95 protein-coding genes (1 of these 95 only partly in view) are annotated in these 115343 nt (G+C 50.3%); 47 read left to right on the top strand and 48 right to left on the bottom strand.

The window, feature by feature from the left end; genetic code table 11:
• From IG82_RS0101380 to IG82_RS0101360, 5 genes are all read left to right on the top strand, one after another.
• On the top strand, positions 1 to 1149 hold the 3' portion of the coding sequence (locus tag IG82_RS0101380; RefSeq protein WP_031933888.1) for an IscS subfamily cysteine desulfurase. The gene continues 90 nt to the left of window position 1, outside the view; the window shows 1149 of its 1239 coding nt (coding positions 91–1239); its start codon lies beyond the left edge, outside the window; the stop codon is at positions 1147 to 1149.
• Between the two features lie 18 nt (positions 1150 to 1167).
• The gene (gene iscU / locus IG82_RS0101375) at positions 1168 to 1563 is read left to right on the top strand and encodes a Fe-S cluster assembly scaffold IscU (protein WP_031933887.1); all 396 of its coding nucleotides are present in this window, start codon (positions 1168 to 1170) and stop codon (positions 1561 to 1563) included.
• Between the two features lie 21 nt (positions 1564 to 1584).
• Positions 1585 to 1962, top strand: a complete 378-nt coding sequence (locus IG82_RS0101370) for a HesB/IscA family protein (RefSeq protein ID WP_052545581.1) — start codon at positions 1585 to 1587, stop codon at positions 1960 to 1962.
• A gap of 66 nt (positions 1963 to 2028) precedes the next feature.
• Complete coding sequence (locus IG82_RS06820; protein WP_052545580.1) at positions 2029 to 2571, top strand: DnaJ domain-containing protein; 543 nt, start codon at positions 2029 to 2031, stop codon at positions 2569 to 2571.
• A complete protein-coding gene (locus IG82_RS0101360) occupies positions 2568 to 4112 on the top strand; it encodes an Hsp70 family protein (RefSeq protein WP_031933884.1) in 1545 nt (514 codons plus the stop codon). The genes IG82_RS06820 and IG82_RS0101360 overlap by 4 nt, the downstream gene beginning before the upstream one ends.
• Positions 4113 to 4176: 64 nt before the next feature.
• On the opposite strand, the gene IG82_RS0101355 is transcribed toward IG82_RS0101360, so the two are convergent.
• From IG82_RS0101355 to rpsP, 5 genes are all read right to left on the bottom strand, one after another.
• Positions 4177 to 4959 carry a succinate dehydrogenase iron-sulfur subunit gene (locus tag IG82_RS0101355; protein WP_135958219.1) on the bottom strand — a complete coding sequence of 261 codons (783 nt, stop codon included), beginning with the start codon at positions 4957 to 4959 and terminating at the stop codon, positions 4177 to 4179.
• Positions 4960 to 5009: 50 nt separating this feature from the next.
• A complete protein-coding gene (rplS, locus tag IG82_RS0101350; protein ID WP_082191995.1) occupies positions 5010 to 5525 on the bottom strand; it encodes a 50S ribosomal protein L19 in 516 nt (171 codons plus the stop codon).
• 20 nt (positions 5526 to 5545) lie between these two features.
• Positions 5546 to 6310, bottom strand: coding sequence for a tRNA (guanine(37)-N(1))-methyltransferase (gene trmD, locus IG82_RS0101345; protein WP_031933881.1), 765 nt, complete (start codon positions 6308 to 6310; stop codon positions 5546 to 5548).
• Positions 6311 to 6322: 12 nt separating this feature from the next.
• Positions 6323 to 6889 (bottom strand): ribosome maturation factor RimM, encoded by a 567-nt coding sequence (rimM, locus tag IG82_RS0101340; RefSeq protein WP_156095288.1) that lies wholly within the window; start codon positions 6887 to 6889, stop codon positions 6323 to 6325.
• Between the two features lie 122 nt (positions 6890 to 7011).
• A complete protein-coding gene (gene rpsP, locus IG82_RS07355; RefSeq protein ID WP_082191994.1) occupies positions 7012 to 7626 on the bottom strand; it encodes a 30S ribosomal protein S16 in 615 nt (204 codons plus the stop codon).
• Positions 7627 to 7992: 366 nt separating this feature from the next.
• Between rpsP and uvrC the strand changes: the two genes are divergently transcribed.
• The 3 genes from uvrC to IG82_RS0101305 are packed head-to-tail and all read left to right on the top strand — an operon-like array spanning position 7993 to position 11131.
• Complete coding sequence (uvrC, locus tag IG82_RS0101320; RefSeq protein ID WP_052545579.1) at positions 7993 to 9849, top strand: excinuclease ABC subunit UvrC; 1857 nt, start codon at positions 7993 to 7995, stop codon at positions 9847 to 9849.
• Positions 9850 to 9867: 18 nt separating this feature from the next.
• Positions 9868 to 10506 (top strand): CDP-diacylglycerol--glycerol-3-phosphate 3-phosphatidyltransferase, encoded by a 639-nt coding sequence (gene pgsA, locus IG82_RS0101315; protein ID WP_052545578.1) that lies wholly within the window; start codon positions 9868 to 9870, stop codon positions 10504 to 10506.
• A gap of 7 nt (positions 10507 to 10513) precedes the next feature.
• On the top strand, positions 10514 to 11131 hold the full coding sequence (locus IG82_RS0101305; protein ID WP_052545576.1) for a LysE family translocator: 618 nt from the start codon (positions 10514 to 10516) through the stop codon (positions 11129 to 11131).
• A 90-nt stretch (positions 11132 to 11221) separates the two neighbouring features.
• Here IG82_RS0101305 and yidC read toward each other — a convergent pair whose 3' ends face one another.
• Positions 11222 to 12904, bottom strand: a complete 1683-nt coding sequence (yidC, locus tag IG82_RS0101300; protein WP_031933875.1) for a membrane protein insertase YidC — start codon at positions 12902 to 12904, stop codon at positions 11222 to 11224.
• A 220-nt stretch (positions 12905 to 13124) separates the two neighbouring features.
• Here yidC and IG82_RS0101290 point away from each other — a divergent pair, with 220 nt between their 5' ends.
• Positions 13125 to 14417 carry an MFS transporter gene (locus IG82_RS0101290; RefSeq protein WP_031933874.1) on the top strand — a complete coding sequence of 431 codons (1293 nt, stop codon included), beginning with the start codon at positions 13125 to 13127 and terminating at the stop codon, positions 14415 to 14417.
• Here IG82_RS0101290 and IG82_RS0101285 read toward each other — a convergent pair.
• From IG82_RS0101285 to IG82_RS0101260, 5 genes are all read right to left on the bottom strand, one after another.
• Positions 14362 to 14637 (bottom strand): exodeoxyribonuclease VII small subunit, encoded by a 276-nt coding sequence (locus tag IG82_RS0101285; protein ID WP_216476117.1) that lies wholly within the window; start codon positions 14635 to 14637, stop codon positions 14362 to 14364. The genes IG82_RS0101290 and IG82_RS0101285 overlap by 56 nt on opposite strands.
• The gene (locus IG82_RS06815) at positions 14634 to 16397 is read right to left on the bottom strand and encodes a M24 family metallopeptidase (RefSeq protein ID WP_052545574.1); all 1764 of its coding nucleotides are present in this window, start codon (positions 16395 to 16397) and stop codon (positions 14634 to 14636) included. Before IG82_RS06815 ends, IG82_RS0101285 begins: the two co-directional genes overlap by 4 nt.
• A gap of 6 nt (positions 16398 to 16403) precedes the next feature.
• Positions 16404 to 17759: an ATP-dependent protease ATPase subunit HslU gene (gene hslU, locus IG82_RS0101275; RefSeq protein WP_052545571.1), complete on the bottom strand. Its 1356-nt coding sequence runs from the start codon at positions 17757 to 17759 to the stop codon at positions 16404 to 16406.
• Positions 17756 to 18307, bottom strand: coding sequence for an ATP-dependent protease subunit HslV (hslV, locus tag IG82_RS0101270; RefSeq protein WP_031933870.1), 552 nt, complete (start codon positions 18305 to 18307; stop codon positions 17756 to 17758). Before hslV ends, hslU begins: the two co-directional genes overlap by 4 nt.
• Before the next feature lie 215 nt (positions 18308 to 18522).
• Complete coding sequence (locus IG82_RS0101260; protein WP_168338548.1) at positions 18523 to 20433, bottom strand: transglycosylase SLT domain-containing protein; 1911 nt, start codon at positions 20431 to 20433, stop codon at positions 18523 to 18525.
• Between the two features lie 299 nt (positions 20434 to 20732).
• Between IG82_RS0101260 and dapA the strand changes: the two genes are divergently transcribed.
• The 4 genes from dapA (at position 20733) to IG82_RS0101230 (ending at position 25463) form a co-directional block, all read left to right on the top strand.
• A complete protein-coding gene (dapA, locus tag IG82_RS0101250) occupies positions 20733 to 21608 on the top strand; it encodes a 4-hydroxy-tetrahydrodipicolinate synthase (protein ID WP_031933868.1) in 876 nt (291 codons plus the stop codon).
• Position 21609: 1 nt separating this feature from the next.
• Positions 21610 to 22056: an SH3 domain-containing protein gene (locus IG82_RS06810; protein ID WP_052545570.1), complete on the top strand. Its 447-nt coding sequence runs from the start codon at positions 21610 to 21612 to the stop codon at positions 22054 to 22056.
• A 285-nt stretch (positions 22057 to 22341) separates the two neighbouring features.
• Positions 22342 to 24006 (top strand): F-box protein, encoded by a 1665-nt coding sequence (locus IG82_RS0101235; protein ID WP_031933866.1) that lies wholly within the window; start codon positions 22342 to 22344, stop codon positions 24004 to 24006.
• A complete protein-coding gene (locus IG82_RS0101230; RefSeq protein WP_031933865.1) occupies positions 24003 to 25463 on the top strand; it encodes an F-box protein in 1461 nt (486 codons plus the stop codon). Before IG82_RS0101235 ends, IG82_RS0101230 begins: the two co-directional genes overlap by 4 nt.
• Here the strand turns inward: IG82_RS0101230 and IG82_RS0101225 are convergent.
• From IG82_RS0101225 to IG82_RS0101195, 7 genes are all read right to left on the bottom strand, one after another.
• Positions 25433 to 25837 carry a PAAR-like protein gene (locus tag IG82_RS0101225; protein ID WP_082191992.1) on the bottom strand — a complete coding sequence of 135 codons (405 nt, stop codon included), beginning with the start codon at positions 25835 to 25837 and terminating at the stop codon, positions 25433 to 25435. The genes IG82_RS0101230 and IG82_RS0101225 overlap by 31 nt on opposite strands.
• A gap of 24 nt (positions 25838 to 25861) precedes the next feature.
• Positions 25862 to 26560, bottom strand: a complete 699-nt coding sequence (locus tag IG82_RS0101220) for a toxin-antitoxin system YwqK family antitoxin (protein ID WP_031933863.1) — start codon at positions 26558 to 26560, stop codon at positions 25862 to 25864.
• 24 nt (positions 26561 to 26584) lie between these two features.
• On the bottom strand, positions 26585 to 28696 hold the full coding sequence (locus IG82_RS0101215; protein WP_031933862.1) for a type VI secretion system Vgr family protein: 2112 nt from the start codon (positions 28694 to 28696) through the stop codon (positions 26585 to 26587).
• A 129-nt stretch (positions 28697 to 28825) separates the two neighbouring features.
• Positions 28826 to 29398, bottom strand: coding sequence for a hypothetical protein (locus IG82_RS0101210; protein WP_156095287.1), 573 nt, complete (start codon positions 29396 to 29398; stop codon positions 28826 to 28828).
• 22 nt (positions 29399 to 29420) lie between these two features.
• Complete coding sequence (tssC, locus tag IG82_RS0101205) at positions 29421 to 31457, bottom strand: type VI secretion system contractile sheath large subunit (protein WP_082191990.1); 2037 nt, start codon at positions 31455 to 31457, stop codon at positions 29421 to 29423.
• 406 nt (positions 31458 to 31863) lie between these two features.
• Positions 31864 to 32283, bottom strand: a complete 420-nt coding sequence (locus tag IG82_RS0101200) for a hypothetical protein (RefSeq protein WP_172642846.1) — start codon at positions 32281 to 32283, stop codon at positions 31864 to 31866.
• Positions 32284 to 32657: 374 nt separating this feature from the next.
• Positions 32658 to 32978, bottom strand: a complete 321-nt coding sequence (locus tag IG82_RS0101195; RefSeq protein WP_031933858.1) for a hypothetical protein — start codon at positions 32976 to 32978, stop codon at positions 32658 to 32660.
• 380 nt (positions 32979 to 33358) lie between these two features.
• Here IG82_RS0101195 and IG82_RS0101185 point away from each other — a divergent pair, with 380 nt between their 5' ends.
• From IG82_RS0101185 to IG82_RS0101160, 4 genes are all read left to right on the top strand, one after another.
• Positions 33359 to 35794, top strand: a complete 2436-nt coding sequence (locus IG82_RS0101185; RefSeq protein WP_156095286.1) for a hypothetical protein — start codon at positions 33359 to 33361, stop codon at positions 35792 to 35794.
• 330 nt (positions 35795 to 36124) lie between these two features.
• Positions 36125 to 38257, top strand: a complete 2133-nt coding sequence (locus IG82_RS0101175) for an F-box protein (RefSeq protein ID WP_156095285.1) — start codon at positions 36125 to 36127, stop codon at positions 38255 to 38257.
• Positions 38258 to 38425: 168 nt separating this feature from the next.
• Complete coding sequence (locus IG82_RS0101170; protein ID WP_156095284.1) at positions 38426 to 39538, top strand: hypothetical protein; 1113 nt, start codon at positions 38426 to 38428, stop codon at positions 39536 to 39538.
• Positions 39539 to 39979: 441 nt separating this feature from the next.
• The gene (locus tag IG82_RS0101160; protein ID WP_156095283.1) at positions 39980 to 40786 is read left to right on the top strand and encodes a methyltransferase domain-containing protein; all 807 of its coding nucleotides are present in this window, start codon (positions 39980 to 39982) and stop codon (positions 40784 to 40786) included.
• Between the two features lie 58 nt (positions 40787 to 40844).
• Here IG82_RS0101160 and lepA read toward each other — a convergent pair whose 3' ends face one another.
• Positions 40845 to 42653, bottom strand: a complete 1809-nt coding sequence (gene lepA / locus IG82_RS0101155; RefSeq protein ID WP_031933852.1) for a translation elongation factor 4 — start codon at positions 42651 to 42653, stop codon at positions 40845 to 40847.
• Position 42654: 1 nt separating this feature from the next.
• On the bottom strand, positions 42655 to 45075 hold the full coding sequence (gene pheT, locus IG82_RS0101150) for a phenylalanine--tRNA ligase subunit beta (RefSeq protein WP_031933851.1): 2421 nt from the start codon (positions 45073 to 45075) through the stop codon (positions 42655 to 42657).
• Positions 45076 to 45159: 84 nt separating this feature from the next.
• Between pheT and cydP the strand changes: the two genes are divergently transcribed.
• From cydP to pheS, 5 genes are all read left to right on the top strand, one after another.
• Positions 45160 to 45432 (top strand): cytochrome oxidase putative small subunit CydP, encoded by a 273-nt coding sequence (cydP, locus tag IG82_RS07380; protein ID WP_031933850.1) that lies wholly within the window; start codon positions 45160 to 45162, stop codon positions 45430 to 45432.
• The gene (locus IG82_RS0101140) at positions 45419 to 46990 is read left to right on the top strand and encodes a cytochrome ubiquinol oxidase subunit I (RefSeq protein WP_082191987.1); all 1572 of its coding nucleotides are present in this window, start codon (positions 45419 to 45421) and stop codon (positions 46988 to 46990) included. The genes cydP and IG82_RS0101140 overlap by 14 nt, the downstream gene beginning before the upstream one ends.
• 18 nt (positions 46991 to 47008) lie before the next feature.
• Positions 47009 to 48154, top strand: coding sequence for a cytochrome d ubiquinol oxidase subunit II (gene cydB / locus IG82_RS0101135; protein ID WP_031933848.1), 1146 nt, complete (start codon positions 47009 to 47011; stop codon positions 48152 to 48154).
• A gap of 9 nt (positions 48155 to 48163) precedes the next feature.
• Positions 48164 to 48451: a hypothetical protein gene (locus tag IG82_RS0101130; RefSeq protein ID WP_031933847.1), complete on the top strand. Its 288-nt coding sequence runs from the start codon at positions 48164 to 48166 to the stop codon at positions 48449 to 48451.
• A gap of 127 nt (positions 48452 to 48578) precedes the next feature.
• Positions 48579 to 49604 carry a phenylalanine--tRNA ligase subunit alpha gene (gene pheS / locus IG82_RS0101125; protein WP_031933846.1) on the top strand — a complete coding sequence of 342 codons (1026 nt, stop codon included), beginning with the start codon at positions 48579 to 48581 and terminating at the stop codon, positions 49602 to 49604.
• 77 nt (positions 49605 to 49681) lie between these two features.
• Here the strand turns inward: pheS and IG82_RS0101120 are convergent, their stop codons facing one another.
• A complete protein-coding gene (locus IG82_RS0101120; RefSeq protein WP_156095282.1) occupies positions 49682 to 51520 on the bottom strand; it encodes an extracellular solute-binding protein in 1839 nt (612 codons plus the stop codon).
• A 127-nt stretch (positions 51521 to 51647) separates the two neighbouring features.
• Here IG82_RS0101120 and IG82_RS0101115 point away from each other — a divergent pair, with 127 nt between their 5' ends.
• On the top strand, positions 51648 to 53030 hold the full coding sequence (locus IG82_RS0101115; protein WP_216476116.1) for an ABC1 kinase family protein: 1383 nt from the start codon (positions 51648 to 51650) through the stop codon (positions 53028 to 53030).
• A 146-nt stretch (positions 53031 to 53176) separates the two neighbouring features.
• Positions 53177 to 54739 (top strand): YifB family Mg chelatase-like AAA ATPase, encoded by a 1563-nt coding sequence (locus IG82_RS0101110; protein WP_031933843.1) that lies wholly within the window; start codon positions 53177 to 53179, stop codon positions 54737 to 54739.
• Positions 54740 to 54865: 126 nt separating this feature from the next.
• On the opposite strand, the gene IG82_RS0101105 is transcribed toward IG82_RS0101110, so the two are convergent.
• Complete coding sequence (locus tag IG82_RS0101105; RefSeq protein ID WP_031933842.1) at positions 54866 to 55780, bottom strand: hypothetical protein; 915 nt, start codon at positions 55778 to 55780, stop codon at positions 54866 to 54868.
• A 412-nt stretch (positions 55781 to 56192) separates the two neighbouring features.
• Here IG82_RS0101105 and IG82_RS0101085 point away from each other — a divergent pair, with 412 nt between their 5' ends.
• Entirely contained in the window at positions 56193 to 56687 is a 495-nt protein-coding gene (locus IG82_RS0101085; RefSeq protein WP_031933841.1) for a hypothetical protein, read from the top strand.
• A 300-nt stretch (positions 56688 to 56987) separates the two neighbouring features.
• Positions 56988 to 57650: an OmpH/Skp family outer membrane protein gene (locus IG82_RS0101075; RefSeq protein WP_031933840.1), complete on the top strand. Its 663-nt coding sequence runs from the start codon at positions 56988 to 56990 to the stop codon at positions 57648 to 57650.
• Between the two features lie 288 nt (positions 57651 to 57938).
• Here the strand turns inward: IG82_RS0101075 and rpsD are convergent, their stop codons facing one another.
• The 3 genes from rpsD to thyX all read right to left on the bottom strand — a co-directional run bounded on the left by rpsD (position 57939) and on the right by thyX (position 63342).
• Complete coding sequence (gene rpsD, locus IG82_RS0101070; protein WP_031933839.1) at positions 57939 to 58583, bottom strand: 30S ribosomal protein S4; 645 nt, start codon at positions 58581 to 58583, stop codon at positions 57939 to 57941.
• Between the two features lie 82 nt (positions 58584 to 58665).
• On the bottom strand, positions 58666 to 62337 hold the full coding sequence (locus tag IG82_RS0101065; protein ID WP_031933838.1) for a UvrD-helicase domain-containing protein: 3672 nt from the start codon (positions 62335 to 62337) through the stop codon (positions 58666 to 58668).
• A 51-nt stretch (positions 62338 to 62388) separates the two neighbouring features.
• Positions 62389 to 63342, bottom strand: coding sequence for an FAD-dependent thymidylate synthase (thyX, locus tag IG82_RS0101060; RefSeq protein WP_082192006.1), 954 nt, complete (start codon positions 63340 to 63342; stop codon positions 62389 to 62391).
• Between the two features lie 57 nt (positions 63343 to 63399).
• Between thyX and IG82_RS0101055 the strand changes: the two genes are divergently transcribed.
• Complete coding sequence (locus IG82_RS0101055; protein WP_281172855.1) at positions 63400 to 63909, top strand: nucleoside deaminase; 510 nt, start codon at positions 63400 to 63402, stop codon at positions 63907 to 63909.
• Here IG82_RS0101055 and IG82_RS0101050 read toward each other — a convergent pair.
• Positions 63871 to 65202: a DNA-packaging protein gene (locus IG82_RS0101050; protein WP_216476115.1), complete on the bottom strand. Its 1332-nt coding sequence runs from the start codon at positions 65200 to 65202 to the stop codon at positions 63871 to 63873. The genes IG82_RS0101055 and IG82_RS0101050 overlap by 39 nt on opposite strands.
• Before the next feature lie 194 nt (positions 65203 to 65396).
• Between IG82_RS0101050 and IG82_RS0101045 the strand changes: the two genes are divergently transcribed.
• The 4 genes from IG82_RS0101045 to tssA all read left to right on the top strand — a co-directional run bounded on the left by IG82_RS0101045 (position 65397) and on the right by tssA (position 72659).
• Entirely contained in the window at positions 65397 to 66395 is a 999-nt protein-coding gene (locus tag IG82_RS0101045; protein WP_052545562.1) for a tyrosine recombinase, read from the top strand.
• A gap of 66 nt (positions 66396 to 66461) precedes the next feature.
• On the top strand, positions 66462 to 67313 hold the full coding sequence (locus IG82_RS06805) for a DotU family type IV/VI secretion system protein (protein WP_052545560.1): 852 nt from the start codon (positions 66462 to 66464) through the stop codon (positions 67311 to 67313).
• A 16-nt stretch (positions 67314 to 67329) separates the two neighbouring features.
• Positions 67330 to 71520, top strand: coding sequence for a type VI secretion protein IcmF/TssM N-terminal domain-containing protein (locus IG82_RS0101035; RefSeq protein WP_031933832.1), 4191 nt, complete (start codon positions 67330 to 67332; stop codon positions 71518 to 71520).
• Positions 71517 to 72659: a type VI secretion system protein TssA gene (gene tssA, locus IG82_RS0101030; RefSeq protein WP_031933831.1), complete on the top strand. Its 1143-nt coding sequence runs from the start codon at positions 71517 to 71519 to the stop codon at positions 72657 to 72659. Before IG82_RS0101035 ends, tssA begins: the two co-directional genes overlap by 4 nt.
• Positions 72660 to 72663: 4 nt before the next feature.
• Here the strand turns inward: tssA and IG82_RS0101025 are convergent, their stop codons facing one another.
• Genes IG82_RS0101025 through hrcA form a run of 3 tightly spaced genes read right to left on the bottom strand, consistent with a single transcriptional unit; the run spans position 72664 to position 74793 of the window.
• Positions 72664 to 73098, bottom strand: coding sequence for a Dps family protein (locus IG82_RS0101025; RefSeq protein WP_031933830.1), 435 nt, complete (start codon positions 73096 to 73098; stop codon positions 72664 to 72666).
• A 51-nt stretch (positions 73099 to 73149) separates the two neighbouring features.
• Positions 73150 to 73752 carry a nucleotide exchange factor GrpE gene (locus tag IG82_RS0101020; RefSeq protein ID WP_052545559.1) on the bottom strand — a complete coding sequence of 201 codons (603 nt, stop codon included), beginning with the start codon at positions 73750 to 73752 and terminating at the stop codon, positions 73150 to 73152.
• A 15-nt stretch (positions 73753 to 73767) separates the two neighbouring features.
• A complete protein-coding gene (hrcA, locus tag IG82_RS0101015) occupies positions 73768 to 74793 on the bottom strand; it encodes a heat-inducible transcriptional repressor HrcA (protein WP_172642844.1) in 1026 nt (341 codons plus the stop codon).
• Positions 74794 to 74992: 199 nt separating this feature from the next.
• On the opposite strand from hrcA, the gene IG82_RS0101005 reads away from it, so the two are divergent.
• Positions 74993 to 75574: an RsmD family RNA methyltransferase gene (locus tag IG82_RS0101005; RefSeq protein ID WP_082191985.1), complete on the top strand. Its 582-nt coding sequence runs from the start codon at positions 74993 to 74995 to the stop codon at positions 75572 to 75574.
• A gap of 91 nt (positions 75575 to 75665) precedes the next feature.
• Here the strand turns inward: IG82_RS0101005 and tssE are convergent, their stop codons facing one another.
• The gene (gene tssE / locus IG82_RS0101000; RefSeq protein WP_031933825.1) at positions 75666 to 76094 is read right to left on the bottom strand and encodes a type VI secretion system baseplate subunit TssE; all 429 of its coding nucleotides are present in this window, start codon (positions 76092 to 76094) and stop codon (positions 75666 to 75668) included.
• 42 nt (positions 76095 to 76136) lie between these two features.
• Entirely contained in the window at positions 76137 to 77843 is a 1707-nt protein-coding gene (locus IG82_RS0100995) for a protein-disulfide reductase DsbD family protein (RefSeq protein WP_082191984.1), read from the bottom strand.
• Positions 77844 to 77920: 77 nt separating this feature from the next.
• On the opposite strand from IG82_RS0100995, the gene IG82_RS0100985 reads away from it, so the two are divergent.
• A complete protein-coding gene (locus IG82_RS0100985) occupies positions 77921 to 78487 on the top strand; it encodes a YqgE/AlgH family protein (protein ID WP_031933823.1) in 567 nt (188 codons plus the stop codon).
• A 15-nt stretch (positions 78488 to 78502) separates the two neighbouring features.
• Here the strand turns inward: IG82_RS0100985 and lpxK are convergent, their stop codons facing one another.
• The 13 genes from lpxK to rpmF form a co-directional block, all read right to left on the bottom strand.
• Positions 78503 to 79477, bottom strand: coding sequence for a tetraacyldisaccharide 4'-kinase (lpxK, locus tag IG82_RS0100980; protein WP_031933822.1), 975 nt, complete (start codon positions 79475 to 79477; stop codon positions 78503 to 78505).
• Positions 79470 to 80789 carry a 3-deoxy-D-manno-octulosonic acid transferase gene (locus IG82_RS0100975; protein WP_156095281.1) on the bottom strand — a complete coding sequence of 440 codons (1320 nt, stop codon included), beginning with the start codon at positions 80787 to 80789 and terminating at the stop codon, positions 79470 to 79472. Before IG82_RS0100975 ends, lpxK begins: the two co-directional genes overlap by 8 nt.
• 182 nt (positions 80790 to 80971) lie before the next feature.
• The gene (locus tag IG82_RS0100965) at positions 80972 to 82759 is read right to left on the bottom strand and encodes an ABC transporter ATP-binding protein (RefSeq protein ID WP_052545555.1); all 1788 of its coding nucleotides are present in this window, start codon (positions 82757 to 82759) and stop codon (positions 80972 to 80974) included.
• A 9-nt stretch (positions 82760 to 82768) separates the two neighbouring features.
• On the bottom strand, positions 82769 to 84160 hold the full coding sequence (locus tag IG82_RS0100960) for an NAD(P)H-dependent flavin oxidoreductase (protein ID WP_031933819.1): 1392 nt from the start codon (positions 84158 to 84160) through the stop codon (positions 82769 to 82771).
• Positions 84161 to 84189: 29 nt separating this feature from the next.
• Positions 84190 to 86316, bottom strand: coding sequence for a polyribonucleotide nucleotidyltransferase (gene pnp, locus IG82_RS0100955; RefSeq protein ID WP_082192004.1), 2127 nt, complete (start codon positions 86314 to 86316; stop codon positions 84190 to 84192).
• 26 nt (positions 86317 to 86342) lie between these two features.
• Entirely contained in the window at positions 86343 to 86612 is a 270-nt protein-coding gene (gene rpsO, locus IG82_RS0100950; protein WP_031933968.1) for a 30S ribosomal protein S15, read from the bottom strand.
• On the bottom strand, positions 86590 to 87534 hold the full coding sequence (truB, locus tag IG82_RS07040; protein WP_082191983.1) for a tRNA pseudouridine(55) synthase TruB: 945 nt from the start codon (positions 87532 to 87534) through the stop codon (positions 86590 to 86592). The genes rpsO and truB overlap by 23 nt, the downstream gene beginning before the upstream one ends.
• Positions 87535 to 87666: 132 nt before the next feature.
• The gene (locus tag IG82_RS0100940) at positions 87667 to 88671 is read right to left on the bottom strand and encodes a hypothetical protein (RefSeq protein ID WP_156095280.1); all 1005 of its coding nucleotides are present in this window, start codon (positions 88669 to 88671) and stop codon (positions 87667 to 87669) included.
• A 225-nt stretch (positions 88672 to 88896) separates the two neighbouring features.
• The gene (locus IG82_RS0100930; protein WP_031933815.1) at positions 88897 to 89862 is read right to left on the bottom strand and encodes a hypothetical protein; all 966 of its coding nucleotides are present in this window, start codon (positions 89860 to 89862) and stop codon (positions 88897 to 88899) included.
• A gap of 196 nt (positions 89863 to 90058) precedes the next feature.
• On the bottom strand, positions 90059 to 90403 hold the full coding sequence (locus tag IG82_RS0100920) for a hypothetical protein (RefSeq protein ID WP_156095279.1): 345 nt from the start codon (positions 90401 to 90403) through the stop codon (positions 90059 to 90061).
• Between the two features lie 259 nt (positions 90404 to 90662).
• Positions 90663 to 91610 carry a beta-ketoacyl-ACP synthase III gene (locus IG82_RS0100915; protein ID WP_031933812.1) on the bottom strand — a complete coding sequence of 316 codons (948 nt, stop codon included), beginning with the start codon at positions 91608 to 91610 and terminating at the stop codon, positions 90663 to 90665.
• Positions 91611 to 91626: 16 nt separating this feature from the next.
• On the bottom strand, positions 91627 to 92661 hold the full coding sequence (gene plsX, locus IG82_RS0100910; protein ID WP_052545554.1) for a phosphate acyltransferase PlsX: 1035 nt from the start codon (positions 92659 to 92661) through the stop codon (positions 91627 to 91629).
• A 15-nt stretch (positions 92662 to 92676) separates the two neighbouring features.
• Positions 92677 to 92874: a 50S ribosomal protein L32 gene (gene rpmF, locus IG82_RS07350; protein WP_082191982.1), complete on the bottom strand. Its 198-nt coding sequence runs from the start codon at positions 92872 to 92874 to the stop codon at positions 92677 to 92679.
• 430 nt (positions 92875 to 93304) lie between these two features.
• On the opposite strand from rpmF, the gene hflK reads away from it, so the two are divergent.
• The 4 genes from hflK (at position 93305) to IG82_RS0100865 (ending at position 100226) form a co-directional block, all read left to right on the top strand.
• On the top strand, positions 93305 to 94351 hold the full coding sequence (gene hflK, locus IG82_RS0100895) for an FtsH protease activity modulator HflK (RefSeq protein ID WP_135958034.1): 1047 nt from the start codon (positions 93305 to 93307) through the stop codon (positions 94349 to 94351).
• Position 94352: 1 nt separating this feature from the next.
• On the top strand, positions 94353 to 95276 hold the full coding sequence (hflC, locus tag IG82_RS0100890) for a protease modulator HflC (RefSeq protein ID WP_052545552.1): 924 nt from the start codon (positions 94353 to 94355) through the stop codon (positions 95274 to 95276).
• Between the two features lie 7 nt (positions 95277 to 95283).
• Complete coding sequence (locus IG82_RS0100885; RefSeq protein WP_052545551.1) at positions 95284 to 96849, top strand: trypsin-like peptidase domain-containing protein; 1566 nt, start codon at positions 95284 to 95286, stop codon at positions 96847 to 96849.
• 2519 nt (positions 96850 to 99368) lie between these two features.
• The gene (locus IG82_RS0100865) at positions 99369 to 100226 is read left to right on the top strand and encodes a hypothetical protein (protein ID WP_031933806.1); all 858 of its coding nucleotides are present in this window, start codon (positions 99369 to 99371) and stop codon (positions 100224 to 100226) included.
• A 138-nt stretch (positions 100227 to 100364) separates the two neighbouring features.
• Here IG82_RS0100865 and infC read toward each other — a convergent pair whose 3' ends face one another.
• Both infC and thrS read right to left on the bottom strand, forming a co-directional pair.
• Positions 100365 to 101042, bottom strand: coding sequence for a translation initiation factor IF-3 (gene infC, locus IG82_RS0100860; protein WP_052545550.1), 678 nt, complete (start codon positions 101040 to 101042; stop codon positions 100365 to 100367).
• Positions 101043 to 101078: 36 nt separating this feature from the next.
• Entirely contained in the window at positions 101079 to 102974 is a 1896-nt protein-coding gene (gene thrS, locus IG82_RS0100855) for a threonine--tRNA ligase (protein ID WP_031933804.1), read from the bottom strand.
• 162 nt (positions 102975 to 103136) lie between these two features.
• Between thrS and IG82_RS0100845 the strand changes: the two genes are divergently transcribed.
• Genes IG82_RS0100845 through lptB form a run of 4 tightly spaced genes read left to right on the top strand, consistent with a single transcriptional unit; the run spans position 103137 to position 106143 of the window.
• Positions 103137 to 104141, top strand: a complete 1005-nt coding sequence (locus IG82_RS0100845) for a KpsF/GutQ family sugar-phosphate isomerase (protein ID WP_052545549.1) — start codon at positions 103137 to 103139, stop codon at positions 104139 to 104141.
• Complete coding sequence (gene lptC, locus IG82_RS0100840; RefSeq protein WP_031933802.1) at positions 104138 to 104617, top strand: LPS export ABC transporter periplasmic protein LptC; 480 nt, start codon at positions 104138 to 104140, stop codon at positions 104615 to 104617. The genes IG82_RS0100845 and lptC overlap by 4 nt, the downstream gene beginning before the upstream one ends.
• A complete protein-coding gene (locus IG82_RS0100835; RefSeq protein ID WP_135958026.1) occupies positions 104614 to 105369 on the top strand; it encodes an LptA/OstA family protein in 756 nt (251 codons plus the stop codon). Before lptC ends, IG82_RS0100835 begins: the two co-directional genes overlap by 4 nt.
• Before the next feature lie 36 nt (positions 105370 to 105405).
• On the top strand, positions 105406 to 106143 hold the full coding sequence (lptB, locus tag IG82_RS0100830; protein ID WP_052545548.1) for an LPS export ABC transporter ATP-binding protein: 738 nt from the start codon (positions 105406 to 105408) through the stop codon (positions 106141 to 106143).
• 44 nt (positions 106144 to 106187) lie between these two features.
• Here lptB and IG82_RS0100825 read toward each other — a convergent pair whose 3' ends face one another.
• A complete protein-coding gene (locus IG82_RS0100825) occupies positions 106188 to 106961 on the bottom strand; it encodes a 3-hydroxybutyrate dehydrogenase (RefSeq protein WP_245591048.1) in 774 nt (257 codons plus the stop codon).
• Positions 106962 to 107100: 139 nt separating this feature from the next.
• On the opposite strand from IG82_RS0100825, the gene IG82_RS0100820 reads away from it, so the two are divergent.
• From IG82_RS0100820 to IG82_RS0100795, 6 genes are read left to right on the top strand one after another with little or no spacing between them, the layout of a single operon-like run.
• Complete coding sequence (locus IG82_RS0100820; protein WP_052545547.1) at positions 107101 to 108117, top strand: Ppx/GppA phosphatase family protein; 1017 nt, start codon at positions 107101 to 107103, stop codon at positions 108115 to 108117.
• 14 nt (positions 108118 to 108131) lie between these two features.
• Positions 108132 to 109298: an ADP-forming succinate--CoA ligase subunit beta gene (sucC, locus tag IG82_RS0100815; RefSeq protein ID WP_031933797.1), complete on the top strand. Its 1167-nt coding sequence runs from the start codon at positions 108132 to 108134 to the stop codon at positions 109296 to 109298.
• Positions 109295 to 110173, top strand: a complete 879-nt coding sequence (sucD, locus tag IG82_RS0100810; protein WP_031933796.1) for a succinate--CoA ligase subunit alpha — start codon at positions 109295 to 109297, stop codon at positions 110171 to 110173. The genes sucC and sucD overlap by 4 nt, the downstream gene beginning before the upstream one ends.
• Positions 110174 to 110184: 11 nt before the next feature.
• Positions 110185 to 113016 carry a 2-oxoglutarate dehydrogenase E1 component gene (locus IG82_RS0100805; protein ID WP_052545546.1) on the top strand — a complete coding sequence of 944 codons (2832 nt, stop codon included), beginning with the start codon at positions 110185 to 110187 and terminating at the stop codon, positions 113014 to 113016.
• Positions 113013 to 114251 (top strand): 2-oxoglutarate dehydrogenase complex dihydrolipoyllysine-residue succinyltransferase, encoded by a 1239-nt coding sequence (odhB, locus tag IG82_RS0100800; RefSeq protein ID WP_245591047.1) that lies wholly within the window; start codon positions 113013 to 113015, stop codon positions 114249 to 114251. The genes IG82_RS0100805 and odhB overlap by 4 nt, the downstream gene beginning before the upstream one ends.
• 36 nt (positions 114252 to 114287) lie before the next feature.
• Positions 114288 to 114935, top strand: coding sequence for a COQ9 family protein (locus tag IG82_RS0100795; protein ID WP_052545545.1), 648 nt, complete (start codon positions 114288 to 114290; stop codon positions 114933 to 114935).
• A gap of 106 nt (positions 114936 to 115041) precedes the next feature.
• Here the strand turns inward: IG82_RS0100795 and IG82_RS0100790 are convergent.
• A partial coding sequence (locus IG82_RS0100790; RefSeq protein ID WP_031933792.1) for a hypothetical protein occupies positions 115042 to 115343 on the bottom strand: 302 nt, incomplete at its 5' end.

Genomic DNA, 115343 nt, shown 5'->3' with positions numbered 1-115343 from the left:
ACCATGATGCCTTATTTGACATCTGAATTTGGCAACCCCCATTCTCGCACGCATCGCTATGGATGGGATGCAGAAAAGGCAGTGGAAGATGCACGCCAACACGTGGCGCACATCTTGCACGCGGACCCGAAAGATATTGTGCTTACCTCGGGTGCAACCGAATCTAATAATTTGGCCATCAAGGGCCTGGCTCATTTCTGGAAAGGCAAAAAACGGCACATTATCACCACACAAATTGAGCATAAATGCCTTTTGGAAAGCTGTCGTTCCCTTGAACAAGAAGGGTTTCGCATCACCTTTTTACCAGTGCAGAAAAATGGCCTGATTGACCTTGACGCTCTCAAGGATGCCTTGGAGGATGATACTCTGCTTGTGTCTGTGCTGGCGGTGCACAATGAAATTGGTGTTGTTCAGCCCCTTGAAGCGATTGGCAAGCTGTGCCGCGCACGCGGGATCTATTTTCATACGGATGCCGCGCAGGCCTTGGGCAAGATTCCTCTAGACGTGGAGGCCATGAACATCGATCTCTTAAGCCTTTCCGGTCACAAAATTTATGGCCCCAAAGGCATTGGCGCGCTTTATGTGCGACGGAAAAACCCGCGGGTGCGACTGCGGGCTCTCTTAAGCGGTGGTGGTCAAGAGCGCAATATGCGCTCAGGCACCCTGTCTCCGGCTCTGTGTGCCGGACTGGGTGAGGCCTGCAGGCTGGCTGAGCAAGAGCAACAAGACGAGGTGGCCCGGATACAGGGGTTTTTCGATGACATGTATCACACCCTCACCACATCGCTGCCTGAGGTGTTTCTCAATGGTGACAAAACCCACCGTGTACCCCATAATCTCAACCTCAGTTTCGCAGGCGTAGAAGGCGAAGGACTGATGATGGGCCTTAAAGATCTAGCTATTTCTTCAGGATCGGCGTGCACGTCGGCTTCCCTTGAACCTTCCTATGTGCTGGGCGCCCTGGGTGTGAATGAAGAGCTCGCGCACACCTCGCTGCGCATCAGTTTTGGGCGGATGACCACACAAGAGGAAGTCACCTATGCCACAAAACGCATTATTGAGGAGGTTACCCGTTTACGCGACATGAGCCCTTTGTGGGAAATGCACCTTGAGGGTGTGGATGTCAGCGCCATTCAGTGGGCCCATTAAGAAAAAGGAGGAAAAACCATGCCTTATGACAAAAAAGTGATCGACCACTATGAAAAGCCGCGCAATGTGGGAAAACTAGACAAAACCAAGAAAAACGTAGGCACCGGCCTTGTGGGCGCGCCGGCGTGTGGGGATGTGCTGAAGCTGCAAATTGAAGTGAATGACAAGGGCGTGATTGAAAAATCTGTGTTTAAAACCTTTGGTTGTGGCTCGGCCATTGCGTCAAGCTCATTGGCCACCACATGGCTAAAGGGCAAAACCCTGCAAGAGGCCCGCACCATCAAAAACAAGGATATTGCCGATGAGTTGGTGTTGCCACCCGTGAAACTTCACTGCTCGGTGCTAGCGGAAGAAGCTATTAAAGCCGCCATCTCTGATTATGAATCAAAACAAACCCCTGCACCTGCTGGCTAGAGGATCCCACAAGGTCAGAATATGTCAACGTCTTCATCCCCCCCTCCTTCAGTGCCTCTTAAGGCAAAGCCAGCCATCCTGACGCTTACGCCGAAGGCCGCTGTGCACATAAAACGCCTTTTGAAGGAACGTCACAAGCCCTCTCTTGGGGTGCGGGTGAGCCTCAAGACCAAAGGGTGTTCGGGCATGGCTTACCACCTTGAATATGTCGATGCCGTGAAACCAGGCGATGAATGCGTAAAGGATCAAGATGTTACGCTGTTTATTGACCCAGCCGCCGTGCTTTTCTTGATTGGCACACACATGGATTTTGATGATGATCCGCTGGCCCCTGGCTTCAAATTTATTAATCCCAATGAAAAGGGCCAATGCGGCTGCGGTCAGTCTTTTCATGTCTAGTGTGCGCGGGTTTCTTGTGTAACGATTTTTTTGTTTCTCCCTCTTCTCTCTTCTCATCGTAACCCTATGTCCACACCTTTTGTTTCCTCTTCCCCTGCGCCCCACGATTCTGCTGTGATCGCACCGTTTACGCAGCTGGGGCTGCCGCTCACTCTTTCCCTTGACCCTGCCGTCTTAGAGGCCGCTTTTCTCAAACGTCAACTAGCTCTTCACCCTGATCAGTTTGTGAAGGATCCGGTGAAACAAGCCGAGGCTGAAACGGCTTTTGCCCGTGTGGTGGAGGCCTATGAAACCCTTAAAGAGATCAAAACGCGCGCCAAGCTCTTGTTTCAATACCACGGCCTGTGGCCACTGCGCCAAGATCCAGAGACCCTGGAGGCCTTGATGGAGGCAGAAGAGGCGTGTCAAGAAGGCCGCCTGGATGAACCCACCTTAACACGCACCATCACCGAAGCTGAGCAAACGCTGTGCAAGGCCTTTGATGCCCATCAATTTGAGGTGGCGAGTGCAGCCTATATGCGCATGCGTGGGCTGTGGCGGTTGCGTGAGATGCTGAGTCAACCGTTGATTCCCCCCCCTGTTCTCTCATCAGCAAAGGAGACGCCATGAGTCTTCAGATTCAAGAACCCGAGACCGAAAACACCAACCCCCGATGCACAGCCATCGGCATTGATTTGGGCACCACCCACACCTTGGTGTCTGTTATGCGCGAAAACGCCCCTGCATTGATTCACCTGGATGACCAGCTCTTAATGCCTTCATTGATCGGGTGGGAAGATAACCCCTCTGACACCCACAAGGGGCCAGCGCTTGTGTTTGGCCATGAGGCAGCCGCTTTGTTAACAACACGGCCAGATCATGTGGTGTCATCCATCAAACGTCTTATGGGCGCATCGCCTGACAGCTCAGAAGCACACACTTTCCCTCACACTGTTTTTCCTCATGCCTCAGGGGGTGTGGCACTCAAGATGGGCGACCACCTCTTAACCCCCACAGAACTGACCGCCCACTTTTTGTCTTCCCTCAAAACCAAGGTTGAAACGGCACTGGGCCACCCAGTGCACGAGGCGGTGATCACCATCCCGGCCTATTTTCGTGATCATGCCCGCGCGGCTACGCGCAAGGCGGCCGAAAAGGCGGGGTTTCGTGTGTTACGCCTTCTGTCTGAACCCACATCGGCAGCATTGGCTTATGGCCTTGACCAAGGTATAGAAGGCCTTTATGGGGTTTATGATCTCGGTGGTGGCACGTTTGACTTTTCACTGCTCTCGATGAGCCGTGGCGTATTTGATGTACGGGCCACGGGCGGCGACACACAGTTGGGCGGCGATGACATCGATGAAGCTTTGGCGCAATGGGCGCTGGGTCAAGCGTGGCCCTCCCTCTCGCCAGCGCAAAAAATGACGGCGCGCCTTCATGCAAAGGTGGTCAAAGAGGTCTTGAGTCACCAGGAAGAGGCCGTTTTTCTTCACCCCCCCCACCAACACACCGTCACTCGTGATAATCTCACTCATTGTGCCCAGACGTGGGTGGATAAAACGTTTGTGTGTGTGAAAAACGTTTTACGTGATGCCAACGTTCAGCCCCACGACCTTAAGGGCATCATCTTGGTGGGCGGGGCCACGCGCATGCCTCTGGTGCAAAAAGCAGTGTCGTCTTATTTTGGTCAAGAAGCACTGCACACCCTTGACCCCGATCACGTGGTGGCCTTGGGAGCCGGATTGCAGGCCAAAGCGTTAAGCCAAGGCGCAGACCATATTTTGTTAGATGTCACCCCCCTTTCCTTGGGCATTGAGGTGATAGGTGACACATTTGAACCCCTGATTCGCCGCAACACACGCATTCCTGTGAAGGCTACACAAACCTTCACCACCGCCAAAGATAATCAAGACGCCCTGCGCATCCATGTGCTTCAAGGCGAGCACGATCACATCAAACACAATCGCTCGTTAGCCATGTTTGAATTTGTGGACCTTCCCCCGTTGCCTGCAGGCACGGCGCGCATATGTGTAAGCTTTACCCTTGATAAAGACGGCATCCTCACCGTGTCGGCCCAAGAAGAAACAACGGGCCAAAAGCAAACGGTGAAAATTAACCCCAGCTATGGCCTCACCCTTGAAGGAGCCAAAGCTTTGCTGGACGTGTCATAAGCGCCCATACCCCCCTGCGAACACAAGGAAATGTAACAAGTCAGCCTGTTAACAGAGAGACTGTTTAGGTTTTCGTGTCCGTAGCCAGTTGTTTTTTAATGCCGGCAATGGCCTTGGCCGGGTTTAACCCCTTAGGGCATGCCTTGGCGCAATTAAGGATAGTGTGACAGCGATAGAGCGAAAAGGGCCCCTCCACATGATCTAAGCGTTTCGTCTCAGCCTCATCACGGCTGTCATGAATCCATCGCGCCGCTTGCAAAAGCGCCGCAGGGCCCAGATATTGATCGCCATTCCACCAATAGCTAGGACAACTGGTGGAGCAGCAAAAGCACAAAACACACTCCCACAATCCATCAAGTTTTTCGCGCGCTTCTGGAGATTGCGTCACCTCTTTTCCTTCAGGATAGGTTGTGCGCTGCATCCAGGGTTTGAGTTCGGCATACTGCTTGAACGCATGGCTCAAGTCAGGCACCAAATCCTTGATCACGGGCTGGTGCGGAAGGGGGTAAATCGTCAGCATCTTGCGCGTGCCCACAGGATCGATACAGGCTAATTTATTTTCGCCATTGATGTTCATGGCGCACGAGCCGCACACCCCTTCCCGACACGAGCGCCGAAAGGTAAGGCTGGGGTCAATATGACCTTTGATATGCATCAGCACATCCAGCACCATGGGGCCTACATCACTTCTGTCGAGACATATTTTATCCAAGGAGGGCTCTTTATCCACGCTAGGCTGAAAGCGATACACAAACACCGTCAACACATCTGAAGAGGCAAGCGACGCATGGTCTAACACCTTGCCCTTCCGTGGATAGATACGCGGCAACCACTTTTTTGGGGTCATACGGGTTTGTGGCATGGTTTCTTTCCCCCCACCCTCACATCACACGCAATCTATGAAGACGAAGTTTTCTGCGTTGTGTCTTTAACGGTCGCCCCTTGAGATGCTTTGATAGAAGAGGCAGCTTTATCAGCAGACGCTTTTGCAGGAACTGGCGTCTTCGCAGCGTCACTCACCGATGCGGATGAGGCCTTGCGTGCGTTTTTTTCGGAAAAATATTTTTTCTCCTTAATGCGTGCCCGCTTGCCTTGACGATCCCGCAGATAATACAACTTGGCCCGGCGCACGACACCTTCGCGCAGACGCTCAATGGTGATGAGCGGAGAATAGAGCGGAAAAACACGCTCCACACCCTCACCGGCTAAAATTTTGCGCATCCGGAAGGATGAATGAATGCAGCGATTTTTGCGCCCAATGCACAACCCCTCAAAGGCTTGAAGCCTTTCCTTGTTGCCTTCCTTAATCTTCACCTGAACACGCAACGTATCACCAGGGCGAAAAGCTGGGATGTTGCCATGCCCGGGAAGGGCCTCACGGGTACGTTTTGCAAATTCTTGGAGCTGATTCATAACGCCTTGCTTTCTTCACATCAAACACCTTCTTCTCTACCACATTTCACACGTTTCGTCCACCTATCCCACAGATCAGGACGCATTTTTTGTGTTATATGCTCCCGTTCTTGCTGACGCCACACCTGAATGCGCTCGTGATGACCCGAAAGCAGCACCTGGGGCACCTCACGGCCCTGCCACACGCGCGGGCGGGTGTAGTGCGGATATTCTAAGAGCCCGTCTTCAAAAGATTCTTCTGTTAAAGAAGAAGCATTCCCCAACACGCCAGGCAACAGGCGGACCACACTTTCAATCAGCGCCATGGCCGCCACTTCACCGCCCATGAGCACAAAATCACCCAACGACACCTCTTCCACGCTGTGATGGTCAAGCACCCGTTGATCGACCCCTTCAAAACGTCCACATAGCAAAACCAGCGGCCGAGGCTTTGGTGGTGCTGCGCCGCTTCCTTCATGAGGAGATGGTTGCACAGGACGCACCGCTTTTTTGATCCACGCTTGGGTCAAGGTGCGCCCACGCGGTGAAAGGTATATATAGCGGGGATGGGAGACAAGGCGACCCGCATGCGTCAGCGCGTCATCCACCACATGGGGCATCATGACCATGCCTGCGCCGCCACCAAACGCGGGGGCATCCACACTTTTGTGGGTGTCATGGGCAAAATCTCGCATATTCACCAGCGATAGGGTCCAGTGTTTGTCTGTGCGTGCTTTGGCCAACACCCCTTCCCCCAAGGGCCCTGGAAACATAGAAGGATACAGGGTCAACACCACAATATGCATAAGCCAATCACCTCACGATGAGGGTTTAGGGGAAGAACGCGATGGCGGCATGATATCAAAAAAGGTCAGGCCATGGGAGGTCAGGCTTAACGTGCTGTTCTCAAGAGAGATATCTGCTACCACATCAGCGCGAAACGGAACAAACAAAGAAGGGCCGGCCTTGGTTTTTACATCCAGTAAGTCACCCGCCCCAAAATTGTGAACAGACCTGACATGTCCCAAAGGCGCTTTGCTGATGGGGTGAAGCACCGCAAGACTCTCAAGGGCATGATGATAAAACACATCCTCGTCAAGGCCAGGTAAATCTTTTTTGGGAATATAAAGTTTCTTTGTGACCAAAAGGCTTGCCTGCTCACGCGTGCTGCACCCCTCAACCCCCACCAAAAAAAAAGGTCGACCTTGATAGTGCCCCCTGACCGAAAGAGAGCGGGTGTCAAAGGTCAGCAAGGCATCCCCTTGTTTGTCCAGACAAGGATAGGAAAACAGTGCATCGGGAGGTTCTGTAAAACTGTGCACTTTCAATAGCCCCTTAAGACCATGCACCCCCAAGATGCGACCGACGCACACAAGGTCACCCATGCTCACGCCTTTCTGCCGTCTATGCTGAATCGGTTGTTAAGAACGGGATGATGAAAAATGTGACAAAACATAAGGAACAACACCCCCCTCCCTCACCCACAAAAGGGCCATGACGGGTGATTCTATTTCTTGGTGCTTTCACTTTTGCCGGCGTCAGCTCCACTCTTTGTGTCACCTTTTGCAGGCACAGATTCTGTGGCCTTGACGTCAGACTTCACCTCTGAAGAGGGTGATGCTTTTTTTGAATCTTCTTTAACCTCAGCTTTGGGCTCTTTGGCAGGGGCGTCTTTAGGTGTTTCTTTGGGGGCTTCAGAAGAGGGTTCTTCAGCAGGTGTTTTCTTCACAGCTTCCTTCTTCACCGCCTCTTCTTGAGCTGCCGCCGCTTCTTTTGTTTTCTCGGCTTGCTTGGCTTCTTTTTCAGCTTTGCGTTCTAAGGCCTTCTTGCGAGGTGCCGCTTTTTGAGGACGATTGGGTTGCGCTGGTGCAGGAATGATATCTGCCTTGGCCAAAAACAACGCCGCCCGCTCTGTAGGCTTCGCGCCCACGGACAACCAGTGCTCAATACGGTCTTTTTTCAACACCACACGCAAAAGATTGTCTGAAGGAAGGCGTGGATCATAGGTGCCCACCTTCTCCACGAAACGGCCGTCACGCGGGGCTGTGGCCTCCGCCACCACAATGCGATAAAAAGGACGTTTCTTTGTGCCGGCACGGGCCAAACGTATCTTAAGAGCCATAAGTTTTACAAGCCAAATCTAATCATCGGCCCCAGTGTAACCAAGATCACCGCAAACCCCAAGAGAAAAAATGAACCCACACCCTTTTCTCTCTGGCAGCACTTTTGAGCAACGACTCCAGCGACGAACACAAGGCCTGGCCGCAAAAACAGGAAGATGTCATGGCCTTAGGTAGTTTTTCTCGATGAAAATGTGTGCAAACCGAAAAAGACGCCTTTCTCCTATACCCTTGCGTCCTGTGTTGTGCATTTTTTCCACAGGTTTTTCCACAAAAATCGTGGATAGTTTTTAGCCTTTCTTTACCATTGTCTGTTCTTATGTCATCTTTTTTTTACGGCGACGACGCATAAAAAAAGGGCCTTTTTTTTGGAAAAAAAAGAGTTGAAAAATAATTCTATACAAGGTTTTGCCTACCTCAAGCAGCGAGTCACATCCGTTCCTACCACCCCGGGCATTTACCAGATGAAAGATGCCGGGGGCCGGACACTTTACGTGGGGAAAGCTAAAAATCTCTTCAAAAGGGTGTCAAGTTATACACAAAAGACCAGGTTGTCTGTGCGTATACAACGGATGGTCTCTTCTGTAACATATCTCGACATTATTCAAACGCGCAATGAGGCTGAAGCCCTGCTGCTGGAGGTGAAGCTGATTCAAAAACACCTGCCTCCTTATAACGTCGTCTTTAGAGATAACAAAAGCTTGCCCCATCTGTGTTTGCATCACAGCACGTGGCCTTATCTGAAGCGCGTGCGTAACACCCAAACATTGTCAAAAAAAGATGTTCTTTTTGGCCCCTTTCCTTCCGCCACATCGGTGTCTCTCACCCAAAATGCGCTCCAACGTGCCTTTATGTTACGCACCTGCACAGATCACACGTTTCAGACACGGACGCGGCCATGTCTTCAGTATCACATCAAACGTTGCAGCGCCCCTTGTGTGGGCAAGATTGACCGCGGGGCCTATTTGGCCTCTGTGCGCGGGGTGAAAAAAGTGTTGCAAGGCAAATCAGGTGATATTCAAAAAACATTGACCCAAACCATGCATAACTTAAGCGCGCAACGGCGCTATGAAGAAGCGGCGCGTGTGCGTAATCGCCTCCATGCCTTGATGGATATTCAGCAAACACAGGCATTGTTTTTGTCAAATGCCACCTCCACCGATATCATCGGCATTCGGGCAGATGCGTCTGCCTTTGGGTTTTATTGGCTTTTTTTTCGTCAAGGACAATTGTTGGGCGGCACATTCCTCAAAGCCCCACGCCAAGATGATGCGTCAACGCACATCCCCCCTACCACCTTTTGGCAGCTGTTAGTGCAATTTTATCAAAAAAATCCCCTCCCTGCCCAGGTCATCACACCAGATGTCCCAGAGGGCGCTGCTCTTTTTAAAAGCGCCATGGCTGCCTTGGGCACCACCGATATCCGCCCGCCCCAGAATCGCCAAGAGCGTGAGCTGTGTGACCAGGCCATCACCAATGCACAAGAGTCACTCACCCGGCATCACCACCACATGCAAGGGATCGCCGACTGTCTTCATGTGCTGCAAGATCACTTGGGCCTTGCCCGCCCTATAAGTCGTATTGATGTGTTTGATAACAGCCATCTTCAGGGACGTCATGCCTATGGTGCCATGATTGTGGCCACACCGGAAGGCTTTAAAAAATCTGCCTACCGGCGCTTTTCTTTTGACCCCACGGTTAATACGCAAGACGATTATCAGATGATGGATCACGTGCTCACACGCCATTTTCACCACATCAGCCATGCACCGCAAGAAGCACCGGATCTGATTATCATTGATGGGGGGCGCGGTCATTATCACCAAGCAGAGAAAACGTTAGCACGTTTTCCTCACCTGTCTATCTCTATCCTGACCATCGCCAAGGGACCTGATCGTGGGCGATGGAAAGAAACCTTTCACACCGCTCAGGGTGTGTGGTCTTTGACGCCGGACACCCCACTTTACACCTATCTTCAGCGCCTGCGTGATGAGGCCCATACCTTTGCCATCACGTCTCACCGTAAGCGACGGACGAAAGAGATGATCACCTCTTCCTTTTCCTCACTGCCGTGGGTTGGAAGCAAGAAGTCTAAAGTTTTACGTGATACATTTGGCTCTATGGCCGCCTTACGGCGAGCCACCTGTGAGCAAATTGCCCACCTACCAGGCTTTTCAAAAATTCTTTCCCAAAAAATCTATGAATACTTGAAAAAAAATGATTAGATAATCACAAAGGAGAAAATGGAGGCTGTGAGCATGTCTTGTCCATTACGCAAAACGCCTCTTGCTGGCACAGGGAGACCCCTTGCCAAACCCTCTTTTTCTGTTCTCTCTTTGCCCAATATGTTGACCTTTTTTCGCCTTGGATGCGCATTTGTGATCTTAGGCCTCTGCTTTGTTCATCAACCGTGGTCTTTGTGGGCGCGTAATATTCTTTTTGCTGTGGCGGCCCTCACAGATTTTTTCGATGGTTATTTTGCCCGTCTCTATAACCAAATTTCACGGTTGGGACGTCTCTTAGATCCATTGGCAGACAAATTGTTGGTTGTGCCGATGCTGTTGATTTTTGTGGACCAAGGTAAAATTGATGGCTTTTACCTGATCCCGGCGCTTGTCATTGTGGCACGTGAACTGGCAGCGCCTACCCTTAAAGAGCGTTATATGGAAATGACTCACACAGCCTTACATGTGCCGCTGCTTGCAAAGTGGAAAACAGCCGTTGAGATGATGACCATCGCCATCTTGATGGCCACAGACCTTGTACATATACCCATGCGACATAGCCTCCATACACTAGGGCTGTGGGTGATGTGCGTGGCGGCTTTTTTAGGTGTTGCTAGTTTTTATAGTTATTGCAGATGTATTCGCCGTAAGCTCTGACGTTTCTATGCTGCTTGACCTGGTGAACGCTTTTGTGATCGGCATTCTTGTCTCAGCGCCCGTAGGTGCAGCAACCCTTTTTATTTCTTATTTCACACTCAAGCGTCAATGGGTGCAGGTGGGGTCCTTAGCCTTAGGCGTGAGTGTGGCAGATGGGGTGATCGCCTTGATGGCCTCTTTGGGCGCTAAAGTGGTTGAGCAGTGGGTGCCTGCCCCTTCCCCTCATATGTATGGCGTGATAGGCGTGTTACTCATCTGTTTTGCCCTCTATCTATGGCACAAGCCGCCGCAACACAGCGTGGCTCAAAAAAAGCAGCGTCCTTTCTTCGCCTTTATCTCAGGGTTTTCTCTTACCATCCTCAACCCCCTCACCGCAGGCGCCTTGGTGGTGCTCTTTTCTCTGTTTAACCTTTCCTTTCATGGCGGTGCGCTACACCATGGGCTTCTTATTCTCTCTCTATTTTTAGGGTCCTGCACGTGGTGGTGTTTTCTTGCGGCCAGCATATTCTTCATGACCCAAAAAAACCCCCACAATCTTGAAAAGATTAATCGGGCACTGGCCATCATTGTCTTGGTGCTCGCTCTATACGCCCTGACCAAAGGGATGGCGCCCTTCTTCTTTTGATCGCCGACTTTATCGTCTTCTTCTCTTTCTTTGGACGCTTTAGCGCCAGGCCCTCTTAATGGGCAACCTGGGCTGGTCAAGCCGTGGCCCTTAGGCTTGGGCTGCACTGCGTGTGATCATCCACTGCTGCCCCACCGACAGCAAGTTGTTCCATGTCCAAAAAATGACCAAACCGGCAGCCAGTTGGCCGAACATGAAGGTAAAAATGATAGGCATGCCATAGAGAAACATGTTTTTCTGCACAGGGTCCGCCGGAGGAGGCGACAGCTTTTGCTGCAAAAACATACTCAGCCCCATCAACAAAGGCCATACGCCTAAGTGAAGAAATCCGGGCAACGTGATAGGCAGCAACCCAAACAGCGTGAAAAGATTGGTAGGGTCAGGCGCAGAGAGGTCTTGAATCCAGCCCCAAAAAGGCGCATGGCGCATTTCGATGCTCACCGACAACACTTTGTAGAGCGCAAAGAAAAATGGAAACTGCAAAAACATGGGCAAACAGCCCGAAATCGGATTCACCTTCTCCCGTTTATAAAGAGCCATCACCTCAGCGCTCATGCGCTGCGGATCACTTTTATAACGCTTTTTCAGCTCTTCCAGCTTAGGCGTCAAAAGCTTCATGCGGGTCATGGAGCGATAGGATTTATTTGCCAGAGGAAAGAAAATGATTTTCAGCAAAATGGTGAACAACAGCAACGCTAATCCAAAATTTCCCGTCCACGTTTTCAGCCATGACAAGACATGAAAGGTGGGTTTCGTCAGAAAATAGAACCACCCAAAATCCACCGCTAAATCAAAGTGCTTAATGTTTTGGGATGTTTCATAACCATCAAGTACCTTAAGCACCTTAGCGCCCACAAAAAGGCGCGATGACAGGTCTTGCGTCTGACCCGGCATCACCACCATAGATGGCGTGGCAAAAGACGCCGACACAGGCACGCGGGCGGCTGCGTTTTGCTGAAAAACAGGCGTCACCACTTGATAAGGGGCAAAGGCCACCAACCAATATTTATCGGTAATCCCCAACCACCCTTTGGTGGGTGATTCCTGGATAAGGCCTTTGGTCTTCAGTTTGTCATAAGAAAACTCTTGCAGGCCCTCATGAAAAAAGCCAATGGGCCCTTCATGGGCCATCATTTGATTCTCCAAGACAGGCTCGGTCCGATGAATATCACCACGCAACGTCACAGACACAGGTTGCGCTCCCTCGTTTTTCACCCGATAACGCACAAAAAACATGCCCGTATCATCAATAGCAAAGGTTTTTTGCAAAGAAAGGCTGCCATAAGCAAGTGACAATGTCACGGGGGTGGCGGGGGTCAACTTGCCCTCACCTTCCACACGCCACAAGGCATCCTCGGGCGGCACACGCACGGCGTCACTGCCCTCCCCCACCAACGTCCATGCGGCATAATAGGCTTGATCAGTGTTTTGAGGGGCCAATAATCGAATGGAAGGGCTGTCTTTTTTGAGCGTACAGCGATAGTTTTTGAGCACCACGTCATCAAGCACGCCGCCCACAAGGTTGATAGATCCCTGAATGGAAGGGCTGTCAATCGGCACACGCGCCCCACCTTCTAAGGCCTTGGACACAGGCAACACAGACGCTTCTTTTGTTGCACTCCCCCCCGGCATAAGCGAAGAAGGTGTTGGAGATGTCTCGCATGCAGGATCTTGAGGCGTGGTACGGAAAAAGCTGAGGATATAATCGCCCCCCATCAAAATGACGATACACAAAGCGCCCAAAAGCAATAACCTGCGCAAATCATCTCCCATTATGCTTCTCCTTTTATCCCGTGAAGTGTTTGGTGGGTGTGCCAACCTATGTCAACCTTAACAAGAACCGCTCTTTCTGTCATGCCTCTTCTTACGCCTTATTTTATCGTCTAAAAATATCGGTTCTTGCTCCTTATTATGGTATCGTGCCTCATAAAAACAAACACATCAATGCATGCCAGCTGACCTTATAGCAACTTAGGATAAATGTGAGAACGATATGCACACCAGCGCTTCCTCAAGGCATCGCCTTTTTTTATGTCTCACCAGCCTTTTTGACCATTTTGACACGGCACTTTATGGCTTTTTAGCACCCATTTTGGCACCCTTGTTTTTTTCCTATGAAACCCCGTTAATGAATCTTATGGCCACCTATGGCGTGCTTTCCATTGGGGTTGTGTTCAGGCCCTTGGGTGTGATGGCTGCCTATCGTGCCTGCCAGCACTGGGGCGTGGATGCGGCCCTTACCTTCTCATTGTGGATGATGACCCTAGCCATGATGGGCATGAGTCTTGTGCCTACAGCCGGCGTGTGGGGCATGGGTGCACCCCTTGCGCTTATTTGCCTGAGAGGCGTGCTTGATATGAGCGTGTCTTGGGAACGCAGCTTGTCGAAACTCTACCTCCTGGAATGCACACCCCAAGGGCATCATTTATGGTGGTCTGCGTTGTATGAGGGTTGTTCTTTGGTAGGGATGTTTTTGGCTGCCATGGCTGTGTTTGTGTCACAAAACCATCACGTGTCATGGCGCTGGCTTTTTGTTGCGGGAGGGCTGTTGGCGCTGTGGCTCGCCCTACAAAGACACACCCACACAACCGCGAAGAAACGGCATGTCATACCGGCACCTGTGGCCTCTCGCAACCTTCTTTACCTTTTATGGCAAAAAAAGAACCCCCTCACACGCATTGCCTTGGCGCAAGGGTTTGCCTATGGCACCTATGTGATGCCCTTTGTGTTTTTCGCGGTCACCTTACCCACACTGTGTGGCGCTATGAACCTTACCTGGGAAGGATATACGCCCGCGCAACTTTCCTTTTTGTATGGGTTTGATTTTCTGTGCCTCTTGGGATTGGGATGGCGGTGCCGACATCAAAAGCCTCACAACCTTTTGTGGATTTCATCGTGCGTGCTTGGCCTGTCTGTGATCCCTCTATTCTTAGGTATGCAGAGGTGGACATCGTTCTTTGTGATGGGGAGCGCGCTGTGGATTGTATTTTGGGGGGTTCTTTTTACCATCGCGCTTACGCCATGGATCACAACCTGTATCCCGCCCAGCGCTGAACGCTATCTTTTGGTGGGTCTCAGCAAAGCTGTGGGCAGCAGCGTCATCGGCCGGAATATGATCACATGGTCACTTATTGGCTATCATCTCACCCATCACATTGTTGGTGCCGGGCTCCCTCTGGCCGTTTTGGGCCTTATCAATGCGTTTCAATTCACGCGCCACCAGAAGATCTTTACGAAGATGAAGGCACCTCAAAAGGTTCTTGAACGATCTCACCCTCTGAGGTAAGCGAAAGCTTCTCAATACGCAAACGCGCGCCCTCCAGCTGCTGGCTGCAGCGCTTTTGAAGCGCCATACCCCGCTCATAAAGAGAAACGGCTTCTTCAAGGCTCACACGCCCCTCTTCCATTTGCGTCACAATCGCTTCAAGCTCTTTAAGCCCTTGCTCAAAAGAAAGATCCACCTCCTCTGCATGCGCAGGCATAGGCTTGTCTATAGGATGGTTCATGAAAGAATCTCCAAGGGTGATGTTTTTGCCTGAAGCCAGTTTTGCAAAGAAGTCTCACCAAGTAAAGGCGAAATCGTGTCAAACACCGTGTCATGATAGTGATTCATCCAGGCCATTTCTGCAGGTGTGAGCGCGCGCAGATCAATCAAACGATAATCAAACGGCACCAGCGTCAATACATCAAAAGTCAAAAATCCCTTCAAGGGAGCGGTCACCACCGCCATCATATTTTCAAGGCGCATCCCAAAGGCCCCTTCTCGGTAATAGCCAGGCTCACAGGTGACCGTCATGCCTGGTTTAAGGGCTATGCCATCATCACGCCCACTTAAAGTGGGGGGCTCGTGCACATTTAAAAAATACCCCACCCCATGGCCGGTGGCGTGGGCATAGTCAAGCCCTTCTTGCCACAAAAACTGTCTGGCCAAAGCTTCTAAGTGGACACCGCGGGTTTTTTCAGGAAACACAGCACACGTATGGGCGATCATGCCCTTAAGCACGCGGGTATAGGCCGCCGAGATATAAGGGTCATGCATATCCCCCAAAGCCACTGTGCGCGTTGTGTCGGTGGTGCCCCCCGGCCAATAGTGCCCCCCCGCATCCACCAACAATATCTGCCCCGGGGCCAGCGGCGCCGCTTGATCTTGCTTAGGGTGATAATGCACAAAAGCCCCATTCACACCCGTAGAAGCAATGGTAGGGAAACTGGGGCCCTTATAAGAGCGATGTTCTTGGCGAATCTCTTCCAGGCGACTGACGATGTCCCACTCTGTCAAAGGTTCTGCGGCAGACATGGCCTTGTCAATATCAAAAAAAAGACGGCTGAACGCCACACCCTCCTTTTGTTGCACCTGTTTCAGATGGGCAAGCTCTGTTTCTGTTTTGATGATTTGAAGCGGCGTGATGGGATTGGCAATGCTGCGCGTAGGGCGCTTATCTTGGATCACAAGTCGCCACACCTCATAGGGTGTTTTCTCTGGCACATACACCAAAGACGACATATCCATAATGGATGTAAACGTAGCCTCAAAATCATCTATGGGAAGAAGCGAAGCCCAGGGCGACACATAGGCCCTCACATCATCCGACACGCAAGACAGGTCGCACCATAAGAAAAAGCTGGTCTTTGACAAAAGACCATACATGTTCGTGGCTGGCACATAAGAAGGTGTTTGTTGTCTCAACCCCACAAGCCACGAAAGCGACACACAGTCACCGCAAAACAACGCCTCATCATCAGCCAGACTATCCCGGATTTTCATACAGGAACGCAGCACGGATGCGTCTGACTTATCTAAGACATAGATATTTCCTGGCGATAGGGAGGGTTGTGTCTTTTTTTCAAATACATCATATGAGGCCCCCACAAACTCAAGATGGGGCAAGAGTTGACTCAGCTTGTTAAACAAGGCAACAGATACACGCCATGGGTCAAAAATGATGGTGGCTTGTTGAGGAAAGGTTTGCGCCAGCAAGCTTTCAAGGGATGTATCTTGTTGGTCCAACACGCGCACACTCGGCAACACCTTGTCTTTGGCATAGGCGGTATAGCGGGCATCGGTGATCAAGTCTACGCCCGTTTTTGTGACAAGCACCGTGGCCGATGAACCATCAAACCCCGTAAGCCACTGGATAGGTGAGGCTTGTTCGCCATAAAGGGGTTGAAAAAAACGATCCACGCCTGTCACCACAATCGCATCGCCTTGAAGTTGCTCGAGGCAGTCTTTGGCATAGTCTAAAAGCGATGTAGAGATGGCGACCATAATGACCTAGAGAATAAAACGAGAAAGATCCGTGCTTTTCACCAAAGACCCTACCTTATCTTGCACATAGGCGGCATCAATCAAAACCTGGGTGCCTGCACAAGTGGGGGCGTCAAAACTAATGCTTTCTAAGAGACGTTCCAAAATGGTCTGCAAACGCCGTGCCCCAATGTTTTCTATAGACGCATTCACCTCCGCGGCACAGCTAGCAATTTCTTCAATGCCATCTTCTGCAAACACCAAATCCACCCCTTCGGTTTTTAGAAGCTCTGTGTACTGACGCGTCAGGCTAGCTTCTGGCTCGACCAACACGCGCACAAAATCTTCTTGAGTGAGTGGTTTTAATTCAACCCGCGTGGGCAAACGCCCTTGCAGCTCAGGCAACAAGTCTGAGGGCTTGGCCACATGAAAGGCCCCAGAGGTAATAAATAAAATATGATCTGTTTGCAGCGTGCCGTGCTTGGTGTTGATGGTGGTCCCCTCCAACAAAGGCAATAAATCGCGCTGCACACCCTCGCGGCTTACATCACCGCCGGCGCGGTTGCTGCGGCCACAAATTTTGTCAATTTCATCAATAAAGACAATACCGTTTTCCTCGGTCAGGCGAATGGCTTCGCGCACGGCCTTTTCTTGGTCCAAAAGTTTTTCGCTTTCCTCTTGAAAAAAAAGGGACTTCGCCTCTTTGACGGTGGTTCTTAAGGTTTTGGTGCGCCCACCCCCCAAGGTTTTTCCCAACACATCGCTGATATTAATCATCCCCATTTGTGCGCCTGGCACGCCCGGAATATCAAATGTGGGCATCCCTGATGTGCCATGATCGGCCACCTGAATATCCACCTCTTTGGTATCGATCTCCCCATGTGCCAGTTTGTCTAAAAACGATTGCCGCGTTTCTTGGCTGGCATCCTTGCCTACCAACACATCCAGCAACCGGTGGGAGGCGTTTTTTTGGGCCGTCGCTTCTACGTCCGCACGCATTTTTTCTTTGGTTTGTTCGATGGCGATTTCGAGAAGATCGCGCCCAATTTGTTCTACATCGCGGCCCATATAGCCCACTTCTGTGAATTTTGTGGCTTCCACCTTTAAAAAGGGCGCGTCTGTCAGGCGCGCAAGCCTGCGGGCAATGGCCGTCTTCCCACACCCCGTGGGTCCGATCATGATAATATGTTTGGGAGAAACTTCATGACGCAAATCATCAGCCAACTGCAACCGGCGCCAGCGATTGCGCAACGCAATGGCCACAGACCGTTTGGCCTCCTTTTGCCCCACAACATGGCGATCCAGTTGCTCCACAATCTGTTGCGGCGTCAGGCCGCTTGTCACATTTTTTTCAAGGTTAAGCGCGTGTTGCGATGTGTTCATGAGCTAATCTTTTCCATAACAAGATGTGTGTTGGTATAAACACAAATATCAGCGGCAATCTTCATGGCTGTTTTGGCCACCTCTTCAGAAGAAAGCCCCCGCCCCACCAAGGCCCGTGCCGCCGCCTGAGCATAGGTGCCGCCTGAGCCAATGCCAATCAGCCCGTCTTCTGGTTCAAGCACATCCCCCGATCCCGTGAGGATAAACCCGTGTTTATGATTGGCCACGGCCAGCATGGCTTCAAGGCGCCTTAAATAGCGATCAGTGCGCCACTCCTGCGCAAGCTCAACACAAGCCCGCGACAGCTGTTGAGGATACTGCTCCAGTTTTTTCTCTAAGCGTTCAAACAGGGTAAACGCATCGGCCGTGGCCCCAGCAAACCCCACCAAGGCTTTGCCGTCTAGCAAGGCGCGCACCTTAGACGCACTGTGTTTCACAATGGTGTTGCCCAATGAAACCTGGCCGTCCGCTACCATCACAACGTCTTGCTTTTGGCGTACCAACAAGACGGTGGTCCCATACCATATGTCCTTTTGCGTATGAATCAAGGCCTTTCCTCCATGGATGACACGCTTTTGATGGTACGCAATTTTTCTCTACAAAAAAAGCACGCAATGTGCATTTTTTTCACCATACGCCTGTGGCTGCTTGAGGCGCATCACACGCGATAAGACCACTGCTTCTCTCACACCATAAGATAGGGAAACAAGGGAAAGCAGATCAACAGCACGGAAACAACGTAATAAGCCGTTTTGCGCCCCACCTAACTCTTCAATACAAAAGGTAGGTTGAGGCGACTGCGATAAATAGCATAGGTTTCCAAAAACCGCTGCACATAACCACGCGTAGACTCATAGGGTACAGACTCCGTCAGGTTGACATAATAATCAATAAAGCGCGGAAAATGTTTGTGGAAAACGGTTCGTTTTTTTGAAAAAATTCTTTTCTCCCACCCCAACACAGCCTTAGCACCGGCGTTATAAGCCGAAATGGTGAGGGGATGAAAATTAAATTGTTTTTGGTGCCGCTTAAAATGGGCCATCCCCAGCAGAATGTTATGGGCCGGCTCAGACAGCTTATCGGGATGATGATGCACATTAAGGGCCTTGGCCTCCATCACCGCCGTGTTGGGCATCACTTGCATCAAGCCCTTTTCACCTGCATCACCAGTCACATAAGGATCAAAACGCGTTTCTTTATAGATGATGGCCAGCGCCACGGCCTTGTCTTCACGGGATAAATTCGGCAACTTGCACAAAGGATAAGAGCACCGCATGGGCACAAAAGGGTCACCTTTAATCCAAAAAGCCCGTGAAATATCCACCACCACGCTGGGATGGATGTCATGTGCCAAACGCAACAGAGCTTTTTTCTCCATAGGCGTTTTCATGCTCGGCACCAGGGTTTGTAAAAACATCTTCGTGCCAATCAAACCATCAGGGCCCAACGTGCTGAGAAGACGCGCTGCTTTCGCACAACTTTGCTGATTCAGTTTTCTACGCGCTGCCGTGGGCACCGCCGGTAACCCTTTGAGGGTTGGAATGGGCGTGATTCCTAGCTTATAGCTGGCGAGTTGTCCATAAAAAGCGGCTTTGTGGCGCGAGGCTTTCCGGTAATGCCATGTTGATTTGTCTTTCTTTTTTTCTGTTTCGTATAAACGGCCCATCCAATAATGACCCCGTGAAAGGCTGATCGGTGTTTTCACAATTTTTAAAAACCGCTCAAAATAAGGTCGGGCCTTCTGGGTATTATCCAAAAAAGAAAACCACACCCACCCCAAATGCCATTGAATGTCTGAATACATAAGAATTTTCGTAGGCGCAATCTGGTGATTGTTAAGAAGACGCACGGCTTCACGATAGCGGCCCATTTCTAAAAGTTCGCGCGCCGACATCATGCGCAAACTGTGAAATAACTCAGGATCCTCAAGGTGCTTAGGCAAATAAGCAAACACATCCGGCACCTTGCGAAATTGACGTGTGCGGGCCAAATAACGCATATAAGACCACGCAACCAGCTCTTCCATACGCCCTCCATGCACCAGAGATCGATAGCGCGGCGGGGTAGCTTTCGGATCTAAAAGCGCAATGCATGTTTTTCCCCGAACGCGCCAGGGCTTTGAGACCTTTGGCAACATACGCCAGGCGCTCTCCACATCCCTGGCAATGATCAGGTGCTGCAATCGTTGTTCATGGTGATGTTGCGTGAGCCACGGGCGAGCCAAGGAAAAAAACTGCTTTTCTTGCCCTTCTGCAAACCTTGATGTCACCCAATAGTCTTTGACCACCGTCGATAAACGCTGACGCTTTTTGGCCTTATACAGCGCTTCAGCATAAAGCAACTTGCCCGTGGGGCTTACGGGCGGCCTCGCCTCAAAAAACGCCAGCACATCACGAAGCGGCAAGGGGTCATCCACCATGCGCTTTTCAAGACGGATCTGCACCGCGCCCAAGCCCGGCCAATGACCGCGCCGTTTCATCAACCCAAAAACATCGCCATAAGGCACATCCATGTTTTTTTGAAGGCGCGTCCAGATCACCACGTCCCTGATCAACGGATCTGCCACAACGCTCACGTCACCGAAAGATGTATCTTGCTCAAAAGAGCGTTGCAGCATTTTTTGAGCCTTTTTGTCAGAAACCGTTTGCGCGAGCACCGCGTTCCCATATAGCATAAAAAAAAGCCCATATAGCGCCACCTTACCGAGCACATTCTTTACAAAAAAAGATGAAGTTACGCGCATAATTCCTTGCATCAAGGTCAACAATATATCCCTCTTACCCTAGCATAAAATCATTAGCATTCCTTCAGAAAAAGCAGAAAAAAGAGGGCACACATCCTTCCTTTGAAGGATCACCAAAAAGGCGTTCTTTTTTCACAAAGGTGCCACGCACATGATCACATAAAGAGTCTGGATCTCTAGGGATTATGCGTATACGATGTCGGATGAGCGTTTACGGATACGAATAGCCGATGTCTTCTTCTTCCCTTTCAGGTGTTTTTCCTGCTGTTATCACACCGTTTGTGAAGGGGAAGCTAACCACAAGCGCCTATGAGAAACATCTCCATTTTCTGAAAGAGGCCGGGGTTTCTGGTGTAGTTGTGGGCGGGACAACAGGTGAAGGTCTGGCTCTTACGCCCGATGAACGCACGCACCTGTGCTCTGTGGCCCGCGATGTTTTTGGCGATGCGCCTGTGTTTATGGGCGTCAACGCCGCTCACCTGGAAGAAGCATTCATGCAGTTGCAATCGGCACGCATGGGTGGTGCCACAGGCTTACTGGTCTCTCCCCCCTATTATGTCAAGCCGGACACACAAGGTTTGCAAAACTATTTTGAAAGCATCCATAACGAATCTGATTTTCTCATCCTGCTTTACAATCACCCTGGGCGACTGGGGTTTGAACTTTCTCTCCCACTTCTTGGTAACCTGGCTCATTTGCCACGCATCGTGGGTCTTAAGGAGTCATCATCGTCTCTTGAAAGAATCCTCACCCTTAAAACCGCCACCTCATGGTCTTTATTCAGCGGCAATGATGGCACCTGGCCGGCTTTTCTGGCCATGGGAGGACAAGGGGTGATCAGCGTCGGTGCCGGCATTGCCCCAGAGCTTTACGTACGTCATTGGCAGGCCTGGCAAAACCAAGATCTTGCCACCGTTCAAAAACTTCAGGAAACCTTAGAGAAGCTCCATAGAGCTTTGAGCCTTCACCCGAACCCTCAAGCCATCAACTATATGTGTGCCCTCAAAGGATGGGGGGATGGCAGCATGCGACTGCCGTTTTCTGCGCTTAAGGCCGCTGAAAAAGATGCGCTATCCGATTGCATGAAACAACTTGAGCTTATGTAATATGAGGTCATGGATTTACACCGTTTTCATCACATGCATTGGCCTCTCTTGGCTGAACGCCCAAAACGCCGTGGTATCCTTGAAAAGCAAACAGGCAAATTTGCGCGCGGGCCCGGGAAAATATTATCCTGCACGATGGGTTTTGCTTTATCCCACAACGCCGCTGCGGGTGATTGAAAAGTTTGATGTATGGCGCAAGGTTGAAGACCCTTGGGGAAGCACAGGGTGGATCCACAAAAGCCTGGTGTGGAACAAAAAGTTTGTGTATGTCGCCAAGGATATTTTGCTAAGACAGCGTCCCCACAACATGTCCACGGCCTGTGCTTTCGTGAAGAAAGGCGCGATTTTAACCGTTAAAAAAACCTGTGGACAGTGGTTTTATATACAGCATGACGGTTTTTATGGCTATGTGCCTGCTCATGCCTGTTGGCACGCAAAGCTTTACTAAGCCTTACTCTGGTTAACACATCCCACCTCTCTGCATATCACTTATATTATCCACTGATTTCTCCACCACATCGATGGCTGGCTCATGCCATGGACGGCTCCCTTCTTATCCAAAATCGTTATCCACGCTGAGATTGCTTTTTGATCTCGTCACCACCTCCATGACCACACACAGCGCCTTCTTATCTAAAAATTGTTTTATTTTTTTGCTTATTAACTTTTTTATGTATTTTTATTTTCTTTTTTTTGCCACACATGATATGATTCTTTTTTATAGATAAAAATTATGATAAATTTTTATATAATTTTACTATTATCTTTATGGGTCAAGGTGTTTGCCCTTGCTGAAGTTTGGGGAACGAAAGAAGCATCTGATAAAACAGGTGATCTGGTGGCCTTTACCCTGCGTGCTGAACCTCACACTTCCTCGCTTCTGTCCTCTTTTTCCTTATCGATGCACACATCACCCGCCAATCGGCCACACATAAGAAGTGAGGTATCGTATACTTTATTTAAAGGCCTGGATACAACGCATCTCTCGCATCACTATGCACTAGATCCTCCCCCCCACCTTGAAACGCCTTGCGATGCTTTTGAAGCCCTTAAACACTGCATAGAAAGCGTGGTGTCATTTTTTGCAGATCACGCCCCAGAGCACCGACCCTTTACCCCCATCCACGCCGATATCCTTCGTAACCTCGATCTTCAGCCATGGGTCATGATTTACGGTGATCTTAAAAAACCAATCAAGCACGCAGAGCAGGTCTCTCGACTGACTCTCAAGCCAGCATTTTGCAAAGAGATCAACCTTGCTGGCTATCCCAACATCACAACCCTAGAATTGCCTGTGACGCTTGAAAGCGTTCACGTTGAACCTGTGGTCGGCATCAAAACGCTTAAGCTTTCTATTAACCATCCCCATACGTTATTACCATCATGGCTGAGCTGTTTTGCGCACACACAAACAATTAGCTTAGCTATATATCCTTATAGAGAGTTTGATCCTGCCGTCTCATTCATCACACTCAACGCATCTCTTCAAGACATGCCTGCCCTTCACACGCTGCATGCAGGCCATGCAGATTTTTACCCCCAATGGCGTGAGGACACATCAAGGCAAGAGCACTACTCTTTTCATGGAATTATCCCCTCTCATGGTTGCGCTGAGCTGTTTTGCCTAGATGCGATGTATCGAGAAGGGCCGTTTTATTTTGACTGTGCCACTTATAGTACATTTCCCCAATGTCAACGACCCTGGAGACTTCCTATGGCCCCCTACCGTGAATATGTTGCGTTTGACGCTTTGCTGCCGTCTGAAAAAAAAGCGCCCCCCCAGGCGACAGAGCCCAAGGAGGGGTCTCTTCTAGAAAGTCTTCCTGAGGAACTGCTTCAAAACATTATGTTCTACTTATGCAAAAAAGATCGCCGCCAGCTCCGTGCGACGTGCCGTTATTTTCTCCCTCGCTGTGGCGATGTTTTTCACAATGCCGTGACCGTCTCTTTTATGCCACAACAAAGCCGTATAAACAGACGCTTTCTCAAAACACTGCGCTTCCAAAACAAGCGAGGGAAGATTCTGCACACATGTAAGGTGCGGGAATCTTTTCCCATCACCCATCTTGGCCACAACATCTTTAAGATCGATTGTTCTTGGTACTCACAAAATGCACACACACCGTGCTTGGTTTATAAAAATTTTTATATCAAATCTTTTGGAGAAGAGGTCAATAGCATTGTTCGTGGTAGTCAAAAACGCATCAAGCCTAGCCAAGTGGCCTATAAGTTAACACAAGACCTAGCACTTGTTATCGCCAATCAGGGAAGAAATGGCGTACTTTTGTTAAATCATATCCTCTCTGGATCCCCTCCCAACCCTTTAAGGCCCACAGCTTATATGCTGAAAGCAACAGGTTGGAAATCTTTCCTTCCTCATGAGGAGCCTGTGCCATGAGTATCACGTTGATCACAACCCTTTTATTTATCTTTTTTTTTAAACCATGGCTGTCGTGTGCGGGGAATCTTTTCGAGCAATTAACAGCGTGTGATCCTGAAAGCAGGTTTTCAGCGACGTCTCAAGAGGATGAGTTTTTCATCACCACCTACGTGCTATCCAAAAGCATCATGGAAAGAAACCCCAACCTTTTGATTACAAGAAGAAAAATTTCTGAAGGTAACGATTTTTTTGATAAAGACATCCAACACCCTATACACGCCCCCTTCCACAAAATGGACGATGTATTCTCTCTGCTATCAAGCCTTCATACGTCAGAGCATAAGACCTATACCCTAGAAATCTTTCAATGTCAGACAAGGTTGCCTTTTATGCAATCCGAAAAGATGACGCATTTTGCCTTTACACCGCCCTACCTCAAATCGCATGCTAGGAAAAAATATGGTGGGTATAAAGTTTGTGAACCTGATTTTTCTGGATGTCCCAACCTTGAATCTCTCATTTTGCTTAATACTGGGATATCCAACCTACCGCCATCTATTCAGAAACTCACAAAGCTAGAAAACCTTGAGATTATATCTGATATCTTGTCTGTTCCTTCATGGGTGGCCGAGTTGCCTCATATCCAAAATATTAGCATCAAAAGCTCTGTGTTGATGGATTACACGATTTGGGACCCTTCATTGCCGCCCATGGCCCGTGAGGCATTGAATATTATGTCTTATGCCAGGGGGTTTGTCGCCGCTATTTTTGGTCCCGCAGGGGGAGAATGGAACGCGCGCATCAGGCCCTATCGAAAAAACATTGATATTCCTTCGTGGGATTTTTCTTTTAAAAATCCACCTGTGACCTCTGAAACGTGTGCTTGCCTTGACAGGCTTCCCCCTGAAATAATTCTCACCATTGCTTCCTATTTAGATTCAAAAACGCGCAGCACGCTCAGTCTGGGCAATCAGCGCTTTGCCTGTCTTTTGTTTCAAAAACCTTATTTGACCCTTTCTATCAGCCCTTTTGAGCCTTCAAAGCAGCAGTGCATGTTCGTGTTTACAGACGGTAAGGGTCAAGATATTGGTAAACGTCCTGTATATGAGTGTTTAACGGTAGAAAAGGTGCTTAACGATGACAAAACAAAAGACGACATTTACAGGGTGGGGCTTTCGTGGCACCGATCCGCAGAAGAGCCTCCCTTTTTAACCTTTGAATCGCTTTATATCAAGGTGCACCAAAAAATAAAAATACGTCGCGATTTTTTAAAGCACAAAGTTTCTTTTGTGCAAAAAGTGTCAAGATGCCTGGCCCTTAAAGAACTTCAGGGTCATGACATTGCTTCTTTATTCTATTATTTATCGCCCGATGATTGTGGTCTTATACGAACTTTCAGCACCGATATAACGCCGGGGTTTGAAGAAACGGTGTGTGATTCTGTTCAGGGCGCAGCAGCTGAAGCTTGCATCTGAGCCGGGGCTTGAGGCGCAATGGTGCCAGCCCACATGCACATCGTGCAAGCACTTTTGGTCACAAGGGGCACTTTCCCCCCCGGTTCGCGCATACCCGCCATCATCCAGGGCATAGCCGGGGCTGGAATACACGCAAACTGTTGCACAGCACCAAATGTGGCCGCCATCACGGCAATCACGGCTGGATTAGCTTTCGACGTACACATCACAAAAGAAGGGATATTGAGAAACGGCACAATATCTTTCATGGTGGCGGTGGGCATTTTTGAGGTCATGATGCGGTTGGTAGGCAACACGCCCATGGGCATCGGTGCCGCCCCCCAGGGCTTGCACCCCAACATGGTGCCCAGTGTTAACAAAGGTTGTCCACCCATGGATATGTGCTCCTTTTTGTGTGGCTAGCTTTTCTGAGGCGTGATTAACTTGCCTTCAGGATCATAAAGGAAAGGGCCCTCCACAGGCACCCCTGCCTTATATTTACAAAACTCTAACACCAACCCATTGTCGTGATACTTATAAAACACCCCTTCCTCCACATCATCAACATACGTGCCCTGACTCAGCATGGATCCTCCAGGGTAATAGAGCACACAAAAGCCGTTTTTTTTGCCCTCTGCATAGGTCATAGCTTGGGCCACATGTCCTTTGTCGTCATAAGCCAAAAATACACCGCTTAAGACACCCTTTGCATAGTTAGCGCAGGATTGAATAAGGCCATTACTTTTATAGGCATAGCAAGGGCCTTCTAAAACGCCATTTTTATAGTGCGCCAATAAGGTCATTCGCCCCCCTTCAAAAGCTTCAAAGGTGCCATGCAGCATATCTTGGGCATAGTGCGCACGTTGGGTCAAAAACCCATCGTCTCCATAAAGGCGCACCTCACCATGAAGGGCCCCTTCTTGGTAGGTGGATAAAGACATGAGTTTTCCATCTCGATATTCTTCATACACACCATTTTCTGGCGGGCCTTGTGAAGGTGCGGACTCAGGAAGAGGAGCGTCAGAGGTTGCCTCTTCCTTTTCCTCAGAAATCGCTCCTTGATCTTGCGGCTGCTCTTGCCCTGTGGGCACCGGCACGCTTTGTTCTTCACCACTCATAAACCTCTCCTTTCCACCCATGCCTTAATTGATCATCACCATGCCGCCCTTAACCGTGGACATGGCCGATCCATTCACATCCACCATCGCGCCCTTGAGGCTGGCTTTCATTTCGCCTTCCATGGTGAGCGCCATTTTTGCAGCCACGGTGGCATTCATTTTGGCATTGATGTTGGCATTCTTGCCGGCGTCAATCGTGGTGTCGATGGTTGTTTCCAGCTTAAAATTATTACATTTCACGGAAAAATCTTTATCCGCTTTCATATCAATATTGCCGCTCACATCGAACGAAAGGTCACCCTTCACCTTCACGGTCCACTTACCGTTAATGGTGAGGGTATCATCTGATTCAATGGTCACAGATCGCTTGCCTTTAGACAAGGTGATGGTTTGATCGCCCTCTTTTAGGGTGTGTGTTTCTTTGCCTTTATCTAAGGTTGTGGTGACATCCCCCTCCTTGATCTCCACCGTGCGCGAGCCTTTGAGCAGCGTTAACGTATCATCACCCTTGGCTTTTGAGCCATCCTCTTGTTTGCCCTCAATGGTGACCTTGCGATCGCCTGACTCCAGCGTTGTTTCTTGGTTCCCTTTTTTGATAACGGTAATTTTTTGATCTTTCACAAGGGTGCGGTAATCTTTTTGCGCCTGAATAAAAATTTCCTCTTTTTTCTCGTCATCGGTCAGGCAAATTTCATTAAAGGTTTTATTGTCTCCCTTGATAGAGCGTGTTTTCCAGATGGATCGCACCTTGCCTTTGCTGCGATCTTTATACATTTTATCTTTATAGATCTCATCTTTGTCGCCATAGGGCGGCACATGGATGCCGTTAAAGACGCACCCCACCACGATGGGCTTTTCGGGGTCACCCTCCTCAAACTGCACCAACACCTCTTGCCCCACACGCGGGGTGTTCACAATGCCCCAATGCACATTAGCCGAGCCGCTGGCCACACGCACCCAGCACGAGCTTTTCTCGTTATCCTCAGCACGCCAGTCCCAAAAAAACTTGATCTTAATGGCGCCATACGGGTCAGCCCACACTTCTTCCTCACCTTTTCCTGTTACTTTGGCGGTTATGAAGCCCCAAATACGAGGGCGTTTGTGCACACAAAGGGGACGATAAGGACGATCTTGCGGCACGCAAGAAAAGGTATTTTCATAGTCCATCGTATCATCACGCACGCCATAGGCATGCTTGACGGAAATCACAAAATAATCACCATCAAGTTTGTTGGGGCACGCTTTGGTTTTGATTTTGGCGCCGGCCGAAAGGGAGGCATACGTACTGCGCCCATGACATTGAAACGCACGCCACTCTTTGCGCTCGATGTGCTGTTTTACCAGCTCTTCGGCATCCGTCTCACTTTCGCTTTTTTGATTAAAGCCACACAAATGATCATAAAACAAAAGCTTCAAGGCACTTTTAATCTTGCCCGGCGCTTTTTTGTGCAAATCTTGGGTGGGTTTTTCAAAAAAATAGTCATTGGCTGAAAACTCGCTCACCACCGGAGCATGATGCTTTTCAAACAACCATAGGCGGTCAATCTCACGCCCTTCACTTGATGACATTTTTGAAAAAACGAGGTCGCCTTCAAATTTAGCCCCTGCATCATTTTTATCAAAGAGCACCATTTGGTGCTTCGTTTTTTCATAGGTAAAATAATAGCCAATGCCCGATTCTTCGAGCAGGCGCGAGATGAAGTGAAAATCGCTTTCGTTATATTGAACACAAAAAGCGCGTTTCACATCCCCGCTGGATTTGGCTTCATTTTTAAAATCAATCTTGTGATATTTAAGAAGATCCGAAACAATATCAATCGGCTTTTTTTCCACAAAAGTTTGGCTGTCTTTGGTGAGACTGAGAAACCAAAAATGCGGCCTTAAGGTTAACACCACCTCACGGTAAGCTTTTTTTTCCTTTGTCAAAAGATGCGACAGCTCACGCACACCTGCAATAAGACCATGAAAATAGCGCTCATGATCTTTGGGCGTCTTACCATCTTTGCCTGACAGAATCTCTACCATGGCAGGCTTGCCCACCAGGTTTTCAGGGATTTCCTTATCTTCTTTGATGCGCAAGGTCACATCAAAAGAAAAAGGGGCGGACAGAAAGTCTTCCCCTTCAATGCGCGCCACCTCATAGACATCCAGCCCTGAAATGGTCGCCTTAAGCCAGAGAACCTTGGCTCTCGTCCCCCCCCCTTTTTGAACAGACTTTGATTGCCAGATAGACAGTATCTAGATCCTTATTCTCAACAAGCCGTGCTACTTGGTAGTTCCTTTATTAAAATCAAGCTCAAACTCTTCTTCCACACCTGTTTTATTGCCCTCTTCATCAAACTTATTTTTTCGATAGCTCAGTTTGTCAAAAGCAAATGTGAAAGCAATTGAATCTCCCACACGTTCACGATAACGCTCAATCCGTCCATTTTTAAGGTTATAACCCAAAAGGGGGTTTTTCTTGCCATCAACTTCTTTGATTTTCACAATCTCAAGATCCAAATTCATCTTTTTACCAAAGGCGGTTTGAATCCTTAACGTATCTTCAGGGCGTGCATAAAAAATAGCCGGCGCTGCACGCACAGATGATGCCGACATAGCTCTCCCTGAATCAGCATCCAAAAACAACCGCATCTCCATGTGATAACAATAAATAGCGTCCTTAAAATTATCAAGATCAGAAGATGTCAGATCTTTTTCAGAGGCTTTAACATTCAAAATCCATGTGGGATCACCGTTGGCTTCCTTACAGCTCTTAACAATCTGCGCCACAGTTGTGTTATAAACACGGCGGATGACTTCATCCGTATCATGTTCGAAAATGGTATTCTCAGCCACAATCTATTCTCCTTAAACTCTCTTAACCTACAGGATCTGGAAGCTTGGCAACCAGCCTGAGGGATACTGTCAACTCTTCTAACTGAAAATGTGGCCTTAAAAACAAAACCGCATGATAGGACCCAGGTTTTCCAGGAACGTCTTTGACAACAACGCGCCCTTCACGAAGTGGATATTTTGACTTGGCCTCTTGAGACCCCATGTCAGAAAGCAACACATAATCACCTAACCAGTTTTGCAAGAAAGATTGCACATCGCCGCGGCTCATAAAGCTGCCGATTTTATCGCGCATAATCGCCTTTACATAGTGGGCAAAGCGTGATGCGTTTAAGATATATGGCAAACGGGCTGAGACCAAGGCGTTGGCATTGGCATCATCGGTGTTATATTTCTTAGGTTTTTGCGAGGTTTGACCGCCAAAAAAGGCGGCGTAATCCGTGCCTTTGCAGTGACACAAAGCCAAAAAGCCAAGATCTGACAGCTCTTTTTCCCGGCGATCGGTCAAGATGACCTCAGTGGGACACTTAAGCTCTTTATCACCACGGCTGGTCTTAAAGGTGTAGGTGGGAAGCCCTTCCACAAGGCCGCCGCCCTCCACGCCACGAATGGCCGCCGTCCAGCTATAGAGCGAGAATGAGTGGGTGATACGCTCAGCCATCGCAAACGCGGGGTTGCCCCAGCAAAACTTTTCGTTGGTCTCGCCATCAACGGATTCATTATAATCAAACTCATCCACTGGGCATGTTTCTTTGCCATAAGGTGGGCGCATCAACACGCGCGGCAACAAAAGCGTGATATAGCGCGAGTCAGGAGAAGCCCTAAAGCTGTTCCATTTGACAAACTCAGACCCTTCAAACACTTTGGCCAAATCACGAGGCGCGCCAATGTCGCGGAACGACTCCACACCAAAAAGCTTGGGATCCGCTTGTGCCAGCGTGGGCACATGAGCAGCGGCGGCTACGCCTGAGAATTTGCTGAGCACTTCGATATCTTGCGCATCTTTGCAGAAGGGGAAATCCAGCACCATGCATGAATACGGGTGACCACCGAAAGTGCCATATTCTTCTTCATAAATCTTTTTGAACATGAGGCTCTGGTCAAACTCCACAGCGTTTTGCAGATCTTTTGCCAACTCTTTGAAGGAAATTTGCAGGAAACGCAGCTTCAAACGCGTGCCTGTTTCAGATTTTGACACCAAATAGTGCAAGCCCCGCCAGCTGCCTTCAAGACGCTGGAAATCCTCATGATGCAACACTTCATCCAATTGCAGCGAAATGTCTTTATCCAAAGCAGCGACACGTTGGAGCACAAAGAAGTAGATATCCCCCTTAGGTGCCTCTTTGATATCCGCCAACTCTTGGGCAAACACCTGCACCAAGGTGCGCAAGCGTTTTTTGGTGTCATCATCGATGCCTTCTTTCAACAAGTTGGCAGCTGTCAGAATTTTATCCGTCTCAGGTGCATTATCGCCCTTGGCTTCACCCGCGATTTTGGTCGCAATCCCTTGATCGGCAATCAGAGCAGAGAGCTGATCATTAAACGCGTCATTACCATCCACGCGGCTGATCAAATCATTCAGGGCCACACGCTTATCATAAGCCTCTTTCAGCAAGGGCACACGTGAGACTACCGAGATGGGGTTAAAGTCTTCTATCGATTGAAATTCGAGCTCAACGCCCAAGAGATCACCGCTGCCTTCGGCTTTGGGGGCCTCTTTGCCGGCATCTTTGCCCTCTTTTCCGCCCTTCGCGTCTTTGGCATCTTTTGAAGGCGCTGCGGCTGCAGGCGCGGCCCCACCAAATGTCTTTTTCACCGAATAGGCCAGGCGTGGGCGAATGGCAATCATCACCTCGTTGAAATTGTCACGATCAATTTCAACAAATTTTCTTTGCTTGAGCTTGGGCAGCTCTACATTGGTTTTGGCAGCTAAATCTGCGATAATCCCCACCACAAAGGGGAGCTCTTTTTTCTCAATAGCACCGCCAATCTCCACATCATAGGTAATGTGAACACGAGGGCGACGAACCCGATCAAGAACGTGTTGAATACTCTCAACCATCGAACCTACTTCCTATTTCTTCGGCCACTGACAAGTAAAACACTTGTCTTTTTAAAATTTCCTAAACGTTGCACAATATTCATCAAAAGAGCCAAAAAAAAAGTAAATATTTGTATCTGTTTTAATATTATTTATGCTTCGCTTAATATTTTATATACCTTTAATCGATAAAAATAACTAAATAAAATGTTAAATGTGGTGAAAATAATCTTAAGATACTAAAAGACTACACGCCCCTTGTGCGCTGCCTAGCCCTTTTCTTCCCGTGACCTTCTTTTTTACCTTGCCCCTTTCTCTGCCTTTATTCTTTCTCTGCCCTTATACTGAAACACATGCCTGCCGTGCCTTGAGTATAAAAAAAGCCCCCCACAGTGTAGGGAGCCTCGATTGCATTTTATTGAATGTATTATTTTTTATGTTCTATAGCTTCCCGTTTTTCCTTTTTTGCTAAAGCTTTCTTTTTCCTATCTTCTATTTTCTTGTTATAGGCATCCATTTTTTTGCATAGTTTGTCATAGAAAGAAGAACCATCTATATATCTAGCTTTGTACTGCCCATCAGCCATACCATTAAACTTCTCAACGTCATTGTTATATTTATCAATCTTATCTGCCAGTTTAAAGGTTTTATCATATGCTTTGACGATCTTGTTTGCAGCCTCATCTTCTCTTTTTTTAATGTCTTTGAACTGCTTATCCAGTGAATCTCTTTTTTTGATGGCTTCATCTTTTTTAAAGGGCATTTTGCCAATCGCAGGCTCAACGGACACACCCAACAGGCACAATGCAAGCAAACCACTTCCTAACCACTGTTTCACCATACTCATCTCCTTTTATGCTGTACAACATAGGTATAAAGATGAACTACCACGCTGAATATGGATGTGTCTTGTGATGCACAGGCCCTATCCCATCCCGAGAGTCATCTCTGTTGCCTTTTGCAAGGCTCAGCTCATAACGATTCAAAGTTGTGGCCATATTGGGGATAAGGGGCGTTAACCGCGCCTACTTTCAGAGATTTTTCTTTTTGGCACCATCATAGACGGCGCCCCTACAGCAAAAAGTCAGCCTGTGGAAAGAGCGCATCAAAGAGAGGCAGCATGATCATAGATAATCAAAAAGCGTTTATGAACTTAAAGCCCTCCTTCCCACGGCCCCACAGCAGGGGCCGCACAAATTGTTTGAAAGGGTCTTTCCACGATTATTTCTGGGAAAAGCGCTTGGACTTCTCTTCAAGAGCAGCTGCTTCTTGCTTTTTCTTTTCTGCTTTCGCGCCGGCACCTTCCACATAATCTTTCTTTTGCGCCGCTAGTTTCTTTTCTTTGGCTTCAATTTGTTTCGCTGACTTTTTCCCTGTAGCCTTTTTTTTCATCCAACTGGTTGACCTTTTCAAGCGGCTTTTCTTGGGTTTAACGGCACCCGCCTTGCTCCCTTCAATCGCTTTGACTGCTGAAAGCACCGAAGCCGAGCCTGCCAGCATCAGCGCAGCACACACACCTAATCCTACACGTCGTAACAACATCAAACGCCCCCTTACCAACATCTTTCCTTGCAGGTTGTTTCTTTGTCAGAGTGCCCGGCAAAAGGTAACCAAACCCTTTCGCCAAAAACGAAGCCATTGAAAAACAGGGCATAAAAAACAAAGAAACCCTTAAAGAAAGCCCAGGGACCGCCCGCTCTTTACCCTTTCTTAACCTCTACCAAAAGCTGCCAAGAGGCACCGACACCCCCCCCTTCATGGCAAGGTTGATGCCCCACACAAAAAAGAACACACAAAAAAAAACATGTTTTGAACGCCTTAAGGATCAGAGCCCCTTTTTGTGACAGGGACATGGCACGGGCCTTGCTGTTGTGGAAGAGGATCGTCCCCTTTTGGGGGACCAACTTACAAGGAGAGCGTTTATGAGTGGCCTTGATCAATTGAGTAACAATGTAACCTATAATTTGTCTTACACCCTCGCCCAAGAGGTGTCCACAAGTCTTCAGTCACAAATTACAGGTCAAAAAAACCTACAGTCCAGCCCCGTGAGCCAGGCGATGTATTATGGCACCATGCCCAGCATTGCCAAAACCAACGGCGCGCTGCAAAACATTCAGATTGCATCGCAATTTATTGACACAGCCCTCACCGCTGTGCAAACCGTCAACCGAGATCTGATTGGCGCCGCCGAAGCCGCCATGACCTTGCTCAACGGCACGGTTTCTGTGGCAGATAAAAATGCCGCCGTTCAAGCCATTATTGACGTGATCGGCATGAAGCAATCCCCCGACAGCCGCGGCAGCCAAGAAGGAAGCGCTATCCAAAGCCTGCGTCAAGCCGGCACCGGTACGGCGCCTTTCTATAGCATCAAAACATCGGTAGGCACCCCCGCCACCCCCGAGGCCGCCCCGCCCAAGGCTGTGGATGAAGATCCTAATGCTGCCGCTGACACAGGACCTTCTTTCTATTTCAACGGCACGGGCAGTGTCCCTGCTGACACCTTTTGTGGCCCTGAAACCATCCAGTTTAAAGGCCTGTCAGCATCGGATATTGGCGAAGCTGACCCTGCCAGCGCCACGGCTGCAGGTACGGCTACCGACCTTTCAGATATTATCTTTTCCATCCCCATTGGCGGCAAAACCTATACCTCAGACGCAGTTGAGTTAAAAACAGCCCCCATCAGTAACAAACCCATCAACCTCTATCTTGATGGTGATCGCAGTAAGGCTATCACTATGTTCACAACAGGTAGTGCTGCATTTGCTAACGAAGCTGCTGCGCTAGCCGCTTTTCAGGCCTTGTTCACAGGATCGGTGGACACAAAGGTCGTAGAAAACACAGGCGGTGTGTTTACGTCAGCAGGTGGTACAGCACCCGTGGCCAACACCTTTGCTGATCCATCGGTCTATCCGCCCACCTTTAAAAATGTGGAGCCTGGTGCCATTCAAGTTTTGTCAGCACAAACTGAAAATGTGCCAGCGCGCTTTTCTGTGCAGGTCGGTGATGTGGTTTATTCCACAGATGATGATGATGGCATTGATCTTACAGCTTCGCCTGCAGCGCCCGTCATATCTAGCATCACGCTTTATAAAGGTGGCAAAAACACCAACACAGACAGCACCATCACGCTGACCCTTGCTGATTTGAGTGTAACAAACGCCCTGCTAACAGACACGGCAGCTTTACTGAACTTTACCAACTACATGGCCGGCACCTACACCGCGCCGGTGTCCAGTGGGCCGGAAACGGGTGTGTTTGTGCATGATGGCGCGGCGGACCCCACAGGTGCCCTGTTGCCCTGTAACCCCAGCTGTTTTGTCGACGTGCCTGCAGGCAAGATTGAGATTGTCTCTACCTCCTATGCAGGTGCTGACAATGCGGGTGACGGTACAAAAGTTTTGGTTGAAGTGAAAGTGGGTAACAATACCTATAAAACGGATCCAGCAGCTGGTGGTGACACAACCGCGGCTGGCGCAACCATTGTGTTGTATAAAGATGGCGACAACACATCCACAGAAACCATCACCTTGCTCACAGGGCCAATTGCCAGCGCGCCTGGTGGCCCTGGTATTGGTGATGAAGACACTTTGCTCCAATCGGTGACTGCCGCCTTGTCCGGCTCTTATAACGCCTTTGGTGATGCGGGCTCGGCTGGCTCAGTGCCTTTCAGCTTTGCGGCGGGCTCCAGCTATGGCGCAGGATATTTCACCCTCAAATATGATGGGGCCTATGCCACCTTCTATGATCAATTTGGTGCCACCATTCAGGCTTATCCGTTGAGTGAGACGGAAATTTTGAACGGCATCGAAACACAAGGGGGTAAGATCAAGTTGGGCGATATCGGCACCTTGTATATGGATTCATCCTATACAGGCGGGGCCTTTGAATATAACCTCATCACCACGCCGTCCACTTCTTTTGATGCTGCGGTCACCGTGTCAGGCAACGAAGGGTCACGTCAGCTGAGGATCAACAACCTCACCGACCGCGAGATCCTCTATGGTATCAGCGATATGACCATTGATCCCGATATGCTGGCCAATGATGTGGATTACCAAAAGCAGGTGAAGGGCTTGATTGATCACGCGTTGGAAAAAGTGGCCGACACCATTCAGTCTCTGGCCAACATGCTGAACGTCTTGCAATCTGACGAGATGGGTCAAAACGCGGCGCTGGAAAGCTTGCACAACCTGCAAGACACCGTGTCGTTGGCCGATCCACTCAAAACAGCGCAGGATGTGTTTGAAAGCTCGAAAAACTACAACCAAATGGTGGCAGCCACCTACACGCTGTCAGCGATTGAGGCCAACCAGGCCCACGCCTCAGCCCGGATTGCCGAGCTGGCCACCACAGCTTAAGGGCGGCTCTCACCCTAAGGTCTTTGGCCGCTCCCTCCCTCTCAGGGGGCACCAGGGGCCTTTTTGCCCTGCTACATCTCTCTTTGCCACAAGGTGAAGGGAGATGTTGTGTGATAAGACACAGAAAATCACGTTGACGGCTACCTCGGCTTTACCCGCCCTATCGCCGTACCCCCTTTTGGCCAGCTGTAAAGCCAACACCAGGAATGCTATGTCCTGTTTGAAAACAATGCATATCCTCATGAAAAGAAAGGCTGCGCTCTTTGTGCCATTTTGACACTTTTTTGATTTTGTGGTAGTTTGATAAAAAATATCAATAGCTTATTTCCCATGGTTCGTTATGTTTTTTGTGTGTGGTTAGGATGGTTAGCCTCTTCACCCTTACCTGCCGTTCACCCTGATGATGAGGCCGGGCCTGCAGAGCCCCATAATCATGCTGGCCCCGCACGCGCCCTCTCCCAACCCCCGTCCTTAGCATGTGCGCCAAAGCCTGCTCACCCCGTGATCGCAGCCTCATCACCACGGGCCGCGTTTGAGACCGACTCCTTTTTGCAACACATCGGCACCATGATTGTGTCCCGCCCAAGTGGTGTGGGGAACACCATGATCAGCCAAACCGCAGAGGCCTGCCTATCGGTGCAACAAGGCTGTCGCAAAGTTACCGTCAGCCATACACTCACAAACATCACCTGGGAAGACATTCCGGGGGAGCCCCACACACTGAAGAGGGAAGGATTTTTCTATGCGGGCGACCCACCTATTATCGATAACTTTCTCGCGCTCCCCACGGATGCTATTTTTAACAAGCTTGATGCCTTTTTGCCTTCGGATGAACCAGAAAACACGTCCCCAAAGCAATATCTTCTTCACCTCCACCTTCCTGGGGGGCATCATATCTTGCCGCCCTTAACAAGCCAAAAACTCACCCATCTTGTGCTTTACTCCCCCTTTTATACGACGGGCCATCTTGCGCATCTTCAGGCGCCAAATCTCAAGGCCATTGATTATACCCACCAGGGCTATACGCTTTTTCCTGAGATCCGCCCCTACTGGCGCAATGTGTATATACATGCCCATCATGGGTTTGCTTTTTTGCCACCCCTGCATCGCCAACATGTCAATGGTGAAGGCAATCTCTGGCTGCCAGAAGAAAATCAACGCCGCAATCAGCAATATGTTGGTTTATATCAAGACAAACGCCCCACAGGCCAGCCTTGCGTCTTTGTTAATAATAATGAAATGATGGCCTTTGACTATGCAGGGTCTAGCTGTGGGTGTGCTGATTTTAGACAAGATGTTTCCCCCCCGCACATAGGCTTTTTTACCACGTTGGCCCCTAACCCTTGGGGTGTAAACACGCGGCCCCTCACCTTGCGGTTTACACGGGCAAAAAGCGCCTCTTTTTTCAATGTTTGCAAAGGGCTCAGACCTATGGGCCCGATCGAAGTCGCCCACGCTCCCCATGCGCATAGCCACCCACCTGCACAACCTTCCACGTCTTTTAAAGATGTTTCTCCTGCCGTCTGGCATGCTTTGACCTCACACAACCCCCTGGAAGAGGGTGGAGCGCGCCTCTCGATCACAGATCACCTGATGAAGGAAACGGCGTCAACAACGCCTGGCAAGAGGGGCGCACATGAGAGCACAATCTCCGATGTATCTCAAAACCTTATCATCAGAAAGCTACCTGACGAGATGCATGTGGAGATTGTCTCTTATCTCTCAACCCAAGATCTCGTCAATCTCTCTGCAACCTGTCAGTATTATCGTGGGCTTTGTCAACGTTTTCATGGGCTTGCCTACCCTCTCTTGGTGTGGGATATTTTTGGGCAGAATCTGCCTAGCACGTTCAACCTAGAGGCCATGAGGCGATTAGGACTGCCCTATATCGCACCGACTCCCTTTTGCCATGAACCTGATCTGTATCAACTTGTGCTCCCCGATCGTTGCGGCACCCCCCTGCTCACCGTCAATGTTAAGGCCACACACAAGGTGTCCCCACACCAAAACATAGATGAAAACCAACCCGCAAAGAAGGTGGATGAGGTCTATATGAAATTGAGATATCTGGCCTATGACATCGATCATGCGTTAGAAGCTGGCCCTTTTTATATCACACAGGGCACATCCCTTAACGAACATCGCACCCCCATTATGTTCGCCCTATCCGACAGAATGGCACAATGGTGGTGTCAACGCCTTGAGGCTATAGGCTTCAAAAGGATCACGCCGGCTGCACCCAAAACATTAGGCACCTTATCTGGCTTTTCTTTAGGCAACAGCATGTTCCCCCAACCGCCCAGCCAAGAAAACAGCTTTTGTGCGATGCTGGAAACACATGCCAATGCCCCAACCGGCCCCGTCAATGGTGACCCACGCGCCCAAGCAGAGATTCAACAGCTCGTGCAAGCACTTCAGCAGGAAGAAGCGTGTGATGAAGATAAAGAAGGCACAACCACCTAACGCCAGGTTCAAAAACAGCGTTGTTTTCATCACTGGAAATAAACGTGACAGGCAGACGCGTTGTTTTTGTAGTCCTTGTTTTTGTAATATTTTTTGTCAAAAAATTGACATTTAGGAAAAAACGGATAAACATACCCTCATGCAAAATCGTGGGTTTTTGAGGGTTGTATGCTTTCGAGATGGATCGCTGTTTGTGTTGTGATGACGGCTTGTGTTGCCATGATCAAGCATCCTGCCTATGCTCCCCCTTCGGATAAAGACAAGCAGCCGGGGCATATGCGGCCGACCCTTTCTTCTCAACAAAAAGCTTCCCACGCTGATCCCCGGCGCAGCAGTTCTGCACAAAAAGCCCACTCATCTGGGCGTCACCACCCAAAGCCTCAACCTAAACGCACAACGCAGTCTTCACCGGCAACAAAATCTGAAGCTCAAAGCGCTTCGCCGTCTTATTCTGTGGCATCTTCACCGGCAGAGTCTCCTTCTATAGGTAGTTCTTCTGTAAAAAAACTTTATCAAGTCGCTAAGCGTTATGATCACTGCACTTTTTCACTGTCCGTCATGCATTCAGAAGACAGACCCCACAATGAGGTGAAGAAAACCTATCCCCTTGAGGGGACTGAAATGAGGCCATTTGGTAAGCCGTTGTCTATAGAGCTTGATCTCTTCTATGCGCCAAACGGTCACCGTCCAGAAGGTGATCGTCCCACAAATGATGTCTATGCCATAGCCTTAACGATGACACCTTACCCCTCTGAGAAAAAAGAAGAAGACCCCCCTTCTTCCCCTAAAGAGCGCGGCCTCATACGCACCCTGCAAAAAAAACTCCCAACGTCCACCATAGACGGCCTCTTGGAAGACATGGAAAAGATCCTCCCATCATCACCTAAAAAAACAAAAGCATATACCTTGACGAAACATATCTATGCCCCAAAAGAACCGCACCAGTCACTTGATGCGCTTAATGAATTAAGAAGCAAAAAAATTAATTGGTTCTATTGCCACTTTTTTGGATGCAAGGATCAACAGACACCTTTGTTCTTACCTCGGCTACCTCTCCTCTGCAACTTAACAGATATATTTTTAGCGTCATCAGAAGGCGCCGTACCTGTACCAGAAAACGCACACGAAATGAAGAGTGTGAATGTGATCATCCACAATAAAACGTTTTTTCAAAGAAGACATCCGAAGGCTTCAAGTCACATTTCTGCGCTTCCCCTTCACCATGATCGGACACCAGCGTCTGTGAAAAACCCGTCCACCCAAAAAGAGGGGACAACATGACGCTTGAAAAGAGAGTGGCCCACCATAGGGGCCTTGAGCAAAGGTCATGACAAGCGCATGTGCAAGACAAAACGCGTCGACAGAGCACATGAAAGGTCGTGGTGGTCCCGGCATGCCCCTGCGAAAGGCGTTAAGGTGCGTTTACACAAAAACACTTTGAGATGTGCTTGGAAGACTGCTTAAAGGCTCTTTAACCTTTGTGGAGACCCCATCTTTTGAGAAAACAACCGTTGAGAAGCCTTCCCTTTCACTGGAGGCGTCTCTTCAGCGATCCCCTCTTTTTTAAAAAAGCCCAAATGTCCTCTCTTGTCACATGCATTAATGTTCTGGTGAGAAAGGGGGCGTAAGCTCGCTTAGACCTTTCTTATCTTACGTTTGGCCCTGCACACTCACAAGCGTCAACCCCCCTCTGCCTTGATCGATGGGTTCGCCCTAAACGCCATGCGCATGCATGCTGAAAAAGATTTTGATGGGCGCTTGTTTTGTGAGGCAGCAACCCACCTGTTGGACCGCCTCCAGCACCTCACGTTGCCCTTTCACATCATAGGCGACCTTTCCCCCGCCCACACGCCCGGCGCAGAAGCAGTGGCGCGTAGGCAACGCCCTCACAGCCACATTCGGCGTCTGTCTATCACAGATGCAGCAGAAACACGCTTTGATGTGCTCTATAGCCCCCTGGCCCTTCATTGGGAGGAAGACCCGCTTGCCTATCTCACCAAAGCGCACCAGATGTTGGCGCCGGGGGGATTGTTGCTGCTCAATTTTTGGGGCGGGCACACTCTGGCCAAGCTGCGGCAATGTCTGGCCGAAGCTGATTTCACCCTTCATGGCGTTGTCTATCCGCGCATCTTGCCCATGATCCGCCTTGAGGAGGCCACGCGGCTTATGGGGCAAACACCCTTTCGGTTAACGGTGGCTGACCGTGATGATTTTATCCTCCATTACGACAGCTTTCACAGCCTCACCCGTCACCTCAAGCGCATGGGGGAAGGCAATGCCTTGCAGGGGCGCGCTACACACCCGCCTGCCAAAGGGTTTTGGCCGCACGTGAAAAGGCTTTATAAACAGCACCACCATGACAAAACATCAAGCCGCACAAAGAAAGGGTTAACGGTTGAAGCAGAGCTTATCACCCTGACGGGGTGGAAAGAAGGCCCAGGACTGCCCCAGCCTCTCAAACGCGGCAGCGCTACCCACAGCCTGGAAACAGCCGTATCTTCCCCTGGATCCTCTCTTCAATCAACCTAACAGATTCTCTCTTAACGCCACACGTCACGGCACACTCAAACAGAAAAGAAACGCAGCCCTAGCTATCCCCACGTTTGAGGACATCTAAAAAGACCTTTTGTGGAATTTCCACAGAACCAAACTTCTTGAGCATGCGTTTTTTGCCCTCTTTTTGCTTTTCAAGCAATTTGCGTTTGCGGGTGATGTCACCGCCATAACATTTGGCTGTCACGTCCTTGCGCAGCGCTGAGATTGTTTCTCGCGCAATGATTTTGCCGCCAATGGCCGCCTGCAAAGCCACCTTAAACAGCTGGCGTGGGATCAAGGTTTTGAGACGTTCGCACAAAAAACGTCCGTGACCCTCAGCCCGACTGCGGTGCACAATGCTTGAAAAGGCATCTACAGCCTCCCCGTTGACAAGAATGGAGAGCTTGACCAAATCTCCTTCTTGATAGTCTGACACCTGATAATCAAAGCTAGCATACCCCCGCGAGAGCGATTTCAAGCGATCATAAAAATCAAACACCACTTCATTAAGAGGCAACCCATACACCAGCATCACCCGCTTGCCCACATAGGTCATTTCCTTTTGCACACCGCGGCGATCGGTGCACAGGGTGAGAATGGGTCCAAGATAGTCTTCAGGCACCAAAATGGTGGCGGTGACCCAAGGCTCTTCAATGCGATCAATCTTCACCACATCGGGCATATCCGCCGGATTGTGCAACGCTTTTTTGGTGCCATCTTTAAGGTAAAAATCATACACCACGCTGGGCGCGGTAGCCATGAGGTCAAGACGAAACTCGCGTATAAGTCGCTCTTGAATAATCTCAAGATGCAGCAATCCTAAAAACCCGCACCGAAAACCAAGCCCCAGAGCCGAAGAGGATTCAGGCTCAAACCAAAAGCTGGCATCATTAAGGCGCAACTTTTCCAAACTGTCGCGCAAATGATCAAATTCAGCCGAATCAATGGGAAAGAGGCCGCAAAACACCACGGGTTGGCTGGCTTTAAATCCTTTCAGCATGGCGGTGGCAGGCTTTTTGTCATCGGTGATGGTATCCCCCACCTGGCAATCGGCCACATGCTTGATGCCGGCGATAAAATATCCCACCTCACCGGCGGATAACCCCTCAACCTTTGTGCGTTTGGGGGTAAACACACCCAACTCATCGACGCGATACACACTTTCGGTGGCCATCATGCGCACGGTTTGCCCCGGCCTGAGCCGCCCCTCCATCACACGCACCAACACAATCACGCCGAGATAAGCATCATACCAGCTATCCACCAGCAAGGCCTTAAGGGGCGCGTCTGCATCACCTGTGGGCGGTGGCAAACGTTGACAAATAGCCTCGAGTACACCTTGAATGCCTTGCCCTGTTTTGGCCGACACCAACAAGGCATCGTGGGCGTCAAGACCAATAACTTCTTCAATTTGCTGCTGAATCCGCGCAGGCTCGGCGGCCGGCAAATCCACTTTATTGAGCACAGGAATAATCACATGATCAGCCTCAAGGGCCTGATACACATTGGCCAAAGTTTGCGCCTCCACCCCTTGGCTGGCATCCACCACCAGCAATGACCCTTCACACGCAGCCAGCGAGCGAGAAACCTCATAGGTAAAATCCACGTGCCCCGGCGTATCCATAAGGTTCAGCTGATAGGTGTGGCCATCGGCCGCCTTATACATAAGCCGCACCGTCTGAGCCTTGATGGTGATGCCGCGTTCACGCTCAATATCCATGCTATCCAGCACCTGATCTTGAAACTCTCGCTCCTCAAGGCCGCCACAATATTGAATCAGGCGATCCGCCAACGTAGATTTTCCGTGGTCAATGTGGGCGATAATAGAGAAATTCCGAATGCGCTGTTGTGACACGGCCATATCAGGCTACCGCATCGCGACGCAAGACGGCGCCTAAGGGTTTGACAGCTTCCACGGCTTTATCCATATGCCCCGCCAACCACGCTTCATCCGCCGGTGCGTCGTGAGGTTGCAACGTTAAACGCACTGCCACAGATTGTTTCCCTTCCCCCAGCAGCGCAGGGTCCACAAACACATCAAACACATCCAAAAAAACCAAGGAAGACCCTAAAGCTTTGCGTACAGCCTCACACAATGTGCCCACTGAAAGCGTGTCAGGCACTAAAAAGCCCAAATCACGCTGCACCCGTTGAAAGGGGCTGGGCAACGGAGGCGCTGTAAGCCTTGAGCGCAATGACAAACGATCTAACACCATATCAGCGCCGTACACAGGACCGACCACCCCATAATGATTCAAAACATCAGGATGCAAGGCCCCAAAGACGGCCAAGGTTTTCTTGCCCTGACGCACCACACCCATTTGCTTGGGGTGATAGGATGGGTAAGCCTTAGATATCTCCCCACCTTCATGGATTTGAAACGAGGTATCCCGCACACCCAGCCCCTGCAGCACTTTAAGCAGCACAGCTTTGGCCTGCCACACATTGTGGGGCAGATCATACCAATGGGATCGGCCTGAAGGGGGCATCACAAAGGCCGCTTCAGATCGCTGTCTGTGATCTTCTTGCTGGCCATATATATGACCCACTTCAAACACCCCCAGCCCCATATCAAGGGAACGGGTTTGGTGTTGGTGCACAAGGGACAAAAGCCCCGGCAACAAGGATGGCCGCATCACGCTCATATCGTCACTGCAAGGGTTTGCCAATGAAATAAGCTGGTCTTCAGGCGCGCACAAAGCCGCCTTGTCTTGTGAAATAAACGACCACGTCACAACCTCGCGCAAACCACACGCCACCAACAGATTTTTGGCTTTTTCCGCCGGCCTGCGCTCAAAGGGCTGATCACCCTTTTTATGAGAAGACAAGGTTGGCAAGGGGCAGGTGGGAATATGATCATACCCCTTAAAACGAAGCACTTCCTCCACCAAACACGGGCCCGATGTGATATCGAATCGCCACGAAGGTGGGGTGACACGGATCCCCGTTTTCATCGAGTCTTCTGGCGCTAAGCCCATTTTCTCACACAACGCAAAAACCGTTGCGTTGTCCACAGAAACACCCGAGAGGCGTTGGATTTCTCGTGGATCAAACACAAAAGAAGGTTTTTCTTGGTAAGGCTTGCCACAAGACACGATCCCCTTAAGGACCCCACCAGCGTCCACAAGACGTTGAGTCGCCCGATAGAGCCCCGGCAACACCGAGCATGGATCCACACCCCGCTCAAATCGTAAACTGGCCTCTGTAATCAAATGAGAGTGACGCGCAGCGCGCGAGATCCATGACGGTTCAAAATATGCCGATTCTAATAACACAGCGCGTGTATAGGGCGTAACAGCCCCCCTCGCTCCGCCCATCACGCCCAACAAAGAAACAACGCCGCGGGCATCAGCAAGCACCATATGCCCTGCCTGCAGCGTATAAGTTTTGCCATTTAACGCCTCAAAAGGCTCATTTTTTTCTGAGAGGCGCAGTGTCAAATCACCTTCCAACACATCTGCATCAAAAACGTGCAACGGCCGTCCCGTATCCATCATAGAATGATTGGTCACATCCACCAGCATCCCTTGAGATGACATCCCCACTTTTTGAAGACGAGCTGCCAACGTCTCATCCACCCCCCATCCTTGATCATTCTTAAGCAGCGCTAAGGCAAAGGAAGGACAGCCTTCTTTGGTTTCTGGGGTGATGGTCAGGGTCCGTCCGATCTCTTGAGAGCTTTGAGAAAACGAAGGCGTGGAAAGAGGGTTAAGATCACCCACATCGGCCACACTTAACTCTCGCGCCAAGCCATACACACTCAATAAGTCAGGGCGATTGGGCGTGATGTCCAAAGAAAACACAGTGTCATCCAGCCCCAACACCCGCGCCACATCTTCGTCTAAGGGCACATCGTCCCCAAGGTCGGCAATGCCTGAAGAGGCATTTTTCATCCTCTCATCCAGCCCCAACTCTTCATAAGAACACAGCATGCCGTGGCTCTCTACACCCCGGATAGACACTTTTTCAATGGTGCGCCCCAGCGCAGGCATCAACGTTCCAGGAGGTGCCACAATGCCCTTCAGGCCCACGCGCACATTGGGCGCGCCACACACAATCTGCACATCGCCGTCAGGCAACGCCACACGACAGACAGAAAGGCGATCGGCAGACGGGTGCTTTTTAACATGCATAATCCTGCCCACAGAAAAAGACTTCAACATGGAAGACCCATCTTCCACAGATGACACTTCAATCCCCAAGCTCATCAAATTTTTTTCTAAATCATGCGCTGAAAGCGGGGTGTCCAGATGATCTCTCAACCAAGAGAAGCTCAATTTCATAGAAATCGCCGGGAAAATCAAAAATACGTTAAATCTGGTATATAATGATACCCATAAAAGCGCAACTCGTGCTATGTCTGGTTTATGTTTTTTCTTCTTAACGCTTTTTTTGCCAAAAGTCGTGTCCAATGCCCCAAAAAACATGCATGGCCGCACGTGAACACGCCAAACACATCTTGGAGCCTTCGCCGCAAAATTTTTTGGACACTTGTGTTCAAGCTATCCATCATCACCGCTCTCTATTTTGTCTTTAAAAAACATAAACAATCCGTTAACCCCACACAAGTGGCACAAAAATTGCTGCAAGATAGAAAGGTTTCGCATTGTTCTAAGGAGATTGTCCATGGACGTCGTTGATCTCTCCCGCCTCCAATTTGCCATCACGGCTTTATATCACTTCCTCTTTGTCCCTCTCACTTTAGGCCTTGTGATGATCATCGCCATCATGGAGACCGTCTATGTGGCCACAGATAAGCCTATCTGGAAAGACATGACCAAATTTTGGGGCATGCTTTTTGGGATTAACTTTGCCATGGGCGTGGCCACAGGCATTACCATGGAGTTTCAGTTTGGCACCAACTGGTCCTATTATGCCCACTATGTGGGCGATATTTTTGGTGTGCCATTAGCCATTGAGGGCATGATGGCGTTTTTCCTCGAGGCCACGCTTGTGGGCGTGTTTTTCTTTGGCTGGGACCGCCTATCCAAAAGAGCACACCTCATTTGCACCTGGGGCCTCGCCTTGGGCACCTCTATTTCTGCATTTTGGATTTTGGTGGCCAATGGGTGGATGCAAGATCCCAAAGGTGCCTTCTTCAACCCAGAAACCATGCGCATGGAGCTGCGCTCGCTTTATGATGTGATTTTCAATATCACGGCGCAATGCAAGTTTGTGCACACGGTCAATGCGGGCTATACCACAGGCGCTATGTTTGTAACCGCGGTCAGCTTTTACTATCTCTACCAACGCCGGCACATTGAGTTTGCCAAACGGTCTTTGTGGGTCTCCACCTGCTTTGGTTTGTTTGTGTCTCTTTCTGTCCTTTTCTTGGGTGATGAAAGCGGCTATACCGTGGGTCACTCACAAAAAATGAAACTGGCCGCTATGGAAGGCAAGTGGCGCGCAGAAGCCCCTCCCGCCAGCCTCACCGTCATTGGTTGGCCCGATATGCAAGAAGAGCGCACAAAATATGCCATCAAGATTCCTTATGTCATGGGCTTGATAGCCACACGTTCTTTCAGCACGCCTGTGCTTGGCATTCGCGACATTGTCGAGCGAGCAGAACCACGTATACGCAAAGGCATCATGGCCTATACAGCTCTTGAGCAATTCAAAAAGAACCCTGCGGATTTAGAAGCCAAGCAAACGGTGATCGATCAACAAAAATATCTCGGATATGCCCTCTTGCTTAAACGACATACAGAGAATGTGTCTGAAGCCACCAATGAAGAAATCACACGGGCTGCCCATGACTTGATCCCTAACGTGCCCCTCATTTTCTTTTGCTTCCGCATTATGGTGGGGTGTGGCCTCTTCTTCATTGCCTTTTTCACGCTGGCTTTTCTGTGGATGCGCAAAGACGTGCTGTTGGATAACAAGGATTGGTTTTTACGCATCGGGATGCTGGCCATTCCTTTGCCTTGGATGGCGTCATCCTCTGGATGGATTGTGGCCGAATGTGGGCGCCAGCCCTGGGCCATTGATCGGATTTTGCCCACCTATCTGGGGGCCTCTCAATTGCCTCACTCCCTGCTGTTCACCACCCTGGGCGGCTTTATCCTGCTCTATAGCACCCTGCTGGTGGTTGATCTCTTCTTGATGATCAAATATGTCCGCTTAGGACCTGATAAGGCCTTTGGACACGATGGTGGTGGCAGCCACGTCAAAGCGAAACCCGAACCTGCGACAGAATAAAGAAGGAACACACAGACCATGGACATCTTATTTGATTATACCGTCTTGCGTATCATTTGGTGGATATTGTTGGGTGTCATTTTTTGGATCTTTGCGCTCACAGATGGCTTTGACCTTGGTGTCGCGTCTTTGATGCCCTTTGTGACGAAGAAGGATGAAGAACGGCGCGTGCTCCTCAACACCGTAGGCCCTGTCTGGGAAGGCAACCAAGCTTGGTTGATTCTGGCTGCAGGCGCTATTTTTGCGGCATGGCCGCTCTTATATGGTGCTCTGTTTACCGGGTTTTATTTGCCGCTGTTTTTTGTTCTCGCGTCACTGATTTTACGACCCGTGGGCTTTAAATATCGCAGCAAGCTTGAAAACACCAAATGGCGCGGCATGTGGGATATGTGTCTCTTTTTGGGCGGCGTTATTCCTTCGTTATGTTTTGGCTTGGTGCTTGGCGCTCTTGTCAGTGGCGCTTACTTTGAGTTTGACGACAACCTGCGACTCATTGCCTACAACAACCTGCCAAGCCTCTTTCACCCCCTTGCGCTGGCTTCAGGGGTTGTGTGGCTTTTGCTCTTTGTCACCCACGGTGCCCTTTATTTATGTGTCAAAACAGAGGGCTCTTTAAAAAAGAAGATTCAAGATTTTATCCCCTTGCGCCTGTGGGCCAGCATTGTGATGTATTTTGTGTTCTTATGTGTGTGGCGCGTCACCATTCCCTTGCGCGATGTCATCATGAGCACAGACATGCCCTCCAACCCCTTGGCTAAATCTGTGTTAGCTGTGGAGCCAGCCAAAGATTTTTTGAGTTGGCTGCCCTTATCGGCCGGCACGTTGATTTCTCTTGTTTGCTTCATGGGTCTCACCGTGTTGATTCACAAAATTTATCTCAAGCATGCCTTTTGGGCATGGGTGGTGAGCTGTGTCCGGATGGCCATGGTGATTGCCAGTGTGGGTTTGGGTAATTATCCCATTTTGCTCACGTCGCTCACCAATGTGAACCACAGTCTCACCTTGTGGGATGCGTCAAGCAGCCGTCTCACCCTGATTATTATGCTGATCTCTGCCATTATTTTTGTGCCGTTGATGATCTGGTTAGCATCTTGGGTCTATGATGTCTTAAAGGGTCCTGTCAGCAAGCAGGATATTCAAAAGAAGTCACACGAGTTATATTAGGAGATATCTATGTGGTATGCCTTTTGGGCCATCAGCCTTGCCCTTATTTCATGTGCCATTGTGTGGTATGCAACCTATCGGGAGAGCCTTGAAGAAAATCAGGGCGGACGTGATAAATCATTATCACCCTCTTCGCTCAAACTGCTTGATAAGCTGGGCGGGGGGCAACCCGCGCAAGATGCACCCAAGGCAACACGTGAAGCCAAAGCAGCCACCCCTAAGCCTGCATCCCCAAGCGTTAAGCCCAAAAAAACAAAGGCCTCGCAAGGCCCCCGCAAACCTAAACCAAAGTCTTAATATCTGAGCAGAAGATGTCCCTGAAGGCAAGAAAACATAAGGTCTAACCATAGGGTCTGCCTTTCCTGAGAGATCTTGTGTTTTCTTGTTGATCCGACTGCCTGAGTTCGTGTATAGAACAAAAGGTATGGAAACGATCAATCTAGAGACCTTTGCGCAGCGCATTACGCAAGCCGACACACTACATGATCTTGACGCTGCGCGCCTTGCCTTTTCAGGAAAAAATGGCGCCCTCACCCTTGAGATGAAAAAGCTCAAAAACCTCACATCTGCTGAGCGTCAAGAAAAGGGAGCCTATTTAAACCAAATGAAGGCCGATTTTCATGCCTTATGGAAAGAAAAGTATCGCCTTTTGCAAGACTCAGAGCGCCTTGCCCAGCTTGAACAAGATGCCTGTGATGTGACCCTGCCCCCCTCACCGGCGGATGCGTGCCTTGGCAGCTATCACCCGCTTTCCAAAGCCATGGCAGACATGGTGCGCATTTTTGAAAGAATGGATTTTTCCGTGCGCCAAGGCCCTGACATTGAAGATGACTATCACAATTTTACGGCCCTTAACATTCCGGCCCACCATCCAGCGCGTTTGTCCCATGACACGTTTTATATGAAAGGTGGTGATTTATTGCTCCGCACACACACCTCCAGCGTGCAAATACGCACTTTGGCCGAAGAAAGGCCACCCTTGCGCATTATTGCTCCTGGCAAGGTCTATCGCGATGACTATGATGCCACGCACACACCGATGTTTCACCAAATTGAAGGCTTGATCATTGAGCCTGGCATTCATATGGGTCACCTGAAATGGTGCCTTGAATTTTTTCTTAACACCTTTTTTGAGCGCCCTATGAAGCTGCGCTTTCGCCCTAATTTCTTTCCATTCACAGAGCCTTCCGCTGAGGTGGACGTGTTGTTTGATGACCCTCATAATCCTGAAAGCCGCCATCATCAAAAATGGCTGGAGGTTTTGGGATGCGGCATGGTTCACCCGAATGTGCTGAAAGAAATGAACCTTGACCCTCACCGCTATCAGGGGTGGGCCTTTGGCATGGGCGTCGAGCGTTTAACGATGCTGAAATACAACATCCAAGACCTGCGCGCCTTTTTTGCCAATGACACGCGCTGGGTGCACCAGTTCAATTTTTCCACGCCCTAAAAGCCACGATCCGCACACCCCTCTCTATCTAGACAGGCACCGCCACAGCTACCTTCAAAGCGTCGATCACGCTAACGCTATTGCTTTTTGCATCCAGGCACCCACCACCATGCATAAATGGAGGGAATAAAATGGGTTTTCAGAGGCGGATGGGCCAAACAGCGCCAAAACGCAACATCAGACGACGATTTATAGCCCAGTGGCACCATATAATACCCCACGCGCAGCAAACGATCTAAGAGCTGGCAATAAAAAACCTGGGCTTCGTGGCTATCTGCGCGAATCATGTTATCAATCACAGCATCAATGGCTTTGCTGTTAACCCCCGCATGGTTGCGCGACGGCACATCCGCAAAATAGCTGCCATAATAAAGCTGTTGCTCAATGCCAGGTGAAAGGCCCGTGCCATAACTGGTAATGATCAGATCATAGTCCCGTTGTCCCAACAGTTTTTGATAGTGCGCACTGTCGACAAGCTTGATGGTGAGGGTCACGCCTGCTTTCTTGAGTCCCCGCTTATACATAAGGGCCAACTTTTCAAAACGACGATCGGTGATCACCAGCGTCAAGGTCAGGGGCTTACCCGTTTTGACATGACGTAACGCTCCATGTCGATAGACCCACCCGGCCTTCTTGAACAGCGCTTGCGATGGCCCCAGCAGAGGCCGAATGTTGCCGTCACCCTTTGTTTGTGTAAGGGTAGGCATGGGCTCAAAAGCATAGAACGGCACATCAGGCAAAGCCATCAGAGCACCTTTTTCTGCCGCCGTGATGGGGTCTTTAGCTTCAAAGGGCATCACAGCAAAATGACTGGCATTGCGACTATAGGTGCCATGATGAAGATTTTTGTTCATCCATTCAAAATCAAACAACCCCCCTAACGCCAACCGTACATGGCGGTTATGCAGCGGGGCACGCTTGAGGTTAAACACCAAAAAAGTGACAATCGCAGCATCTTTGAAAAACACAGGGGTGCGCACCACCGCATTGCGCTTCGCCGCCGGGAAATCATACCCTGATGCCCAGCGCTGCGGTGACGTTTCTACCCAATGATCTATAAGGCCCGCCTTAAAGGCCTCAAAAGCCACCACATCCGATGAGAAATAGTCATAGGTAATGCGATCAAAATTATAGAGCCCCCTCAAAGCCGGAAGATCACGTCCCCAATAATTGCGCGCACGCACAAAGGTGATAGATCGACCCGGATCCACCGATTCGATCGTGTAGGGGCCACTTCCCATAAGAGGCCGCAAGGGATCTTGATTGAAATCACGGCTTTTTATGTCTTTTTCAGACAAGATGGCACGCATGGCCACCGTAAACGGCGCTTCCTTATCATAGTTACCACCCGCCAATGGATGAAACACAATACGTACGATACGCTTACCAAGAATATCGATACTTTTAATCTTGGCATGAAACAGTTTATAGGCCGGACCGGCCCGTTCTGCCAAAATTTCGAACGTGGCTTTCACGTCCGATGCAAACACAGGTGAGCCATCATGAAAGCGCGCACGTGGGTCCAGGTAGAAGGTAATGGACGAACGATCCGGCGCCAGAATCACATATTTTGCCAAACGCCCATAAAGAGAAAAAGGCTCATTGGGAGCTTTTTCCATCAATGTATCAAACGTGAGAAAGTGATAGCGCCCAACCCCTTGGGCACAGTTGGCTCCAAAGGCAAAGGGGTTCACCGTGTCAAACACATGCTTGATTTCTGCAAAATGCACATGTCCACCTTGGGGCGCGTTGGGATTATAGACAGAAAAGTGCGTTAACCCTTGGGCGTGCTTGGGCTGGCCACGCATGGAAATGGCTGTCACACGCTCGGCCGACGCGCCCACAAGAATAGCGCCCTTTGCGACAACAGATGCCCACAAAGCTAAAAAAGCACAACACCTTAAAAAACAACGCATGGGCAAGCTCGCACATTCTGGGTCTCCCCCCAACCTAACAAAAACCCTATCATCGATCTATAAAGATTTATCCACGTTTTGTTTTAAAAGATTTTTACTTACTTTTTGTCTCATTGTTATCATTAACATGGGAATAGTTTTTTTTGTTACACTCACCTCAACAGTCCGTGAGCTTACCTGTATGGATCACCCCAAAGAGCCACCCACAAAATGGGGGCGCACATGGAGCACGGCGCGCACCTTAGGGCGGGTTTTGTTGCAAAATATGGAAGAGCGCCTGCGCCTCGCCCCTGATGAACAGGCTTTTGCGCAAACGCTAGCCCAAGAATTGGGTCACCTGAAAGGCCCCATCATGAAGATCGGACAAATCTTGGCCACGGTGCCGGGCATGCTCCCCCCGGCCTATGCAGATGCCTTCTTAACCTTAAGTGCCCACGCCCCGCCCATGGGGCCTTCGTTTGCGAAACGGCGCATGAAAGGTGAGTTAGGCCCCCAGTGGCGCACGCACTTTGCGCACTTTGATGACAAACCTGTGTTTGCCGCCTCTTTGGGTCAAATCCATAAAGCCACCACACACGATGGACACGAGGTGGCGCTCAAACTCCAATATCCAGACATGGCCTCAGCCATTCAGACAGATCTCAAACACCTGGCTCTTCTTTGCAAAATCTATGAGCGTTATGGCGGCGCCATTCTTACAGACAATTTTCAAGCGGAAATCAAAGAACGCCTCTATGAAGAGCTTGATTACGAGCAAGAAGCGCGGCATATCCGCTGGTTCTCACAGATCCTTAGCCAAACACAACAAGGCGTGGTAATGCCTAAGGTTTTTGAGGCGCTCTCCACCCAACGTCTTTTGACGATGTCTTGGCTGGAAGGTGACTCCATCCTCACCTTCGCTCAGTCGCCAGACTCTGTGCGTCAAGATATTGCCAAACGCCTGTTCCAGGCCTGGTGGCGTCCCCTTTATACGGCAGGCCTACTGCATGGCGACCCTCACTTGGGCAACTATACCCTCAGCCCCCATGATCACACCCTCAATATGCTGGATTTTGGCTGTGTGCGCATTTTTAAAGCCAAAACGGTGGCGGGCATCTTGCAACTGTTCAAAGGTCTTGAAAAAAACCACAAAGCCACCATTCAAGAAGCTTATGAGCAATTGGGCTTTACCCAGCTATCACATGATCTGTATGAGCCGCTCACCTTGTGGGCCCGTTTTCTCTATGACCCCCTGCTTGATAACCGCCCACGACTCATCACCACCGATCCTTCGGGCGAGGTGGGCCGCAAAACCGCTGAAGAGGTGCATAAACTCTTGCGCGAAAAAGGGGGCATGATGCCACCCAAAGAATTTGTGTTCCTCGATCGCGCCGCCGTGGGCATTGGCTCGGCCCTCATGCGCCTGCATGTTGAGCTTAATTGGCACGCTCTTTTTCATGAATTGATCGACGGATTTACTGTCACATCCTTCACCAAGACACAGGTAAAGCTTTTTAATGATAACAAATAATCTGTCATAAAAAACCAACAATAACAGTTATTTATAAAAATATAGGGCAAAATTGCCTTCTGTGCATTTTTTTTGACTTTATTCTTTCTATTCTAGAAGCTTTCGTCTATATCTATCTCTTAGACATAAGAGGCTTCAGCATGGGTATGCTTAAACTATCGCGCACATCAACAGTCTGCTTTCGGGGCCTGCATGTCACATCTGCGGATGTACAGGTTCAGCTGGCGTCGGGGTTGCCCGCCTTTCATCTTGTGGGGTTGCCTGATAAGGCGGTGGCCGAATCTAAGGAGCGGGTGCGTGCCGCCCTTTATGGCATGGGTCTGGCGCTGCCGCCCAAACGAATCACCATCAACCTGTCGCCTGCCGATCTTCAAAAAGAAGGCACGCACTATGATCTCCCCATTGCTTTGGGGCTATTAACCGCGATCAGCGCCTTAGATGCCGGATTTATGGACCAATTCATTGCTGTGGGTGAATTAGCTCTCGATGGGCACATTCTTAAAACATCGGGCACCTTGTCTACCGCACTTCATGCCTCATCAATGCATAAGGGGTTGATATGTTCACAAGAGGGGGGTGCAGAGGCAGCATGGGTGGGTGATTTAACCATTATTGCCGCGCCCCATTTGCTGGACATCATCAATCACATCAAAGGCACCCAAGTGTTGTCCAGGCCCCAAGCCGTCATCAAAAAACACACAGCCCCCCAGCGGGATATGAAAGATATTTTAGGGCAAGGTACAGCAAAGCGGGTGCTTGAAATTGCGGCAGCTGGCGGGCACAACGTGTTGATGGTAGGGCCGCCAGGATCAGGCAAATCGCTTCTGGCAGAAAGCTTACCGTCCATCTTATCGCCCCTCACACCTGAAGAATCTTTAGAGGTCACGGCCATACACAGCCTGGCGGGCGCTCTTACCGACAACGCGCTATTAACCCAAAGACCCTTCCGATCACCTCACCATGCCACCTCTGTGCCAGCGCTTTTGGGGGGTGGGCATCGCAGCAAACCTGGGGAACTGTCGCTGGCCCACAAGGGTGTGCTGTTTTTGGATGAATTACCTGAATTTTCGCGCTCGCTCCTTGAATCATTGCGGCAACCCCTTGAGTCAGGCGAGATTACCATTGCCCGGGCCAATGCACACATCACCTATCCGGCCCATACACAGCTTGTGGCGGCCATGAATCCTTGTCCCTGCGGTTATTTAGGCATGGCGCATAAACAGTGTCGTAAGGCCCCGGTGTGTGGAGAAAAGTACCAAGCCCGCCTTTCAGGGCCATTGATGGACCGCATCGACCTTGAGGTTTATGTCCCGGCCCTGTCACCCTTTGAGCAAGAGGGTCAAGGTGAGCCTGAGAGCAGCCGCGTTATCCAAAAACGTGTGTTAGCCGCCCAAGGCCGTCAAAAAGAACGCTTGAAAGAAATTTCATCCTTTCGGCGCTGGATGAACGGCCACGTGGCTGTGGCAGATTTGCAGCCTTTTTTAGAGCTGAGCTCCAGCGCCCTCACCCTGTTGCGTCAAGCCAGTCACACGTGGCATTTATCAACCCGGGCCTATCACCGCGTTTTGCGTGTGGCTCGCACCCTGGCAGACCTTGCCGGGCAAGACAACATCCATAAAGTGCATATTGCTGAAGCGCTGCGCTATTGCCCTCACCGGAACAAACAGCGTGACATGACCACCCCCCCTGCCACACAGAAACGTGCGTGAGAAGGGAAGCACGGGGCTTACCAAACTTTTACACCATACCTCTGCTCAAGGGGATGTGAGCGCTAGCCTTCCGCGCAGCCCTAGGTGGGAGACCCTCATGTGCAAGAAATCAGCCCATCCATGCCTTTAAAAGTGATAGCCAAGGCGGATTTGACAATCGATCCCGCTGGTTTTGATGGTGTTGATATAGGAATTAGGCATGGAGATATGCGACCACCGCCCGGCAAATTCAATTTGGAAAGACACATGCTCATTCACCATCGAGGCAATGCGAAATCCTAAGCGTCCCGTAAGCATGGGCAAGCGCTTGCGGGTCATCGTATAAGGGCTTTGGTTCATATCACTAATGGCCGCAGAAAGGCCTTGGGCCGGTTGAGTAAACCTGTTTTCAGCCCAAGCATATGGCGCTGGCGGAGCTGGAGGCGTTGCAGGCAAACCGGTACCAGCGTCTCGTACCTGCGGCAACACAGTATTCGCTGTAATAGGAGGCTCGTATGTGGTGCGATTATTAAAATCTTGAACAAAGGCTTCGGGGTCATCAATCACGTCAATGGTGGCCATGGCAGCATCAACGCCAGCAATCAAAAAAAACGCCGTGTTTTTGGTGAGCTTGCTTCCCAACCCCAGTGTGCCTGATGCGCTCACATCTGACCGTCTGAGCGTCACCATAGGCTGCAGGTTGTCAAAAATTTGCCCAATATTCACCTCTTTCATCGGGTTGGTGGCGGCCGCAGCCTCAAGAAAAAAGGCACCATTGTAAATTTCAAAGAAATAGCCCAACGCCAGTCCACCGCGAAACCCTGTAATGGCCAGGTCGTCGCTATATTTGATCTTGTGGGTCAGGGGAATGGGTGTTCCCCAGGTTTCAAATCCTTGAAAGACAGAAAAAGAAAAGCCGCGAAAATGCGCACGATTGTCAACATACCCAATGGGCCTGACCTGTGCAAGTGGCACATTGGCTTGTGGCGGGGCATACATACATTGCGGCAGCCACACAAAGACAAACAAAGCAACAAGAAGTGTGCGTGCTTTTCGGCCCATGTATCAAACACTCTCATGCATCCAATACCCTTCAAAATAAAGAATAAAGATTAAGGAATACTTTGACTATTTCGTCATCACGCCACGTTTTTCTTGAACAGACAGAAATAACACACTTTTTTCATGAAGAAAAACAATCCTGACCTGCCCATTCACACACATAAAGCGCCAAACATAGGGCGGCCCCACATGAATGCCAACATGTCAACAGGCTGTAGGCCTCTTCTGTAGCGACCTTTCTTTTGTCCTACATCCAAAAGGCGTTTCATCAGCGTGGCGCGCACCGATGACGTTGCAACGCAAGGTTGTTGATCAACCTATGCCCTTGCCGACCTACCTTGTTGATTTTATTGAATTATTAAAAAAATATAATGAGAATGATATATATAGATTCTTTTTTTAAGTATGAATTATGAAGTATGTATATTTTGGTTTTTCGTTGGCAATATTGACAGCTTTCACGACACCGTCTGTGTATGGCCCGCCTCCCCCACCTGCCTCCCCTGAAGAGGTGCACGCCAAGATTGTGGTAGATCAACTGCCCCAACACACCTCCTCCTACGCCCTCAATGATGACATAGAAAAAAGAGCGATACATGCAGCCTCCCAGATCTCCCAAAAGCATGCTTTTATACCAAACATCATCATGGATGATATGGAAAAGACTTTTACAAGAAGTCGTGATATTGGTCGCAGGAAATATCCCATAGGCAAGGTTCTGGATGTAGGATGGATGAACGAGCTATTGGAAAGTAACAAGGCATCAGATCCTAAGGTGCTCTCTATCATTGAACACCTCTATTCTGTTGACAGAGATTATGGTGCTTACTTGGACCTAGATTTGGAGGCCCTATCCAACGACACACTCCCTGACCTTGAGGAAGTCTCTGGCACCTATGATGAATAACATTGAGGGGCTCTGTGTGACATGCACACGTGCACCCAGGGGCTACCCATGGCTTATCCATCGTTAGCTTTTGTGGTTATCGGAGCATAGAAAAAACCATCAAAAGGCTCACGTTCCTGCTCAGCCCCCTTAACAAAGGCAAACACACGCACCACAACACATGAAGGGCACAGACCTTTTTTGACAAAAAGAAGCAGTTTTATTATAAGCATTTGTTTTTACGTGTTTTTTACGCATGCTTATTTACAATAGATCTATCGTTATTGTTTTGATTGGTCATGTTAAGTCAGGATTGTTTTTATGAGTTATCGTATTGTTTTGATGGTGCTTATCGGCGCCGCCACCCTCAGCACTTCCGACCTTTATGCCGGGAAGAGAAACCCTTCCCACGTGACGCACACAGAAACAAAAACAGCTCTCAAAGAGAATGCTGATCATGTTGACCCCCTTGTCACAAACGCTGGAAACACGCTGCATCCTTTTCCCGGCAATTTCTTTAAGAAATCAGAAAAAAAGAGGGTTCAAAAGGAGGTAAAGAGATTTGAAGAGGAGCTGGTTGATACAATCAACACGTTGACTGCATCACAAAAGACCCTTGCCACAAAAGAGCGCGAGGCTCAGCAAAAGGAAGAGGACGCAAACAGGGCGCTTCAACAGGCTGAGGCTGATCTGGCCATCAAGGAAGAAAGGGTGCGTCAAGAAAAGAAAAACCGGGCACAACGCATATTCATCGCTCTCAACGATCAATATGCCGCATTACCTCCACAGGCACGTCAGGAGTTTGAGGAGGCCTTGGGGGCACCTATGACGTCAGACACTGTGAAAAACCTTGATGTTCAAGGGCTCGAAGATCCAGAAATAATCAACAATATTAATGTATTTGCGGATAAATGGAGCCCTATTTTCATGCCCAAAGATGCGGAACGTAATAAGACATGGGTCAGGGTTGTGCTTGCAGACTAAACACAGGCATAAGCCTTGATGCCGAGGCCTCACCATAAAAAAGAAGTTTTTTAAGGGCACACACCCAACAACAAGGTATGCCGGAAGGATGGTTGGCCGTAAGATAGTTAACCTCAAGATGGTTAACACAAGACGGTTAACACAAGATGGTTCATGAAAAAACGGTTGCCTGCAGACACCAACCTAAGATGTGGGCTTAACGCTACCAACCGCAAGACGATGCCATACAAAAAGGTCAGCGCACAATAAGTTTGGGGTCAAGGCACGGTTGCTCAGCGCCATGCAGCACTAAACGCGGCGGGCATACCACTCTGTGATCAGATGAGGCTCCATTTGCGCGGGATAGGGCACATCAGCCAGCGCCGGAATGCGCACGAATACGCCCTTCATTTTTTTGTTATCCACCTCTAAATAGGCAGGCACATCACGCTCGGGCGAGACCGCAGCCTCCAAAACGATGGTCAGGGATTTAGAGGCTGTTTTGACCTCAATCTCATCCCCCGCACACACCAAATAGGAAGGAATATTCACAGGCTTGCCATTCACCGTTACATGCCCGTGATTGACAAACTGACGGGCCGCAAAAATGGTGGGCACAAATTTCATGCGATAGACCACAGCATCCAAACGGCGCTCTAACAGGCCAATGAAATTTTCACCCGTATCCCCTGTCAGGCGCACGGCTTCTTTATAAAACCTGCGAAACTGGCTTTCACGGATGCCGCCATAATAGCCCCGCAGCTTTTGCTTAGCCGCCAGCTGCAACCCATAGGGCGAAGCCTTGCCGCCACCACCACCGCCACCCGCACGTGCCTTCACACCATGCTGGCCGGGTTTATAATCACGCAGATTGACGGGGCTCTTCTCACGACCCCACAAGTTGACGCCATAACGGCGATCAATTTTATACTTCGATGCAAGCCTCTTGCTCATAGAAAAGTCATTATCCCTTCAAAAACGTCTGTGCTCGCAAAGAACACCCTCACCTCAGGGTATAAGAATCCCCCAGGCCTTGTCAAACGCTTTGTTGCCCCTTTTCATCAGGCAAGGCTTGCATCAGATGACGGGTACGCGTCCACAAGACATAGGCACGTATGGGCTGTGTGTATAAGGGCCTTAACAGAGCCGCATACATGCCAAGCTGTTGGGCATAGGCCGCCGGCATATGCTGAGGGGGGCGCCGATCTGTTTTAAAATCAATCACCCTCACCTCATGAGGCTGGGCCACATAAAAATCAAGCCGGGCCGAGATCATGACCTGCGCGGCTTGTGAGGAATCTGAGGAGAGTAAAGGCACAGAAGTCGGAGGAGACACCAAGGCCCCTTTGTCACGATGACCACGATCCGCGTGGGGCATCCATGAGGAGGCAGCATCCAGTGCGCTGAAGGCCACCTCACGGCGGGCGCGCGGATCGTGCAAAAAAGAAAAGCGCGCATCCGTTAAGACGGCGGCGGCCTCCCTCAGGGCCATGCTCACCTCATCAGGCGATAGAGCCAACCAGGCACACACATCCCTGGCTTTTTGCGCCCAGGCAGCCTGAGGCACACCCGGCAACATGGCCAGCAACCCATGCACCGCTTGCCCATAGGCTGCAGCTTGCGCGCGGGAAAGTGACGGAACGGCATTCCCCTTTTCCCCCCATGCATGTGTGGTCAAGGCGTTAGCGTCATCTGAGCTCTGCCGTGAAGACGGTGTGATGATAGGCGTGTGCAACGGCGCATGGGCCATCGACGACCATGGGGGAAACGCGTATCGTTTGTCGCTCCTGGGCTGCGCGCGATCCTTGCCCGACGCCTGATTCGTTTCTTGGGTGGTGGATACCCCCTCTTCTTGCCTTCTCTTTTCTTCCCTCTGCCCCTCTTGAGCTGAATCATCTTGATCTGAGGGCTTTTCATCTGCGTGCTCTAGATCTGCACGCGCTGCGGCAAAGGTCATACGCCCTTGGGTCTGGACATGGGCCTGTTGTGTCCCCTGTTGCATCTCTTTTTGCACCTCTTCTTTATGTTCTGTGCCGGCATCACACGCCCATTTTGCCGTTAACGTGCGCGCCATCAATGCATGCCATGAATGCTCATAGCCACGCGCTTTTTCTGTGCCTGCCATCACCAAATGCTCTTGAGCCCGGGTCAGGGCCACATAAAAAAGCCGACGACTTTCTTCATCTAACGATGCATTCATCTCAGCCTTATAAGCCTGAAGCGTCTGAGGCAACGAAGATCGCATGAACACCGGGATATACACATCACCAACCGGGCACCACAACAGCTTTTGAGCGGGTGGCTGAAAATGAGAGGCTTCTGGAATGATCACAAGCGGTGCCTCCAAGCCCTTAGCGCCATGAATGGTCAAAATACGAATCCCTAAGGCCTTGGTGGAAGGATCACGCTTAATGGTGATATCTTGTGCCTCAATGTGCCCCAAGAGACGCTCGAGGCTATAGCCCACCTTGGGTTCCTCGGCGCTGATGAGGGTGAGAAACTCTTTCAAAATATCACGCACGTCCTCACCGCCATGTTGAAAAAACAAGCGCGCGCCCCCCTGCGCCCACAACACATGGGTGAAAAAGGCAAAGGGCGTCGCCGTGGTGGCTTTTTCACGATAGGCCACAAGCTTTTGATACGCTGCGCGGGCCCATGGGTGTGACAGCGCTTTGAGATGGTCCCACACGCGATCCCCTTGGGGACGCTGGCAGGCTGTGAACAGCTCTTCTTCCGTAAGGCCGATAAGGGGTCCCTTCAACGCTGTGGCTAAGGTGAGATCATCATCTGGCGTTATGCAAAAGCGCGCCAACGCCAATAAATCTTGCACCACAAGCGTTTGGGTAAGCGCAAAACGATCTTGCCCCAGCACAGCCATGCCCGCCTCTTTGAACAAACGGGTGAGCGCATCCACCAACGGGCCTCGCTTGCGTACCAAAATCATCACATCCTGAGCGCGCAGCGCTCTTTGCGCTGTCTCAAGCCACAACCCCTCTTGCAACCACTTTTGCACAGACATCACCACCGTTAAGGCCAAGCGCACATCTTGCGGCGGCGTGTATCCCTCCGAATCTTCCTGTTTATTTTTGTCCAGCAATGGCCACAAGGTCACAGAGCCCCGCACGCTTTTATAGGTATCACAAACCTGATGCTGCACACGGCCAACACCTTTGTGCGCGTCAGGATGGCGAAACACCTGATCCACCGTTGATAAAATGGTGGGCACAGAGCGAAAGGATGTGTTGAGACGCAAATGCCGAAAGGGCCTAGACAGGCGCTTAAGTTTGTCTTCCAGCACAGCGCGCATATCATGGAACAAACGCGGGTCGGCGCCTTGAAAGCTGTAGATAGACTGTTTTGGATCCCCCACCACAAACAGGGTTTTATGCACCTCACTGCCCTCAAAGAAAATGTCCATAAGCCCGCCAATCACTTGCCACTGAAGCCGGCTTGTGTCTTGCGCTTCGTCCACAAGAATATGGTCGATGCCGCCATCAATCTTATAGGCCACCCATGCATCCCCCACCGTTAACAGGGCCGAGGTTTTGGCAATCAAATCCTCATAGTCCATGACGCCTTTGGCCTTTTTTTCTGATTCATAACGGCGCAACACCGCATCAAAACATACCACCAGGGCTTCTGATTCTGCGCACACGCGGTAGGCATGGATTTTATCCACAAAATCCAAAAAACGCTGGGTTTCTTGGGCCACAAAAGCCTCACAGGTCAGTCTCTCACACACAAGAGCTGACGCGATTTTTGAAGGCAGTACGCGCTGCCTGGCTTGATGCTCTTTCGTGAGAAACACAAAGGCTGCGGCGGCGTATGTCTCTTCACAAGGATGGTCGAGCATAGCGGTGATAAGGTCTTTCGTTTTTTGCACAGCCGGTGACAGACCTTGGGGGCCATCCAGCGCATCAAGAGTTTCCACAAGGCCTTGATAGGCTTTTTGATCCGTGCGCTCAATAAAGGCAGCCACATAAGCCTCTTTATGATTCTGCTCAAGGCCCAAGGCGCGTTTCATGGCCGCCATGTCCCCCCCTTGGCCCACCGATGTGGCAAAGCGCCGCTGACCTAACAGATCCCACAACATGTCACATAGCTGACCATAATTCATGGTTTCAGATAAATGCATCAGGGCTTGCCTAAGCTGGGTAGGTTCTTGGATGGATTTTGAGGAGGTCGTTTGACTCACCTCTTGAGGTGAACCTTGGGTGGATACCTGTTGCGTCAGCACATGGTCAAACGCATCGCGGAAGAGCTTGATGGCCGCATATTCATCCATCACACGAAAATGGGGGATCAATCCCACCTCCAGAGGAAAGCGGCGCAACAGACGCTCGCAAAAGCTGTGCAAGGTTTGGATGCGCACACCATAGGGTAAGGTTAGGACCCGCGCGAACAAAGATCGAGCCCGTTTGATGCGCACAGCCGTGGGGTTAAGGCCCAAATCGTTGAGGGCGTCACGCACCTCATCATCAGGCATGAGCGACCACGCAGAAAGACGGCTGTTAAGGCGTGCTTCCATTTCTGAGGCCGCGGCTTTGGTAAAGGTTAAGCACAGCAACCGCTCGGGGTCAGCCCCCTCAATCATCAAGGCCAACAGACGATCTGTCAGCACGCGGGTCTTGCCTGAGCCCGCCGAGGCTTCAACCCACGCACTGATACGCGGATTGACCGCAGCGCGTTGCTCATGGGTTAGAAACATAGCCCTGCCCTTTTCTCATGCTCACATGATCGACGCGCTTAAACCTGAGCGTTACGTGTGTCGGCTTTCGTCCACCTCAAGGGTTGCCATCATCTCTGACCACTCCCGCTGAGACAAGGTTGTGTCTTCCCGCTTCACGAATTCACCGCGAATCAGCTTTTGGATCACCTTCAAACCACTTTTGGAAAAAGAGACGCCCCCTTGACGATATTCTTGAAACGCTTCAAAAGCCACCGGCACCCATGCCTTCACCATGGGCAGCATAGCTTTTGCATAGGCCTGAATCTCCCATTGAGAATGAGAATCGGCACGCAAATGCAAAAAATGAAACAAGTTGTGCAAATCAATTTTCCAATACATCTCAGTGTAATAGTTGAGGGTGAGATTCATGCGTGACAGCTCGCGCGCTAGCCCATCTTTGTCAGGGTCCACGGGCTCCCCTGTGTCTGTCATGTTCATATGCGACATATAGGTGTCATAACACTGCAGTGAATCACGGCGCAAAAGAGACAGCAAAGAATTCACCTGATCCGGCGGCAAGGGCTCGGGCATGCGGCCCTGGCTGTTTGATTCAGATTGAGCAGCCATGTGATCAGGCTCGGGCACATAAAACTCTTTGCTCAAAATAGAATAACGGGCTGAATATTCATTGATGTTGGCGGTTCGGTGCCGCACCCATTGCCGCGCCACAAAAATGGGCATTTTCACATGAAATTTAATTTCACACATTTCAAACGGGGTGGTGTGACGATGGCGCATCAGGTAAAAGATCAGTCCCCGATCTTCACTTTTGCGCTTTGTGCCCTTGCCATAAGATACGCGCGCTGCCTGCACAATGGATTGATCTGAGCCCATATAATCCACAAGACGTACAAACCCATGATCAAGCACAGGCACAGGTTGATGAAGAAAAGATTCCATGGCCGGCACCGTTGTGCGCTTGGTCTCTAGGCACTCGTCCGCATTTTGTGTAGCATGTTCGATATCTTCTGCTGGCATGGTCATCGATTGGACCCCCTCTTCTTCTCGTCGTTCTCCCCACTCTAATCCGTTTTTCGCCAAATGTGCACCCTAAAAAGATCCTCCCATCAAGGTTTTATGAAGCGCGCCCTTCATCAAGCAAAACAAAGCCTTATGCGTGATGAGGTGCCCGTGGGCGTCGTGCTCTGCCATGACCCCTTAGGCCGTGTGATCTTTGAGGGACATAATCTGACCCAAACCTTGAAGACACCGTTGGCACATGCAGAAATGCTGGCTATCCAGGAAGGTCTACGCACCCTGCAGGCACCGTTTCTGACAGACTGCACGCTCTATGTCACCCTTGAGCCCTGTGCATTTTGTGCGGCCGGCCTCATCTTGTCCCGCGTGGGCCGTGTTGTGTTTGGCGCTTATAACCCCAAAGGGGGCGCGCTTGTGCATGGACCGCGCCTCTTTGACACCAGCCCCAGCTTTGTCCCTTCTTATGTGGGCGGCGTGAGGGAAGATGAGGCTGGTCAGCTTTTACAAACCTTTTTTCAACAAAAACGGAAGGCTTCACCCGAGGCTCCAGATTTTGGGCCCTGGGGGGGTTGAGGGGGCTTTGTGCGACGGGTGGATCATTTCAGACACCGCCCATACCAGAGCATCAAGGCGATCAGGGGAGGATGAGGCCTGCGGTGTATAGGTAATCATCTGCTGCTCAAGGGCTGCCATCTCACCTACATGAAACACACGGGCCTGCGCGTAAAGAGCCGCCACTGGCTGCGCCCGCATCCATTTGCCCCGCAAGGCGCGTACAGCGCGCACCCAAACCGTTTCATCCACATCATGAATAACGCGCGTCACTAAATCGCCCCCATTGTTCACCTCAGCCACAATGGCGTCGGCTTCATGACGTTTATAAGCCTCAATGGCTCGGCGCGCCCACGTCAAGGCATCCATACGCCCGCTTATATCCTCCAGCACATACAAAACACCCTGCGCATCTTTGCCCACCACCACAATGCCCGTTTCATCGCTGGCTTCACCTGATGTCACCGACGGGTCCACACCCACCAAACACGACACAAGGTTTGGCAAGGGTTTTTCCTGGGGCCAGCGACAGTTTTTTAGCAAATCATAACTCCACAGCGCATTTTCTTCTGCGGCCACAAACTGTCCTTCTAGCTCTTGTTTCCCCAGTTTTGTGCCCTCATAGCGTTGCTTCATGGCCTCAAGGTAGGCAGGCGAGAGATTTTTTTTGTTTTCAAAGGTGCTGCCGCGTGACACCACGGCCCCAGACAACGTGCACAAACGCCGCAAAAACGGGGATGGTTTAGGCGTTGTGGTCACCACCACGCGCGGGGTTTTGCCCAACCTCATCCCCATCATCAATTTATCCCACGCGGCCTCTGGATCTTCAAATTTGGCCAACTCATCCACCCAGGCCCCGTCAAATTGCGGGCCGCGCAGCTTTTCATAGTTGTGCCCACTGTAAAGCGTGGCCACGGCTCCTGAAGGCCATTCAAGCACCCCTCTTGAGGGATAAAAAGTTGGGCGATTCCAGGGTGGACACACCTGCAACAAGCCACTTTCTCCTTCTACCATCACTTTGCGCACATCGTCCATGTTGGCCCCCAACAAACACAACCGTTTTGCACAGCCTGATTCAACCCATGACCGGACGGTTTCAGCGCCCGTACGGGTTTTACCAAACCCCCGTCCCGCGATAATGAGCCATAGACGCCAATCACCAAGGGGCGCTCTTTGAGACGGCCTGGCCATACGGCCCCAGTCATAACGATGCTTGTCTTGCTGTCTTTTGTGGCACGTGGCGCGCAGCACAGCACGCATGCGCTGATAAAGGGCCACGCGATGAGGCGTCAGCACAGAAGCCCGCTCAGACATGACACACGCCCTGTTTATAGGACGAAAAGAAAGAGAGGATCATACTTTTTCTCCTTGAGGACAGGTTCACTCTTTTCAAAACCATCAAGGACCGTTATAAGATCGTGATCATAGATGTCATCTTAGCAAAAAACGTAAGTGAAAAGTCAAACGTTTAACTTTAAATTAACACAGGTTATCACAGGGTAACGCGTATGCAGGCCTCCTCACCCCACACAACAGTGCCGCCTGATGCACACACGCGCACCCATCAACGGCTCGTTGAACAGTTTTTAGAGGCCATGCGGGCTGAACGCAATGCCAGCCACCGCACCTGTGCCTCCTATGGCGAGGATTTGTTGTCGTTCCAACACTTTCTTGCCACCGTGGTTAAGCTTTCTATTTTGGAGGTTCAAGCCCCCCATATACGCGATTATTTAACGCACCTGGCAGAGCGTGGCCTCAAAGCCACGTCCCTCAATCGTCACCTCTCGACTCTCAGACAGTTTTATCGCTTTTTACTGCAAGATCGCCTGCGTGAAGACAACCCTACCCACAATATTCAATCTCCACGGCGGCCCGCGCGCTTGCCCAAAACTCTTTCGTTTGATGAGGTCACGCGTTTGCTAGACACGGCTGCCCGCGACGTCACACCCCGCGGCAAACGCTTGTATGCGTGCCTCAGCCTTCTTTATGCCACCGGCATGCGCGTGTCTGAGCTCTTGGCGCTTAAAGTCAGTGCCTTTGCGTCGCTCACCGCCCAGCAATCCCCCCAAACCACAGGCGTTTTTGTGCGGGGCAAGGGGGAAAAAGATCGGCTGGTGTTCACCACCCGCACGTGCGAAGAGGCCGTCAGGGCTTATCTAGCCGTGCGCCCCTTTTTTTTGACCCACGGGCATGAATCTCTACACTTATTTCCGTCATCCCAAGGGCAACCCCTCACGCGTCAATATGTATGTACCTTGTTGAAAAATTTGGCCAAACAGGCAGGCATGGACTCCGCTAAACTGTCTCCCCATGTGCTGAGGCACGCGTTTGCCACCCATCTGCTAGAAGGCGGCGCAGACCTTGTGACGCTCCAAAAGCTGTTAGGTCACCGTGATTTAAGCACCACGCAGATTTATACTAATCTGCTCAGACGTCATCTGGTGGATACATTGCACAGATTTCACCCGCTTAACGGAAATTTCAGACAAGAGATATCGAATAAATAAACAAAATAAACAAATATAAATACAAAGTTTGTTTAATCGTGAAATAAAATTCTACACTCTCGGGCTATGCATAGGCCCAAATTTTTTAACGATGTTCCTGCCCCTTCTCACATGACGGCTCACAACACGCATTTTCCTTATCTCGTGACCTTTTTTCAACAATTCTGTATTGAAATTGCGAAAATGAAGGTCACGGCACTCTCGTCTAAGACCCATGCCTTAAAACATGTAGGGTCCAACACGCAACACTTTTTGGATGTCAGCCCAGACCCCGAAGCCAAAGATATCTTAGACCGGCTTTATTATTTTCTTGAAGAGCAATCCATTGAAGCCAAGCGCATTGAAGGTCAATTTGGGGAATCCCTTTACAAAGAAGCCCAATACATCATGGCTGCCCTGGCGGATGAAATTTTTCTCTCGCTGCCTTCGTGGCAGGGCCGTGCTTTCTGGGAAGCCAATCTTTTGGAAGAAAGGCTTTTTCATACCCACGTGGCCGGTGAAAAATTTTTTGAAAACATTGATCATTTTCTCCAACTCAAAGAGCCTTCACGCAAAGATCTGGCCTTTTTGTATCTCAGCGCCTTAGGTCTCGGGTTTCGAGGGCGCTATCGCGGGTTTGATGACCAGGGCAAAATTACTCACTATAAAGAAGAGCTTTTTTTTCATTTGTATCAAGAACGGCCCACCCTGCCTGATGGGCACGTGTCCCTTTTTCCTGACACCTTGCAATTTAATATCTCAGACATTCTCCATGAAAATGCGGTTCAGCAAAAAAAGAAGACCTGGCGCCTGATTTTTGCGGGCATGGTGGCTTTGTATATCGTGGTTTCCTATATCATTTGGTATGACACCACAAATAACCTAAGACGCACCGTAGATATGATTTTAGACGATGTATCCTCCATCTTAGAAAGATGAAGCAAGGTCCCCCTTTATGGCGCTAACAGATTTTTTGTTCTCTATTTCTTTTCTGGGCTTTTTCTACCCCCTTGTGGTGGGGTTGTTACTCACCCTGTTGCTGGCTCTTTTTGTGCATTCATCTGCCTCAAAAACCACATCGTCTAAAAGCAGCACCAGCCGTTTGTTGTCCACCCTCTCCAGTGCACTGTTCCCCTTAAAAGGGTCGAAGCAAAACCTGCTTGGCAAGGTGTTTCAAGACGCCATGCACACGTTAAGAAACTATACAGGGTCTGGTAATTTTCCCTATCAGTTGCCTTTTTACCTGATGGTGGGATCAGAAAGTGCAGGCAAAAACACGCTTCTTGAAAAACTGGATATACCGGTGCCTGTAAACCGCGACGGGGCTATGTCCCTCGATCCCCCGTGTGATTTTTGGTTTTTTGACCTGGCGGTGATGATGAACCTTCGCGGCGATCTTTTTATGGAAAAAGAAACCACGCTGTCAAAAAATGAGGAATGGCGCTCGTTTCTTAGAATTCTGCGCAGCACCCGCCCCAACCAGCCTCTCAACGGGGTTGTGTTGTGCATATCGGCAGAAGAGCTCCTCACCCTTGACACACAAACATTGGCTGTGCGCGCCAATCATGTCTATGAAAAATTTCATGAAGCCCAAACCAATCTCGGCATCAAGCTCCCCATTTTTTTGGTTATCACCAAAACAGATCGTGTCTCGGGCTTTTCAAGCTTTTGCCACCAAATTCCTGACGAAAAAAAGGGCGATATCTTTGGGTGGTCCACCCCCTATTCGTTGGATCTTCCCTACCATGAAAGCTGGGCGGATGAAATGTTCAGCAGCGTCTTGTCGCAAATCATGCGCCTTCAGCAAGAAATGTTTGTGCACGGCCATGTGATGAGTGAAAAAGATGGGCTGTGCCTGTTTCCCCACGAGTTTCAAAAACTCAAAGACCCATTAAGCATCTATCTCAAAAATCTTTTCTCGCGCACCAAGGTCGCCAAAGGCCTTTTGCTGAGGGGGGTGTTCTTTGTGGGCGACGGCTGCATTCACTATCACGAAACAGCCAACAAACTGCAAAAAGCCATGAAAGCCTCTTTGCAAAAAAAGAATCTTTTTGAAGAAAAAAGCAATGTCACGCTGATGTCTGCCCCTCCGGCTCAGCGCGATATTTATTTTAATAAAACGCTTTTTAGGGATAAGATTTTTTCTGAGCAAGGGTTAGCATCCCCCTTGACAGACAGCCTGTTGTCTAAAAACTATTCCGTTAAAATCATTCAAAGCGGTGCCATCTTATTTCTTATCTTGGGCTCGCTTGGTCTTTTCCATGCCTATCGACGGCTAGACAAAACCAAACACATGATTGTGCCCTATGTGGACGAAATTGGGAGTGTCATCCAACGCGCCATTACCCGTGAGCGGGACGAAAAACTGGACCACGCTTTTTTTCAAAAACAAGCCCGCGCCCTTTTGCCCGCCGTCATCAATGTATATACCCACCGTCTCTACTCATGGTTTTTGCCTTTTTCGTGGCTCTCACCTTTGGAAACGAAGATTCAGCGCGTTGTGGAGCTGGCCTATTATCAGGTAATTTTTAAGGCCATTGTGCAAAAGCTCAATGAAAACATGGATGACATTGTGAAAGGCAATGTACCCGACGCACACACAACCCTTAAGAAGGTTGCAGGCGTCAACCCCTTATATACACCGTTTTTCCATGAAATGGAGCGCTATGTGGTGACCTTGAACCTGTATCAAAGCATGACAGAAAAATATAACAGCCTGCGCCATTCAAAACGCTTTGAAGATTTTGGATTTCTTGTCAACAATCTGTTTGGGTTTCAAGTGCCGTCCTCTTTTGCGCAAGCGTCAAACTCGTTTTATACACACTTTTTATCCAACACCAAAGAGTCTGACCAAATTCAATTCTTTTCCTATGGCAAGCCCGCCTTTGAGCGCTTTTTGTTTTATAGAAATCGGTTTCTTGATAATGGGTTTAAAACAGAGCACCTCTTGCCTAATCTCACGCGCCTTGTGAAGCACCTGAATTTGTTCTGGTCTGCCCATGAAAACTATGGGCTCAAAGATTTGCGCACGTTGGCCAAAACCTTGGCAGACAGCATCAACACCTTTTCTTCCCCTGAGTCAGCTTGGCTTTCTCAGCGCACCTTTGCACCAGGTCCTGGCTATGAAACCCTGTTGAAGAAAATTGCGTTGCTCAGACTGTTTGAGCCCGAGACGGCCGGAAAATTCCAAGAAAAATCTCAAATCGCTTTCGAGCGTTTAAAGGGCACATTGGCGGCCACAGGATCGCCCGTGGTGGGAAAGATTTTTACCGTTGACCAAGACGGGGCCTTCCACATTTCCACGGCCCTGCTCAATTTTCAAGGCTTGCTCAATCTTTTGTTGAGTCAACCGTTTATGTATCCTCCCCATGAATCGCCGCCCCTTAAAAAAGAAAGCTTTGACCGCTACCTCACATGGAATACGCACACCTTGTCAGAGGCGATTGACCTCATTAAAAAGTTTGAAGATTTTTTCAAAAACCGCCTCGCGAGCCTGCCCCCCAAAACCCGTGATGTGTTGCAACGGGTGTGTTTTCACACGCTGGGCCGCACCGTCTATGGCAAAATTTATGATGCCCAAGAATTTGTGCCCATTGATCAACACATGTCGACGTTAGCGCCCGAGGAAACCTATCTCACAGAGGTGCGTAACCTCAAAACCCTGGTGCCTGTGATTGGGCCGTTGTTGAGCACGCTCAAAAAATCCGACTTTACCGACCTTTACACCAGTTTAAAAGACATTGTGCATGACCAAGCCTTACATATTTTAGAAAAGATTAACGCCATTTATGAAAGCGAAGCCCCCTATGAGCCCCGCCAAGACATTGTGACGCAATGGCGCGGCAACCCACGGCATGTGTTTGCAGCCTTTGGCGCCTCAAGCCAGCAAGACCTCAAAAACTATCTCACCAACCAAAGAGAGCGCTTGCGCTACCTCGCTAAAGAGTTTGCTGGGCCGGCCGTTGAGTTATTGAAGATTATCTATACCTCTGATTCGTCAGCCCTGCCCCACCTGATGCTGAAATGGTCAGATATTCTCACCCAGCTTCAATTCTATGAGCGCAATGCCGCCAACACCCTTCAGATGTTGGAAAGCTTTATCAGCACCACATTGCCTTCTCTCACCTTAGAAGGCTGCCCTATTTCTCTCCACCTGGCTAAAAATCCTGCCGGCATTGATTATTTTCTCGACCGTATCAACAGCATCCGCGCCTCTTTTGCGCGCCAATGCGCGTTGGCCAACCGCGATGCATCTTTGGCTTCGTACAAAAAAATCACCAGCTATTTCAACACACACCTGGCAGGGCGCTATCCCTTTACGCCGAAAAATTTTGAAACAGATGAAGATGTTTCCCTTGAAAAGTTGAAAATTTTCTTTTCCATTTTTGATAAGGAGGGCCCTTATGTCAAAGAGCTGCTCACCCGCGAGGGGCGCAAAAAATCACACTATCTCAAAGCGCTGAATTTTATTAAGAGCATCGAAAAAACGCGAGCCTTTTTCAGATTATGCATTGATACATCTGGGGAAGATAAGGCACCTTCTGTGCCCTTAGAGGTCACCTTCCGCACACAGAAAGATCAAGAAAAGCAAGCCAATCAGCTGATCAGCTGGAGCCTTCTGGCTGGTGAAAAAACGGTTTATGCCAAAAACAAGACAGCCAAAGTATGGTGGAGCCAAGGATCCCCCCTCAAAGTTGATTTTAGATGGGCGCTGGGCAGCCTCTATCGCCCTGTGCCATCCTCTCTCCAGCCATGCCTCAATGTTGATGGCTTAACAGCCAGTTTATCTTACAGTGGCGATTGGGCCTTGTTAAAAATGCTGCAATATCAGCACGCAGAGGTTGTGGGCGACGGTGACAACCAAAGCGTCATGGTGCGTTTTTCTATCCCCACGGGCCTGAAAAATCAACTCTACCCCAAGCTATGCGGTCAAGACACCCTGCCACCACCTGAGGCCAATGAGCTTCTTGTGTTCATGAAAATAGGCTTGGTGGATGGTAACAGCGGCAAATCCTTGGCGATTCCAAAATCCTTCCCCTTTATTGCGCCCACCCTGTCGCAATTGGAGGCGCAGGAAGCAAAGGGCAGCATGGAGGAAAACAAAACCAAGGCCTGTCTCATTCCAAAGGATCCTGAAGGCCCATGACGATCAAAAACCTTCAACCCCTTTTGAAAAAAATAAGCCCCAAAAACCCTTGCGGTGAGAACCTGCGATACACCGCGATTTATGATGAACTCAAGACACTGCGCAAGGAAGACAAAACGGGATTACCCCAAGGCGCTTGGCAAGAAGAATCTCCGAAGGCTGATTGGTATCGCGTAGAGCGCATCTGCATGCATGCTCTGTCTCAAGAATCTAAAGATCTGCAAATTGCTTTGTGGCTTACAGAGGCCTGGTTTTTTCTTTATGGCCTTGAGGGTCTTTTTCAAGGCACACACCTCACACACCAATTGCTCGAACATTTTTGGGACTCAATTCACCCGCAGGTTGATGACCCGGCTGAACGGGCTTATCTTTTGGAATGGCTCTCCAGAACCATGAGTGATGCGTTGCTGGAGATTCCCATTTCTCAGCCTGACACCGCAGGCATCGAGCCTTATACCCTGGCCAACTATATTGATGCCCAGCACCTAAGCGCCCTCAGTCAAAAACAACGCAATCCAGGCAAGTTTTTAGAAGAAGAGGGGCGCCCGCTCAAGCATGACGTGCAGCAAAGCATTGCAGACACCAAGCAACGTTTTTATGAAATCTTTGAGCAAGACTTGTTTAAAAGTCTTGATGCCCTCAACCAACTTGATCAATTTTTTTATGATCGAACCCAGGGCGCCGAAGAGGCCCTGCTCAGCAACGCCACCAAAAGAATCAAAGAGATTATTGATTGCTTGCCTGATTTCAAAAAAATAGCCAAAGTGGTGACGCCGCGCCCAGAAGAACCCAAAGGGTTGCTAAACACTCTTAAAAAGCTGACAACGCCGGCCCCCGAAGAGGTTGCCTTGCCAGAAAAGCAACCAGACAACGCTGATCATGAACTAACGCCTGCAGCGCCTCAAGACAAACCCACCTCAGATGATCCCTCATCGCGTCAAAGCGCGTATGCGTTATTGAAAAAGGTGGCCCTTTATTTATGCGAACATGATCCCCAAAGCCCCGTGCCTCATTTGTTGACACGCATTCACAGCTGGGAAAACAAGAGCTTTCCCGAAATTGCCAATGACTTTGATAACCCCAAAGATGCCTCCTTGTGGCTTGCTGAGTTTTGCAAGAAAAAGGATACGCAGGCCTAAGCCCCTAAGAAGCCAGGCTGCTGTCCATCATCCAGAGGGATTTTTCACACGAAGACAAATAGCCCGTCAACAAATCCACCGTCACGGGATCGTGATGCTCTTCTGCCACCTGAATGGCTTTTTTGAGCGCCTCACACAAATAACGATAGTCATGCTGAACATCACGCATCATGGTGGCAGAGGGCTGATTTTCCACTTCTTTCACTTGCGAATGCGCCAAAAACGTCGCCAGGGTGCCAGGCACAGGCGCGCCAAGCTGGCGGATCCGTTCTGCCAGCACATCAATGGTTTTGGCCAGCTCTTGATAGAGCGTTTCAAAAAAGGCATGCCACACAAAAAAAGACGGGCCTTTCACATTCCAGTGATAATTTTGCACCTTGGTATATAAAACATATGTATCCGACAAAATAGATGTCAGGCTTTTTACGCAATCAGACATAGAGAATCCTTTCCTTCTTCACGAAACACCCTACCCAGAGCACCCGCAGCGTCAGGCATGGTCTTCTTTTTTTGCAATCACCACGGCAGCAGGACGCAACAACCGATCTCCCAAAAGATACCCTTCTTGCATCACATCCACAACCGTGCCGGGATCTTTTTCAGATATATCTTCCCGGATCGCCTGATGAAACGCGGTGTCAAACGGGGCACCGAGGGCTTCAATTTTCGTGACGCCTTGTTTTTTTAAAAAGGCCGTCAATTCTGCCTGAATCATGGTCAGCCCCTCAAACAATCCCTTCACCATGGGATCGGGCGCATCGCCCACAGGCGTGGTTAACGCGCGGGTCACGTTGTCCATAACACTAAGAATGTTTTTAAGAAGCGCAGTGGTGCCGTGCTTGCGTATATTTTGACATTCTTGCTCATGGCGTTTGCGCATGTTTTCCATATCCGCCAACACGCGCATATATTTATCTTGAAGCGCTTGGTTTTTCTCTTCAAGCGCAGCCACCACGCTTTTTTCATTAGCCTGAGCGCCCTCTTCAGCAGGAACGGGGGGTTCACCTTCGGCGTCCTCTTCTACAACGGCGTGGCCCTCTTGAGGGTCAGCGGGTGCGCCTGTATCTTGATGCTCTTTGTTTTTTTGATCCATAATCGCTCCTTTATCCTATATCATCACACGGCCCAAAAGGGCAGCTGTATAATCCACCATGGGCACAATACGCCGATAATCCATGTATGTTGGGCCCAACACCCCCACAGCCCCCACAACGTCACCGGATCGGTCATGATAAGGGGCCACCACCACGGCGCAGTGACTTGATTTTAAGAGAGATTGAGACCCCACAAAAATCTGCACCACCTGATCTTGAATGGTAAGATCCAACAAGGTCAGCAAATCTTTTTTCACATCTTGCGTATCGAGAAACACTTTGAGCGTGTGCAAGTCATTGGCTTCCACCCAGGTTTTCAAAAGAAAATCTTGCCCCCTCACAATCAAAGCTTCATCGTGATGATCTTTAAAAAGCGTTACACTGGCTTTGACGAGGTGGTGAGACAAACGATCCATATCCCACAGGGTTTCCTCACAGGCCTCTGCCACAAAATCGCGCGCTTGATGAAGGGTTTTCCCCCGGATATGGGCATTGAGATAGTTGGCCGCTTCTTGCAGATGATGATCCTTTATATCACCACAGGTTGGCATCACATGTTTTACAATCGTACCATCCAGCATCACCAACATCGCCAACACTTGTTTCGCTTCAAGACAAACAAACCCCACATGCTCAAGGCAGGGCTCAAAAAGGGGCGCTTTCACAATCCCTGCACACATAGAAAGGGAGGAAAGCATAGCTGTGAGTCCCTCAAACATTTCTCGAGACACCGTAAGCTCGCTGTCTACCTTATGTTCAAGAGTCTTTTTATCCACATCCGAAAGCGGGTCCATAGCCAAGAAGCGTTTCATCACAGAACGCAACCCCTTTTCTGTGGGGATCCGCCCAGAGGATGTGTGAAGGGACGTCACCAAGGAGAGCTCTTCTAACTCTGCCACAATATACCGCACCGTGGCTGGCGAAAGCGCAGGGATCAGACGTTTCGCCAAAGCCAAAGAGCCCACGGGGGCACGTGTCTCCAGATAGATATCTACCAGGTGATCAAGGACATTAAGGGCGCGCACGTCAAGTTCGTTCATACCCCCCATTCTAACCTGTTGATGACACTTTTCAATAAAAGACTTACGCAAACAAGCCTGCGCCGCACCATTCTTGCTTCTTTGCGCAGGGTATGTGTTTGTTTTTTTAAGGGGCTCGCTTTATGGTGGCTTGAGCTATCACGACCTTTCAGGCACCCTACCTCAAGACTATTTGATCACATAGAGAAACCGCTCAATCATGATGCGTATTTTGCAGGGGCGCCTTAAAGGGCGAAAACTCGCGCCCCATGACCCATGGGTCCGGCCTACCAGCTCGTATCGCAGAGAAATGATCTTTAATCGCCTCATGCATGCAGACCCTGCGCTTGACCTTCCCTCATGTCGCGTTTTGGATGTTTTTGCCGGCACAGGCTCTTTAGGGCTTGAGGCCTTGTCTCGTGGCGCGGCGTTTGTCACCTTTGTGGAGCCTCAAGCCACCACACGCCACAAGCTGGATAGCTTTCTCAAAACCCACGACCTCACAACCTGCACCTCGCTTTTGGCCTGCGCGGTGCCCCACCTGCCACCCTGCACGATGCCGCCCTATCATCTTTGCTTTCTTGATGCCCCTTATGGTCAGGCGTTAATTCCTCCGGCTTTGGATAACCTTCATCGCGGCCATTGGCTCACCCCGCGAGCTGTCCTCATTGCAGAAACTGACAAACGAGAGGCCTTACCCCTGCCGCCCTTTATCACCCTTGAGCACACTACCACCAAAGGCAGGACGCATGTGCATTTTATGTCCTACATGCCCGCCCTCACGGAAGAAGACGCGTCTTAACCATTATCGTGTGCGCAACGTAAGAACCCGCAACAGAAGGCCAAGCCAGAGTCCAAGAGACAGATCCAAAGGGGGGACCAACCGAAAGGCTCTAGCCAGGATTCATCACATCAATGGGAAAAGTCACCGGAACGCGCCGATCTCCCAACATAAGAAACCCCTTCAAGCACACGGAATAGGTACGCTTTTCTTGGTGATAGTCAATAGATTCAACCTCAGGCTCGCGCAGCCGCTTTTCATAAAGGCGCACCATTTGAATAATCTTTTTTTTCACGTCTTCCTTATTTTCAAAGAGCGCACGAGAAAAATCGGGGAAACCAAAAAAGGGCGGATAGCGTGACAAAACCTCACCCTCCTCGGGGTCTATGTCTTGCCGCACCACAGAGCGCGTGTTGAGCAGAATGAAAAGCTCCTTGGCCACCGATGCCTTCACGCCCTCTTCATCCAGACGATCGGGAGCATCTAGCGTCAGCCGATCAAAAAGCGGCGGCAAAAAAACACCTTTCTTTTTTGTGCGCATCACATCACCTTGTTTTGACCATCTTCGTCTCTACAGCGCGGGTTATCTTGGTCCCTGCGCACGCTTGACGGCTTCTTTCACCACATCTTGTTTCAAAATTTCGGGCAACACAATCCCTTCAGGCGCACCAGGCCCAAACACGGCATTAAAGGGAATACCAGCTCTTTGAAATGTCTTGAGAAAAAACGCGATGGTCTCATTGGTGTGCGTCCAATCCCCGCGCATACACACCACCGACGCATCGGTCAAAAAGCGTGTCATCTCCTTGCGATTCAGCACCATTTTCTTGTTCACCTGACAGGTCAAACACCACGCAGCTGTGATATCCACCAGCACCACACGACCTTGGCTCACAAAGGTGGCGATATCTTCTGGGCGAAACGTTTGCCAGCGCAGGCCAGAAGATGAAGCCACCACAGAAGGTGCGCGGGCAAAATAGGGTTTCGCCAAAGGCGCTAAGCATAAAAGAATCAGATGCATTACCAGAAACGCAGAAGCCAGGCGCACCCCCCGCGCCCTTAAGAAAAACCCCACCAGCACAAGCAAAGAAAGAACGCACAACAGCCACACATACATCCCCTGAAAAGGCCAACTCAACAAGGCAATAAACCACCCCCACGTGCCCAGCAAGAAAAGACTGAGCACGACCTGAAACGTCCATAACCACCGACCCGGTTTGGGAAGACGAATATGATGAGAGGGCAACAACGCCGCCACCCAGTAAGGCGATGAAAACCCAAGCGCCAGCAGCGAAAAGACCGCAAGAATTTCACCCACCTGTTGAGACAAGGCAAACCCCACGGCGGTGCCCACAAAAGGCGCCGTGCAAGGCGTGGCAATCAGCACAGAAAAAACACCCGTAAGAAAGGCTCGCGCCGTATGCATGGATGGCAACGTGTATTTTTGGAACAACACGGCCACATTGACTTCAAACATATTCCAAAGCTGGGCGATAAACACAAGAAGCATGGCCGCCATACAGCTTAAAAAATAAGGATTTTGAAAATGCAACCCCCACCCCACCGTATGGCCCAGGAGTTTTAAGGAAATCGCCACCAGCGCCAACAGCATAAATGCCGCGAAAATGCCCGCCACACTGGCCCACAAATCCCCCACCAGCAAAAAACCCTTGGGGCAGCGATTTTTTGTGAAAACAAGCAGTTTCACCCCCAAGACGGGCAACACGCAGGGCATGAAATTGAGCAAACACCCCCCTAAGAAAGATATAAACAATACCCACAAAAAAGAGGGACGGGCTTTTGGGGGCTCGGGAAAAGAAAAAGGCTGAATATGATGCGGCGCCTCAATTTTATAAGAAACAGACACATCCAAGGCGCGACATTCATGATGATGGCACGCAAACAAGAGAAATTGAGCCTGAAGATGCGCCGTTGGTGTGGGATGGGCAAAATCAATCTTAACCGGCAGCACGAGGCGCTGTTGATACGTGGGTGTGTGAAACCCCTCTTTAAACACCCATACAGGATCTGGCCAAAAAACCTTATACGTACGCACAGAAGGCATACTTTGCAAAACCAGCGTTGGCGCCGCAGAAAAGGACGCACCTTGGGCTTGCACAGACCAGTCTTTTTCAATGATCATCTCCAGCGTAACCAAAGCCTGCATGTGATTGGGAGAAAAACGGCATGACAAAGGCTTGATACTCACCACAGGCGAAGCCTTGAGCACACTCACGCACACAGGCGCGCAGACGAGAAAAACCCAAAAAAGGCGTAAAAAACAATGCATCGTCTTTTCCCCAAGAAAGACTTTGTTAGTGTATCATGCGTGACAATGGTAAAAAAATGAAATGAAATCTCTTCTTCATGAAAACACAAAGAGCCGAATCTCTCGTAAATTATCTGTTGATTTCTCCGCCCCATCTTGAAAGTACACCCTTTCCTAAGACGGTGATCTTTATGTTTGCCCATGATAAAGACGGCGCCATGGGGTTGGTGTTAAACAGGCTCCTTGACAGCATTACCTTAAGCGCCTTTTTTGAAGAAAATGCAGATGATGAATCCACCATGCTCCCGGTATATGAAGGTGGGTCTGAAGAAAGCGAGCGCAGCTTTGTTTTGCATATGCAAAAACAAGATACGCCCGCGCAAGAGCGCAATGCAAAAACCTCCGGACCAACCTTTCATGTCACACCCACCATTGACTTTCACCCCCACAACAACATCAATGCACCCCACGTTTTGCTGACTTTGGGATACACCTCGTGGGAGCCTGGGCAGCTGGAAGATGAAATTCAGAACAATCAATGGTTGCTGCTGGAAGCCACGCCAGAATTTGTGTTTTCTGTGCCTGCACGGGAAAAATGGGATCATGCCATCCAGCGCCTCGGCATTCAGCCCCCATGCTTTGCCTCCATGGGTGGCCACGCGTAACCCCCAAGCCCGGGGTTAATGCAACGTTGAAAGCACCTTCTGCAGTCGTTCTTTGAGAAACGTGCGCACCTTTGCTTCGTGGTGCCAGTGCACATCAATGTGAATCACGGAGGGTAAGGTGGCATTTTCGGGCCAGCGCAACCAATCTTTTTCTGTGGTGACAAGCGTGGCGTCTTTTTGCGCGGCCTGTTGCGCAATGGAATGAAGGTCTGAGAACGTGTAAGGATGGTGATCGGGAAAAGCAGAAAACCCCACCACGTTGACCTCCATCTTTTTCAAGGTGTGTAAAAATTTTTGAGGATAGCCCAGGCCGCACACTCCCCACACCTTGGTTTTAGCCGGCAAGGGATGGCTCGGCAAAAAATCGGCATAAAACACAGGCACAACGCCATGTGCTGACCGCTTGCCCCCCACATGCACCACAGCGTGCGTCCTGGACAAGCCCTGTTTGACGGTTTCACGCAAAGGACCTTGGGGAAACACATACCCATTGCCCACACCCTGTTTATGGTCATAGACAAGCACATTGATATCTGTTTTGATATCGCGCTGCTGATGTCCATCATCCAGCACAAGCACCACGTTGCGTTGAAACGGCACCACACCTAACGTTTTTTTGCGCCGCCGGCACACCAACGTGGGCACATAATGGGACAAAAGCAGCGCCTCATCCCCTACATCTTTATAGGTGTGAAGCGATGCGTCCACCCACAAAGGCTTACGTTGCTTCGCGCCATAGCCTTTTGAAATCACTACCGGGTGATACCCGATGTTTTTCAGCATCTCACTCAACGCCTTCACCACAGGGGTTTTCCCCGCCCCCCCCATCACAAGGTTGCCCACAGAAATCACAGGAAACGGGGCTTTTTGGGGGCGTCGCACCCATCGGCGCAGTCGGGCAAAAAAGCGATACACCCACGTCAACGGCCAGAGGTTATAGCACCACAGCCCTGGATGTTTTTGATACCAAAAAGACGGCGCTTTAGGCATGCACGACCCCTTGCTGTGTGAGTAATGTCATATATCCCTCAAGCACGGTGTGATAGCGTTCTTGCACCAAGGCCTGAGCACGTTTGCCCATAAGTTCACAAGTTTTTTGTTCATCTAGATAGCCAGACACCTGTTCACCCATCGTAGAAGCTTGCACCACCCCTACGGCCTTTTTTTGCTGAAAAAGCGCAAACACGTCGGCCTGCGCCTCCATAAATGGCCCACACAGCACACAGCACCCATAGGCCGCCGGATCAATGAGATCATGCCCCCCGACCCCTGGAAACAACGACCCCCCCACAAACACGATATGACTGTGTGCATACACATTGCGCAACAGACCCATTTTGTCAATGACCACCACGCCGTCAACGTCCTTGAGTGCAGCAGACGACTGCCACCTTTCAACCTTCACCCCCCTTGCGATTACCTCATCACACACCTCAGACACCCGTTTTGTGTGTCGGGGCGCTAGGATAAGCACAAGGTGAGGATAGCGCTTCTTAAGGGCAGGATAGAGATCTAGCCACGCTTTTTCCTCCCCCACATGGGTGGATACAGCGCTGATCACAAAAGGGGGTTTGCTTAGCATAGGAGACGTTTTGCCCGGCGTAGAAGGATAACGATTATGTGCCTGCACCAAAGCAGGGTCCAGCTTGGTCCACTTCAAGGATCCCAACACATGAACATGGCGCGCGCCCAACGCTTTGAAAAGAGAGGCTTGCGTGTCTGAAGGCACACAACACACCAAATCTCGCCATATAGAGGTAAAAAGGGGCTTCACAAACAGCCAAAAACGCGCACTCTTGGCTGACATACGCGCGCCCAAGACCGCACACATAATGCGTCGGTTGTGAAGCGCCCAAAACAAATGCGGCCAAAAATCATGCTCACTCAGCAAAAAGCACCGCGGACGCCAATGGTTGAGAAAGTGGCGCCAAAATAAGGGATGATCGAGTGGACACAGGGTGTGAATCACGCGCCCGCGTAATGTATCACACGCTTCAATCTTTTTGCGCCACAGCCGCGCCGATGATGCCGTTGAGGTGGTGAGCACAATCGTCTCTTCACCATAAGCGAGCAACGCACGCATCACCCCCTCAAGGGCCATGGATTCCCCCACCGACACACCATGCATCCATATCACACCGCCCCTGGGACGAGCCGGCAAACACACCCCCATTTTCTGACGCCAATAGGTTTTCTCCTCCGCGCCTCGATACAAACGCCACCACAAGATAAGTGGATAGACGGGCCACGCCAGAAAACACAACCCACGATATAAACACAACACCCCATCACTGATGTTCACAAAAACCGCTTTCACCCTTGCCTAGACACAAAAAATAACCTCTGATCACAGGTTCTATGCCCCTTCACTTCACCTTGTAGGTGGCTTTCATCATAAAAAGATGACACCAACATAACAAGACCAAGATGCACAAGGCAAGAACGCTGGAAGAAGATGTTAGGCGCTGATGGAAGAGAGAGACGTTACGACGCCCGCTCCTCCCGTTGCTTAGAAGAGAGCGTGGGAAGCACCATGTCGCGATAAGGTCCAGGCCGCGAAGCCAACTCTTTGTGGGCGCCCTGTGCTACAAGCTTGCCTTCATCAAGTACATAGATATAGTCTGCCTTTTCAACGGTGCTCATGCGGTGGGCAATCACCAAGGTGGTGCGCCCTGTCATCAAACGCTCGAGCGCCTTTTGCACAAAAAGCTCTGATTGCGCATCCAGGGCTGAGGTGGCCTCATCCAACAACAAAATAGGCGCATCTTTCAACAAAGCACGCGCAATGGCGATACGCTGCCGCTGCCCACCTGAAAGGGCCGCGCCCCGCTCTCCTACGGACGTTTCATAGCCTTGGGGTAATTGCATAATAAAATCATGGGCATAGGCATGGCGCGCCGCTTCTTGAATCTTATCAAGCCCTGCCCCCGGGCATCCATAGGCAATATTATTGGAAATGGTATCGTCAAAAAGGGTGACATGTTGGGACACAAACGCCATATTTTCACGCAATGACGCCAGCGTCACATCACGAACGTTTTGGCCATCAATCTCGATGGACCCTTTCTCTGTGTCATAAAAACGTAGCATTAAATGAAGCAACGTGGATTTGCCCGCCCCACTCGCCCCTACCAAAGCCAGACGCGCGCCTCCCTTCATGTGGCATGAAAAGTTCTTAAAGACGGGCCGGCGTCCATAAGAAAACGTGATATCACGAAAATGAACCGCCCCTTTATCAAGGCGCAGCGGTTGTGCGTCTCGTGCATCTCGAATAGTTTGGGGTTGGTCATAAAGCGCAAACAACCGACTGAGCGCCGCCAAACTTTCTTGAAAATAGCTGTTGAGATGGCTAAGTTTTTTCAAGGGTTCATAGGCCATCAACAGCGCTGTCACAAAAGACATCAGTTCTCCCGGCGAACGTTGCCCTGACACCACGTGATAGCCACCATAAAGCACCACCGCCACCACACCAAACCCCACAATGGTTTCCATCAAAGGATGCAAAAACCCTTTCATGCGTGCGTTCTTCAGATTGAACCGCACAAACGCCCCTATTTTTTCTTGGGCCTTCGTCAGTTCTACCTTTTCCATGGTATAGGCTTTGATAATGTCAATGCCTTGAAAAATTTCTTGCCAAAATGCATGAAGCTTAGCCATCGCACTTTGAGATTGGTGAGAAAAATAGCGCATCCGGCGCCCCAAAGAAAGAGAAAGATAGGTCGCCAGCGGAAACACCACGCACGCCAGCAATGACAAAAACCAATCTTGATAAAACATCAATCCCACCAGGCAAATGAGGGTGAGTGAGTCACGCACCAAGCTTGTCAGGGTTTGCGTCATCCCCCGAAACACCACCTGTGTATCATAGGCAAACAATGAAAGCAGCTTGCCTGACGTATAGCGGGAAAACACCTGATGATCCGCATAGATCAAGCGCCGAAAAAGCGCCTGCTGAAACGCTGCAGACACTTTTTGCCCTAAACGCGCCAGCGAGAAACTATGGCCAAAGGCAGCGACCCCTTTCACCAAAAAAAGAATCAGGATCAAAATACCCAAAGACCATAACCGCTTTTGATTGCGGGCCAGGAAAATGTCGTCGAAAATAGGACGCACCAAATTGGCCAACAGCATCGTGGACAAAGACACCACCCCCATAAAAGCAAGGCTGACCAACAAATTGCCCACATGCGAAGACAAAAAATGCTTCCAAAAGCGACGCACAATGGCCCACCCGTCACCCTTGCGCAAAAGAGAGGACGTTTTTTTCATCATCCCCTCCCCTTAAGCACCTATTTTGATACGATCAATCAGCTGCGCCACCGTAGGCACAAAGCCGTTGGCATAAAACGGGTCAGAAGCAAAACGATAGGCGTTATGCCCCGAAAACATCAGATTGTTATGGATATCCCCCTCATGGCTGATGTCTTGAAGGGTTTTTTGGATACAAAAAGATCGCGGGTCAGGGCGTTTGCCTGTGGTGCCTTCGGGGCGTTGCGACCAATTGCTGAATAAACACGCACTCAGACATCCCATACAGTCTACCTGATCTCGATGAATGTGGGCTGCGCGCGCCGGCGTCACAAAAATGAGCGTGTTGCTGGGGGTGCGTAGGGCTTCGGTGTACCCGGCTTCTATCCATGCTTTGGCTTTTTGCTCATCCTGGGCGTTGACATACACCAACCGCTTTCTTGGCCCCACGGGCAATGCCACGGGGGCTTCTTGTGAAGGCGATCCTTCATAGGCAATTTGACGCGCAGACCGCTTGGCCAATTCTTCCAAAAAATCATTGCGCACCGCTGAGGAATAAAAGCCCGTAGGGCTGAAACGATTCAGAAAGACATCCCCCTTCTTAAGCGTCAACAGCGCCTTTTTCCATGCATCCGAGATAGGGCTTTCTTGGGTCAACAAAGGACGCGTCCCAAACTGAAACGCGATGGGCCCAAGCGCGGGATTGTCAATCCAGTCTTGCCACTCATCCAAACGCCACACACCGCCTGCCATAATGATGGGCACATGGTCCAGCCCCACCTCTCGCATATACTCCCTTAAGGCGATCACACGGGCAAGGGGCGCTTCACGCACCAGCGGATCTTCGCTGTTAGAGAGGCCATTATGCCCCCCGGCCAGCCACGGGTCTTCATAGACCACGCCGCCCAGCCACTCCGCCAACCTATGATACGCACGGCGCCACAAAATGCGAAAGGCACGGGCTGACGAGACAATGGGGTAATAAAAGATCTTAAATTCAGCCGCAATCTCCGCAATACGATAAGGCATGCCGGCGCCGCATGTAATGCCATGCACAAGATGGCTGACCTTGGCAAGCACCCCGCGCGCGATCTCTTCTGCTGCCGCCATTTCCCACAAAATGTTGAGATGAAGTCGGCCGACCCCGGCTGCAATATCATGGGCAATCTTGGCTTGCGCAATCCCCCCTTGAATGGCATAGGCAATCAGCTCAGCATGTCGCTCAGCGCGGGTTTTGCCCCGATAGACCTGGGGAATCCGATTACCATTGACATCATAGGCATCCGCGTTCACAGCCGACAAGGTGCCCACGCCACCCGCCTTGGCCCAAGCCCCGGCACTCAGCCCCGTGGATATAGAGATGCCTTTACCGCCTTCCACAAGGGGCAACACCTCACAACCCGATAGCTTGAGTTCTTTAATCACACTGCTGCCCTTGTGTATGCCACCCAAAATCACAAATCTTGCGGCACTTGCTTGATGCTGAGCTTGACTTTACCGCGATCCAGGCCAATCACCTTCACGCGCACCCGATCCCCTTTGTTTACAACGTCCGTCACCTTGTTGACTTTTTTAGGAGCCAACTCGCTAATATGCACAAGACCGTCTTGCCCTTTAAAGTTCACGAAAGCGCCAAAGTCCACCACGCTCACGACTTCACCTTCAAAGATATCACCCACCTGGGGCTCAAAGGTCAGGTCACGAATGGTGGCCACCGCTTCGTTGAGCTGATCCAGGTTCGGCGCAAACACACGCAACACACCATTATCTTCAACATCAATCTTGGCGCCCGTACGCTCACAAATCTCACGAATCACCTTGCCCCCAGGCCCAATCACATCTTTGATCTTCTCTTTGGCAATTTTCATTTCCTTCACGCGTGGGGCTGTTTTGCTGAGCTCTCTGTGGGATTCAAGTTCACCCATCATGGCTTTCAAGATAAACAGGCGCCCTTCTCTGGCCTGCGCCAACGCGTCTTTCATGATGCTAGTGGTGATGCTGGTGATTTTGATATCCATTTGCAAGGCTGTTAACCCTTGGGATGTACCGGCCACCTTAAAATCCATATCACCCAGGCTATCTTCATCCGCCGAGATATCTGACAAAATGGCGTAAGATTTACCCTCTTTCACCAACCCCATGGCAATGCCTGAAACCGGACGCTCAAGCGGCACACCTGCATCCATCATGGACAGCGAGCTTCCACACACCGTCGCCATAGACGATGAACCGTTGGATTCTGTGATTTCCGACACCACGCGAAGTGTATAAGGAAAGTCTTTCGCAAGTGGCAACACAGGACGCAGCGCACGCCAAGCCAATTTACCATGGCCAATTTCGCGGCGCCCCGGCGGGCCCACACGGCGCACTTCCCCCACAGAATAGGAAGGGAAGTTATAGTGAAGCATAAACGATTCTTTATACTCACCCTCCAGCCCATCAATTAACTGGGCATCATCATTAGATCCCAGCGTTGTCACCACAAGAGCTTGCGTTTCCCCACGCGTAAACAGCGCACTGCCATGCACCACAGGCAAAATATCCGTCTCACAAGACAGGGCACGCACATCTTTAAGCCCACGGCCGTCAATACGGCGCTTGTCTAACACATGTGCGCGCAGCACCTCTTCTTTCGCTGCCTTAAAAGCACGCGACATCAAATGGGTCTGCGTGTCATCCTCAAGAAACTTGCTCTTCACCTCGTCAAAAACCGCATCTAAGGCCTGAACCCGCGCCAGCTTGCCCTGCACAAAAAAAGCATCGGAAATGTTGTCACGAAAGGTGTTCAAGATGTTGTCTTTGAGGGCGACAAAAGCTGTATCTGGATCCACAGACCATGCCTCTTTGCCGGCCTCTTGTGCCAACGCTTGAATCATTTTGATCACAGGTTGAATGGCTTGGTGACCAAACATCACCCCCTCAAGCACAATGTCATCTTCAAGCTCAGCAATTTCAGATTCCACCATCAACACGCCTTCTTGCGTGCCAGCCACCACTAAGTCCATAGCGCTTTGGGTCATGTCTTCCAACGAAGGGTTGAGCACATACTCACCCTGGCGATACCCCACACGCGCGCCGGCAATGGGCCCCTTAAATGGCACCCCTGCAAGCGTGAGCGCAGCAGACGCGCCCACCATGGCCACCATGTCGGCTTCATTGTGACCGTCATAACTTAACACCGTGCATAACACCTGAATTTCATTAAAAAAGTTTTCAGGAAACAGGGGGCGAATGGGGCGATCAATCAGCCGCGACACCAACACCTCTTTCTCAGAAGGTTTGCTCTCACGCTTTAAAAAACCGCCAGGAATTTTCCCCGCCGCAAAGGTTTTTTCTGTGTAATGCACAGACAAGGGCAAGAAATTGGCTGACGGATCCGCCTCTCGCGCCGCCACCACGGTGCACAACACGGTAGTGTCGCCATAGGTCGCCAAAACGGCACCATCAGCCTGACGTGCCACCCGCCCCGTCTCCAACGAGAGGGTGCGCCCTGCCCATGTGATTTCTTTTTTGATCCCCTGAAGATGAGGAGAGGACGTTTTGGGTTTCCCCACATTCTTTTTTGCAACTTTGACAACCATTTTTTTGACTAACTCTTTCATTGATATTAACGCCTGAGGCCCAACCGCTGGATCAAACCCGCATAGCGTGTATGTTTCTTGTTTTTCAAATAGTCAAGCAGCTTACGACGCTCGCTCACCATTTGCACCAGGCCACGCCTTGAGTGAAAATCCTTTTTATGCTCACCCAAGTGTTGTGTAATGTTACGGATACGCTCAGTCCAAATGGCCACCTGAACCTCGGGAGAGCCGGTGTCCCCCTCTTTCAACCCAAATTCTCTGATAATTTCTTGTTTACGTTCGGCTGTTATCGACATCGTGAATCATCTTTCCTTCCAATAAGATTTTTGGCAAAAACTGCCCAGACTCCCCCTCCACCAACGCCACACACTGGCCGCCATAGACACAGAAAGCCAAACCAGAACGAACAAAACCTTGATCATCAATGCCTTGGCCTTGGCGAAGACGCACCGCATCTTGCTCACTCACCTCAACAACCGGGATGTCGTCCAGTAGCTCCTGAGGTGAAAAAAACAAACCGCAAGTTCCATCATCATGCCTATTTTTTTCAAACAAATCCAGAGAAAACGCATCAGAAAGGCAAAAACGTCCTATGCGCGTGCGACATAGGGTATTGAGGTGTCCCAACACACCTAAAGCGCGGCACATGTCATGCGCCAGCGACCGGATATAGGTGCCCGTATTGCAAACCACCCGAAAGTGAGCTTCGCTTGCCGAAAGGCCCGTTAAAACAAGTGATTCAATATGTTGCAGGCGAGGCTTCAGGTCAGGCACGTCACCTCGTCTGGCCAATCGATAGGCGCGCGTCCCCTTGACCTTGAGCGCCGAAAAGGCGGGTGGGGTTTGCATCAACGGCCCTTGAAAAGAGGTAAGCAAAGCATGGATGGCCGCTTCAGACGGGGTCGCGCTGTCACGTTTGATGATTGTCCCGTCTCGGTCACCTGTATCAGTTTCTGTACCCCAGGCAATGGAAAAAGTATACTCTTTATTCGCATGATCTAAGAAGGGCAAAAGACGGGTCGCTCGACCAAAACACACAATCAAGAGGCCGCACGCAAAAGGATCAAGGGTGCCGCTATGGCCCACACGCTTTTTAAGTCCCAAGGCTCTTTTGACGGGAATCAGCGCTTTGGACGACGAGCACCCTATGGGTTTGTGGATAAGCGTCCACCCACATGGAGGAACGTCTCTGGCAGGATGCTGTCTTGATGCGGTCATAAAACAAATTTAACGCCTCTTACCAAAAAACCAAGAGCCTCTTAAGAAAAACGTGCCCCTTGGGTACAAAGGACACGTTCTTTCTCTAGGCTGTTGCTTAAGGTTAACCAAACCTGACGTTGGCTAACAAAACTAACCAACAATGTCGTCAAATTTCAGCATATCGCCCTCAGGTACAATGATCTCACAGAGCCTGGGAGAACTCATAAGCCTTTCCATTACCACGTTCTCTTCTGCCATGTCTTCACCAAGGACCACATCTGCATCAAGATGATCCGTGCCCGCGATCCCTTTGGCAAAATGCGCAGCCCCCGCACGAGAAAAAATTCTGTTGCCAAAAAATTTACAATACTGGACGACGAAATCTTGAAGATCATGAAGCACAATCGTTCCGTTACGCTCATTCACCACGGTTTGCGGGAAGGTGAGTTCTGACACATTAAGACGGGCAAAGTCCTCTCTTGAGGGGCATACAGGCGTGCCACAAGAGGCGCTTATCAGAGAAGCCAGGCTCTGCCCTCCTTCCACACAACGCTGAAACATCTCCAGGATAAAATCTTGGGAAACCCGATAAGGGGTTAACTGAAAATCCTCACACTCATAATGACACACATCAGAAATCACACCTTTGTAATGGTCCTTCATATCTCCATACGTGGCATTGGTGTGAGGCGTGCATGGTTGGTGACCCAATAAAGAGAGAACGTCTGTATATTTCACTGCCAGTGTGGCCCCCAGCGCCAAAAGGGAAACCCCTCCTGTCACGCCCAAACCAATCCACCCATAACGAGCATAGGGGGAAGCACAGTTATCCTTTACTTTGACGGCATAGATTTCACCTTCTTTGGGCTCTTTATCTGAGACTGGCCCATCTTTCTTGTCTGATTTTTGCTTATCTTTCTTCCCTTTTTTACCCTCTTTTTCCTCTTGATCTTCTTCGGCGACAAAGCTTGAAAAATATGTGGAGGAGGCGCTTTCAGGGTCTATGGTGACTTTCACAAAGCTGGGCTTTTTGTGCACTTTTTTGCTGACAGACGGCAACAGCTTTTCATCATACACGGGGCGATTTTTTCCTGCATAGACCGACGCGCTCCATGAGGCAGACAAACAAATTACGGCAAAAAGAGTTTTGGTCATTATGTATATCCCTGTTAATCATGATGTGAGGGTATTCTCATATATCACCCCAACAGATATCCATATTATCTATAATACGCATTGTTTTTTTGATATTTTTTGTTTATTTTTAATAAAAATTTTATAAAAATAGCAAAATAAATCTTTTTTGGAAAAATACACATCTATAAAAAAAGGCGCACGCAGGCGCCCACAACATCAAAACATAGAAAAAAGCGTCAAGCCTTATGACTTTAAAAACGAAGCACACCGCGTAAGATTCCCCAACAGCTTGTCAATCACAGCGGAGCTATTGGAAGTACGTGAGTGATAAACCTCCCCATCCATATGAATGATCAGCGGCTCGTACAGCTCTTTCACAACCTCCTCACTCTCACCTTGAGAAATCAACGTGTCCCCCAAAAAGCGACAGATTTTTTGCACACCCTCACTCAGGTTGTCAAGGATCACGCTTCCGTTTTCGTTGGTGGCAATCTCCACAGGGGTTTGAAACGGGGCATAGCCAATGGTGTCATCAACCAAAAGGTGGGCATGGCTTCGAAAATCTTCTGGGGTGGGACATGCAGACGCACCACACGCGTCTTCCACCAAGGTTGTCATATTCCCTTGCCAGGGGGCTGTGTTGCGCCACTTCTGGTATAGTTCGTCCAACCACCCTTGTGTTGGGGTAAGCACGTTTTCACACACATAGTCACAGAGCTGAGGAATAAGGTGGCACGCATCATTGGGATGGGCTGTACCATTGTAGGTCACGCACGGCCCCTCATCATAATGCCGGTAATCTTGGAAAGATTCATGCATGGGCCCTTGTGTAGGCTCTTGTGTGGGATCTAGGCTTGCCCTCAACAGATCTTGCCACGGCACCAACTGCCATAACAGCACGCCCGTCGTCACCAGAAAGACCACACTCCCAGCAACCCCTATGCAAGGCCACGGATTACTTGCTCGAACCTTAACGGCATGAACGTTTTGCTCAAGATCACCATTCTGCCGTAAGAGCGCAGCAGCATCTCGGTCATCAGGAGACGTCCCCGGAGATCCTGTCTGTGAAGATGACGCACGCACAGATGACATAGGAACCCACTCAGCACCATCATCATGCGAAGATGCTTGAGACGCACCTCGCGTTGCCACGACATCGTGAGGCATGCTCAGGGCCGCGCATAGCAAAGCAGCAAAAAGATATTTCATATTTTATATCCCGAAAACGAATGTTTCCTTACTAATACATGGCTATCTTCTTCACCGCCAATGATATCGACACAGGCTTGTTTTTATATTTTTTTTTGATAAAAAATAGAAATATTTTGGATATAATTGAGACGTTATTTCTGTTTTTGGTAAACGTTTTCCCAATGGGACACAAGGCCCTTCTGCGTCCCTTTATTTACGTGACATTCCCCCAAACAAAATAGAGTAAAATCAGGCAAGATACTAAAGAGAAAGCCCCACCTAAGAGTGACTTTTCAAGGCAGGACATCCGATGTTGGTTGTTTTGCAATGAGGGCACGGCGCGCGCATCCTCCCCTCGCTCAGTGATGGTTGGGTATTCAAACTCGGGTTCAGAATCAGGTTCATATTCATACACATCAGGATCTTTCTCAGAAAAGGTCACGGCCTTGGGGGCCATGGATTTGTGAGCCTCTTGCATTTCTTCTGCAGAAGAGGTGATAAGAATCCCCGTCCGTCTTATGACCACAGGTTCATCTTCCGGCATCGGTGGAGAACCCATGAGTGAAGCCGCCCCTATCAAAAAAGAAAAAATAAAAAAAAGCACAACAAAAGCAAAAAGAAAGACTCTCCACAGATTAAAAAACAAGGAACTCTTTTTTGGCAAGGCCTTTATAGAAAAAAGAGGGTTTTGTCTCTCAAAAAAACGATTCAGGGCCCCTAATACGACCTTGCTAGAGCCCGTGCTGATCTTTGGTTACCCGATGACCCTTATATTAGTGATCTTTATGTGCTCATCACCTTGATACATGGAAAAAAGGCTAATAACGAAAAAGCGTGGCTCCCCACGCAAAGCCGGCCCCGAAAACTTGGGATAAAATCAGTTGGCCTCGCTGGATCTGCCCCTTTTTCACACCATCTACAAAAGCCAGCGGCACAGACGCCGCAGACGTATTGGCATGTTGGCTGACGGTGAGATACATTTTTTCTTGCGGCACCTCTAAACGCTTGCGCACGGCCTCAATAATACGGACATTGGCTTGATGGGGCACCACCCAGTCAAGGTCATCCACGGTTGTGTGATGGGCCTTCAACAAGGTTTGGCTGATGGAAGACAGGTCGCGAATGGCGCGCTTGAAGACCTCTTGTCCGTTCATCTTAATAAAACCAAAGCGGCCCACGCTGACTCCGCCATCCACATACAAATCATCATAGCCTTGACCATCGGTTTTGAGTGCACACCCCAAAATGCCCTGCTTGGTTTCAGACGCTTTCAGCACAAACGCCCCCGCACCATCACCAAAAAGAACGGCTGTCGCGCGATCTGACCAATCCACAATCCGGCTCATGGTTTCAGCGCCAATGACCAGCACACAGCGGGCAGCTCCTGATTGGATATAAGCGTCAGCGGTGGCCAATGCAAACACAAAACCACCACACACCGCCGCTACGTCAAAAGCAGCACCTGCTGCGCCCAGGGCTTTTTGCACACGTACCGCTGTTGCGGGAAAAATATGGTCAGGCGTGGCCGTAGCGAGAATGATGAGGTCTATATCTTCTGGCGATGTTTTGGCATCATCAAGCGCCGCTTCTGAGGCCTTGATGGCCAGATGAGAGGTCAGTTCGCCGTCCGCCGCAATGTGCCTTTGCACGACGCCCGTTCGGGTGACAATCCATTCATGAGACGTATCCAGCGTTTTCTCTAAATCCTGGTTGGTCATGACTTTTTCAGGCAGATAGGCGCCGACACCTGCAATGTATGTGGCCATGACCCTTCCTTTCGGATTAAGACGCGCGTCTCATTTTTTGAAACACCTGATGGCTTTCAAGGGCCGCCATTTCTTCTTTAATTTTTTCATTGAGGCGACTCTTACTAATATCAAAAGCTGTTTCAATAGCGTGAGAAAAACCTAGGGCATCCGTCCCACCGTGGCTTTTGACAGCCACGCCGTCCACACCCAACCAAAACGCCCCATTATAACGCCTTGGATCTAGCTGAGCAAACACACTCTTAAGGGCGGGTTTCGCCATCCAATACCCCAAGCGCGCTGACCAAGAGCTGCGAAAGGCAGCTCGCAAAGAGGACACAAAAAAGTCAAGCACCCCTTCGCCCATTTTCAGGGCCACATTGCCCGAAAAACCATCGGTGACCACCACATCCACTGTGCCTTTGGTAATGTCATTGCCCTCTACAAAGCCATGAAAATGGGGCAAAATCTCACGCAGGATATCTGATGTTTCTTGCAACACTTTGGGCCCCTTCAGCAATTCAGACCCCACGTTTAAGAGCCCCACCCGGGGGTGATGCCGAAACAAAACATGCTTCGCAAAGCAATATCCCATCAGCGCAAATTCAACCAAATTGCGCGCGCTGCATGACACATTGCCACCCAGATCAAGAAAGATGCTTTCTCCGTTCGCATGGGGCACCTGACTCACAATGGCGGGGCGCGAGATCCCCTGAAGGGTTTTAAGAATCATTTTCGCAAGCGCCAAATAAGCCCCTGTATTGCCCCCAGAAACCACAGCAGCACACTGCCCTTTTTTGACAGACTCAATGGCCAATCTCATGCTTGACTTTCTGATGCGCAGCGCTTCACCAGGCTTGGTGGTGGCCTCCACGCGCTCAGGCGCATGAACAATAGACGTGGCGCGCGCAAGCTTCTTATCCCTTTTCAATAGGGGCATCAGCGCAGATTCATCGCCAAAAAGGCAAAAAGAAAGCTGCGGCAAGCGAACGAGGGCCAGGGACATGCCCTCCACCACGGAAGATGGCGCCTTATCCCCTCCCAGTCCATCAATGGCAATTGGTAATGTCACGACAAAAAAGCCCCCTTACGGAGCTGGCTCCACCTCGGGAGAAGGTGCCAGCACCAAACGCCCCTTGTAGTGACCACAGGAATCACACATATGGTGAGCACGTTTTGTGGAACCACAATTTGCACATTTGGACACACACGCCACACGTAGGGCGCTGCCAGCGGCACGCATTTTTTTTCGGGACAGCGATGTCCGTTTCTTAGGAACAGCCATGAAGAGCAACCAGAAATTTGTAAAAGTCCCTCCATTCTTAGCTGAACAAACCCAAAATATCAAGACAGAAAACAAAGGCCAAGCCTCACATTTTCTCAAAAAAAGGAGTGGATAGCAAAATATTCGAACAAAAATGAGGTGCGCGCGTCAAGAGCAACACAGAAGTTACACATCCCTAGCCACATCCCTAGCACATAAACGCCGGCACAGCACAATGGGCAAGCCAAAAAAGGCGTTGGCGTCTTCACCTGCCATGAAAACCCGTCATCGCAAGAGCCCGCAGCAGAGCTTGCAACCAAACCTAGGGAGTCATTACATAAAATCAAACACATAGACGCATAGAATCAGCCTTGGGCAAAAATGTGATTGCGTGTTCATTCAAATTTGGATAGAATCTTGCCCATCTTTGTTTGTGCGTGAGAAGCTTTGCATGAGTCAACGTTATGGACCTTGGGGAGGTCGGGAGACGTCTACACAAAAACCCTCCTTCTCCTTTTTCGAGGGTGACTTCTTTCATAAGTTCCGTCACGGAAAACGTGCTCCCCAAAAGCCCCTCTTTTTAGTTGCGTTTCTTGTCATCCTTTATCTTTGCAGCGGTTTTTACAGCATCCAACCCAGTCAGCAAGGTGTGGTTTTACGGTTTGGCAAAGCGGTACGCATGAGCAACCCTGGCCTTAACTGGCATCTGCCTTGGCCCTTTGAAACGGTAATGATTGAGAATGTGACACAGGTCAAACGCGTAGAAAGCGGTATCCCTCTTGTGGGCGTGAGGGCCTATATGAAAAGTGCTGGCGTTGACGAGCATGCCATGCTTACCGGGGATGAAAACTTGGTGGAAGTTTATTTCACCGTTTTGTGGGTGATCAAAGATCTCAAAGCGTTTCTTTTTAACACCCGCGACCCTGAAGACACGGTGAAATCAGCGGCTGAAAGCGTTGTCAGAGAAATTGTGGCTCAAACACCGATTTCGCGAGTGTTGGCCGAGGGGCGGAGTTTTATTAACAAAACCGCGCAAGAGCACCTGCAAGCTGCTGTTGATCGTTATGGCATGGGCGTTCATATCCAAGAGGTGGTGATGGGTCGCATTGACCCTCCCTCACGTGTGATTGATGCATACAGGGACGTGCAGCGGGCCCGTGCTGACCAAGAGCGTGCCATCAATGAGGCTGAAGCGTTCCAAAATGCGTTGATCCCGAAAAAGCGCGCCGAAAGCACACAAATGATCCGCAAGGCTGAAGGGCAAGCCCTGCACGTTGTGGCGCGTGCGCGTGAAAAAACCTCCCCTTTCCTTGAGCTTTTGCCTGGCTGGACGCAAAGCCGACGGGTGGTGTCAGATCAAATGCGCCTTGAAGCCTTTGCCGACATCTTAAGCCAGCAACGCAAGGTTGTGCTGGGGTCATCCAAAGGGCAAACCGTGGCGCCTATTTTGCCGCTGGCCAGTGCGAACCTTTTCGAGCAAGAAAAAGCAAAGGATTAATATGATCAGAAACATCACCCTTGCGCTTAGCGGCGTTTTGCTTTTCTTACTGCTGCAAAGTGCGTTTATTGTGCAACAAACTGATCAAACGCTTGTCTTGCAGCTGGGGCGACTTGTGCGCGTGATTAAGGCCCCTGGCCTTTTTTGGAAAACGCCGTTCATTCAAGACACCATCACCTATGATAACCGCATTCTTGGCCTGACCGTGCCGGCCACAGAGGTAACGCTGGGCGATCAAAAACGTGTGGTGGTGGATATGTTTGTACGTTATCGCATTAATAACCCGGTTGCTTTTTATCAAAGTGTGCGCAATGAACAGGGGGCACAATCAAGGCTGATGTCGCTAATTTCAGGCTTTGCGCGCAGCATCTTGGGCAAAAAAAATCTTGAAGATTTGCTATCTGAACGCCGTGTAGGTGTGATGGACCAAATTCGTGAACGACTGAATCAGGCGGCACGATTGCTGGGGCTTCAGGTGGTGGATGTGCGCATCTTAAGGGCTGATCTCCCTCCCGCCAACAGCCTGGCTATTTTTGAGCGCATGATCAGCGAGCGACGCAAGGAGGCTTTAGAGATTCGCGCGGTGGGGTCCGAAAAAAGCAATATCATCCGTGCCAACGCACGGCTCAAGGGTGAACGCATTATGGCAGACGCCATTGAGAAAGTGGGTAAGATTCGTGCCGCGGGCCAAAAGGCGGCGCAAACCATTTATCGGGATGCTTACGGGCAAAGTCCGGAATTTGCATATTTTTACCAAACCTTAGCAGCTTATCGTCAAGCTCTGAAGAAACAGACGGTTTATGTCCTTCACCCTGATCAGCCTTTCATGCATCTTTTCAATGGCACGCCTTCACCAGCCTCTCCGTCAGCATCTTCGCCAGTGTCTCCTTCCAAACATTCCCCCCATCGTCAAACCCAAAGGTAGGCTTTTTGTGATCACCTGGATTCGCTTTGCATTGATTGTTATTGGATTGTTAGCAGACGGATGGCTTCCCCTTGCGGCTGAGCCTTCTGCGCGCCCATCCCATGCCTCCCCTACCAAAAAGAAGAGCCGTTCTGCCAAAAAGGTCTCTCCCCCCCAGGTGACGAACAATGGATTTGCCGATGTGGTGGAACCTTTGTTGCCTGCGGTTGTGAATGTCTCAGTGATCAAAAAAATGACCACCTACAGCCTGGAGGTGGGGCCTAAAAAGGGTGGCGGCATGGGTGGCCCCTCCAATGATCTTTTTCGCTTCCGGGATTTTCTTGATCAGTTTGATGCAGCCCCTAAGAAACGCCGGGTGCCTATGGGGGCAGGATCAGGGTTTATCATCGATGCAGAGGGCCATGTTGTCACCAATGCCCACGTGGTGGACGGGGCCGATGAGGTCATTGTCACCCTTGCAGACCAACGCGATATTCGTGCTAAGGTGGTGGGTATGGACCCACGCTCAGACCTGGCCTTGTTGAGACTGGCAGAAAAAGGTCCCTTCCCTTACGTGCACTTTGGCGATGCTTCTCAAGTGCGTGTGGGTGACTGGTCGATTGCCATTGGAAATGCGTTGGGGCTTGGCGGCACGGTAACAGTGGGCGTAATTTCGCATGCAGGGCGCAGTTTTATGATGCAACCCACCCATGTGGGCGGCTTTTTCCAAACCGATGCGTCTATCAACCTCGGCAACTCAGGTGGTCCGTTGTTTAACGTGAAGGGTGAGGTGATTGGGATCAACATGATGATCGCTTCGCCCACGGGCGGCAATATTGGCATTGGCTTTGCCATTCCTTCAGATGTTGCCCTGTTTGTGATTGAGCAGCTTAAGAAAAATGGCTATGTCAAACGCGGCTGGATTGGCGTGCATGTACAGGATGTCAACCAAGATATCGCACGCAGCCTGAAACTCAAGAAACCCCAGGGTGCGCTTGTGGTGGATGTGATCAAGGGGGCACCAGCCTCGAAAGCCGGCGTGAAACCTTGGGATTTAATCACAAAGATTGACAACACCCCCATCAAAAATGCCGCACAAACCACAAAGGTGGTGGGACGTTTGCCCATCGGCAAAAAAACACCCGTAGAAGTGTGGCGCAAAGATCCTAAGTCCGGCAACTATTACAGCAAGATCCTTTACATTCACATTGAAGAAAATGAAGAGATCTCAAAGCCCGTCCACCCCAAGCAAGAGAAGGCTGAGCCACCCAAAGGCGTGTTTGCCTATGGCCTCACGCTGCGCAGCTTGGATGACATCACACGCAAGCAACACCACATTGATCAAGGGACCAAAGGGCTGTTGATTGTGGATGTTCACCCCGAGTCACGGGCAAGTGAATTTTTCAAACCCGGCGACCTGTTGCTTTCCATTGACCAAAAAGCGGTGACCTCTACAGAGGAAGCCAAGCGTGTGCTTAACGCCGCGCAGAAAAAGGGACAAAAGGTGGTGCTGTGCCTGACGCAACGACAGGGCATTCCTTTCTTTGCCCCGTTGAGCCTCGAAGACGACACGACCAAAGAAAAAAAGAATTAGCCCCCCAAAATGAGGATCGACACAAAGGACCTCCCCCTCCCACACCACACCATGAGGGAACGGCAGAGATCATGGGACCATACCCTTAAGAGAACCGACTGAAAGGTAACAGTCCTGGCTTCAAACCCTTGCGCGGACCATGTTCATGAAGCCCACCTATAATTAGGGGCTGCATGATCATGGGCATGATAATCTGCCTACCTTATGTAATATGGTGATCCCCTGTTGTGGTTGATGCGATGTGCACTGCGGCCCCTGTATAACGCCCCCGTAAGGCAGGGCAGGATCATGCGTCTGACGGGACCTCTTTTTGCACTTGGTTTGTCGATTTTTATGCGTATTTCTTTTGGCGCGATGATGTCTCTGCCATGACAACTCTTTTCTCGGTGGCTATGTGGAAGGGAAAGGCGTGTAAGGACCACACTCTGCAGATGCGCCTTCCCGATTGCCCTTTTTCCGCTGTGCCATCTCTTCGACCAAGGCCTGTTGATAACATGAGAACCCCTTTTTTGCTGATGGCTCTTTTTTATCTATTTTAATTATTAATATTTATATTTCAGCATTTCATCCTTTTTAACTGCCTTATTAAAATAAAAAAACTTCATTAAAGTTTTTATATATTTTATTTTGTTAAAAAACATCTTTTTATAAGATAAAAATTGATTCACACATGATTTGACAGAAGATAGACCCAAATTTTACGTATTGGTTCTTTTGTTAATTGTGATGAATATTCATATTTCTTTATTCGCTTCCCTTTCTTTGTCTGTTTTTTCTTTCCATCACGGCTTTGCCGGTCCCCAACAAAGCAATGATGATGCACCTGTGCCTGCAATGTCTGCATACACCCGCAAATCCCACGCCTTGTCATCTGATATCTCTCGCCATGACCAACGGCAGCATATTTCTTTAACGCAAGAAAAACAAAAACTTACAACATTTTATGAAAAGCTCGGGCGTCAAATCCATACATTAACTTCTGAACAAAAACAAACCTATATAGAGCAAATAACGCCAAAAGTGCGTGGCTTTCTTAATACCTTTCAACATGCGAGAGAAAATCGTGACGCTCAAGACATGCGCACACTTTATAAGGATATTCTAACATTGTTAACATGTTCTCAGGAAAATAAAAAAGCGCCTGTGCCCCCATCACCTGGCTTTTCTGCAGAAGACCAGGCGCTTATTCACGCACACACAACAAAGGTAAAAGCAACCATAAAAACCCATCGGGAACGGATGTCTCCTAACATGGCGTCCTCACAGGCACATCAGATTGATGGACGCAGACAAACCCACACGCGTCCGACTTTCCTTGGCGTGCTTCCTTCACCACATATGTCTGCAAAAAATGAGGATTATGCTTCACCACGCTCCTTAGACGAGACCTATGCCATACCGCGCTCACNNGATCAAACCTATGCCATACCGCGCTCACNAGATCAAACCTATGCCGTGCCAAAGTCGCCAGCGGCATCACCTGTCGATACCCTTCTGAAGAGGGCTCGCAAGGCTGTACACACCAAAAGAAACAGCCAAAAATCTGCTGTTTCCCCCCTCTCTCCTCTGAACGTTGGGGCTTTCGCTTGCCCTCCGTATGACGTGCCATCCCCTCTCTTAAGACCTATCAACACCCCCACTTCAGAGGATGCGCCCTCTCATGATCTGAGAGACGCAGGGCCTGTCAGCGCACGATTACAACAAGCAGAAACCTCTCTTGTTCAAAGCTGGACGAATTTTGAAAATCTAAAAAGTCAGAAAAAAATGCTTCCTCCACAACAGATGCAACAAAAACTTTCAGCCCCAGAAGCGGCGGTAAGGGAGATAGACCCGCTCCCTGACGTTGTGCTTTCCCATCAGGACACAGCAGATAACCAAGGTACCCTCATCACAACCCTTCAGGTTCTTCCCCCCCAAGAACGCCGAGAAAAGAAAAACAAACATAAACAAGAAGCCAACAGATTGAGAGAACAAGAAACAATCCTTCGCGAGACTCTTGCGATGCTTCAGAAAAAGCGCACCGCTGCGGAAGAAAAGCAGAAAAAACTTAGCAATAGCTTCGAGAAGAAAAAATTAAAAATGAAAGACGGAGCAGTTTATAATAAAGCTCTCACAAAACATCAAGAAAAAAAGCGCAACATGACCCAAACGATTCAATCATTGACAAAGAACATGAAAGAAAAACAGAAAGCGTTAGGGGAAAACACACAGGAACAAGCCCAGAACACAAGGGGCCTGGACACACTTCTTTCTATAGAAACAGCCCCCTCAAAACCGCGCAAAGGATGGTTTTCTCGTCTTTTTTCATGTGTGAGCGCCCACGAAGATGAACAGAGGGCAATCTACATAAGCAAGTCATACAACGTGAATACATTGCAACACCGTTAAGGAGGCAGACATCTTACCCTCAACACACCGCGGGCGCATTTAACAAAAAAGATAAAAAATGTTCCCAAGGTGTGTTTTTTTATGTATTTTATATAAAGTTATTGTCAATTTGTTGGGTTTTTATTGTATTTATGACGTATCGATACCTCCTTCCCCTTTGTTTGATGTGTACATCCACCGCGCTGGCGGACATCTCGTTTGATCGAGCTGAGTCTGTTTCGCCTCTATCACCCGCCTCTTATGAACTTCGTGCACAAACCCCGCGCGTTATGACGGATGAACTCGATCACCAGTATGGCGCACAAACCCCAGAAACCCTTCATGAAAGCACTGATCACCGCACCTCTGTGGTGCCTCTCCACGCAGAAGTTTTTCAATCCCAAACGCCTTGTCAAGACGACTTTCGTCAAGAAACGCTTCCTCATGAAACACAGGAGGCACTTTGGGCAAACGTGCAGCAATTACATCAACACATGGTGACGATAACGTCACAAATGAAAGAGTTAGCAGCCATCATCCTAAGTATGCAGGCAGAAACGGATGGGGATGAAAGCACCAAAGCCTCCCCCCCCACACACAAACCAGGCGCAGCGCCAACGCCCGCCCAAGAGGTTGACGAGCCCCTGTGCACCCAGCGCCTCATCACGCCCATACACACTGCTCATGACTCACAAGACAAACCAGCTGTTTCTGAAGAGATGAAAGATTTATTGTGTCAGGCCCTCAAACGTGTGATGTCTTACGTCCATGACGACAAAGAAACCCATCAACACAAAGCTGCGACGTTGAAGGATGAAGACGCGCAAAGCGCGCACAAAACATCTGAAGATGCCACCCTGTGGGAACGCACCAAAGCCTTTGGTCAGAAAAAAATAGGTATTCTCTCAGAAAAAGTGAGGATACTTAAGGCAAAACCCTGGTATCCTGTGGCCGTGTTTTTTGGCAAAGTTGTTGGACCCATCATAAGCATAATCTTTCTGCTTATCTAACAGGCACAAAAACAGAGGGGAGAGAAATGTACAGGTTTACTCAGATATGCCTGATGGCCCCTCAGCCTGTCCTCTAGTTCCATGCAAGAAGGGAGTCTTCTGTATGAGCCCTTCGGGAGGGCTCACGCTCAAGAAGGATTATGGCTTCGAAGCAGGCGCGTCAGCAGATGGCGACGCTTCAGACGAAGGGCCCCCCGATGAAACCTCAGGGGAAGGTTTCTCAGAACCCGCTTTCTCAGGCGCAACCTGTGGAGGCGCAGGCTTTTCAGGCGATGAGGACGGCTTTTTCTCCTGCTGACCAGCTTTCTTGGCCAGCGGCACCACCACCACCAACATGCGGCGCCCTTCACTTTTTGTCACAGCTTCAGGCTTGCCCAACGCCGACAGATCGGCCAGAATTTTGTTCACAAGGTCAACGCCCATATTTTGGTGACCAATTTCGCGCCCCTTGAAACGCACCACCACACGCAAACGGTGGCCTTGCCTTAAAAAGTTTTCCGCCTGACGCAGTTTGACCTGATAATCATGGTCACCGATTTTTAAACGAAATTGCAGCTCCTTGGTGTCGAGCGATTTTTGCTTCTTTTTCATGAGCGCTTTCTTCTTACGCTCTTCAAAGCGAAGCTTGCCATAATCAAGAATTTTGCACACAGGCGGACGTGCATCGGCCGCAACCTCAACCAGATCAAGACCTCGACGCGCTGCCTCTTCTCGCGCCTCCTCAAGAGACACAATGCCTAAAAATTCTCCCTCACTATCAATCAGACGCACCTTGGAGGCACGAATGTAATCATTGATACGCGGGCCTGTATTCATTTTTTTCTGGTCCAGAAGCTCACTCCTTATCTCAACTCAACCATGTGAGGGCATCTTGGCACAAGAAACAAGTTTGTCTACCCCCTCTTGCAACGACAGAACCGTTTGTGTGCCGTCAGGTGCACGCAAAGAGATGGATCGGCTTGACGCTTCCTGCTCGCCGACCACCACAATATGGGGCACCTTGCTCATCACGGCTTCACGAATCTTGGCACCAATTTTCACAGACCTTCCATCCATCTGGGCACGCAGCCACCCGGACTTGAAGGCTTGTACCACATCTTGGGCATAAGAATCAAGAGCATTGGTAATCGGCAGCACCACCACCTGCACAGGGGCCAACCACAAGGGCAAACGCCCACGATAGTGTTCGATTAAAATCCCTGTAAAACGCTCAAACGATCCTAAAATAGCCCGGTGCAACATCCACGGTGTTTGTTTCGCGCCCGACGCATCGATATAGCGCGCACCCAAACGCTCGGGCAATACCAAATCCACCTGAAGCGTTCCGCACTGCCAATGACGGCCCAGACTGTCTTTCAACACAAACTCAAGCTTGGGGCCATAAAAAGCCCCTTCCCCCGGGTTCAACGTCCATGAAAGCCCGGCCGCCTCAGCGCCGGCCTTGAGTGCCTCTTCCGCTCTATCCCAGGTTGGATCATCCCCTGCGCGCACTTTGGGGCGATCTGAAAACATCACCCCCACCTCATCAAAGCCCAAATCTTTGTACACCGACGCCAACAGATCACAAAACGCCTTGGTTTCCTCCAACGCCTGCGTAGGCGTGCAAAAAATGTGAGCATCATCTTGGGTAAAGGCACGCACACGCATCAGGCCAAACAAAGCGCCCGAGGGCTCATAACGCACACAGGCACCAAATTCTGAAAAACGTAAAGGCAAATCGCGATAACTTTTGATGCCCTGCTTAAACACCTCTACATGCCCTGGACAACTCATAGGTTTAAGCGCCAACGGCTCTTTGTGTTCTTGGGCTTCAGGCAAATCACAGGTGATCATGGCGTGCCGGAATTTATCCCAATGGCCTGATTTTTCCCAAAATGTGCGCGACAGCATCTGAGGTGTGTTGATCTCTTGATACCCAGCCGCTTCCAGGCGATGGCGGATATAGTGCTGCAAACAGGTATAGATGCGCCAGCCCTTAGGGTGCCAAAACACGCTCCCCGCCGCCTCTTCTTGAAAATGAAAAAGATCCATCTCACGGCCCAAACGACGATGATCCCGCTTTTCTGCTTCGTCTAAAAACGTGAGGTGATCAGCCAGATCTTGTTCTGTAGCGAACCCCAGCCCATAGATTCTTTGCAGTTTCACCCCTTGCGCATCGCCGCGCCAATAGGCCCCTGCCAAACGCGTCAGCTTAAACCCTCGCCCCACATAACGCGTTGAGGGCAAATGAGGGCCGCGGCACAAATCAAGAAACGTGCCCTGGCGATAGACCGAAAGCACCTCGTCCGTCGGCAGCCCCTCAATGAGCTCCACCTTAAAATGCTCACCCTGCGCTTTGAAATAGGCCACGGCCTCAGGCCGAGACCACTCTTGGCGCACAAAACGTTCATCTCGCTTCACAATCTCCCGCATGCGCGCCTCGATGACGGGCAAGTCTTCATCCCGAAAGGAGATTTCACGATAAAAGTCATAATAAAACCCATGCTCAATATCAGGGCCAATGGTCACCTGAACATCGTCATACAGCTCTTTCACCGCTTGCGCCAACACATGGGCCATATCATGACGGAGCGTGGGCAACACGTCCGGATGGGTGCGTGACAAAATCTCCACCTCTGTGTCTGATGGCCACGAAGAGGATAAATCAAACAGCTGACCCTGCATACGCATAAGAGCCGCGTCTTTCACGCCACGTTCTTTGGCCCAGTCAAACCCTGTTTTCATTCTATGCTCTGCCTGCGGATCCATGTTCTTTGACGCTCAACACCTTACACGCCAAGCTAACACACATCTTTTTCCAAGAACAAGGGGAGAAACGTGCGCAAAGCACCAAAGAGGCTAAGAGCCACTATTGTTGATCTGTGAGGCATTGTGCGGTAAACTAGGGCTAATGTTCTTGGGGAGACAGCGATGCCTGTTCTTCAAAAAACACAAACCGTTGAGACGCTCCCTCTTTCTGAAAAGGCCATGCTGGCTGTGTATCAGCGGGCGCTTGAGGAGCTGGAAACCTCATTTGACAAGGCCTTTGCACACGCGCAGGCTCACCTGGCCACCCTTAAGGGAACGCTCATCTTGGCAGGCGTGGGCAAAAGTGGCCACATTGCCAAAAAATTAGCTGCCTCCTTCACGTCCACAGGCACCCCGGCGGTGTTTATTCACCCGACTGAGGCTGCCCACGGCGATTTGGGCATGATTGGCTCAGCTGACACGTTGTTCGTCCTGTCTAATTCAGGCGAAACACAAGAGCTGGCGCCCGTGCTTAGACATGCCAAACACATTGGGGCTTTTATCATCTCCATGACGGCGGTACCCCAAAGCTCTCTTGGTCGTGCTGCAGATGTGGTGCTGACCATTCCCTCTGCGCAAGAAATCTGTCCCCTTGGTCTGGCGCCCACCACATCGACATTTCTGATGCTCACCTTGGGTGACATATTGATGTCGTCGCTGGCTCACCAAAAAAACCTTTCTGCGGAAACGTATAAACAATTTCACCCCGGCGGCAACCTCGGATTTAAACTCACAAGCTTAGAAAACATCATGCGCACCGGGTCTTTTTTGCCGCTTGTTTCGCCCCAAACGCCCATGTCAGAGGTTTTGTTGGTGATGACAGAAAAGCAATCAGGATGCGTGGTGATTGCGATGCCAGATCACACCCTTCTTGGCATTATCAGTGATGGTGACTTAAGACGCGCCATGCACCCCTCCTTGCTGACCCAAAAGGCGGAAGAAATTATGACCCGCGAGCCTATCACGGCCGCGCCAACCTGCTTTTTGGATGAAGCGATGACGCTGATGTCCGCTAAGAAAATACACGCCCTCTGCGTGACAGACCCTCACCAAAAAATCTTAGGGCTGGCCACGTGGCACGACTGTTTGTCCTATCAAGCACAGTTTCAAGGAGCGCGATCTTTATGAGCGATATCTCCCTTTTTTTCAAGCACTATGAACGCATCATCCGTATGACCCGATGGGCTCTTGTGGGGCTTTGGATCCTCACCTGTCTTTATTTTTTAATGCCGAGCTTAACGAAATCTGTGACTGCCCCGCCCAACAAAGCCAAAACCTCTTTTAAGACAGAGGCCCGCGACATGTCTTATGTGCTGGTTAGCCCTCAAAAAACAATCAAAATCACGGGCCAAGAAGGGCATTATGTGGAAAAAGATGTGGTCAACCTGGCAGGCAACGTCACCCTAGATACAGAAGATGGCACCCACATTGTGTCGCGGGATGTGCGCCTCAACCCTGAAACAAAACATGTCCACGGAGATCATGCCGTTCATGGCAAGGGGCCCTTGGGCACCTTTGAGGCCGAAGGGTTTTCCCTTGACAACGCCGGGGAATATCTGTGCTTGAAGGGGCGGTCTCATCTTATCCTGAACGTGGCCCCATGATGCGCCTTGTGGTCGCCCTGTGGCTTTTGGGTCTTACGCAGGCGCTTTGTGATGATAAGCTGGTGATCCGCGCTGACACCAAAATGAGCTGTCATCAAACAAAAGGCACGTGCACCGCGCTGGGTCACGTTGATCTCAGCAAAAAGGAGTTACGCATCCGCGCCGATCGCATGGATATGACCTTTACAAAAGAGCCTCACGCCATCCAAACCCTTCAGGCCCGCGGCACGGTGCGTATTGATATGCCCCACGTGCAAGCCTTGGGACAAAAAGCGCACTATGAGCACAACAACCACACCACCACCCTTTATGGAAACCCGCGGATTGTGCTGAAAGATTTCTACATTCTCTCTCCTGCTCCGTGCACTTTTCATCACCTCAAACGCCAGGGGCACATACAGTACCCACACATGATCTTTCCAACGTATAAAGCCACCCTCACAGCTCAGACCCTTACCTTTAAGGTAAAACCCTCCCCCAAAGGAGACGCCATGATTCACGTCACAAGCGAAGGCGATGTGCTTTTTGTGAATACACACGTCACCATCGCCGCCCAGCGGGCTGTGTATGACCCCAACCAAAAGAAGCTCACGCTTTATGGTAACGTCAAGATGGCCGATGCTGAAGGGGTGGCCCTGATGGATAAAGCGATCTATAGACTAGACACAACGGAAGCTTTTTTTCACAATAGGCATGGTGGCCGCACCAAAGGCCTTTTTCGTCAGCCTTCGCACAAGGACACCGCAACATAAAACCCACGCCATGCACTTTCTTTTCTTGACCTTGTTATGATTTCATCACTTCCCCTTGTTCTTTCGGCTAAAAACCTCAAAAAAACCTATCGTGGTACACCGGTGGTGCACAACGTCAGCTTTCATGTGCGCACGGGTGAAGTGGTGGGCTTATTGGGGCCCAATGGCGCCGGCAAAACCACATCTTTTGGCATGGTAACGGGCCTGATCGCCAATGACACAGGCACGATCTCGCTTGGGCACCTCGATCTTTCAGGGTTGCCCATGTATATGCGCGCCCGGGCCGGCATACGTTATCTTCCTCAAGACACCTCCATTTTCAGAGGCCTCAGCGTTGAAGACAACATCATGGCCATTATTGAGATTTTCCATCGCGATAAAGCCAAACGGGAAGAGGTGCTACAACAGCTCCTTGATGAATTTCGCCTCAATGACATTCGCTTTAAGCAAGCCAAGGTGCTGTCGGGTGGTGAGCGCCGCCGCGTTGAAATTGCCAGGTCCTTGGTGGGCTCGCCCCGCTTTCTGCTTTTTGATGAACCACTGGCAGGCATTGACCCTAAAATGATGCGCGATATACGCACCCTGATCAAAAGGTTGAAGAAAAAAGACTTAGGGATTTTGATCACCGACCACAACGTCCGCGAAACGCTGGCGGTGGTGGATAGGGCCTATATCATCAACGGCGGCACCATTCTCAAAGAAGGCACGCCGCAAGATATTGTGAACGACCCCATGGTGCAAGAAATTTATCTGGGCGCCGAATTCAGCCTCTAACACAAAGCCCGACAAGAAGCAGCCTAACAAGAATGGGCCAAGGCCTATTGCGCTGTCCAACCGCCATCCACAGCCAGGTGCGCGCCTGTGATCTGTGCTGCCTCTTGTGAAGCCAAAAAGAACGTTGCGGCACCAATTTCTTCAGGCGTGGCAAACTCTTTAGACGGTTGCTTTTCCACCAAAAGCTTATGCTTAGCTTCATTCAGGTCGCACCCTTCCCTTTCGGCAATGCCTTCAATTTGCTTTTGCACCAAAGGTGTCAGCACCCAACCTGGACAGATGCAGTTGCTGGTCACGCCGCGGCCGGCTGCCTCAAGTGCCATCACCTTAGACAACCCCAACAACCCATGCTTGGCTGCCACATAGGCCGCTTTTTCCACCGACGCCACCAACCCGTGCGCAGAGGAAATATGAATCAAGCGACCCCATTTTTTCTCATACATGTAAGGCAAAGCTTTTTGCGCAATAAAGAAGGCAGCCTCAAGGTTAAGCTGGATCACCTTTCTCCACCGATCTTCAGGAAAATTTTCCACAAGCGCTTTGTGCTGAATGCCGGCGTTGTTTACCACCACATCCACAGCGCCAAACACATCCAGGCATGTATCCACAAGATCATGACACCCTTGAACACGGCTGAGATCTGCGCCCGAATACACAACCTTTTGACCTGAAAGCGTGGATAGCTCTTCAATCAAGGGTTGCACGTCGCTTTCAGACTCAATGCCGTTAAGCAACACCTGATCACCATTCTTGGCAAAAACCTTGGCAATGCCCAACCCAATACCACTTGTCGATCCTGTTACAATCACGCTGCGCACGATGTGAAGTCCCCCTCAATGCCCCCTATTGTGTTTGAACACCAGGGTAGGAGATGAACCTCCATAAACCGTTAAAAGCGGGTATGAAAAAAAAAGAGTAAAAAATAGCTTTTCCCAGAAACTATGCTAGAATCGCTTCATGACAAATTCTGAAGCTGAGCATTCTGGGGCCCAGTCTGGGGCCAATCTCTATGGATCCGTCGATTTAGGCACCAACACCTGTCGCCTTCTTATTGCCCGCCTTGTGGAATCTGAGGGCGTAAGGCAGTTTACGCACATTGATTCTTTATCGCGCGTTGTACGTTTTGGTGAAAATTTGGAGCAGTCGCGCAAATTGTCTCTCCAGGCCATGGATCGTGCCTATCTCGCCTTGGAAGAGTGTCGCAAAAGGCTCCAATTTTACCATGTGCCTTATATGCGTTGTGTGGCCACAGCCGCTTGCCGCAGGGCAGAAAACACCGATGAATTTGTGCAAGAGGCCTTCAAAAAAACAGGCATTCGCATTGAGGTGATCACCCCGCAAGAAGAGTCTGAGCTTGCCGTTGCTGGGTGCGCTGAGCTTTTTGATGATCAATTTTCGCATGCTATTGTTTTTGACATTGGTGGCGGAAGCACCGAGCTTGTGTGGACAAAAATCTTGCCTAACCAAGATTTCAAGGTGATTGACAGCATTTCCTTCCCCCATGGGTTTGCCACCCTCAAGGATCAGCTCAAAGATCCAGAAAAACGGGAGGATATCACACAGTTTTTTTCCCATGAGGTGAACGAATTTGCGCTTCGCCACGGTATTTATGGCGTGATCCGCGAGGGCAAAGCACAAATGATTGGGGCCAGCGGCACCATCACCACGTTGGCAGCCATTATTTTGGGCCTGGAGAGCTATGACAAAACCCGCGTGCATGAGGCGGTGTTATCCCGTGAGAACCTCAAAAATGTGATTCGCTATCTCAATTCCACCCATTATTCAGATCGTCTCAATCACCCGTGCATTGGCCAGCAGCGCGCTGAATCCATTATGGGCGGCATTGCGTTGTTTGAAGCCATTTATGACATCCTCAACGTCGATTTTATTATTGCTGCCGACCGTGGCGTGCGTGAGGGCATCTTGCACACGTTGGCAAAGGAACACGCCCCTCAAACTAAAAACACAAAGTAGAGCAAAAAAGCGCCATGGATATTCATGAACATCAGGCTAAAGCTCTTTTGGCAGGCATGGGCCTTCCGGTGCAAAAAGGGGGGCTTATCACCCACACCTCTGAGGTGGTTGACCTGTGCGCCAATCTGCGTGCCCCTTTTGTGGTGAAAGCACAAATTCACGCCGGTGGGCGCGGCAAAGGGGGCGGCATTCGCTTTGCTAAAACGGTGCAGGAGGCGGAAACTATCACTTCCGAGCTTTTGGGCATGCACCTTGTCACCCCGCAAACAGGTCCTGAAGGCAAAAAGGTGCATGATGTTTATATTGTAGAGGCGGCTGATTTTGAGCAGGAATATTACCTCAGCTTTTTTCTCAACCGCGATCATGGGTGCGTGTCGCTCATGACCTCATCGGCGGGTGGTGCGTATATTGAAGAAATTGCCGCCACAGCTCCCCACAAGATCCTCACCCTCGACATTGACCCCTATTATGGGCTCAAACCCTTTCACGTTGTGCGCGTGGCCGATTTTTTGGCGTGGCCCGCAGACCTGCGCGCCCCTTTGCGTCAGTTGTTAACCACCTTATACCAAGGGTTTGTGGATAAGGATATGTCGCTTCTTGAAATCAACCCACTTGTGTTGACCCCAGAGGGCCGCATGGTGCTCGTGGACGCCAAAATCACCTTTGATGACAACGCGCTCTATCGTCATCCAGACATTGCAGCACTTAAAGACCCCCGAGAAAGTGCGCCCCAAGAGGTGGAGGCAGACCAGGCCGGGTTCAGTTATGTACAGCTAGACGGGCATATTGGGTGCATGGTGAACGGCGCAGGCCTTGCCATGGCCACCATGGACACGCTTTCGCTTATGGGCGGCGCACCGGCCAACTTTCTAGATGTGGGGGGCAGCGCGTCCCTTGAACAAATCAAAACGGCGCTGCGTATTATTTTGAGTGACGCCAACGTTAAAACGGTGTTGGTCAACATTTTTGGCGGCATCATGCATTGTGACCTTATGGCGCAAGGCTTAACAGAAGCGATCCAGACCCTTCATATCGAAAAACCCATCGTGGTGCGCTTGGCCGGCACCCATGTGCGCGAAGCTGAGGCTTTGCTGGCCACCTCTGGCCTCACCATTGAATCAGCCCCCTCCCTTGAAGATGCGGCCCGGCGTGCCGTGGCGTTGGCGAAGGAGGCGGCATGAGCATCCTGATTGACCAACACACACGCGTGTTATGTCAAGGCATTACGGGCAAGCACGGCACGTTTCATACAGAGCAAGCGCTGGCCTATGGCACCCGCATGGTGGGCGGCGTGACGCCAGGCAAAGGTGGCACAACGCATTTAGGGCTTCCCGTATTTAACACTATGGAGGCCGCCGTCAAAGAAACAGGCGCCGATGCCAGTGTGATTTATGTGCCCCCCCCCTTTGCCGCGGATGCGATTCTTGAAGCCGCTGAGGCAGGTGTTGATTTGGTTATAGGCATTACGGAAGGCATCCCCGTGCTGGACATGATGCGCGTTAACAAAGCCTTAGCCACACACAAGACACAGCTGATCGGCCCCAATTGCCCAGGGGTGATTTCACCAGGAAAATCCAAAATTGGCATTATGCCCGGCGATATTCATAAACCTGGAGCCGTGGGCATTGTGTCACGCTCAGGCACCCTAACCTATGAGGCGGTGGCTCAACTCACCAAACAAGGGTTGGGGCAATCCACCTGCGTAGGCATTGGCGGCGACCCCATAGGAGGATTGGGGTTTGTGGATATTATAGATCTTTTTCTTCATGACGATGACACCGACGCCATTGTGATGATTGGCGAAATTGGCGGCAACGCTGAAGAAGAAGCCGCTGCGTTTTTGAAAAGCCGCGGGCCTTTGCCCAAACCGATCATCAGCTTTATTGCCGGACAAACCGCTCCTGAGGGAAGGCGCATGGGCCATGCAGGCGCAGTGACGACGCACGGTACTGGCACTGCCACTGCCAAAAAAGAAGCCCTCAAAAACGCAGGCGTTCACGTTGTCGATTCGCCCACACACATCGGGATCACCACGCACGAGGTGCTCCATCGCTAGCAAGGGTCATTATGAAGCATCCAACATCGCCTTTCTTTGCTGGCAACGCGGCGTTTCTTGATATCCTTTACGACCTTTTTCTCACCGACCCTCAGCAGCTGCCTCCTGCCTGGCACACCTTTTTTCAAGCCTGGACACCTGAAGGCCAAGCCCTCCCAAACCAGCCTCCTGAAGAGGGGATGTGTGAAGAGAGAGTGTCTGAAGAAAACCGCCGTGCAAAAGCGTCACGCATCAAGCGCCCTGCGCTACCTTCGTGGGCACCCCCCCCTTCCCGTGATGACCCCTTCTTTGATGAAAACGCCCCCTCACAACACCTCTCACCCGCCACGTTGCCTGAGGCCCCTTCAAATCCAGCGGTGTCTCTGCCCCATGACCCCAAGAAAGCCTTGCTTGAACAGATACGAGATTTTTTGCGCCTAGAAGGCTATCGCTTTGCTCACACCAACCCCGTGGCGCCTGCCCCAGACCTGCCCCCGCCCTTGTTCCGCTTTTATGCCACTCATAAAAAAAGCGATCCTTCCTTTGCGGCTGTCAAAGCTTTGGCAGCAGCTTATGTAGGGCCGCTTTCCCTTGAAACTGGCACCTTGACCTCTGCGCAAGAACGCGCCTTTTTGTATGCGCAGTGTGAATCTCCCCCCACCGCTCTGACGAATCGCCAAAAAAAAGAGCTGTGGCACCAACTGCTTGAGGCTCACACTTTTGAAACAACCTTGGGGAAGCTTTTTCCCGGCGCCAAACGGTTTAGCTTGGAGGGCGCAGATGCCTTGATGCCCGGCCTTCATCATCTGTGCCGGCGGGCGGCGCAAGAGGGCCTAACCCACGTGGTCTTCAGCGCCTATCACCGCGGGCGGCTGAACCTCTTGACCCATCTTTTGAAAAAACCCCTATCCTTGCTGTATAAGGCAGAAACGCACCCTGTGTGGGGCACCGATGATGTGCCTTATCACCTAGGGTGGGAAACCCGTGATCCTGACACCCAGCTTCTCCTCACCTTGCTGCCAAACCCGTCTCACCTGCAAGCGGCCACGCCTGTGATGATGGGCTATGTGCGCGGCCTTCAAGAGCAACAGCCAAAAGAAGGCAAGCCTGGACCTTTAGGGGTTTTGATCCATGGGGAAGCAGCTTTTGCAGGTCAGGGCGTGGTGATGGAATCATTGATGTTGCAAGGGCTTGAAAACTATCACGGCGGTGGGTTGATCCATATTGTGCTGAACAATCAGGTGGGCTTTACCACGCACCCTGCGGAAAGCTTCCCCCGCGAGGCCACTGATGTGGCCCACATAGTGGGGGCCCCCATCCTGCATGTAAACGGACAAGATCCCGAAGCTGTGCAGCGTGCCTGTGACATCGCTTTTGCATTTCGGCAAACCTTTCATAAAGACTGCGTGGTGAACATCATGTGCTTTCGCCGCCACGGCCACAATGAGCTCGATGAACCTCGTTTCACCAACCCGTTACTCTATCAAGCTGTGGATGAGGCCCTTCCCGTCAGCAATCTTTATGGCCAAACCCTGGTGGCGCAGCATGTGCTTTCTCAAGAAGTGTGCGTTGACGGCGCCAAAACTCTTGAGGCCTTTTATCGCAAAGCGCTGAAGGAACCCAAGGCACCACCACCCCAAGAGAAGCCACAAGCGCGCGCTGAGCAATCTGTGCCGGCCTGTGATGCATCTCTCCTCCACGCTGTGGGCAACGCCCTCACGCACGAGCCTGAGCACATGAACCTACATCCCAAAATCAACCGTTTTATTGCCAAGCGACGTGAAATGCTTGACACACAACAAGGCATCGACTGGTCTTTGGCGGAAAGTTTGGCGCTGGGCAGCATGCTTAGAGACGGCATGGCGGTGCGTTTGGTGGGGCAAGACAGCGTGCGCGGCACCTTTACCCAACGCCACGGCGCTTTCATCGATCAAAAAACAGAGGCGCGTTATGTCCCCCTCAACCACGTTTCAGACACACAGGCCCCCTTAAGCCTTGTCAATTCGCCCCTTTCTGAAGCTGCGGCCTTGGGGTTTGAGATTGGCTATAGCTGGGCCCGCGACGATGCTTTTGTGCTGTGGGAAGCCCAGTTTGGTGACTTTGCCAACGGCGCGCAGGTGTTTATTGATCAATATCTGGCCGTCTCAGCACAAAAATGGGGACGATCTTCATCCATCACACTTTTGTTGCCGCATGGCTATGAAGGCCAGGGGGCTGAACATTCCTCGGCGCGCCTTGAGCGGTTTCTTCAGCTGGCAGCGCGGGATAATCTGGGGGTGGCCCATGTCACCACACCGGCTCAATTTTTTCATCTGCTAAGGCGCCAGGCCTACACCCGTCCGGCCAAACCCTTGGTGGTGATGACGCCCAAATCATGGTTAAGAGACCCGCGCGCCACCTCTCCCTTGCATGATGTGATCGATGGAAGCTTTCAGCCCGTGCTCACCACATCCAAAGGCGCCCCTGTGCATGCCCTGCCTGCAGGCGCACCGCCGCACCACATCCTGATGTGCAGCGGCAAAGTATATTACGATCTGCTGGCTTCGCCCCATGCGTCAGGAAACGTCATCTTTGTGCGTTTAGAACAGCTGGCGCCATTTCCTCACAAAGCGTGCGCTGAGGCGCTCAGCCCTTTTGCGGGCCAGTCTTTGTCTGTGCGCTGGGTACAAGAAGAGCCCGAAAACATGGGCGCATGGACCTATGTCGCACCGCGGCTGCACAAACTGTGTCAAGACATGAATCTTCCTGCTCCCCTCTATAAAGGGCGCCCCCCTTCTGACATCACGGCCACAGGTTTTGGGGCTTGTCATGCCCGCGAACAAGACGCTATGATATCCCAGGCTTTTAAGGAGACTTCTTCGTGACCACCACATCTCAAGACATTTGCGTGCCTTCCTTAGGTGAATCTATCACTGAAGCCACCCTCGCCCGTTGGCTTTATCACGAAGGCGATGCGGTGGCGACCGACGCCTTGTTGGCAGAAATCGAAACAGACAAAATCACCCTAGAAATCACAGCTCCTTTTGCGGGCATTTTGGGCCCCTTGCAAGCAGACGAGGGCGCGCAGGTGCGCGTGGGGGATGTGTTAACCACCCTTCAAGCCTCAGATTCACCTTCAAACGAAGGCGCGGGTCCATCTTCCTCCCCGGATCCAAACAAGGCCAAAGACTCTTCACCCAAGGATTCTTCACCCAAGGGCACCACTGTTTCAAATGCAACATCGCCTACTTCCCCATCTGCTCAAGGTGGCGCTCACACCCAACAACCTTTTTCACAAAAAGGAAATAGGGGCACAGCTGCGGGCAAAGCGTGGATCTCCAAAGATGAACACCTTGAGGCCCTCTTAAGCTCTCAAACACCCCCGGCCGCCTCTCCTACGTCCCCTCAAGGCAACCCTTCTCGTGAGGAAGAGCGTGTACCCATGAGCCGGCTGAGGCAACGCATTGCCGCACATCTGAAGACAGCCCAAAACACAGCAGCGCTGCTTACTACATTTAATGAGGTGAATATGGCGCCAGTTATGGCGGTGCGCTCTCAAAATAAAGAGGCGTTTGAGGCGCGTTATGGCTGCCGATTAGGGTTTATGTCTTTTTTTGTGAAGGCGGCGGTGAAAGGTTTGCGGCGTTTTCCCATCCTCAATGCGGAACTTCGAGGCCCCGATATTGTGTTTAAAAATTATTATCACATCGGTGTGGCTGTGGGCACAGAGCGCGGCCTTGTGGTGCCCATCCTCAAGCACGCAGAGGCCATGGATTTTGCCACCATCGAAAAAAGCATTGCCGACCTTGCCGGCAAAGCCAAAAACAAACAGCTGCTGCCCCAAGATCTGGCCGATGGCACCTTCACCATTTCAAATGGCGGGGTTTATGGATCTCTGCTCTCTACACCCATTATCAACCCACCGCAATCGGCGATCTTAGGGTTACACAGCATCCAAAAACGACCCATGGCCGAGGGAGATCAGGTGGTGGTGCGCCCCATGATGTATCTGGCGCTCTCTTATGACCACAGACTGATTGACGGCAAAGAAGCTGTGGGCTTCTTGAAAAGCATCAAAGAGACCCTCGAAAATCCCAGCGGGCTTTTGCTAGATCTTTAGAAAAACGCCCTAGCATAGATCTTCAGGAGAATCATCATGACTGCATCTGTGACCATGGACGAGAGCGCCGCCCTGAAAGCAAAACTGTTAGACGCCTTTCTCGATCTTGTGCCCGAAAAGGGGTGGAACCAAAACACCCTCACCCACGCGGCGCAACACCTTGAGCTTGAAGAGGGGCTTGTGTGGGCCCTGTTTCCAGAAGGTGAAAAAAATGCCCTCACCACATGGAGCCGCCTTTTGGATCAGCAAATGGAAGACAAGCTTAGCGCGCTCGACCTTGCCTCTATGAAAATACGTGAACGCATTTTTTGGGGCGTGCGCACGCGCCTCACACTGTTAACGCCGAGAAAGCAAGCAGCGAGCTTGGCGTTTCGTTTTTTGCTCGATCCGCGCCACACGTTTATGGCCACCCCCCTCATTTATGACACGGTGCATGTGATGTGGACGCTGGCGGGCGACACCTCTACGGACTATAATTTTTACACAAAACGCTTGTTGCTGAGCGGTGTTTATATCTCCACGTTTATCTATTGGCTGCGCGACACCTCACCCGAACACCACAACACCTGGAAATTCCTTGAGAACCGTATTGACAACGTCTTATCGCTTCACAAAATCAAATCTTTTGCCAAAGAGGGGTTGCCGTTTTCCAAAATCGTTAAATCACTTTGGCCCTTTCCCTAGCCTGCGTTAGGCAGAGGCGGTGTGAGGGCTTTAGCCTTCCAGGGTCAGAGGTTCGGAGTCAAGAGTTTTAGTGAGTGTCTTGAGGGGAAAAATGGCGGTGAATCCGCTAGGCCGCTAAGCGATCTTCATGGCGCGGTTTGTCTACGCTTTCCCCCACCCATGAACGCGGCAACAGACAGCGCAGGGTGAAGGGAATCGTCAGTGTCATAATGTAAAGCGAAAAATAATGATAGCGCAGCACCCCCGCCAGGGAAAAGACAAACAACGATCCCGTTAACACACACGCCATAGACAGCATAAAGGCCAGGCTCTGACGATAGGCACGAAGATCTGGGCGACCCTTCGCATACACAAGGCAGAAAAGAGATGAAAGTGCACACATAGATAACCAAAAGAGTGCATAAAGAG

The sequence above is a fragment of the Candidatus Hepatobacter penaei genome (assembly GCF_000742475.1).
In the GTDB taxonomy this organism is placed as follows: domain Bacteria; phylum Pseudomonadota; class Alphaproteobacteria; order Holosporales; family Hepatobacteraceae; genus Hepatobacter; species Hepatobacter penaei.
The sequence above is the reverse complement of the archived record's forward strand: the minus strand, read 5'-3'. Positions and strand labels throughout refer to the sequence as shown.

Excerpts from the sequence above, each read along its gene's own strand:
- IG82_RS0101085 (WP_031933841.1), top strand. The coding sequence starts at position 56,193 with ATGAAGTATGTATATTTTGGTTTTTCGTTGGCAATATTGACAGCTTTC.
- IG82_RS0101370 (WP_052545581.1), top strand. The coding sequence starts at position 1,585 with ATGTCAACGTCTTCATCCCCCCCTCCTTCAGTGCCTCTTAAGGCAAAG.
- IG82_RS0101170 (WP_156095284.1), top strand. The coding sequence starts at position 38,426 with ATGCTTTCGAGATGGATCGCTGTTTGTGTTGTGATGACGGCTTGTGTT.
- tssE (WP_031933825.1), bottom strand. The coding sequence starts at position 76,094 with ATGCGCACAAAAAAGAAAGGTGTTTTTTTGCCGCCGCTTTTTGATCGG.
- IG82_RS0101120 (WP_156095282.1), bottom strand. The coding sequence starts at position 51,520 with ATGCGTTGTTTTTTAAGGTGTTGTGCTTTTTTAGCTTTGTGGGCATCT.
- IG82_RS0101185 (WP_156095286.1), top strand. The coding sequence starts at position 33,359 with ATGAGTGGCCTTGATCAATTGAGTAACAATGTAACCTATAATTTGTCT.
- IG82_RS0100985 (WP_031933823.1), top strand. The coding sequence starts at position 77,921 with ATGAAAACACAAAGAGCCGAATCTCTCGTAAATTATCTGTTGATTTCT.
- IG82_RS06805 (WP_052545560.1), top strand. The coding sequence starts at position 66,462 with ATGCATAGGCCCAAATTTTTTAACGATGTTCCTGCCCCTTCTCACATG.
- IG82_RS0101025 (WP_031933830.1), bottom strand. The coding sequence starts at position 73,098 with ATGTCTGATTGCGTAAAAAGCCTGACATCTATTTTGTCGGATACATAT.
- IG82_RS0101225 (WP_082191992.1), bottom strand. The coding sequence starts at position 25,837 with ATGGGTGGACAACCTTTGTTAACACTGGGCACCATGTTGGGGTGCAAG.
- IG82_RS0101235 (WP_031933866.1), top strand. The coding sequence starts at position 22,342 with ATGATAAATTTTTATATAATTTTACTATTATCTTTATGGGTCAAGGTG.
- IG82_RS0101230 (WP_031933865.1), top strand. The coding sequence starts at position 24,003 with ATGAGTATCACGTTGATCACAACCCTTTTATTTATCTTTTTTTTTAAA.
- yidC (WP_031933875.1), bottom strand. The coding sequence starts at position 12,904 with ATGGGAGATGATTTGCGCAGGTTATTGCTTTTGGGCGCTTTGTGTATC.
- IG82_RS0101355 (WP_135958219.1), bottom strand. The coding sequence starts at position 4,959 with ATGACCCCAAAAAAGTGGTTGCCGCGTATCTATCCACGGAAGGGCAAG.
- IG82_RS0100865 (WP_031933806.1), top strand. The coding sequence starts at position 99,369 with ATGACGTATCGATACCTCCTTCCCCTTTGTTTGATGTGTACATCCACC.
- IG82_RS0101105 (WP_031933842.1), bottom strand. The coding sequence starts at position 55,780 with ATGGGCCGAAAAGCACGCACACTTCTTGTTGCTTTGTTTGTCTTTGTG.
- IG82_RS0101285 (WP_216476117.1), bottom strand. The coding sequence starts at position 14,637 with ATGAACCATCCTATAGACAAGCCTATGCCTGCGCATGCAGAGGAGGTG.
- IG82_RS0100995 (WP_082191984.1), bottom strand. The coding sequence starts at position 77,843 with ATGCATTGTTTTTTACGCCTTTTTTGGGTTTTTCTCGTCTGCGCGCCT.
- thrS (WP_031933804.1), bottom strand. The coding sequence starts at position 102,974 with ATGGATCCGCAGGCAGAGCATAGAATGAAAACAGGGTTTGACTGGGCC.
- IG82_RS0100820 (WP_052545547.1), top strand. The coding sequence starts at position 107,101 with ATGACAAATTCTGAAGCTGAGCATTCTGGGGCCCAGTCTGGGGCCAAT.
- lptB (WP_052545548.1), top strand. The coding sequence starts at position 105,406 with ATGATTTCATCACTTCCCCTTGTTCTTTCGGCTAAAAACCTCAAAAAA.
- IG82_RS0100845 (WP_052545549.1), top strand. The coding sequence starts at position 103,137 with ATGCCTGTTCTTCAAAAAACACAAACCGTTGAGACGCTCCCTCTTTCT.
- sucD (WP_031933796.1), top strand. The coding sequence starts at position 109,295 with ATGAGCATCCTGATTGACCAACACACACGCGTGTTATGTCAAGGCATT.
- IG82_RS0101020 (WP_052545559.1), bottom strand. The coding sequence starts at position 73,752 with ATGGATCAAAAAAACAAAGAGCATCAAGATACAGGCGCACCCGCTGAC.
- IG82_RS0101065 (WP_031933838.1), bottom strand. The coding sequence starts at position 62,337 with ATGTTTCTAACCCATGAGCAACGCGCTGCGGTCAATCCGCGTATCAGT.
- rpsD (WP_031933839.1), bottom strand. The coding sequence starts at position 58,583 with ATGAGCAAGAGGCTTGCATCGAAGTATAAAATTGATCGCCGTTATGGC.
- lpxK (WP_031933822.1), bottom strand. The coding sequence starts at position 79,477 with ATGCCTAAAGCGCCGTCTTTTTGGTATCAAAAACATCCAGGGCTGTGG.
- IG82_RS0101290 (WP_031933874.1), top strand. The coding sequence starts at position 13,125 with ATGCACACCAGCGCTTCCTCAAGGCATCGCCTTTTTTTATGTCTCACC.
- IG82_RS0100915 (WP_031933812.1), bottom strand. The coding sequence starts at position 91,610 with ATGGCCACATACATTGCAGGTGTCGGCGCCTATCTGCCTGAAAAAGTC.
- thyX (WP_082192006.1), bottom strand. The coding sequence starts at position 63,342 with ATGACCATGCCAGCAGAAGATATCGAACATGCTACACAAAATGCGGAC.
- tssA (WP_031933831.1), top strand. The coding sequence starts at position 71,517 with ATGACGATCAAAAACCTTCAACCCCTTTTGAAAAAAATAAGCCCCAAA.
- IG82_RS0101035 (WP_031933832.1), top strand. The coding sequence starts at position 67,330 with ATGGCGCTAACAGATTTTTTGTTCTCTATTTCTTTTCTGGGCTTTTTC.
- cydP (WP_031933850.1), top strand. The coding sequence starts at position 45,160 with ATGTTTTTTCTTCTTAACGCTTTTTTTGCCAAAAGTCGTGTCCAATGC.
- hslU (WP_052545571.1), bottom strand. The coding sequence starts at position 17,759 with ATGAACACATCGCAACACGCGCTTAACCTTGAAAAAAATGTGACAAGC.
- IG82_RS0100940 (WP_156095280.1), bottom strand. The coding sequence starts at position 88,671 with ATGACCAAAACTCTTTTTGCCGTAATTTGTTTGTCTGCCTCATGGAGC.
- rpsO (WP_031933968.1), bottom strand. The coding sequence starts at position 86,612 with ATGTCGATAACAGCCGAACGTAAACAAGAAATTATCAGAGAATTTGGG.
- IG82_RS0101175 (WP_156095285.1), top strand. The coding sequence starts at position 36,125 with ATGGTTCGTTATGTTTTTTGTGTGTGGTTAGGATGGTTAGCCTCTTCA.
- rplS (WP_082191995.1), bottom strand. The coding sequence starts at position 5,525 with ATGAATCAGCTCCAAGAATTTGCAAAACGTACCCGTGAGGCCCTTCCC.
- IG82_RS0101220 (WP_031933863.1), bottom strand. The coding sequence starts at position 26,560 with ATGAGTGGTGAAGAACAAAGCGTGCCGGTGCCCACAGGGCAAGAGCAG.
- lepA (WP_031933852.1), bottom strand. The coding sequence starts at position 42,653 with ATGGCCGTGTCACAACAGCGCATTCGGAATTTCTCTATTATCGCCCAC.
- sucC (WP_031933797.1), top strand. The coding sequence starts at position 108,132 with ATGGATATTCATGAACATCAGGCTAAAGCTCTTTTGGCAGGCATGGGC.
- pheS (WP_031933846.1), top strand. The coding sequence starts at position 48,579 with ATGGAAACGATCAATCTAGAGACCTTTGCGCAGCGCATTACGCAAGCC.
- IG82_RS0100835 (WP_135958026.1), top strand. The coding sequence starts at position 104,614 with ATGATGCGCCTTGTGGTCGCCCTGTGGCTTTTGGGTCTTACGCAGGCG.
- IG82_RS0101360 (WP_031933884.1), top strand. The coding sequence starts at position 2,568 with ATGAGTCTTCAGATTCAAGAACCCGAGACCGAAAACACCAACCCCCGA.
- hrcA (WP_172642844.1), bottom strand. The coding sequence starts at position 74,793 with ATGAACGAACTTGACGTGCGCGCCCTTAATGTCCTTGATCACCTGGTA.
- IG82_RS0101160 (WP_156095283.1), top strand. The coding sequence starts at position 39,980 with ATGCGCATGCATGCTGAAAAAGATTTTGATGGGCGCTTGTTTTGTGAG.
- IG82_RS0100920 (WP_156095279.1), bottom strand. The coding sequence starts at position 90,403 with ATGGGTTCTCCACCGATGCCGGAAGATGAACCTGTGGTCATAAGACGG.
- IG82_RS0101195 (WP_031933858.1), bottom strand. The coding sequence starts at position 32,978 with ATGTTGTTACGACGTGTAGGATTAGGTGTGTGTGCTGCGCTGATGCTG.
- hflC (WP_052545552.1), top strand. The coding sequence starts at position 94,353 with ATGATCAGAAACATCACCCTTGCGCTTAGCGGCGTTTTGCTTTTCTTA.
- hflK (WP_135958034.1), top strand. The coding sequence starts at position 93,305 with ATGAGTCAACGTTATGGACCTTGGGGAGGTCGGGAGACGTCTACACAA.
- cydB (WP_031933848.1), top strand. The coding sequence starts at position 47,009 with ATGGACATCTTATTTGATTATACCGTCTTGCGTATCATTTGGTGGATA.
- IG82_RS06815 (WP_052545574.1), bottom strand. The coding sequence starts at position 16,397 with ATGGTCGCCATCTCTACATCGCTTTTAGACTATGCCAAAGACTGCCTC.
- pheT (WP_031933851.1), bottom strand. The coding sequence starts at position 45,075 with ATGAAATTGAGCTTCTCTTGGTTGAGAGATCATCTGGACACCCCGCTT.
- tssC (WP_082191990.1), bottom strand. The coding sequence starts at position 31,457 with ATGGTTGAGAGTATTCAACACGTTCTTGATCGGGTTCGTCGCCCTCGT.
- IG82_RS0100930 (WP_031933815.1), bottom strand. The coding sequence starts at position 89,862 with ATGAAATATCTTTTTGCTGCTTTGCTATGCGCGGCCCTGAGCATGCCT.
- IG82_RS0101075 (WP_031933840.1), top strand. The coding sequence starts at position 56,988 with ATGAGTTATCGTATTGTTTTGATGGTGCTTATCGGCGCCGCCACCCTC.
- iscU (WP_031933887.1), top strand. The coding sequence starts at position 1,168 with ATGCCTTATGACAAAAAAGTGATCGACCACTATGAAAAGCCGCGCAAT.
- rpsP (WP_082191994.1), bottom strand. The coding sequence starts at position 7,626 with ATGGCTCTTAAGATACGTTTGGCCCGTGCCGGCACAAAGAAACGTCCT.
- IG82_RS0100795 (WP_052545545.1), top strand. The coding sequence starts at position 114,288 with ATGACTGCATCTGTGACCATGGACGAGAGCGCCGCCCTGAAAGCAAAA.
- IG82_RS0101045 (WP_052545562.1), top strand. The coding sequence starts at position 65,397 with ATGCAGGCCTCCTCACCCCACACAACAGTGCCGCCTGATGCACACACG.
- infC (WP_052545550.1), bottom strand. The coding sequence starts at position 101,042 with ATGAATACAGGCCCGCGTATCAATGATTACATTCGTGCCTCCAAGGTG.
- IG82_RS06810 (WP_052545570.1), top strand. The coding sequence starts at position 21,610 with ATGAGGTCATGGATTTACACCGTTTTCATCACATGCATTGGCCTCTCT.
- IG82_RS0101005 (WP_082191985.1), top strand. The coding sequence starts at position 74,993 with ATGATGCGTATTTTGCAGGGGCGCCTTAAAGGGCGAAAACTCGCGCCC.
- IG82_RS0100805 (WP_052545546.1), top strand. The coding sequence starts at position 110,185 with ATGAAGCATCCAACATCGCCTTTCTTTGCTGGCAACGCGGCGTTTCTT.
- IG82_RS0101260 (WP_168338548.1), bottom strand. The coding sequence starts at position 20,433 with ATGCTATATGGGAACGCGGTGCTCGCGCAAACGGTTTCTGACAAAAAG.
- IG82_RS0101130 (WP_031933847.1), top strand. The coding sequence starts at position 48,164 with ATGTGGTATGCCTTTTGGGCCATCAGCCTTGCCCTTATTTCATGTGCC.
- trmD (WP_031933881.1), bottom strand. The coding sequence starts at position 6,310 with ATGCATATTGTGGTGTTGACCCTGTATCCTTCTATGTTTCCAGGGCCC.
- IG82_RS0101200 (WP_172642846.1), bottom strand. The coding sequence starts at position 32,283 with ATGAGTATGGTGAAACAGTGGTTAGGAAGTGGTTTGCTTGCATTGTGC.
- truB (WP_082191983.1), bottom strand. The coding sequence starts at position 87,534 with ATGACCGCATCAAGACAGCATCCTGCCAGAGACGTTCCTCCATGTGGG.
- IG82_RS0101305 (WP_052545576.1), top strand. The coding sequence starts at position 10,514 with ATGCTGCTTGACCTGGTGAACGCTTTTGTGATCGGCATTCTTGTCTCA.
- lptC (WP_031933802.1), top strand. The coding sequence starts at position 104,138 with ATGAGCGATATCTCCCTTTTTTTCAAGCACTATGAACGCATCATCCGT.
- IG82_RS0100965 (WP_052545555.1), bottom strand. The coding sequence starts at position 82,759 with ATGATGAAAAAAACGTCCTCTCTTTTGCGCAAGGGTGACGGGTGGGCC.
- IG82_RS0101050 (WP_216476115.1), bottom strand. The coding sequence starts at position 65,202 with ATGTCTGAGCGGGCTTCTGTGCTGACGCCTCATCGCGTGGCCCTTTAT.
- pgsA (WP_052545578.1), top strand. The coding sequence starts at position 9,868 with ATGGAGGCTGTGAGCATGTCTTGTCCATTACGCAAAACGCCTCTTGCT.
- dapA (WP_031933868.1), top strand. The coding sequence starts at position 20,733 with ATGTCTTCTTCTTCCCTTTCAGGTGTTTTTCCTGCTGTTATCACACCG.
- IG82_RS0101110 (WP_031933843.1), top strand. The coding sequence starts at position 53,177 with ATGCTTAAACTATCGCGCACATCAACAGTCTGCTTTCGGGGCCTGCAT.
- rimM (WP_156095288.1), bottom strand. The coding sequence starts at position 6,889 with ATGGGTGACCTTGTGTGCGTCGGTCGCATCTTGGGGGTGCATGGTCTT.
- IG82_RS0101055 (WP_281172855.1), top strand. The coding sequence starts at position 63,400 with ATGTGCACCCTAAAAAGATCCTCCCATCAAGGTTTTATGAAGCGCGCC.
- IG82_RS0101140 (WP_082191987.1), top strand. The coding sequence starts at position 45,419 with ATGGACGTCGTTGATCTCTCCCGCCTCCAATTTGCCATCACGGCTTTA.
- IG82_RS0101115 (WP_216476116.1), top strand. The coding sequence starts at position 51,648 with ATGGGAATAGTTTTTTTTGTTACACTCACCTCAACAGTCCGTGAGCTT.
- rpmF (WP_082191982.1), bottom strand. The coding sequence starts at position 92,874 with ATGGCTGTTCCTAAGAAACGGACATCGCTGTCCCGAAAAAAAATGCGT.
- IG82_RS06820 (WP_052545580.1), top strand. The coding sequence starts at position 2,029 with ATGTCCACACCTTTTGTTTCCTCTTCCCCTGCGCCCCACGATTCTGCT.
- pnp (WP_082192004.1), bottom strand. The coding sequence starts at position 86,316 with ATGGTTGTCAAAGTTGCAAAAAAGAATGTGGGGAAACCCAAAACGTCC.